Genomic DNA, 113,725 nt, shown 5'->3' on the forward strand with positions numbered 1-113,725 from the left:
CGATCTGGACGCTGATCGGACCGTAGTCCTTGTCGTCCTCGTTCGGCGGGGCGAAACCGACCTCGCCGCCGTCGTCCTTGACCGGCCGCTCACTGTCGCCGTCGTAGACGGTGTTGGCCCTGATCGCCGTGCCGTCCTGGGTGGTGGAGTCGTTCTCCAGCGCGGCGGCGAGGATGAGCGGCTTGAAGGTCGAGGCGGGCTGGTAGTCCTCGCGGGTGGCGTTGTTGGTCCAGTGCTGGGTGGCGCCCGCACCGCCGTACATCGCCACGATCGCGCCGTTCTTGGGGTTCACCGAGACCGCGCCGACCTGGGCGTGCTTGTCGACCGTGCGCGTCTTCGGCTTGAGCTTGGCGGTCAGCTGGGTGTGGACCGCCTTCTCCAGGGCCTTCTGCTTCTTCTTGTCGATGTTGAGGGTGATCGTCCAGCCGCCGGCCGCGAGCTCGTCCTCGCTCACCCCGGTCTTGAGCAGCTCCTGCTTGGCGGCCTCGACGAAGTAGCCCGTCTGGCCGTCGAGGCCGGGGGTGGGGCGGGGTTCGATGGGCTCGGGGAACGTCAGGCCCTTGCGCTCGCTCGCGTCCAGCCAGTGCTTCTCGACCATGTTGTCCAGGACGTAGTTCCAGCGCTGCTCGACCAGCCGCTTGCCGTTGGGGCCGGCCACCGAGTAGTCGTACTGGCTGGGGGCCTGCAGCACCGCGGCGAGGTAGGCGCCCTGCGCCACGGTGAGCTCGCCGACGTCCTTGTCGTAGTACGCGCGGGCGGCGGCCTGGATGCCGTACGCGTTGCGCCCGTAGTAGCTGGTGTTGATATACCCCGCCAGGATGTCGTCCTTGGACTGCTGCTGGTCGACCTTGAGGGAGATCACCAGCTCCCTCAGTTTGCGGCTGACGGTCTGTTCCTGGCTGAGGTAATAGTTCTTGACGTACTGCTGGGTGATGGTCGAGCCGCCCTGCTTGCCCCGGCCCAGAAGCGTGTTGACGATGCCGCGCGCGGTGCCGGTGAAAGAGACGCCGGGGTCGGTGTAGAAGTCCTTGTTCTCGGCGGCGACAAAGGTGTGCTGCACCTCTTTGGGGATCTTCGACAGCGGTACGGACTCACGGTTGACGTCGCCCGTCTTCGCCATGATGCTGCCGTCGCTGTACTTGTAGACGTTGGCCTCCGCCTTGGCGAGGGCGTTGGCGTCGGGCACATCGACCATGAAGTAGAGCACCAGAAAGGCACCGATGAGCAGCAGCCCCATCGAAAAGAAGTAGCCCAGCACCATCTTCCAGGTGAAGAAGCGGCGTATGCCGGTCTTCTTGCCGTTCTTTGTGGCGCCCTTTTTGGCTCTGCGAGCGCTCTTCTGTCGCGCCCGCCGCTCTTCCGCTCTGCCCATCTCTCCCGCTGCTCCTGTACGTCAGCCCCCAACCCAGCTCATGAAGCTAACACCGCAACTGACGTCAAATACTCATCGATCAAGCTTTTTCCGAAGGTGACAAAGAGCACCCACCCCATAGGAACTGACGTCCGACCGCCGCAAGGGGTTGCCTCCTCCCCAAAAAGTGCTATCACTTTGCTAGGACCACATGGCCACGCACCACCCACGTACCAGCGAAAACGGGGGACCCCTTCATGCCTGATATGCCTGACATCACACCCACGGCCGACATACCGGCCCCGCCCCGGCCCCAGGTCCGCGAGCGGCCCGCGCGCAGCATCAGCGGCGGGCTCGTACTGCTGCTCGGCCTGGCCGGACTGGTCGCGGGCCCCTTCCTCATCGCGGCCGGAACCGACACCTCCGAGTACGACTACGAGGACAACGGCAACCCCGCGCTGATCCTCCTCGGCGTCGCGGTGCTCATCGCCTCCCTCATCGCGATGCGCGGGCTGTGCGCGATCGCGCCGGGCCAGGCCCGTGTCGTCCAGCTCTTCGGCCGCTATAAGGGCACCCTCCGCACCGAGGGGCTGCGCTGGGTCAACCCGTTCGCCAGCCGCAAGAAGATCTCCACCCGGGTGCGCAACCACGAGACCCCGGTACTCAAGGTCAACGACGCCTACGGCAACCCGATCGAGCTCGCCGCCGTCGTCGTCTGGCGGGTCGAGGACACCGCCCAGGCGGTGTTCGAGGTGGACGACTACCGAGAGTTCGTCTCCACCCAGACCGAGGCCGCGGTGCGCCATATCGCCATCGAGTACCCGTACGACGCGCACGACGAGGACGCGCTGTCGCTGCGTGGCAACGCCGAGGAGATCACCGAGAAGCTCGCCGCCGAGCTGCACGCGCGGGTCGAGGCGGCCGGGGTGCGCATCGTCGAGTCGCGCTTCACCCACCTCGCCTACGCCCCCGAGATCGCCTCCGCGATGCTCCAGCGCCAGCAGGCGGGCGCGGTGGTCGCGGCGCGCCGCGAGATCGTGGACGGCGCGGTCGGCATGGTCGAGGCCGCGCTGGCCCGGATCGCCGAGGAGCAGATCGTCGAGCTGGACGACGAGCGCAAGGCGGCGATGGTCAGCAACCTGATGGTCGTGCTGTGCGGCGACCGCGCCCCGCAGCCGGTCCTCAACACGGGCACGCTCTACCAGTGACGGAGCGCAGCGAGCGGGAGGACGCCGCCGGGGCCTCGGACGCCGGCGGTCCCGGCGCGTCCGCCGAGCCGGACGCGCCGGGGTCGGGCGGGCGTCGGCCGCGGCAGCGCAAGCAGGTGCTGCTGCGGCTCGACCCCGCGGTGCACGACGCGCTCGCGCGGTGGGCCGCGGACGAGCTGCGCAGCGCCAACGCGCAGATCGAGTTCCTGCTGCGCAAGGCGCTCGCGGAGGCGGGGCGGCTGCCCCGCGCCGCGGCCCCCATCCCCCGCCGCGGCCGCCCGCCCCGCACCCCCCAGCCCCCGGAGCCCGACCCCCACGAGAAATAGCGCCGGTCCCCACAGACAGCCCTGCGGCACACCGGCCCTCTACCCTCTCACCTGCGGAAACGCTCTATTCTCTCCATCTATACACACGAGGTATACGCATCGTGTAGAGTGCTGCGCATGTCAATCGGCCACACCCTGCTCGGGCTTCTGGAGTCCGGCCCACGCCACGGCTACGACCTGAAGAGAGCCTTCGACGAGAGATTCGGGCAAGACCGCCCGCTGCACTACGGACAGGTCTACTCGACCATGTCCCGCCTCCTGAAGAACGGCCTCGTCGAGGTCGACGGCATCGAGCACGGTGGCGGCCCCGAGCGCAAGCGCTACGCCATCACCGACGCCGGCATCACCGATGTGGAGCAGTGGCTCAGGCAGCCGGAGAAGCCCGAGCCGTACCTCCAGTCCGTCCTCTACACCAAGGTCGTCCTCGCGCTGATGACCGGCCGGGACGCCGCGGACCTGCTCGACGTCCAGCGCGCCGAGCATCTGCGCCTGATGCGCGAGCTCACCCAGCGCAAGCGCTCCGGAGACCTGAGCGATCAGCTCATCTGCGACCACGCCCTCTTCCACCTCGAGGCCGACCTGCGCTGGCTGGAGCTCACCGCCGCGCGCCTCGGCCAGCTCGCCAAGGCGGTAACTCCATGACCCCCGCAGGCTCGCTCCTCATAGCCGAAGGGCTGCACAAGGCCTACGGGCCCACCCCGGCCCTGGACGGCGCGGACTTCTCCATCCACCCGGGTGAGGTCGTCGCCGTCATGGGCCCCTCGGGCTCCGGCAAGTCGACCCTGCTCCACTGCCTCGCCGGGATCGTCACCCCGGACTCGGGCACCGTCCACTACAGCGGGCGCGCGCTGTCCGCCATGCCGGACTCCCAGCGCAGCGCGCTGCGCCGCGGCGAGTTCGGCTTCGTCTTCCAGTTCGGCCAGCTGGTGCCGGAGCTCAGCTGCGTGGAGAACGTCGCGCTGCCGCTGCGGCTGAACGGCGTGGGGCGCAAGGAGGCGGAGAGCCGTGCGCTGGCCTGGCTGGAGCGGCTGGAGGTCGCCGATGTGCGCGCCAAGCGGCCCGGCGAGGTCTCCGGCGGTCAGGGGCAGCGCGTGGCCGTGGCCCGTTCCCTGGTCTCCAGCCCGCGCGTGCTGTTCGCCGACGAGCCGACCGGCGCCCTGGACTCCCTCAACGGTGAGCGGGTGATGGAGCTGCTGACCGAGGCCGCCCGCGAGACCCGCGCCGCCGTCGTCCTGGTCACCCACGAGGCGCGCGTCGCCGCGTACTCCGACCGCGAGGTCGTCGTACGGGACGGCAAGGCGCGGGACATGGCGGGCGCCCGGTGAGCGGCCATGTGACCCCGCTGCGGGAAGCGGAGCGACAAGCGGAAAAGCACCCCGGCGGGGCGGCCGGGGCGCCCCAGGCACCCCCCGCCCACCCGGAGCCCCGCCAGCGGGTCGGCCTGACCCGCTGGGCCGCCGACCTGGCCATGGGGGCGCGCTTCGCGGTCGGCGGCGGCCGGGAGAGCTGGGCCAGGACGGTCCTGACGGCGGTCGGCGTCGGGCTCGGCGTGGCGCTGCTGCTGGTCGCCGCCGCCGTCCCGCATGTCGTCTCGGCACGCGAAGACCGCACCAACGCCCGCTCCTACGCGAGCAGCTACTCGAGCGACGTCAAACCGGGCCCTGACACCCTGCGGCTCGGCTGGGGAAACACCACCTTCCGCGGCTCCGACATCGAGGGCCGCCTGCTGGTGCCCGACGGCGACCGGCCGGCCCTGCCCCCGGGCGTCGACCGGATCCCCGCGACCGGCGAGATGGTGGTCTCCCCCGCCCTGAAGAAGCTGCTCGCCGACGGCGACAACAAACTGCTCAAGGAACGCCTCGACTACAAGATCGTCGGCACCATCGGCGACGAGGGGCTGGCCGGACCGGCCGAGCTCATCTACTACGCGGGCGTCGGCCCCGACGCCGTCGAGGACGTCAGCAACCGTCTCGACCACTGGGGTGACAACTCCCCGAGGCAGGAGGACCTGGACCCGGTCCTGCTGCTGCTGATCGTCGTGGGCTGTGTGGTGCTGCTGCTGCCCGTGGCCATCTTCATCGCCACCGCCGTACGCTTCGGCGGCGAGCGCCGCGACCGACGGCTCGCCGCGCTTCGCCTGGTGGGCGCCGACAGCCGGATGACGCGGCGGATCGCGGCCGGCGAGGCGCTGGTCGGCTCCCTCCTCGGACTCGTGGTCGGCACCGGGATCTTCCTGCTGGTCAGGCACTTCATCGGCGGGGTCGCGGTGTTCGGCACCAGCGTCTTCTCCTCCGACGTCCAGCCCTCGGCCGCCATCACCGCGCTGATCATGGTCGCGGTGCCCACCTGCGCCGTCGTGGTCACCCAGATCGCGCTGCGCAGTATCGCCATCGAACCGCTCGGCGTCGTACGCAACACCGCGCCCAAACCGCGTCGCCTGTGGTGGCGGCTGCTGTTCCCCGTCCTCGGCCTCGCGCTGCTGCTGCCGCGCCTCAGCTCGGGAGCGGGGAACAGCGGTGACGCCTCCGTCTACCAGGTCGCGGCCGGTGCGGTGCTGGTGCTCGTCGGCATCACCGCGCTGCTGCCGTGGCTGGTCGAAGCCGTCGTCAACCGCTTCGGTGGCGGCCCCGTCCCCTGGCAGCTCGCCACCCGGCGGCTCCAGCTCAGCAGCGGCGCCGCCTCACGCGCGGTCAGCGGCATCACGGTCGCGGTGGCCGGCGCGATCGCGATCACCATGCTCTTCGCCGCCGCGGAGAGCGACAACACCACCTCCACCGGACAGGACCCGACCCGCGCCGATGTGGTGGCGTACATCCCGGTGGACACCGGCGCGCAGGCGCGGGACGCCATCGCGCAGTACACCGGCACCAAGGGCGTGCGCGACGCGCTCGGCGTCACCGAAGGAATGGTCAGCGACCCGAACAGCAAGGCCAAGGCCCCGGGCGACATCCCGGTCCAGAGCGTGATGGTCGGCAACTGCCGCACGCTGAAGGAGCTGGCGCGGATCGGCGACTGCCGCGACGGCGACGTCTTCGTCACCAAGCCCGCCGAGTTCGACGACAAGGACACCTACTTCACCAAACCGGGCGCGACGGTCAACCTCAGCTTCGACAAGGACTACAACCCCTCCCGCAGCAAGACGCGGCTGTGGACGATCCCCAAGTCCACGCCCATCGTGGACCTCAAGAAGGACCCGCAGGGCAGCGAGCACTCCGGCATCCTGGCCACCCCGGGCGCGCTGGACATCGCCGACCTGCACAAGCCCTCGGTGCAGATGATGCTCCGGCTCGACCCGAAGGTCCCGGACGCCATCGAGTACGCCCGCAACACGGCCGCCCGGCTCTCTTCCCAGTCGGACATCTACGAGTTGCGCGGCACCAAGCAGTCGGACGAGTTCCAGACCATCAAGCGCGGCCTGTTCATCGGCGCCTCCGCCACCCTGCTGCTGATCGGCGCGAGCATGATCGTCTCCATGCTGGAGCAGCTGCGCGAACGCAAGAAGCTCCTCTCGGTCCTGGTCGCCTTCGGCACCCGCCGCGCCACCCTCGGCTGGTCCGTCCTGTGGCAGACCGCGATCCCGGTGGTCCTGGGCCTGGCGCTGTCGGTCGCGGGCGGCATCGCCCTGGGGGCGATCCTGCTCAAGATGGTCGACATGCCGATCGCCGTGGACTGGGCGAGCGTCGCCACGATGACCGGAATCGGCGCGGGCGTGATCCTGCTGGTGACGCTGGTCAGCATGGGGCCGCTGTGGCGCATGATGCGGCCGGAAGGGCTCCGTACGGAGTAGTGCGCCGTCGGCGCGCCTGTGCCTGCCGGGCCCTTCCCACCTGCGGAAAGGGCCCGGCAGTCGGGTGTTTCGGGGTTTATGCCACCCGTTGGAGTGAATCGCGTCGTACGGGACACATGACGGGGGCGCGGCCTACGATGATTGCCTCGACACCAACCACCGGGAGACCAGCTATGTCTGCTGCCGCAGTCGAGGGGCCCTACCGCCCCGAGCCGCTGACTCTGCTCGAGCAAGCCAACAAGCTCATGGAGCAGCACCCGGGCTGCCGAGTCGAGATCATCGGGGGAGTAATCACCGTGGCCCCACCAACGGACTTTCCTCATTCGAGGGTGCTGACCAAGCTCATGAAGCCCTTCCTGGCGGCGGGCCTGGACGGCGAGGAAACCGAGGTCGGCTGGGGGGTCAGCGTGTGGCTGCCGACCGGGCCCGAGGACTACGTCATCCCGGATCTGGTGGTGGTCGACGCCGACATCGATGAGCACCTCGTCGAGAACAGCTGCTACGACCCCGCGGCCTTCCGCCTCGTCCTCGAGGTCACCTCGTCCAACTACAACAACGACCTGAGGAACAAGGTCGCCGCATACGCCGAAGCCAAGATCCCGGTGTATCTGATCGTCAACCGCAAGCACGGCCGGGTCCATGTGCTGACCGACCCCGGCGCGGGCGGATACGACACGCACCGCGTCCATGCTCCCGGCGAGCAGATCACCCTGCCCGACTCGATCGGCGCCAAGGTCACCCTCGATGTCTCCGAGCTGCTGGCGGCCGGAGAGCGGAAAGGCTGACCACTCACCCCTTCACAATCCGCACCGGCAGCAGCCCCAACGCCTCCCGCAGCGCCCCCGCGAACGCCTCGAACTCCTCCTGCCGCGCCGCCCCCGCCCGCATCGCGAGCGCGATCCGGCGCGCGGGCGCCGGGTCCGCGAAGTATCCGGTCGCCAGCTGGTCGCTGCGCCCGGTCTCCACGCGCAGCGCCGTACGAGGCAGCAGCGTCACCCCGAGGCCGCCCGCGACCAGCTGCACCAGCGTGGAGAGCCCGGCGGCGCTCGTGGTGACCGGGGCGCCCTCCGTACGGCCCGCCTCGCGGCAGATGTCCAGGGCCTGGTCGCGCAGGCAGTGGCCCTCGTCCAGCAGCAGCAGATCCAGCTCCTTCAGCGCCGCGCGGGGGATGTCGCTCCGCCCGCCGAGCCAGTGGTCCTGGGGCGTGACCAGGACGAAGTCCTCGTCGAACAGGGGCAGTTCGACCACGCCCGAGGCGGCCAGCGGGACCGCGAGCAGCAGCAGATCGAGCCGCCCGTGGGCGAGGCCGTCCAGCAGTGAGGCGGTCTGCTCCTCGTGCACCTGTAGATCGAGCAGCGGATAGCGGTCGTGTACCAGCCGCAGCACGGTCGGCAGCAGATACGGCGCCACGGTCGGGATCACCCCGAGCCGCAGCACGCCGGTGAACGGCGCCCGCGCCGCCTCCGCCTCCTCCATCAGCGCGCCGACCGCCTCCAGCACCGTGCGGGCCCGCGCCGCCAGCCGCTCCCCCGCCGGGCTGAGCAGCACCTTGCGCGTCGTACGCTCCAGGAGCTGAACCCCGAGCGCCTCCTCCAGCGCGGCGACGGCCCCCGACAGCGCGGGCTGGCTCATGCCGATGGCGGCGGCGGCATCGCGGAAGTGCAGCTGCTCGGCGACCGCGGCGAACGCCCTGAGCTGGGAGAGGCTGGGCTGACGCGGCTTGCCTCCGGGTGTGGTCGATGCGACCAACTGATAATCACCTCCGATCAACACCACCTAGTCTAGCTATTTCACTGATCAATACCTCGTGTGCCAGGGTGGTCCAGTCCAACCCCGAGGAAACCACCACATAAGGGTTTCCTCCGCTGAAAGCTGCAAGGAGAGCGCGTGCTCACTGTCGGTGACAAGTTCCCCACGTACGACCTGACCGCCTGTGTGTCGCTGGAGAGCGGCAAGGAGTTCGAGCAGATCGACCACAAGTCCTACGAGGGCAAGTGGCGCGTGGTGTTCTTCTGGCCCAAGGACTTCACGTTCGTGTGTCCGACCGAGATCGCCGCGTTCGGCAAGCTGAACGACGAGTTCGCCGACCGCGACACGCAAATTCTCGGCGTCTCCGGCGACTCCGAGTTCGTCCACCACGCCTGGCGCAAGGACCACGCCGACCTGCGTGACCTGCCCTTCCCCATGCTGGCCGACTCCAAGCACGAGCTGATGCGGGACTGCGGTGTCGAGGGCGAGGACGGCTTCGCGCAGCGCGCCGTCTTCATCGTCGACCAGAACAACGAGATCCAGTTCACCATGGTGACCGCCGGTTCCGTGGGCCGTAACCCCAAGGAGGTCCTGCGGGTCCTCGACGCCCTGCAGACCGACGAGCTGTGCCCCTGCAACTGGAGCAAGGGCGAGAACACCCTGGACCCGGTCAAGCTCCTCGCGGGCGAGTGAGCTGACCCGACATGGCACTCGACGACCTGAAGTCCGCCCTGCCGGACTACGCCAAGGACCTCAAGCTCAACCTGGGCTCGGTCATCGGCAACTCCGATCTTCCGCAGCAGCAGCTGTGGGGCACCGTGCTCGCCTGCGCGATCGCCTCGCGCTCGCCGCGTGTGCTGGCGGAGCTCGAGCCGGAGGCCAAGGCCAACCTGAGCCCGGAGGCCTACACCGCCGCCAAGTCGGCCGCCGCCATCATGGCGATGAACAACGTCTTCTACCGGACCCGGCACCTGCTGTCGGACCCGGAGTACGGCACCCTGCGCGCGGGGTTGCGGATGAACATCATCGGCAACCCGGGCGTGGAGAAGACCGACTTCGAGCTCTGGTCGCTGGCGGTGTCCGCGATCAACGGCTGCGGCCAGTGCCTGGACTCGCATGAGCAGGTGCTCCGCAAGGCGGGCGTGGACCGGGAGACGATCCAGGAAGCCTTCAAGATCGCCGCGGTGGTGCAGGCGGTCGGCACCACACTCGACGCCGAGGCGACCCTGGCCGCGAACGGCTGACGGCACAAAACCGCAGGCGCATACGGGGCGTTCCCGCCGAACCGGCGGGAACGCCCCTCGCGCATGCCGTGGGCCGCCGCCGGATGTCCGACCCCAGCGGTATGGTCACCGACCATGACTGAAGACGCGGACCGCGCCGCCGACTTGGCCGAGGTGGGTCAGCTCCTGGCCCAGGTTTCCGATGACGCGGAGTACGTCGACGAGGAGGACGAGGAGTGGGCGGAGAACACGCACACCGTCCATGAGGCGTACGCCCAGGCCCTGCGGGCGGACCCGGAGAGCCTGGAGGCGGCCGTGGGACTCGCCGTGCTGGCCGGTGCCGAGCTCCGCTTCCACGTCGTCAACCATGTGGACGGGGCCTGGTGGGAGGAGGACCTGAGCCCTCTCCCCGAGATACCGGCCGACGACGAGGCCGGGCGCCGGCTCGCCGACGAGGCGGTCCGCGCGGCCCGGCACGTCCTGTCCCTGGAGCCGGGCAACAACCTCGCCGTCTACCTCGAAGGACTGGCCCACGAGTGCGGGGGTGCGCACGACGAGGCGTTGGACCGTTATCTGCGCGCCGTGGAGCTCGACCCGTGGGACCAGGTGGCAGAGGCCCGCGCACGGGCACTCGACGACGCATACGACCCGCCGCGCCACGAGGGCCCGGATCCCAACCCGCACTCCCGGCACTTCTGGCTGCTCCGCGACGCCACGTGGACCAGCAACTCCGGTGACGAGGAGGTGGTGTACTGGCGCCTCAGCGACCCGGCCGAGGTCCGGGACGCGATCGAGACGGTGGTGTCGGACAAGGTGCGGCACAACCCTGATCTGCCGTCCGTCCGGGACGGCCGCATCGACCTGAGCACGTACGCCCCTGGCCGACCGCCGGCCATGGTCAACATCCACGACGCGCTGCGCCCCACGCCCTCCGGGCCGCCGACGGTGGACTGGACGGCCGTGGACCTCGAAGAGCCGCCGCCCGGCAGGCGTCTGCCGCCCGGACAGCCGGTGCGCATCGATGGTCGCGTGCACTTCGACGGGGAGGGCGACCGCATCGAGGAGTGAGCACATGGCCGGGGCACGTCACCGCGCCCCGGGCGGCTCACGCCCCGTCGTCGTGCCGGCTCGGCGCGATCTCCACGGCGCTGGCCCCGTGCGGCCCCTGGGTCGCGCGCAGCGCGGCCTCCTTGTTGTACGTCCGCAGATAGCCGACGACCGTGTTGGCGACCGCCACCAGCGGTACGGCCACCACCGCGCCGCCGATGCCGCCGATCAGCGAGCCGGCCGCGACCGAGAGCACCACGGCCAGCGGGTGCACCCGCACCGCCCGGCCCAGGATGAAGGGCTGCAGGATGTGGCCCTCGATCTGCTGCACCGCCAGCACCACCACGAGCACCATCGCCGCGGTCCACACGCCCTGGGTGACCAGCGCGACCACGACCGCCAGCGCGCCGGAGACCACGGCGCCGACGAGCGGGATGAAGGCGAAGAGGAAGATGAAGACGGCGAGCGGCACGGCCATCGGGACGTCGAGGAAGAAGATGCCGACGCCGATGAAGATGGCGTCGATCAACGCCACTATCACCGTGCCGCGCACATAGGCGGTGAGCGTGGTCCAGGCGCGCGGGCCCGCGCCCGCCACGCCCTCGCGGGCCGGGGCCGGGACGAGCTTGAGGAACCAGGCCCAGATCTTCGGTCCGTCGTACAGCAGGAAGAGCGTGCTGAACATCGCCAGCAGAATGCCGGTCAGCACCTCCACGATGACCGTGACGCCTTCGAGACCGGCGGAGGTGATCTCCTCGGTGTTGGCGCCGATCGCGTCGCGCAGGTTGTTGGCGATCTGGTTGATCTGCTTCTCGGTCACATGGAAGGGGCTGTTGAGCAGCCAGTCCCGCAGGTCGTCGATGCCTGCCTGGACCTTGCTGGACAGGTCGTCGACGTTCTCCATGACCTGCCACACCACGAACCAGATGACCAGGCCCATGATGATGAAACCGGAGATGAAGGTGATGGCGGTGGCCAGGCCACGGGGGACGCCCCGGTTCCGCAGGCGGGTGACGGTCGGCTCCAGCATCGCGGTGATCAGCAGAGCGACGGTGAAGGAGAGCACCACCAGTTCGACGGCGCTGATGACGGTCATCAGCACATAGACGGTCCCCGCGAGCACCAGCAGCCGCCAGCCGACCTCGGCGGCGACCCGGACGCCCCAGGGAACGGAGGCGACGGGATCGGGCTTGGCGGAGACGGCGGGGGCGTAGGCGGGCGGGGCCGGCACGCTGGCCGGCTCTCGGCGGACCGGGGCCTCGCCGCCGGCGGCCGGGCCCGCTGGGACCGGGCCTTCCTGCGCCGGACGGCCCGAGTCGGCGCCGTGGTCGGCGGGGCCGTTGGGTTCGGCGGGGCTGTCGGGGCTGTCGGGGCCATTGACGCCCTCGGCCTTGCTGTTGCCGTCGCCCTTCCCCAAGGCCTTGTCGGCGCCCTGCCCCCGGTCGGCCCGTTCGCCCTTGCCGTCGTCGGTGTGCGCGTCGTCCGGGTCGGCGGCGTCGGCCTCGGCATGGCGCTCCAGCCGCTCGGCCAGCCGCGTCAGGCCGGCTCCCATTCTGCCGACCCAGTGTGGCAATGCGGACATTTCGCTTCCCCTACCCCCAGTTCCCCCATGGTCGTGGGGAAGACGTTACAGCCTGAGGACGCGCGAAACCCCCGACCGGTTGCGGTCGGGGGTTTCGCGAAGTCGAACGCCGGAGGCGACCGAGTGAACCCGGGGGCATCAGTAGTAGTTGTTGGCCTGCCAGAACGACCACGCGCCGCAGGGGCTGTCGTAGCGGTCGTTCATGTAGTTCAGGCCCCACTTGATCTGGGTGGCCGGGTTGGTGCGCCAGTCGGCACCCACCGAGGACATCTTGGAGCCCGGCAGCGCCTGCACCAGACCGTACGCGCCCGAAGAGGGGTTTTCGGCCCGGTAGTTCCAGGTGCTCTCGTGGTTCACGATGTTGCTGAAGCACTGGAACTGGTCCGCCGGGACGATCTGGCGCGCCATGGCCTGGACCTCGGCGACGGTGTACGAGGCCTGCTGCGGGAAGCTGCTGGCGTCGCGCGTGGCGGAACGGCTCGCCTCGAGCTTCTTCTTGGCGTCCTCACGCTCCTTGGCGGCCTTGGCCTCGGCGGCTGCCTTCTCGGCTGCCACCTTCTTGGCCTTCGCGTCCTTGGCATCCTTGGCGGCCTGCTTGCGCGCGGCCTCCTCGGCGAACTTCTTCGCCTCCGCGTCCGCCGCGGTGGACTGTGTGTCCGCCTGCTGCGTCAAGGAGGTGGTTTGCGCCACGGCCTGCTGGCCGGCGGGTATGTCCGCGAGGAGCGTCGTGTCGGCGGCGGTCGCCTCGACGGGGTCGGTCGAGCTCTGCTCGCCGCCCGCGGCAACGCCAACGACAGCGCCCACAGTGGTGACCGCGGTGGCGGAGGCCACTGCGAATCCCCGGACCGAAATCCGGCTCACACGGTTTCCTTCCAGCATCGCCCGCTTAGGTGACCTCGCGGACGCAATCGTGCCCCTGGCGCTGGCTTCCCCTTGTTCCGTCCCCCTGTTGCACACGGGGATGGCTGGTCACGGGAGGCACTGGCCCGGTGGACCCTCCCTCGGGAGAGCCGCAAGGTGCTCGGGCGGCATACGGCGAACGCTGTTTAGTTCTGGTACTGCTGTTGCTCCGTACCGCTGGGGGTACTGGTGTGCCGTATGCGGGGCCTGACAGGACCCACACACTGCCGGAAGCGGACGCCCGGAGGCAATTCTCCGTTGAGTGTGAAAGCTCACACCTTGTTTACGCCCTAGGATTTCCGGAAATCCCAGCGCGCCAAGACGCCGCGCGACTAAGCTCCTTGGGCTCAGCCACGCGGCGTCCGGGTCTATATATGCCGCCTACTCCCCTCAACTACCTCAGATGTGACCGTCCTCGAGCATTTCGGTCACCAGGGCCGCGATCGGCGACCGTTCGGAGCGGGTGAGGGTGACATGGGCGAACAGCGGGTGCCCCTTGAGCTTCTCGACCACCGCGACGACACCGTCATAGCGCCCGACGCGGAGATTGTCCCGCTGTGCCACGTCATGGGTGAGTACCACCCGGGAGTTGGCGCCGATGCGGGACAAAACGGTCAGCAGGACGTTCCGTTCGAGCGACTGCGCCTCATCCACGATCACAAAGGCGTCATGGAGCGAGCGGCCCCGGATGTGGGTGAGCGGCAGCACCTCCAGCATCCCGCGCCCCACGACCTCCTCGATCACATCCGAGGTGGTCACCGCCGACAGGGTGTCGAAGACGGCCTGGGCCCACGGGCTCATCTTCTCCGCCTCGGTGCCCGGCAGATAGCCCAACTCCTGCCCGCCCACCGCGTACAGCGGCCGGAAGATCATCACCTTCCGGTGCTGCTGGCGCTCCAGCACCGCCTCCAGGCCGGCGCACAGCGCGAGCGCCGACTTGCCCGTGCCGGCCCGGCCGCCCATCGAGACGATCCCGATGTCCGGGTCGAGCAGCAGATCCAGCGCGATGCGCTGCTCCGCGCTCCGCCCGTGGATCCCGAACGCCTCGCGGTCGCCGCGCACCAGCCGCACCTGCCCGTCCGGCGTGACCCGGCCCAGGGCCTTGCCACGCTCCGACTGCAGCACCAGACCGGTGTGCACCGGCAGCTCCGCCGCCTCGGGGACATACGCGGTCTCGGCCGCGAAGAGGTCGTCCACCTGTTCGGCGGTGACGGCCAGCTCGGCCATTCCGGTCCAGCCCGAGTCGGTTATCGCCAGCTCGGCGCGGTACTCCTCGGCGAGCAGCCCCACCGAGGAGGCCTTGATGCGCAGCGGGAGGTCCTTCGAGACGACCGTGACGTCGTACCCCTCGGCCTGCAGATTCCTGGCGACAGCGAGGATCCGCGAGTCGTTGTCGGCCACCCGGCCGCCATGAGTCAGGAAGGCGGCCGGCAGGAGGCCCGGGTCGGAGTGGTTGAGCTCGACACGCAAGGTGCCGCCCAGATCGCCGATCGGGATCGGGGCGTCCAGACGGCCGTGCCGGATCCGGAACTCGTCCAGCAGGCGCAGCGCCTGCCGGGCGAAGTAACCCAGCTCCGGGTGGTGCCTCTTGGACTCCAGCTCGGTGACCACGACGACCGGCAGCACGACCTCGTGCTCGTCGAAGCGGGCCATGGCATTCGGGTCGGCGAGCAGGACGCTGGTGTCGAGAACATAGGTGCGCCGGTCTTGCTCGCGGCGTTTCTTGCTGGTCACCACGGGTGGACGAACCCCCTCAGGAGAGGTTGGGGTGCGACGGCGTCGCGGGAACGGGTCCCCCGGCCCGCAGGCGGGGGACGGACCGGGCTCAGGCCCCGACGGGAGGGCCGAGCGCCGGCCCTCCGCGTCATACGCACGATCCGCACAGTCGTCCGTGTGCAAAGGGCCTCCCGGGCGAACGAGCACATGCCGTCCGCTGGCAGTTCGACACCCCTAGGACAGTTGGGGCAGGGCGTCGACCTGGAAGGGATATTCCCTCGAACGTGCGCGACCATGCAATGGCATATGACGGCGCGCACGTGAACGTTGTGAAACCCGCTCGTTTCCGGAGGGGATGAGGGCGTAGCCGAAACCGTACGGACTGATGAGCTGTCCGGGCCCGACTGCCGTACCGCGTACGGGATTAGTAGCCGTACCGCCGGTGCCGCGCGGCGTAGTCACGCAGCGCGCGGAGGAAGTCGACCTTGCGGAAGGCGGGCCAGAAGACCTCGCAGAAGTAGTACTCCGAATGGGCGCTCTGCCACAGCATGAACCCGGACAGCCGCTGCTCGCCGCTGGTGCGGATGACGAGGTCCGGGTCGGGCTGGCCGCGTGTGTACAGGTGTTCGGAGATCAGGTCGATGTCGACGATCTCCGCGAGCTGCTCGAAGCTGGTGCCCTTGCTCGCGTGGTCGAGCAGCAACGACCGCACCGCGTCGGCGATCTCCTGCCGGCCGCCGTAGCCGATGGCGACATTGACCAGTATGCCGTCGATGTGCTCGGTGTCCCGCTCGGCCTCCTTGAGGACCGTCTGCGTCCGGGCGGGCAGCAGATCGCGGTTCCCGACGTGGTGCACCCGCCAGCGCCCGTCGGCGGCCAGGTCGCGCACGGCGTTCTCGATGATGCTCAGGAGCGGGACCAGCTCCTCCTCGGGGCGGTCCAGGTTGTCGGTGGACAGCATCCAGAGCGTGACGACCTCGACGTCCGTCTCGTTGCACCAGCCGAGCAGCTCCTGGATCTTGCTCGCGCCCGCCTTGTGCCCCTGCTCGGCCGTCCCTCCGGCCGCGCGGGCCCAGCGGCGGTTGCCGTCGAGGATGACACCGATGTGCTTGGGCACCTGGGCGTGGTCGAGGCGGCCTTCCACCCGGCGTGCGTAGAGCCCGTACACCAGGTCGCGCAACTTCACGTCTTCCAGCCCCTCAGTGCCTTGCATGGCTTGCGATGGCGGTCCGCCCAAGCCCGCACCCTACTGCGGGCAGGGGGCGCTGGCGAACCGGATGCGCCCCCTGGCCGCCTCACCCATCCCGCAAAACATCACGCTCTGTAGTGACTCGATGTGCGTTCCGTCCGGATCGATGGCCGGTACGCCCCGGAATCGCCCGAGTAAAGAAGCGGGCCGGTCCGTGGGGGGGATACGGACCGGCCCGAGGGGGGGCTTCCACCATAACGCTTTGTGAGGGATAGTCCAGGCATCGACGCGGCCGACAATGAATGTCACCAGGAATGCCGCCGTCCGCTGTCAGGCCGCGAGCCCCCCGAGCACCAGCCCCGCGCAGGCCCCGAGGATCATGAAGGGGCCGAACGCCATCCCGGTTCCGCGGGCCGCCCGGCGTGTCGCCAGCAGCCCGACGGCGTAGCACGAGCCCAGCAGCAGACCCGCGAAGGCGCCCAGGACCAGCACCGCCCAGCCGTACCAGCCGAGCGCGATCCCCAGCCCCAGGGCCAGCTTCACATCGCCGAACCCCATCCCGCTCGGTCTGATCAGAAAGAGCACGAGGTACGCGCCGCCCAGCGCCGCCCCGCCCAGCAGCGCCCGCCGCCACGACCCGGCGCTGTGCGGCAGCAGCGACGCCACGCCGAGCAGCACGGCCGCCCCGGCGGCCAGCGGCAGCGTCAGCACGTCCGGCAGCCGGTGCACCGCCCGGTCCACGCCCGCCAGCAGCACCGTCGGCGGCGCGAGCAGCAGCCACACCGCCAGCTCGGGGCGGTCGCCGACGGCCGCCGCCAGCACCGCGCACACCAGCGCGGTGAGGGCGGCGGTCAGGGGCGCGCCCGTGCCGTAGTCCCGCTCGCCCGCCCGGCAGCCCGGGCAGCGGGCGAGCCCCAGCCAGCCCCGGGCCGCCCCGGTGAGCGCGTGCCCGCGCGGGCAGGCCGCGCGCCACGGCTCCTCGGGCTCCACGGCCAGCCGGTAGCGGGCGCGGGGCAGGAGCAGTCCGGCCGCCGCGCCATACGCGGCGGCGAGGATGACCAGGGGCACAGACACGGGCCGAGCCTACGAAAGCGGGGCCGGGTGCGACACTCGCACCCGGCACCAGGAAGCCGGACATGAGCCGGCAGAGCCAGAAGCGACGGACGGAAGGGCGGGCGGGGATGGGCCGTTGGCGGGACGGCGCGGGGACGCTGCGCGTACTCGACGGCGTACGTGATGGCGTAGGGGATGGCGTACTCAGCGACGTACGCGACGTACGCGACGTACTCAACGGCGTACTCGGCGCGGACGTCCCCCTGGAGGTCGCCGCCTCCTACCGGGCCCGCGCCCGCGGGCTGCTGGGCCGGGACGGGGTGGCGGGCGCGCTGCTGCTCACCCCCGCGAGCAGCGTCCACACCGTCGGGATGCGCTTCGCCATCGACGTCGCCTATCTCGACCGCCATCTGACCGTTCTGGCCGTACGCACCATGCGCCCCGGCCGGCTCGGGCTGCCCCGGCCCCGCTCGCGCCATGTCCTGGAGGCCGAGGCGGGCGCCATGGAACGCTGGGGATTGCGGGCCGGCGCCCGCGTCGCGATCCGGTGTCCGGACGCATAGCCGCGGCAACATCCGAGCTGTACCCTGAGGCACCGGTGTCATGGTTGGACACCCTCGATCACGCACTCGTTCGCGTATCGAGGTCATTGAGGTAGAGGTACAGGGGTAGGGGTCGCACGGTGACAATCACGGGCAAAATTCTGCGGTTTGACGAGTTTCGCGGCTATGGCTTCATCGCTCCCGACGACGGCGGCGAGGACGTCTTCATGCACGCGAACGACCTGCTGGACGAGAAGCATCTGTTCCAGCCGGGCAGCAAGGTGGAGTTCGTCCCGGAGTACGGCGACAAGGGTCCCAAGGCGTCCGAAGTTCGGGTCGTCCAGCGGGCGGCCATCGTCCGGACCCACACGCCGGGACCGGCCACGGAATCGGGCGACGACACCATGTGCGATGTGCTGTCGGTCTCCGAGTTCCGGCAGGAGCTGACCGAGGCGCTGGTCGAGGTGGGCGGCACGCTGACCGCCGACCAGATCAAGCAGGTACGCAGACGCGTGATCGAGCTGGCTCAGGCGCACAACTGGATCGAGTCCTGAGGGACTTGAGGGTCCTGAGGGTCCTGAGGGTCCTCCCGGCTACCGCTGGAAGGCGCACCTGACGGCAGCAGCAACACCGAACCGCCGCGCGGGGCATCGCCCCTGCCGCGGCGGTTCCTTTTCGGGGCAGCCCGAGCCGGGTGGAAAACGGGGCTCCTACCCTTCGCGGGCGAAGCTGACCTCGACCCGGCGATTCTTCTTGCGCCCCTCCTCCGTGGAGTTGTCCGCGATCGGGTACTGCTCGCCGTAGCCGCGGATCTGGTACTGGACGGCGGAGTCCAGGTTCGCGGAGAGCGCGCGCTGGACCGCGTTGGCCCGCTCCTTGGAGAGCTTGAGGCCGTGCAGCGCGGAGCCGAGGTCGTCGGTGAAGCCGAAGACGCGGACGCTGGTCGCGTTCTGCTTCTCGATCTCCTGGGCGATGGCCCTGATCCGGGCGTTGGCCTCACCGCCGAGCCTGGAGCTGTCCTTGCCGAACAGCACCTCGGCCTGTAGGGCGAACTTGACCTTGGCGTTGGTGTCCTCGCGGCGCTCGTCGCCGTCGTCGGTCTCGACGACCATCTTGATGTCCAGCACCCGGCCGGGAGCCAGCTTCGCGCTCCCGGACAGCCGCAGATCGGGGTCCTTGGCGTCGATCTTGACGGGTGGCGTGGTGTCGGCGGGGGCGCCCGGGCCGCTGTCGGCGCGGGCCGCCGGGGCCGGGGTGACCAGGAGCGCGGTGGAGGCGAGCGCGGCGAGGAGCGAGCTCCGGCGGGCGCGGGTGCGGCGGTCGCGGGCGCGGCGGTCGTGGAGTGTGGTCATCGCCGGCTCATCCCGTGAGCTCGATGCTGACCGACGGCATGGTCGGGATCTGGAAGTCGACCTCGGTGACGCCCGACGGCGGGGCCGGGAACTGGGCGAACAGCGGGCGGCTCTCGTCCGGCTTGATCCCCGAGAGCCCCGTCGTACACAGGCACTCCCCGTCGGTGTCCCGCAGCACCAGATAGCGCTTCTTGCCGGCCTCGTCGACGAGCGAGGCGCCCGACACGGACGACCGGGACTTCATCTCGGTCTCCTTGGAGCGCCAGTCCACCGCATTGAAGAGCTGATCGCCGCGGTTGGTCACCGTCCCGTTCACGGTGACGAACCCGCCGCCGTCCCGGACCGCGGAGTGCAGGGTGACCACGATTCCGTTCGGGCCCTTGATCTCGCCGATGGTCTTGGTCGAGTCGACCGCGGGCTCGCTGTCCTTGCCGTCGTCCCCGGCCCGGCTGTCCTTGGCGGCCGTGGACTTCTGGCCCGCGCCGTCGTCCGGCTTCTTGCCGTCGTCGCTGCCGCACCCGGCCACGGCGAGGGCCAGGGCCGCCGCGAGCGCCCCCACGGCGGCCCCCCTCCGGGCCTTCGTCGTGTGCCGAATGCTCATCGCTCGCTGTCCCTTACTCTTCGTTGATTCTTCGTTCGCGCTCGTCAGTGGGCGAGATGGACGGAGAACAGGTCCTTGGCGTCGGGGAAGAGATCGAGGTGCTCGGGGTCGATGGTGATGTCCTTGCCCTCGCAGACCAGATCGATGACGGGCTTCTCGTCCTTGCCCCCCTCGTCCTTGCCCCCCTCGTCGTCGCCTTCGCCGTCGTCGCCTTCGCCGTCGTCGCCTTTGCCGTCGTCGCCTTTGCCGTCGTCGCCTTTGCCGTCGTCGCCCTTGCCGTCCCCGGTCGGGTCGGGCAGCGGAGCCGGCGCCTCGTACGTACAGCGCGGCTCGACGACCGCCTTGGCCCGCGCGGTCGCGTGCTTGGTCTCGGTACCGGGGATGACGGACTTGCCGACCGCCTTGCGGGTCTTGACCGTGACGGTGAACGAGATGGGCAGATAGCCCGGAACGCACCCTCCGTCGGTGACATCCGCGTCGTTCTCGCCGGCGAACCACTGTGCCTGGTCGCACGGGTCGCGCAGCGGATCGAAGCCCCGGCCGGTGAGCAGGTCCTCCAGGTCCTCCAGGGCCCCGCCGCTGGTGATCGCGTCCAGCAGGTCCTTCCGTAACTGGGCGCGGAAGTCCTCGGCCGCGCCGAGCGCCGCCGCGTCGGCCGCGGTCTGGCCGCCGTTGCGGGTGGCGCCCGCCTGGCCGACCGCGAAGAGGGCGAGCGCGAGGAAGAGCAGGCCCGCCACCGCGGTGATATAGATCGGGAACGCCTGCCCCGCGTCCCCGGCCAGGCGGGGGCGGCGGAAGCGGCGAGCGGTCACGGGGCCGGTCAGATGCCGACGACCTCGGAGATCTTGTCGGAGATAGCGTTTGCGATCATGCTGCCGAAGTCCGTCGTCGACAGAACGAGGACGATGGCGACCACCACGGCGATGATGCCCAGATACTCGATCGAGGTCTGCCCCCGGTCGTTCCGCATGACGCGCTTCCCCATTGTGTTCCCCTCCATGGGTGGCCGTACCGTTCCGGTCCGGCGACTCAACCCCCGTGGTGCCGCTCGCGACACGAGCAAAGTACGCCGAAACACCTGCCCGAGAACAGTGCCTACGGCACCATTGCCTGCCCATTTCGAGGCGTTCGAACCGTGTCGCCCCCTTACGGGTGACGTTCCGGATGACGTTCCGGCTGACATTCCGGCGCACATTCCGGCTAGCGCGGCCCATGCGATTCACCCCCTCCCGGCCCCGAGGAGTCCTCCGGGGACGACTTTCCCATATCCGATTGCAATCGCGAAGGGACTTCATCGAATGGAGACGGATTCGAGACAGCGGCGGCCAAGGAGAGCAGTTGCTCATGCGGGGGCGAGATGTGCTGGGAGACATGGGCGGACGCCGCGCCGTACGCGAGCCGCGCCGGCGGTGCGAGATACGGGCCGTCGGTCATCGCTGGTCTCCTCCCACCGGTTCCAGTGCGGTCAATCCCCCGTGATGGAGCCGAAATCCGTGCCCGAGCCGATAAAGAAGCCCGCGATGAGCAGGATCATCGTGCCGGGCACCATAAAGGTCGTGACCACCATGGTCGCCTTCGGCACGGCGCGGGCCGCGCGCCGCCGGGCGTTCTGCGCATCGGTGCGCCGCATGTCATTCGCGATGGCGATCAGCGTCTCGACGATCGGCGCGCCGAGTTCCTCGCCCTGCTGTAGCGCGGTGACGAACTGAGCGACCTGCTCGGAGTCGTTCCGCTTCCGCAGTTCCTCGAACGCCTGTCTGCGGCTCACCCCCATGTCCATTTGCCGAAGCGTGATGCGAAGTTCATCCGCCCAGGGGCCCTCGTACTTCTCCGCCACGCGGTCCAGCGCCTGCCGGAAGCTCAGTCCGGCGCTCACCACCACCGCCAGCACATCGAGAAAGTCGGGCAGCGTCCGCTCGATGGCCTGCCGGCGCTCCCGTACCGCCGCCCAGATACCGACCTCGATCCAGAACAGACCGAAGGCGACCAGAACCAGGGCGAGCAGCAGCTGCCCCTTCATCAGCATCACCAGCGCGCCGCCGAAGCCGAGGATGCCGTACACCGCGCGCCGCGCAGCATAGCGGTCGACCGTCAGCCCGCCCGGGTTGCCCGCCAGATCGATCCGGCGCCGGACCTTGGCGACCCGCTTCTCGCCCATCAGCCGCAGCACGAACGGGGCGTAGCGCATGCCGAGACGGTCGACGGCCGAGCCGACCGCCGTCGTACGCGTCGCCCCGACCTCCAGCGCCACCGCCAGGTCACTGGGCAGCTTGGCCTCGCTGCGGTAGAGCGCGACGCCGTACGCGACGCCCGCCACCGACAGTCCCGCCACCAGCGCCAGCAGCACACCGATCGCCATGTCCGCCGCCCCTCTCAGACGTCGATCTTCGACATACGGCGGATCAGGAAGAAGCCGATCCCGTACAGCGCGAAGGCCACCACCACCGCGGCCTGGCCCCAGAAGGACGAGGTCATCCGGTCCAGGGAGCCCGTCGCGATCCGGTTCATCAGCAGCAGCGTGCCGACGCCCATCAGCGGCACCACATATGCGGTGACCGTGACCTGGGACAGCTGAGTGCGGACCTCGCGCCGGGTCTCCTTGCGCTCCTCCAACGTCTGGGTGAGGTTGCGCAGCGAGCTGACGACGGTGCCGCCCGCGCGGTTGGACAGCACGAGCGTGGTGACCAGGACGACCAGCTCCCGGGACGGCAGCCGCTCGGCGAGCTCGCCCAGCGCTTCGTCGATCGAGTGGCCGACCGCCAGCTTGTCGGCGACCTTCGCCAGCTCCTCCCCCGCCGGGGCCTCCATCTCGTCGGCCGCCATGCCCAGCGCGGTACGCAGCGCCAGACCGGCCTGCGTGGCGTTGGCCAGGATCCGCGACAGCTCGGGCAGCTGATTGATGAACTTCTCGATCCGCTTCTGCCGCTGCCAGTTGAGGAACGCGAACGCGGACCAGACCGCGACCACGGCCGCGATCGGCCCGAAGAACGCCGCGAGCAGCGACGCCGCCACCACCCAAAGGCCGATCGCCGCCCCCGCCGTGTAGACGAAGAACTCACCCGGGGTGATCTCCAGCCCCGTCGAGGCCAGCCGCAGCTCCAGCCTCCGCCCCAGCGAGGTGCCGCGCAGCCGCCGGTCCACCCGCACGAAGCGGCGCGGCCGGCCGGACAGCGGCAGCGACCCCGTATCGGAGAGCCGGTCGAACAGCGCCTGCTGGGCCGCCTTGCCCCGGGCGTACGTATGCACGCCCGCGACGCCCAGCGCGCCGCACACCAGCGTCGCCCCGACCGTCACCACCGCCAGTTGGTCCATGCCCGGCTACCTCCGCTCACTCGGGCTGTACGCGGCCCCGCGCACGCTCAGCTGCGCCGGGAACGCGGCGACGCCGAACGCGGGCGGCACCGACTCGCTCGCCAGCCGCAGCCGATCCGCGACCCGCTCCGGCAGCGGGAAGTAGGAGAACCGCCCGTGGACGATACGGTCCCCGCCCATCGGCTCGGCGTCGAACCGGCAGACGGTCGCGATGCGGTACTCCTCGTGGCCATGGCTGTCGAGCAGCGCGACCTCGCTGATCCGCCGCGAGCCGTCGGCGTGCCGGACGAGCTGCACGATGCAGTCGACCGCGCTGTTGATCTGGTCCCGCAGCGCCTCGTACGGAATGGCCACATCCGACATCGAGGCGAGGGTCTGCAACCGCATCAGCGCGTCCTCCGCGCTGTTGGCGTGCACGGTGGCCAGCGAGCCGTCGTGGCCGGTGGACATGGCCTGCAGCATGTCCAGAGTCTCGCCGCCGCGCACCTCGCCGACGATGATGCGGTCGGGGCGCATCCGCAGCGAGTTGCGCACCAGGTCGCGGATGGTGATCAGGCCCTTGCCCTCGACGTTGGGCGGGCGGGACTCCAGGCGGATCACATGCGTCTGCTGCAGCTGGAGCTCGGCCGCGTCCTCGACGGTGATGATCCGCTCGCCCTCCGGGATCAGCCCGGACAGGGAGTTGAGCAGCGTCGTCTTCCCGGAGCCGGTGGGCCCGGACACCACGACGTTGAACTTCGCCCGCACCAGCGCGGCGAGCAGCAACAGCGTCTGCTCGTCCAGCGTGCCCATGCCGATCAGCTCGTGCAGGGTGTACGCGCGCGGGAAGCGGCGGATGGTGAGCGTGGCGCCGGTGAGCGCGAGCGGCGGGATGATGACATTGACCCGCTCCCCGGACGGCAGCCGCGCGTCGACCATCGGATTCGACTCGTCCACCCGGCGGTTGACCGTGGAGACGATCCGCTCGATGGTCTGCATCAGCTGCTCCTCGGACGCGAAGCGCACGGGGAGCAGCTCGACCCGGCCCGCGCGCTCCACGAAGATCTGGTCCGGGCCGTTGACCATGATCTCGGTGATGGAGGCGTCCTCCAGCAGCGGTTCGAGCACCCCGAGGCCCAAGGCCTCGTCCACGACCCGGCGGATCAGCTGGGACCGCTCGGCGGTGGACAGGACCGGGCCCTCACGGCTGATGATGTGCCCGAGGACGCGCTCCAGGCGCGAGCGCCGCTCGCCGGCGGCGAGCGAGGACATCTCCGCGAGGTCGATCTCTTCGAGCAGCTTGGCGCGGTAGACGGAGACGAGATGCCCGTCCTCCCGCCCCTCACCGGGCCCCTCGGGCGCGGTGATGCGTGCCCGCAGGCTCATCGGTGTCCTCCTTGTGCTGGTATGCGGCTCCGCCGCGTGATGGGCGCCGACCGCCGGGCCCCTGACGGGCCGTCGCTCAGCCGTCGTCGCACGGCATTGTCGCGCTCCTCTTCGCGCTCCCGAAGCTCACGCCGGGAAGCACCGACGGAATGTCCACCGTCGCGGTCGCCCGCGTCTGGCCGTCCCCGCACGGGGTGACGCCGACATCCGCCCCGTCCGCCAGCCATCCGCTCACCGCCGCCAGCCCCGCGGCCGCCGGGCTGGTCTGCACCTCGTCGAGCGAGGCCGTACGCGCCGCCGCGCGGGCCGCCGTACCCGCCTGCTGCACGGTGTACGCGGCGAGGCCCAACTGGACGGCGGCCAGCGCGACGAGGAGCAGGACCGGCAGAAAGCCGAGGAACTCGATCGAGGCGGACCCCCGATCGCGACCCCGACCGCGCGCGGCGCGCGCCCCGCGCCCGGCACCCGCCGCGCGAACCACCGCCCCGCGCCCGCTCACGGCCCCGCGCCCGGTCACCGGCTCAGCCCCGGCCATCGCCTCACACCCCCTCCGCCTGCTCATCCACCGCCCCCGCGGTCCCCGTCACCGGCCACGGGAAGTCCGCGGCCCCGGGGAAGAGCACCGGGACATGGACCTTCACCGTGGCCTTCCACACCCCGTCGGCGCCCTGGCCGCAGGTGATCTCCGCGCTCTCCTGCCACGCGCCCGGAAGGTCCTTCAGCGCCGCCTCCTGGCAGGCGCCCGCGTCGCCGCCCACCGCGGCGCCCGCTCGGGCGGCCTTGTCGGCGGAGTTGCCCGCCAGGGAGTACGTATAGCCGAGCAGTACGAACTGCCAGATGACGGCCAGCACCACCAGCACCAGCGGCAGCACGCCGAGGAACTCGACCGCGACCTGGCCGCGGTCGCCGCCCCGCTTGCGCTGAAAGCGTCTGGAGGGTGTGGAGGGGACCTCCCGCAGCGACTCCGGACCGGTGCCCGTGCCGTCGCCCGCCGCACCCGCGCCGCCCCCGGCGCCCGAGGCGTCGCCACCCGCTCCTATGGCACGGCGCCGCCGCATACCCGGGAGGGTGCGGTGATCCGCGAGGCCGGGGTGCGCCCCGCGAGGCGCGTGGCCGCCGCCGGGTCCGCCCCCTCTGGGGCCCGCGCCGCCGCCGGGCGCCTCCAGCAGGCCCAGCTCCCCGGCCAGGCCCCACAGCGCCTGCTTGACGGCCGACTTGGCGTCCAGGTCCTGCATCCGGCCCGAGTCGACGGCCGGCTGTAGCTCCTTGAAGCCGGCCGGGACCACCGTACGGGCCATCCGGGCGCCCGTCGCGCGCTCGATCAGCTGCGGCTGGATCTCCGCGCTGCGGGTGTGGCGGTTGACGACGGCGACCGTGTCCTCGGCCTTGCGGACCTGCAACCGGTCCCAGAGCCGGACCATGCGCTTGGCGGCCCGCACCGCGACCACGTCCGGGGTGGTCACCAGCAGCGCGAGGTCGGCGAGTTCGACGGTGGCCGCGCCCGCCGAGGTCATCTGCGTACCGCAGTCGACGATCACCACCTCGAAGCGGGAGCGCAGCGCGCTGACGACCTGCCGGGCGGCGCGGTCGGTGACCTCCTCGCCGCGCTCGCCCTCGCCCGGGGCGAGCAGCAGTCCGATGCCGGTCTGGTGGGTGAACACCGCTTCCTGGAGCACTCGCGGGGTGATGTCGTTGATCTGGGCCAGGTCGGCGATCGACCGCCGGAACTGCACATCGAGGTAGGAGGCGATGTCGCCGGACTGGAGGTCCATGTCGACGAGCGCGACCCTGCGCCCCGCCGCCTGCGCGGCCAGCGCGAGCTGTACGGCGGCGACCGTCGTGCCGACCCCGCCCTTGGCGCCCGCGACGGCGACCAGCTTTCCGCCGGGCCCGGTGGCGAGCGCCTCGCCGCCGCCCCCGAGGTGGCGCCGTACGCCGCCGGCCCACTGGGCGGCGGCCTGGACGCGGGCGGCCAGCTCGTCGTACGACAGCGGCAGCCCGGCGATGCCGCGGGCGCCGGAGTCCATGGCGGCGGAGTAGAGGGCCGGCCCGGCGTCCGCCGTCACCAGCACCACGCCCACGGCCGGGAAGCGCAGCGCTATCTCGCGGATGAGTTCGAGCGCGGGGGCCGGGCCGATGCGCTCATGGACCAGGACGACCTCGGGCAGGTCCTCCAGGGAGGCGGCGGCCAGCGCGGCGAGGGTGTCGAGCAGGCGGGTCGAGTCGCCCACCGGCGGGGACGGTTCGACGCCCGGCAGCTGGCCGAGCAGCCCGCTGAGCGCGCGGGCGGCGTCGGGGTCGCCAACGCCCGGAAGGATTCTGATCGTCACCGGGGCACCGCCTCACTCATGTTCATGCGGCACGCCGCTGGTCGGGTCGTCGTGCCGCTTGTCATTTGTCGCCGTCGTCGCTGTCAAGGGAATAGGTGCGGTCGCGGGGGGAGACGGTGTCGTCGCCGCCGGGGGCGACGAGGGCGAGGCGTACGTGCGAGGCGAAGGACTCGGCGTACGCCACGCGCTGTGCGTCCCTGGTGTCCAGTGCGAAGGTGATGGGCACCGCCTTGTCGAGGCGCCGGGTGTCGTCCTGGTTCGGCTCCAGCGCGGTGAGCTTGCCGACGTCGATGACCTCCGCGCCCGCGACGATCACCTTGGACACCGGATCATCGCGCTGGCTCCTGCCCTCGAAGGTCGCGTAGATGTTGACCTTCGAGCCGGGGTTGATCTTGCCCGCGACGCCGGTCGCCGCGTCGATCATGATGGCGATCTCCTGCTGCCCCGCCTTGAGCGCCGGGCGGTCCACGATCATGTCGTCCTGGAGCAGCGAGCCCTTGCGCAGCGGGGTGACGGCGATCTTGCCGCGTACGTCGGCGAGGTCGGTGACGGCCGTGGACGGCAGCCAGCGCTCGGGCATCGATATCTTCTCGAACTGGCCGGCGTCCAGCGCCTGGTAGGCGAGGACGTCCGACTTGAGCTTGTACGCGGTGGTCTCGGGACCGACCTTCGACTCCACGTCGCGGATGACGGACAGCACTCCGGCGAACGCGCCGCCGGCGCACAGGACCGACAGGAGCAGCAGGATGACTCCGCGGCGCTGGCGTGAATTCATGGACGCACAACCTCGTTCGGGGACTTACCAGCTCGTCAGAGCGGGTCGCTCGGTCTGGGTCAGGGCAAGGATGTCATCGCCGCGCGGCACCGGGGCGGAGCAGAACGCGCAGCGGTCTCCGATGAGTTCGAAGCCGCACCAGTGGCACTCCTCCCTCCGTACGGACGCCACCAGCTGGTAGAGGACCGAGAGGTCCGGGATGGCGGCGGCGAACTCGATCAGCTTGGGGGTGCCCCACCACTGGGCCGACTCGTGTGGCAGCGGCACCTCCTGAACGCCCTGCACCCCCCATCCGGGGGCGAGCTTGACGCCCACCCAGTCGCCGCCCGCGTGGCCGTGGCCATGGCTGTTGAGGCTGCCGCGGGCGACGGTGAGGTGGGTGGCGTACCCGGGCCCGGGCAGCGCGGCCTCGCCGCCCACCTTGACCAGCTGCGGGGTGGGGTGGGCGAGCACGGCGAACTGGGCGCCCGGCACCCAGGACTTGACGTGCGAGGTGAGGCTGACGGGCACCCGGTCCAGCTTGGCGACGGAGCCCAGCAGGGCGCCCGCGTGGACGTAGTGCGTCAGCAGGCGAGCGGCGCAGGCGAGCACGCCGGGGCTGAAGTCGCACACCGACAGCTGGCGCAGCTGACGGGCGACCACGGCGACGGCGAGCGGCGGCAGTTCGAGGGGCAGCAGCGCGATGCGGTCGCTCTCCAGGACCGACCGCACGGTGTGCAGCCGGCGGACGAAGGGCGCGGGGGTGGCCGCGGGGTAGAGCACGATGAGATAGCCCTGCTGGTCGAGCAGGGCGGCGGTCTCGGCGAGCGCGTCGTCCAGCGGTTCGACGTCGGGCGACATCAGCACGACGGCCGACGGGGTCTGGCCGTCGGGCGGCGGAAGCACCAGCTCACGGCTGGTGACTGCTATCGCGGTGGGCACGTCGGCTACCCCGTCTCACGTCGGCGCCGGGGAGAGCGGCGGCCGCAGGTCGTTGCTGCTGTCCTGGTGCATCAGCACTTTATCCACGAAAGCCGCGTGAGAGAACAGTTCCCCTGGGTTACGGGCCCATGCCCACCCTCTTGACAAGACTATTGGTCTGGACCATTTTGAAACGGTCATACGGTGGCCACCGTCCCCAGAGCTCCTCCTTTCAACTCTCCCCCATGGAGGCAGTCGTGGACCGTGCTGCGATATCCCCCGAGAGACCAGGCAGACGAGGCAGACGAGGCAGACCCGGACGCGGACTCACCCGATTCCTCTCCGCCGCCGCGGCGGCCGTGCTCGGGGCGAGCGCCCTGGTCGGCCTCGGCGGCGGCACCGCCGGCGCGGCGGACGCCAACCTCGTACAGAACTCCGGCTTCGAGTCCGGCCTGAGCGGCTGGACCTGCTCCTCCGCCTCCGGCACCACGGTCACGAGCCCGGCGCACGGCGGCTCGTCGGCGCTCAAGGCGACCCCGGCCGGGCAGGACAACGCCCAGTGCGCGCAGACCGTGAGCGTCAAGCCCGACTCCTCGTACACGCTCGGCGCCTGGGTGCAGGGCAGTTACGTCTACCTCGGCGCGAGCGGCACGGGGACGACGGACGTGTCGACCTGGACCCCGTCCGCCTCCGGCTGGCAGCAGCTGACCACCACCTTCAAGACCGGCCCGAACACCACCTCGGTCACCGTCTACACCCACGGCTGGTACGGCCAACCCGCCTACTACGCCGACGACATCAGCCTCACCGGCCCCGGCGGCTCCGACCCCGGCGACCCCGTTCCGGCCGCCCCGACCGGCCTGAAGACGGGCGCGGTCACCTCCTCGTCCGTCGCCCTGTCCTGGACCGCGGCCAGCGGCGCGACCGGCTACAACGTCTACCGCGACGGCACCAAGGTGCAGGCGGTCAGCGGCACCTCCGCGACGGTGACCGGGCTCGCCGCGTCCACCTCGTACCAGTTCCAGGTCACCGCGACCAACGCGGCCGGCGAGTCACCCAGGTCCGCGTCCGTCACCGGCACCACCTCCGCCGGCAGCGGCGGCGGGGGCGGCACCGTCCCCAAGCACGCGGTCACCGGGTACTGGCAGAACTTCAACAACGGCGCGACGGTCCAGAAGATCAGCGATGTCCAGAGTCAGTACGACATCATCGCCGTAGCCTTCGCCGACGCCACCGGCACCCCCGGCGCGGTCACCTTCAACCTTGACTCGGCCGGGCTCGGCGGCTATACGGTCGACCAGTTCAAGGCCGACATCAAGGCCAAGCAGGCGGCGGGCAAGTCCGTCATCATCTCCATCGGCGGCCAGAACGGCACGGTCTCCGTCAACGACTCCACGTCCGCGAACAACTTCGCCAACTCCGTCTACGCGCTGATGCAGCAGTACGGCTTCGACGGCGTCGACATCGACCTCGAGAACGGTCTCAACGCCACCTACATGACGCAGGCCCTGCGCTCGCTCTCCGCCAAGGCCAGCTCGAAGCTCGTGATCACCATGGCCCCGCAGACGATCGACATGCAGTCGACGTCCAACGCCTACTTCCAGACGGCGCTCAACATCAAGGACATCCTCACCGTCGTCAACATGCAGTACTACAACAGCGGCTCGATGCTGGGCTGCGACGGCAAGGTGTACTCCCAGGGCTCCGTCGACTTCCTCACCGCCCTGGCCTGCATCCAGCTGGAGGGCGGCCTCAACCCGTCCCAGGTCGGCCTCGGCCTGCCCGCCTCCACGCGCGGCGCGGGCAGCGGCTATGTCTCCCCGACGATCGTGAACAACGCCCTGGACTGCCTGGCCCGGGGCACGGGCTGCGGCTCGTTCAAGCCCGCGAAGACCTACCCGGCCCTGCGCGGCGCCATGACCTGGTCGACCAACTGGGACGCGCTGGCGGGCAACGCCTGGTCCGGCGCGGTCGGGCCGAAGGTCCACGGGCTGCCGTAGCGCGCCGAGCCATCACCACGGCAGATCGCGCATCAGCTGGACGCGCAGCACGATGAAAGCAACACGGTCGCCGTCAGCAGCACCTTGCTGACGGCGCCGCTGCTCAGAGGATTGGCGCTCTGCCGGCTCGGGCCAGCCGGGCCACCGTATGCCAGCTCATCGGCGACCGTGAGCCGTGCCCGCCGCGCAGACCCTCCTTGAAACCAGTGAGAGAGACGCGCAGCGCAGCCCGGTCACGGACGCGCCACAAGGTCAGGAGGACCCAGGTCACGAGATTGAAGGGAATCAGGACGCGAGGCAGGTTGCGGCGGGCGAGCCAGACGCGGTTACGGGCGCTGAGCCGGTAGAAGGTCGTTTGGCGCTCGCGGATCGCTTCCGCCCACCACAAGGCGTTCGAGGCGAACTGCGTGGGCCGCAGGATCGTCCATGCCATACCGCTGTCCTGGAGCAGCCGCTCGACAGCGAGATTCTCCTCGGCGGGGCCCAGGTGCGGATGGGTCTGAACGGTGATGGACGATACGAGCACCACATGCTCCACCCCGGCCTGCCGGGCGACGTCGAGGATGTCGGCGTCCGGGCCCATGCGCGACGGGAGGAACAGCGCACGCACCCCGTCCAGCGCGGGCTTCAACGTGGCGACCCGGCTGAAATCGCCCTCCACGGCTTCGGCTCCGGCCGGGAAGGCGGACCGCGCGGCGTCGCGCGTGAGACCGCGCAGCGGCCCGGCACCGCTCGTCCGCAACTCCTTCAGCAGGGCGCTTCCTATGTTTCCGGTGGCTCCCGTCACGAGGATCACGGGCACATTCTCCTGTCGCCAGATGGTGATCGTTCCGGCATGAACGCCAAAACTTCAACCTTGCTTCAGGTCAACCATGAGCTTTCTGTCAGGGACTTGACAGGTGCATTGGTCTGGACCACGGTGGATCACATGCCTCAGGGGCCCCTGAACGCGTAGGCGCACCGCTCCCCCCACATCCCCCCACGCTCGGAGGCACCTGTGGCACGCGCACATTCACGTACGCTCCCCCGGAAGCTGCTCGGCGGCATAGCCGTGGCGGCCCTCGCTGCCGGCGGACTGATAGCCGCCAACACCGCGGGCGCGGCCGAGGAGCCCGTCGGCGCCGCGGCCGTCCCCAAGCACGCGGTCACCGGGTACTGGCAGAACTTCGACAACGGCGCGACCGTCCAGAAGCTGGCCGACGTCCAGGACGACTACGACATCATCGCCGTCGCCTTCGCCGACGCCACCACCACGCCCGGCGCGGTCACCTTCAACCTCGACTCCGCCGGCCTCGGCGGCTACAGCGTCGACCAGTTCAAGGCCGACATCAAGGCCAAGCACGCGGCGGGCAAGTCCGTCATCATCTCCATCGGCGGCCAGAACGGCACGGTCTCGATCAGCGACGACGCGTCCGCCAACGCCTTCGCCTCCTCCGTCACCAAGCTCATGGACGAGTACGGCTTCGACGGCGTCGACATCGACCTGGAGAACGGGCTCAACGCCACCTACATGACCAAGGCGCTCAAGGCGATCCACGACAAGAAGAGCGACGTCGTGGTGACGATGGCGCCGCAGACCATCGACATGCAGTCGCCGCAGAACGAGTACTTCAAGACGGCGCTGGCCATCAAGGACTTTCTGACGGTGGTCAACATGCAGTACTACAACAGCGGCTCCATGCTCGGCTGCGACGGCAAGGTCTACTCGCAAGGCTCCGTCGACTTCCTCACCGCCCTGGCCTGCATCCAGCTGGAGAACGGCCTCGACCCGTCCCAGGTCGGCATCGGCGTCCCGGCCTCCACGCGCGGTGCGGGCTCCGGGTATGTGGAGCCGGGGGTGGTCAACGCCGCCCTGGACTGCCTGGCGAAGGGCTCCGGCTGCGGCTCGTTCAAGCCCTCGAAGACGTATCCGGGGCTGCGCGGCGCGATGACCTGGTCGACCAACTGGGACGCGGCGAACGGCAGCGCCTGGTCGAAGGCGGTCGGGCCGCACGTCCACGGTCTGTCGTAGGCCTCCGCCCGTTCGAGGGGGACCGAAAGTTCCCCCTCGGACGGGGAGTTGGGGTGAACCGTGTCGTCAGTGGGTGGCCTTACGGTCATGGCCATGGATCTACGGGGAAAATCTATTGTCATGATGGGGCGGTTCCACAAGCTGCCGCAGGCTACGGCGAAGGCCGGACTGGAGGCGCTGGGCGCGCGGGTGTCGAGTTCGGTGTCCGACAGAACGGACCTGGTCTTCGCCGCGCATGATGTCGCAGGCCGCAAGATCGGAGCGGCGAGCACACGCGGCATTCCGGTCTATGACGCGAAGGCGTTGCGGGCCGTACTCAAGGGGGCGGCCAAGCCCTCGGCGGACCAGGAGGCCGCCACCGATGGGGCAGGGACCTTCGCGGATCACGCGTCGCTGACGTCGGCCGCCGACCCGGCCGCACTGCTCACGGTCCTTCAGGAAGCGGACTGGTCCGCCTTCGCAGCCGAGCGGGACCTGCCGCCGCTCCGGGCCCGGCTGCTGGAGTTCGAGCGCACGCATGGGGTCACCGAGGCGCACCGCTTCGCGACCGACAGGATTCGCGGGCTCGGCGACACGCGGCTCCAGCATCCGTACGGCCATAGCACAGAGATCGAATCGTCCGCCCTCAGCCCGTGCGGACGCTATCTGGCCACCGGAAGCTGGGTCGGCGACGACTACCACCGCGGTGGTGCGCTGCAGATCTGGGAGGTCGCCAGTGGCCGCTGCGTCAACAGGCTCCAGCGCATCGAAGGCGGCGTCGGCTGGCCCGATTACGACGATGCCATCCAGTGGTCGGCCGACAGCACCCGCGTCGGGCTCGCCTACAACACCAACCAGGTTGGGGTGTTCGACCCGTTCGAGACCCACACCACCAATACCTATCCGCTGGCCAGCGCGTCGGTGACAAACGGGGCCAGCCGGCCGCCGACGTGGGCGCTGGCGCCCGACGGGCGGCGCGCGTTCATCTCGTCCGGCTCCCCCTGTTCGATCAAGGGCTGTGTCGTTCCACTGGAGGCGGGCCATCTGTACTGGTTGCCCGGCTACGCACCCCCCTCGCACCCTTATCTGCTGCCCGAGACGCTTCCCGAGGAATTCGGGCACGAGGAAGACGGGCTGTGGCTGGACGACGGGGTCGGTTGGTCGCGGGACGGCGCCCGGCTGTACGCGTACGACGCCCGGCACAAGCGGGATCTGGTCATCGACCTGGCCACCAAGCAGGTCGGCTGGGCGGCTGAGGAGGACGAACCAGAGGCGGCCGTGGGGAAGGGCGGCGCGGGCGGGGTGCGGGTCTCCGTGGACTCGACCCGTGTGACCTTCCGCCGGCCCGACACCGGAGGGGAGTTGGGCGACTTCACCTTCCTCCGTGAACCACCGGGCCCCCGGCTCCTGGAGGACGACTACGTACTCGAACAGCGCAACGTGAACTTCGCCCTGGACGACCACACCTGGTGTGCGGCGTTCGAGGAGGGTGTGGTCATCGCGCCTCCGGACCGCAGGGAAGACCTGGAGGCGGTGCTGACCTGGTCGGTCGACCGGCGTTTCGCCTGGCCGGTGCGGTGGGGCGGGCTCGATGTCGTACCGGACGTACGGACCGCCGCCGAACGGCTCGGGAAGGACGGTCTCGGCTACTTCGTCCGGGAGTACGTGGAGAGGATGGAACCCGCCAGGGCCCAGGAAGACGGGGCGTGGCCGCCGCCCAACACCGCGACGATGGATGACCTGTTCACAGCGGTGAAGGATTCCGTCTCCGAGCTCGGGAGCAACTGGAACTTCGCGGTGAACGAGTACCTGACTGACGCGGCCCGGCTCCGGGCGCGGCGGGGGGATCCCGAAGGCGCCGCGGAACTGCTCGAGGCGATACCCGGTACGGACGAGCGCGTCGCGGCCTCGGCTCAGGTGGCCATGATCCTGGCCCGCGCGGGACGGACCGAGCAGGCGCGGGCCGTCTTCGCCTTCGCCGAGCCGAGGGCGGAGGCTGCCCTCGGAAAGCACAACGTCGCGAACGTCGCCTCCTCGGTGGCCGGCGCCTACCAGGCCCTGGGCGACGAGGCCGCCGCCGACGCGTGGTTCGCCCGCGCACGCGATGCCATCGAGCCGGAGACCAACCCATGGGAGAACCGTCTCGCGGTCATCTGGGCGCTCACCGAGTGCGGGCGCGTGGACGAGGCCCGGTCGATATGGACGTCCTCCGAGGACCGGCTCAACAGCTTCCGCTCCGAGCCGTGGCTGCTCTGTCTGCTGAGCACCGACCGGCTCGACATCGCGGAAGAGTTCCTGGAAGCGTGCGTCCCGCCCGGGGACCGGCCGTCGAGCATGATCAAGGCACTGGTCGAGCTCGGCCGGCCCGATCTGCTCCGCTCGTGGCTCTCCGACTCGTGGTACATACCGGACGAGGACTACGAGCGGGCCCAGGCGATCGCCGACGGCGCCCCGCGGCGGTCCCTGCCGCCGACGCCGACCGAGGAGGACATCGTGGCCCTCGCCGAAGCGCACGCCAAGCTGCTCAAGACGCCGCGTGCCAAACGCCAGAGGCCGACCGTGGAGCTCATCGAGCAGGCCGCGGACTGTGGGCACCTCAGCGCCGTGCTGGACCTGCTCGGCGACCTTCCGGCGCATGATTTCAACGACCGGCCGAAAGCCGCGTTCTCCGCGCTGTGGCGCGCCGCCACAGGCCACTACCAGGCCCAGTGTTGACGCCCGCCTGACCCTCGGCCCGCCGTCTCTCCGTCGGGCTACCGCAGTTCGTCGAGCCAGCGCACGATGGCCGCGGTGGCCCGGACGTTGGAGCCCAGGTGGCGGGAGCCGTTGTAGTCGACGGCGCCCAGGTCGACGACCGGCGCGGCCACGCCGTGGCGGGCGAACGCGGTCCGGCAGTGCGCGGTGTTGGTGACGGTCGCCTGCTCGTCGCCGCTCGCCATGTAGAGGCGGGTCGGCACGCGGGGCACCCAGTCGCAGACGTCGTCGGTGGTGCGCAGGGCGGCGGCCATGGGGCCGGTCGGGTGGGCGAGCAGGTCGCGGCCATGGGCGGTGAGCAGCTTGTCGAGGGTGTCCGGGGTGCCCTCCATGAGCTGCCGGCCGGTGTGGGCGCCGTCGAACAGGGCCTCGATGGTGTCGGCGTACGGCGCCTGGAACACCTCGGCCGGGCTGTCGTAGAGGTGGTGCAGCCGGTTGAAGGCGACCAGGGTGTAGGCCGCGTACAGCACGCTCGACTTGGGTTCGAGCTCACCGGCGAGCAGCGCGGGCAACTCCGCGCCGCCGAAGTCGTACGCCCCGCTGACCGGGGCCAGCGCGCCCAGCCGGAACCAGGGGTCCTCACTCGACTGCAGGGCCCTGGCCAGCCCCATCGCCGCCGAGGCGCCCTGGGAGAAACCGGTGACCGCCACCTCGCGGTCCAGGGTGCGGCCGGTGCGGGGCGCGAAGGCGCGGGCGGCGCGCAGCAGGTCCAGGGACGCGGTGGTCTCGGAGGGGACGTCCATCCAGGGGTGCGGTCCCGGGCCAACACCCATGCCGAGGTAGTCGGGGGCGATGCCCGCGTACCCGGCGGACGCGTAGGTGATCGGCGGCGCGGGCAGGAAGCCGCCGGTCTGCATCGACGGCGAGTCCATCTTGTGGCTGCCGGTGCCGTGTGCGAAGGACACGGGCCGCAGCCGGCCCTCGCGGCCGCGCGGCAGGACCAGCAGCCCGCTCGCGGTGGTGGGCCGACCGTACGGGTCGACGGTGCGGTACACGAGCCGGTAGGCGTCGACGCCGTACCGGACAGTGCCGGCGTCGAACTTGGCGGCGGTCAGCAGGGCGGCGACGTCCTCGGGTTTCTCCAGCGTGTAGAGGAAGTCGGCGGAGACCAGGGTGCCCCGGCCGGACGAGCGCGCCTCGTCGGACGCCACCGCGGTCGCCGCCCCTCCGGGAGCGGCGGCCACGGCCGGGGCGGCGGATCCGGCCAGCAGCAGCGCGGCGCACAGGGCCGCCGCCCGGGTGCCGGTCCCGGCACCCGTTCCGGTACGCCTCGATCGGGTGCGGCCTGGCGTGTTGCGCATGAGGTCCTCGTTTCTCCCATCGGTGATCAGGACCTCAGCCTCGCGCGGGGCGCTCCCGGGACGCACTGGTGCCAGCCCCCCGGCCCGGCCTCGGGGAATCCCGACGAGGCGGACCGGGGTGCCGAACGCGTGCGCGGGTCAGGGCTTGGGCAGCTCACACCCCGCCAGGTTCAGGTTGATCTTGTTGCCCGCGGCGACGCACTTGGTGATGCCGTAGGTCTCCTGGGCGTAGTTGATTCCCTTGCGCACCGTCACGGTCCCGTTGGCGTCGACCTCGCACGGGTTGTTGAGGGTGCACCGGCCGCCGTCCTCGTTGCCCGTGTTGTTGATGGCGACGACCTTGCCGGTGGCGGAGTCGACGACAGGCGAGCCCGAGGTTCCCCCGATCGTGTTACAGGCGGAGGTGTAACGGACCGAATCCTTCCAGGTCCATTCATCCTCTTTAAGACGGTAGACAAACCCGTCGATATTGCAGGAGTAGATCTTCTTCCAGTAGCCGGAGACCACATTGATGCCAGTGCCCTGGACCGGGTGGCTGTCCGACAGTTGCAGTGCCTTGATGCCGTACGACTGCTGGATCTGGGCGTACGTCGAGCTCAGCTGGTACAGCGACACATCCGTGTCGGTCATCGTCGCGTACGCGATCTTGGTGGCCCGGAGCGTGGCGACGCCGCTGCCGGAGCTGTTGAGCAGGGTGAAGCTCCGGGTGGACGCCTTGTCGACGATCACCTGTCCGGCGGCCGGCATACCGCTCTCCAGGCAGTGGCCGTTCGACATCACGAACGCCCGGTCGCTGTCGGCCGAGTTCGGCATCCGTACCACCGAGCCGGAGCAGTTGCTCAGCGCCACGGTCCCGGCGAAGTCGACCGCCTTGACCCGGTCCGTGTCGGGGGCGGCCGCGGCCGGGGCGGCGCCCGCGGTCGCGAGGCCCGCGCCGCCCAGCAGCAGCGCGGACAGCGCGCCGATCAGAGGTCTGCGCATGTGGTTCCCCTCCCATGACGAGGCTTCGGACCGCGCCGCGATGGTCACGTCGCGGCGGCCCGGCCTGAAGCCGCACGAATGTTCCCTCGGCTTCGACCATTTCCCACCCTTGACCATGTCATGCGCATGGCCGAACACTGGCGCAGCAGTCGCTTCGCCTCACACCCCCCAGGAGAATTCATGCGACTTCGCATCCGCGGCAGACGGGCCACCGCCCTCACCGCCCTGCTGACCCTCGCCCTCGCGGCGCCCGTAGCGGCCCAGGCCGACGGCCCGGGCTCCGCGCCCAGGGCCGCCGCCACAGCCGATACCTCGGCCGACACCTCGGCCGACACCTCGGCCGACGAGAGCGTGCGGCAGTACGAGATCTCGGGCCCCGCCACCCCGGCCGAGCGCGGCGCCGTCGCCGCCACCGGAGTGTCCATCGACGAGGTGGACGCCCGTTCCGTGGTGGTCACCGCCGACGCGGCCCAGGCCCGTAAGCTGCGCTCGCTCGGCTATGAGCTCAGCCCCCTGGCCACCCCGCCGGCCCGCACCGAGGGCCGGGCCCTCCAGCCCTTCGACTTCCCCTCCGCGGACGCGAAGTACCACAACTACGCGGAGGCCAACACCGAGATCAACGCCGCGGTCGCCAAGTACCCGAGCATCCTGAGCAAGCGGGTCATCGGCAAGTCGTACGAGGGCCGCGACATCGTCGCGCTCAAGATCAGCGACAACGTGGCCACGGACGAGTCCGAGCCCGAGGTGCTGTTCACCGCCCACCAGCACGCCCGCGAGCACCTCACCGTCGAGATGGCCCTCTACCTGGTGCGCGATTTCACCCAGGGCTACGGCAGCGACTCCCGGGTCACCAACCTGGTCAACAGCCGTGAGATCTGGATCGTCCCGGATGTGAACCCGGACGGCGGCGAGTACGACATCGCGACCGGCTCCTACCGCAGCTGGCGCAAGAACCGCCAGCCCAACTCCGGCTCCTCCAACGCGGGCACCGACCTGAACCGCAACTGGGACTTCAAGTGGGGCTGCTGCGGCGGCTCCTCCGGCTCCACCGGCTCCGAGACCTACCGCGGCGCCAAGGCCGAGTCCGCCCCCGAGGTGAAGGTCGTCGCGGACTTCGCGCGCAGCCGCGTCGTCGGCGGCAAGCAGCAGATCAAGGCCGCCATCGACTTCCACACCTACAGCGAGCTGGTGCTGTGGCCGTTCGGCTGGACGTACAACGACACCGCGACCGGCATGACGCAGGACGACCACGACGCCTTCGCCGCGGTCGGCAAGAAGATGGCCGCGAGCAACGGCTACACCCCCGAGCAGTCGAGCGAGCTGTACATCACGGACGGGACGATCGACGACTGGCTGTGGGGCACCCAGAAGGTCTTCGCGTACACCTTCGAGATGTACCCGAGCTCCAGCGGCGCGGGCGGCTTCTACCCGCCCGACGAGGTGATCGAGCGGGAGACCTCCCGTAACCGCGACGCGGTGCTCCAGCTCCTGGAGAACGCGGACTGCATGTACCGCTCCATCGGCAAGGAAGCGCAGTACTGCGCCTGAGCCGAGCCGTACGGCACGACGCGGGCGCCGTCCCGGCGGGGGAATCCGCCGGGACGGCACCCTTGAGCCGTTCTGTCAGCGCGCGTTGCGCATCCCGACGATGTATGCCGCGGTAAGCGCGACGGCACGGTCTTCGTCATGTGACAGGTCTTCGAGGGCACGTGACGCCGTGCTCCCCGGGATATCCGCGAGCGCCTGTGTCAGCCGTCGACGTGCGGATGATTCAACGGTGCCGTGGGCGAGGCAGGCAACGAGCCCGGCGGCGATCTGATCCGCCAACGCGGGATCACGCGCCAGCGCGCTCAGCGCATCGGCCGCATCGACGTCATTCGTCTCCCCGACGACCATGACGACCATATCGATGAGCGTCGGAACCGCGTCGGCTACCCCACGTGCCCCGAGCGCCAGAGCCGCATACCTGCGGACCACGATGTCGGGGTTCGCGAGGGCGTCCTCCAGCAGGGCGGTCGCCTCACTGTTCGGAATCTCAGCGATGGACTGGACGGCACGTTTGCGCACCTCGGCCACTGGTGAGCCGAGGCCCTCCGCCAGCAGCGCCAATCCGTCATGGCCCGATTGCGCCAAAGCCCATCGAAGGGCTCCGGCGACGTTCGCGTCCGTCTCGCTCAGCGCCGCCTCGACCAGTGCCTCCACCGGCACCGGAACCTCTTCAACCGAGGACAAGGCCGCGCGCTGGCGTTTACCGGCGCTCTCCGACCCCAACGCCTGGAGGAGCGCCACGATCTGGAGGACGTCCTCCCAACCGGCGGGTTCCGCGGCACCGATCCGACGGAGTCGCGTGAGCAGCTCCGTCTCACCCGCAATGCGTTCTCGCGTCTGGCGGATGAGGTCGTCGACGAGCTCTGCGGGCGTAAAGCCGGGATCATCGAGCGCGCGCCCGACTTCTCGCAGCGACAGCCCCAATGAGCGCAGGCTCTCGATATGGAAGATCCGCCGGATGTCCTCACCGGAGTACTCCCGATAGCCGGCGTCGGTACGTTCCGTTGGCCGCACCAGGCCGAGCGCGTCGTAATGTCTGAGCATGCGGGCGCTTACCCCGGACCGTCGTGCCACATCACCGATCAACACTGCCCCTCACCCTTCCTGGCCGGTCGTGCCGAGGGCTACGACGCGCTTCGCCTCCTCGATCGCGAACTCGAATCCGGCATCCGGGTCGCGCAACAGCCGTTCCGTGGCGATCGCGTGTGCGCGCACGCGAGGGGCGGGATGCGTCATCGCAGCGCGCAGAGTCGGCAGAACCACCTCACCGAGCGCGATCAGCGCCCGGCTGAGGCTCAGCTGCGTCTCACGTTCGCCGCGCCCGAGCTGTGTCGACAATACTGCGGCCAACTCGGGCTCTTCACCTTCGGGCACGAGCACGACGGCTGCCCGCCAGGCGCTCCGCGCCACCTCGTCGTCGGCGTCGGACAGCAGCGCCCGGGTGATCGCCGGCCACGCTTGCCGATCCCCGATCTTGGACAGCGTGTGCAACGCCTGACTTCGTGCCTGCGCACGCTCCGCGCGGAGTTCATTGAGCAGTTCTGGGACCGTCGTTGACGCTGAGTGGCGGGTGAGTGCCCACGTGAGCATTTCGCGCACAGAGAACTCGGGTTCGATCGCGCATCGTTCGATGAGCTTGTCGATGAACCGCGGGTCAGGGGTCGTGCCGACCGCCAGCGCCGCCCGCAGCCGCACTGACGAGCGGCTGTCCTCCAGCCCCTGGAGCGCTCGAATCGTGTCCGTGCCCTGTTTCGGCCTGGTCATCGGGACCACCTCCTGGCCGCAGTGAAGGCCTTGTCACCGTGTCAAGGTCAAGCCGGGCCTCGCCGCACGCCGCCCTCGGCCGGGCCGTCGACAGGTAGGGCTCGGCAGTCAGTCCATGATTTCCTGAATTCAGGAACGGCTGTACTATCGTTCGGGTGCTGACTGTTGCCTCCGACATCGAGGTGCTGGCCCGGTTCGGCCGCGCGCTCGCCGACCCGATCCGCTGCCGCATCCTGCTCGCCCTGCGCGACGCCCCCGCCTACCCCGCCGAGCTCGCCGACGCCCTCGGCATCTCCCGCACCCGCCTGTCGAACCACCTGGCGTGCCTGCGTGACTGCGGCCTGGTCGCCACCGTGCCCGACGGCCGCCGCACCCGCTACGAGCTCGCCGATGAACGCCTCGGCCACGCGCTGGACGACCTGCGCACCGCTGTGGTGGCCGTCGCCACCGACCGCACCTGCGTCGATGCCGAGACCAAAGGGTGCTGCTGATAACCGCGATATCTCTCGGCCCGCCCCCCGCCCGCCGCGATGCGCTCGCCCGCCGGATACGGCTGCTCGTGGCCGCGACCATCACCTACAACGTCATCGAGGCGATCGTCGCCATCACCGCCGGCACCCTCGCCTCCTCCACCGCGCTGATCGGCTTCGGTCTGGACTCGGTCATCGAGGTGTCCTCGGCCGCCGCGGTCGCCTGGCAGTTCTCCGCGGCCGAGCACCACGTACGCGAGGCCCGCGAGAAGACCACCCTGCGGATCATCGCCGTCTCGTTCTTCGCGCTCGCCGCCTACGTCACCGTCGATGCCGTCCGCGCGCTGGCCGGAACCGGTGCGGCCGAACACTCCATCCCCGGCATGGTGCTCGCCGCGCTCTCCCTCGCGGTCATGCCGTTTCTGTCCGCCGCCCAGCGCCGCGCCGGCCGCGAACTCGGCTCCGCCAGCGTGGTCGCCGACTCCAAGCAGACGCTCCTGTGCACGTACCTGTCCGCCGTGCTCCTGGTCGGCCTGGCGCTCAACGCCACCCTCGGCTGGTCCTGGGCCGACCCGGTCGCCGCCCTGGTCATCGCCGCCGTCGCGGTCAAGGAAGGCCGCGACGCCTGGCAGGGCAAGGGCTGCTGTGCGACCCAGGCCGCCGCGACGGTCCCGTCCGTCGGCGCCGAGCGGGACGCCTGTGCCTGCCGCCCCGGCTGCGACTGCTGCGACTGACCGCTCACCGGGCGGACAGCACCTGGCCCAGCGCCAGCACGCTCAGGCCGAACATCAGGACGCCCAGGGGGACATGGAGCGACGGCATGTGCGCGATGCCCAGCACCACCTGCACCGAAGCGAGCACGAGGAAGCCCGACGCGTACAGGATGGGGCGGGGCGCCCCGCCGCCCGGCCGCCACGCCAGGATCGCGGCGAGCACGTACAACATCGATGCGCCGTACATCACACGCGCTCCGGCGCTGTGCAGTACCTCGCCGTGGTGCGAGGACAGCAGCAGTCCGGCGGTGACCGCCTGGAAGAAGACGGCCAAGGTCTGCAGGGCGATCGCGACCCGCAGGAACGTGAGACCGCGATGTCCTGCCGCCCTCTGTGTGACCATGGCGCGGTCCTCTCTTCCGCCTCGCGGCGGTGGCTCGGAAGTGTCCCGGTAGACCGACGACGTGGGCCCGCGAAATGTGAGGCGAAGCGCCGGCCTCACAGTCCGGTGCGGTGTTTCGTCGAAGTGGCGAGAGCGGACATCCACGAGAAGAGCCAGGGAGCGGTCGCCACCATGAGCACCCCATCCGAGCCAGGGCATGACCGGTCCGAGCCGGGCCTGAGCGCGATCGTCGGCGAGCGGCGCCAGCTGATCAACCTCGCCTACCGGCTGCTCGGTTCGCTGGCCGAGGCCGAGGACGCCGTGCAGGAGACCTACGCCCGCTGGTACGCGATGTCGCGGCAGCGGCAGGAGGCCATCGAGTCGCCCGGCGCCTGGCTGACGACGGTGGCCACCCGCATCTGCCTGGACCTGCTCGGCTCGGCGCGGGTCCGGCGCGAGCGCTACGTCGGCGAATGGATACCCGAGCCGCTGCCCGACCGTACGGAGTGGATCAGCGGGACGTCGGGCGGCGGCAGGGCCGAGCCGGCCGACCCCGCCGACCGGGTCACCCTGGACGAGTCGGTGAACATGGCCTTCCTCGTCGTACTGGAGTCGATGACGCCGGCCGAACGCGTGGCGTTCATCCTGCACGACGTCTTCCGGTACCCCTTCGCCGAGGTCGCCGAGATCGTCGGCCGGACGCCGGCGGCCTGCCGGCAGCTGGCGTCCTCGGCCCGTCGACGTATTCGCGCCGCGCGGGATCCGGCGGTTCCGACGGCCGGGCAGGCCGGTCTGGTGCGGCATTTCAAAGAGGCGTGGGAGGCCGGGGACATCGAGGCCCTCGTCGACCTCCTCGACCCCGACGCCACGATGACCGCCGACGGCGGCGGACTGGTCGGCGCCGTCCTCCGCCCGGTCGAGGGCAGCGAGCGCATCGCCCAGTACCTGATCCACATCGCCGGCAAAGCCCCTGGGCTGACGCTCCTGGAGCGGACGGTCAACGGCCAGCCCGGCCTGGTCGCCCAGCACGCCGGCGTCACCGTGACCGTGGCGGCGTTCAGCGTCACCGGCGGCCGCATCACTCGCATCTGGGCGATCCGCAACCCGGAGAAACTCCGTCCGTGGACCGAGAACGGACAGAGCTGACCCGGCGTCACGCGCGCGGAGTTCCCCACCATCTGGCCACCACCTGGCCACCACCTGACCCACCCAAACACCCGACCAGCCAAGCGAGCGGCCCCCTGACCGGGGGCCTTCGTCACGTTGGGGGCTGCTCGACGCACCATCCAACGGTGCGTAGTTCGTGACTGTGGGCACGGCGGTCATGTCCCCGGAGTCTGGGAGTATTCACGTCGAGTCAGGCTGGTCGTACGGCAGTTGGCTGGCCGTGCGTAGTCACTCGAATGCCTAGCGTGTTGAGGTGGAGGAGATCGCGTGGTGGGAATTCGGCCGCTGAATCCGGGAGATCCGCGTGACATTGCGGGTTACGCGCTCCAAGGGCGGCTGGGGGCAGGAGGAATGGGGACGGTGTTCCTCTCCGCCACACGGGGCGGGCAGCCGATCGCCCTGAAGATGGTGCATCCCGAGTTCGCCGCGGACCCGAAGTTCCGGCGGCGGTTCGAGCAGGAGGTGCGCGCCAGCCGACAGGTGCGGGGCCGGTACATCGTGCCCGTTGTGGACAGCAACACCGGAGGGCCCCTGCCCTGGCTGGCCACCGAGTATGTCCCGGGCCTCCCGCTCGCGCCGGCGGTGGATACGCACGGGCCGCTGCCGACAATCGCGGCCCTGCGGCTGATCGCGGGCGTCGCCCACGCCCTGGAGGCCATCCACGCCCTGCACATCACCCACCGGGATCTCAAGCCGGGGAATGTCATCCTGGCGCCGGACGGCCCGGCGGTCATCGACTTCGGGATCGCACGGGCCACCGAGGCCACTCCGCTGACCGGCACGGACATGCGCATCGGCACCCCTGCGTACATGGCCCCGGAACAGATCAGGGGTGCCGCTCCGGTGACCCCGGCCATCGATGTCTTCGCGCTCGGCCTGACCGCCCACGTCGCCGCCACCGGCGCCCACCCCTTCGGGGAGGGGCCGACCACGGCCATGCTCTACCGCATCGATCGCGAGGAGCCGGATCTCACCGCCTGCCCGGACGAGTTACGGCCCGTCATCAGCCGCTGCCTGGCGAAGGACCCCGCGGCGCGGCCCACGCCCGCCGAGGTGGTGACCCTCTGCCGGAACGCCGGAGCCGAGCTCGGCATCGCCGAGGTGCTTCCGACCGCCGGATGGCTGCCCCCGGCCTACCTTCCCGAGCCCTCGCCACCCACGTCACTCACGCCACCTCAGCCGTCGGCCCAGACGCCCTCCTCGCCGCCCATACCCCCGAGAACCGTCTACGACCCGCAATCCGGGGCGCGGCCAGGGAATCCCAGGAGGCGCCGACTGGTAACAGGCCTTGCAGCGCTCGCCGTCGCCGCGGTCGCCGTCGCCGCCGCCCTCATCTGGCTCCCGAACCGAGGCGACGACAAGAACGACGGCGCCTCCCCGCACACCTCGCAGAAATCCTCATCGCAGAAAACCCCGTCGCAGGAGACCTCACAGGAAAAGACCTCCCCCGCGAACCCCCCGTCGAAGACCGCGTCACCCCCAAAAGCATTGGACTCGACCGTAAAAATATTCACCAACGCGGCGACCGGACATTGTCTGGACAGTAACGGCGACGAAGAAGCTTACGCATTCGATTGCAATGGTGGCGGTTACCAGAAATGGACTGCGTCCGGGAAGGCGTTCAGCCTGCGTGATGCGGTAAGCGATACGTGCATGGGCAGTGACGATGCCGGTGAGCTGAGCATGTCCACATGCGATCGCACCGATCAGCAGAAGTGGAACATATCCAACAAGTCTGTACTGCGCAATGCGGCGACTGATCGCTGCCTGGACGGCGACAACGACGGCAAGCTGCGCACGATCGAATGCGATAGCACCGACCGCCAGAAGTGGAACATCTCCGGCGACAGTTCCGTGCTGCGCAATGTGGCGGCTGATCTCTGCTTGAGCGGCAGCGGCTCCGGTGGTCCACGCTTGGGCGACTGCTCCGACAATGGGAGCGAGGACGGGAAGTGGAATATCTCCGGGGAAGAGTTCGAACTGCGTGATGTGGCGACTGATCTCTGCTTGGACAGCAACGAATCCGGCGAGGTGTACACGTATGGATGCAATGACGGCGATTATCAGCGATGGGATATCTCCGGCGACAATGCCACTCTGCACAACATGAAGACTCGTCTCTGCCTGGAAGACGCCAACTCCCCTTTGGAGAACGGCTATCAACTGCAGACGAGCGAATGCGATGAAGGCGACGATCAGAGCTGGACTGCCGCCGCACCATAGGCAGCTGATGTCCCGGCCCTGGAGCGCCCCTCTCGGCTGTGGCAGAGAGGGGCGCTGAGGCAAGGGAGCAGTCTACGCCTCCAGCCGCCCGAGGGCATCCCCCCGAAACGGCGTTGCCCTAGATGACCAGGCTCAGCAGCCCCGCGACCACGAACCCTGCCACCGACAGCACCGACTCCAGCACGGTCCAGGACTTGAGCGTGTCCCGCTCGGAGATGCCGAAGTACTTCGCGACCATCCAGAACCCGCCGTCGTTGACGTGCGAGGCGAAGATCGAGCCCGCCGAGATGGCCATGATGACCAGCGCCAGGTGGGCCTGCGAGTAGTGGCCCTCGGTCAGCATCGGGGAGACGATCCCCGCGGTGGTGACGATCGCGACCGTCGCCGAGCCCTGCGCGACGCGCAGCACCACCGAGATCAGCCAGGCCAGCAGGATGACCGGCAGGCCCGCGCTGTCGAAGGCGTCGGCGAGCGCCTGGGCCACGCCGCTGCCCTTGAGCACCGCGCCGAAGACGCCGCCCGCGCCCACGACGAGCAGGATGTTGCCGATCGGCTTGAGGGAGGCGGTCGACACGGTCTCCAGGGACTTGCGGGACCAGCCGCGCCGGATGCCCAGCAGGTAGTAGGCCAGCAGCAGGGCGATGGTCAGCGCCACGAAGGGGTGGCCGAAGAACTCGATCACCGAGCGGCCGGTGCTGGGGTCCAGCGCGATGGAGGAGAAGGTCGCGCAGAGGATGAGGACCAGCGGGGTGCCGATGATCGCGAGAACGGTGGAGACCGGAACCGGCCGCTCCGCAGGCGTGGTGCCCGCGGCGCGCTGCTCGGCGGCGACGGCCTCCTTGGCCTCCTCGGCCGCCTCGACCATGTCCTGCGGCACGGGGACGAAGAGCCGGTTGCCGATCCACGCGGCGTACGCCCAGGCGGCGAGCACGGAGGGGACACCGACGAGGATGCCCATCAGGATGACCCAGCCCAGGTCCACGTGGAGCAGCCCGGCCGCGGCCACCGGGCCGGGGTGCGGGGGCAGGAAGGCGTGGGTCATGGACAGGCCGGCCAGCAGCGGCATCGCGTACAGCACGATCGACTTGCCGCTGCGCTTGGCGGCCGCGTAGACGATCGGCGCGAGCACGAAGATGCCGACGTCGAAGAAGACGGGTATGCCGAAGATCAGTCCGGTCAGGCCCATCGCGAGCGGCGCGCGCTTCTCGCCGAAGAGGCCGAGCAGCCGGGAGCTCAGCGCCTCGGCGCCGCCGGAGACTTCGAGGATCGCGCCGAGCATGGTGCCCAGGCCGATGATGATGGCTATGTGGCCGAGGATGCCGCCCATGCCGGACTCGATGAGCGAGACGGCGTCGGACCTCTGGACCGTGCCGAAGAGTTCGGTGACCGAAAGGCCGGCGGCCAGGCCCACCGCGATGGACACGCCCAGCAGCGCCACGAAGGGCTGTAGCCGGGCCTTGATGATGAGGAAGAGGAGCAGAGCGATGCCGAGGGCGGCGACGGTCAGCAGACCGGCGGTGCCGTCGATGATCGCGAGGAGACCACCGGTGTGGGGTGGGGTCTCGGGAGCGGGGGCGGCCGTGAGCGGCATAGGGGGCTCCGGTTTTCGGGTAGGGAGGATCGCCGCGCGGCGGGGGGCCGCGTGCGCGGGGGGAATGGGGGCGGGTGCGGGTGCGGAGGTTCAGAAGGCTGTTTCCGACGACGGTGGCGGGGAGCGCGAGGGGACCGTGGTGGGCGGGGCGCAGGGGCCGCCCCGCCCACCACAGGGCCGTCAGCCGAGGACGGCGAGCGCGTCGATCTCGACGAGCAGCCCGGCGGGAAGGCCGACGTAGACGGTCGTACGGGCCGCCGGGGCCTCCTTCAGGTCCGCGAAGAACTCGTTGTAGATCTCGTTGAATTCGGCGAAGTGGGCGGTGTCGGTGAGGTAGACGCGCACCATCACCGCGTCCTCCCAGCTCGCCCCGCCCGCCTCCAGGACGGCCTGCACATTGCGCAGGGTCTGGAGGGTCTGCTCGCGCAGCGTCGGCCCGACGGGGGTGGGCGCCTGGCCCGGGACCGCCGGGCCGAAGCCGACCTGCCCGGCGACCTGGAGGACGCTGCCCTTCTTGACGCCGTGCGAGAACTTGGCGGGGGGCGCGGTGTGGGTCTCCGGGGTGATCGCGATCTTCTGAAGCTTCTCGCTCATGGGATTCCTTGGCTTGTCCGTCGGTTACTTGTGGTTGGGGTCCGGCTCGTCGGGCGGGGCGCTTCCGGAGTACTCGCGGCTGATCGCGTCCGCGGTACGGCGCACCAGCGGCAGCAGCGCGAGCAGTTCGTCGGCGGAGACCACGACATTCGGCGCGGAGACAGAACACGCGGCGACCACCCGCCCGTCCGCCCCCCGGATGGGTGCCCCGACACAGTTGATCGACTCCTCGTGGCCACCGAGGTCGGTGGCCCAGCCCTGCTCCCGTACGGTCGCCAGCTCCTTGAGGAAGGCGGCGGCGTTCGGGGTGGAGCGCGGGGTGTACGCGGGGTACTGAAGCCGCTCGGCCACCGCGCGCCGCTCCGCCTCGGGCAGGTCGGCCAGCAGCAGCTTGGCGACCGCGGCGACGGTGATCGCGACGGGCTTGCCGATCCGCGAGTACATCCGGACCGGGTAGCGGCTCTCCACCTTGTCGATGTAGAGGACCTCGTTCTCCTCGTACACGGCGAGGTGGACGGTGTGCCCGCACCGCTCGTTGAGCTCGACGAGATACGGGTGGGCGATCTCGCGCACGTCCAGGTTCTCCACGGCCTGCTGCGCGAGCGCGAAGAGGCGGGCGCCGAGCCGGTAGCGCTGGTCCTGCTGGCGGTAGACCATGCCGTGCTCGTGCAGGGTGCGCAGCAGCCGCAGCGCGGTCGTCTTGTGCACGCCGAGCCGCGTGGCCACCTGCTCCAGGTTGGCCGGGCCCTCCGCCAGCAGCGGCAGGATGCTCAGCGCTCGGTCGACGGTCTGGCTCATGGGTGGGGCACCTCCGCGCGTACGGTCCCGGCGTCCGTCCAGCCGGGGCCGAGTCGCAGTGTGCCCCACGCGCCGGCGTCGAGGGCGACCAGGCGGTCGGCGCGCTCGCGGGACGGCGGGGTGCCCAGGTCGCCGGGGACGGTGAGGGCGGCGGCCGCCATGAGGTGGCCGTGCCGCAGCCGCTCCGCGACGGGCAGGCCGCGCAGGGTGCCCGACAGAAACCCGGCGGCGAAGGCGTCCCCCGCCCCGACGGACGCGACCACCTCCACGTCCAGGGCCGGTTCGAAGGTGACCGTGTCGCCGCCGTCCGGCCGCCGGGCGTACGCCGTGGCGCCCGCGCTCCCCTGCTTCACCACCAGCACCTCCGGCTCGGGCAGGGCCGCCCGGACCGCCTCCGCGCCGCGCAGCCCCCAGGCGGCCGCGGCCTCGTCCTCGCCGACGAAGACGAGGTCGCAGCCGCGGGCGAGCTCCAGAAGACGCCCGCTGTCCCGGCGGCGCCACAGCGCCGTGCGGTAGTTGACGTCGAACGAGACGAGGGGGCGGCCCGGCGCGCGGGTCGTCAGCTCCCGCATCAGGGCGCGGCAGTCGTCGGAGAGCGCCGCGGTGATCCCGGTGAGGTGGAGGACGCGGCCCGACCAGGTCTGTTCCCTGGGCACCAGGCGCGGGGACATGGCCGCGGCGGCGGACCCGGCCCGGTAGTAGACGACCTCGGAGCGTGGCTCCTCGCCTTCGCCCTCCTCGCCTTCGGCCTCCTCGCCGAGGGCCCGCTCCCCCGCCGTACGGAAGTAGATGCCGGTGGGCCGGTCCGGGTCGCGCCGGACGTACGAGACGTCCACGCCCGCGGCGGCGATCTCCGCGACCAGGTGGTCTCCAAAGCCGTCCGCGCCGACGCGGCTGATCCACCGGGCGGTGTGCCCGACGCGCGCGAGCGAGCAGGCGACGTTGGACTCCGCACCGCCGATCCCCCGCGAGAACGCCGGCACATCGGCGAGCCGGCCCGGGCGGGACGGCACGAAGGTGACCATCGACTCGCCGAGGCAGACGACGTCGGCGTGGAGGTCTACAGACACGAGGCGGTGGCTCCTTGCTGGCTGAGGTCTGGCGCGGACCGTTGACCCGGTGCTCGGCGGGATGTTAGACACCCATAAGCGCCATACGCAATGAGCGTTGCACATATTGCAACCAAGGATCTTCACGGGAGGCTCCATGGCCGCCGACCACGCCGACCACGCCGCCGACACGCCCGCCTCACCCGTCGGGCGCCTCGCCCGCGAGCGCGTCGACCACCGCTTCAAGGGGCTGCCCCCGAGCGCCGAAGGCCGCACGGTCGGCGAGCTGGCCGCCGAGCGCCGCTCCCTGTTCACCGGCGGCTTCACCACCCCCGTCCTGGTGCTGTCCGCCGAGGCCCTGGAGCACAACCTCGCCGTCATGGAGCGCTACTCCGCCACCCACGGACTGGCCTTCGCCCCGCACGGCAAGACCTCCCTCGCCCCCCAGCTCTTCGAGCGCCAACTCGCCCACGGCGCCTGGGGCATCACCGCCGCCGTCCCCACCCACGTGCGCCTCTACCGCGCCTTCGGCATCCAGCGGATCTTCCTCGCCAACGAGATCGTGGACGCCGCCGCACTCGGCTGGCTCGCCCGCGAGCTGGACGCCGACCCCGGCTTCCGCTTCATCGCGTACGTCGACTCCCCGCGCGGCGTCGAGCTGATGGACGCGGCCCTGCGGGCGGCGGGCGCCCGCCGCCCCCTCGACGTCGTCGTCGAACTCGGCGCGGGCCCCGGCGCCCGCACCGGCGCCCGTACGGAGGCCGACTGCACGGCCGTCGCCGACGCGGTGGCCGACACCGACACCCTCCGCCTCGTCGGGGTCGCCGGCTACGAGGGCGAGGTGCCGAAGCCGGACGGCGAGCGGGTACGGGCGTGGCTGCGCCGGCTCACCGCGCTGGCCGTCGCCTTCGACGGGGAGGGCCGGTTCGCGGACGCGGACGAGATCGTGGTCAGCGCGGGCGGCAGCGCGTGGTTCGACGCGGTCGCGGACGTCTTCGGGGAGTTGCCGAAGCTGTCCGGCCCGGTGCTGAAGCTGCTGCGCTCCGGCGCGTACGTCTCCCACGACGACGGCCACTACCGCCACATCACCCCCTTCAACCGCATCCCCGACGAGGGCGCCCTGCACCCCGCCTTCCGCCTCTGGGCCCAGGTCGTCTCCCGCCCCGAACCGGGCCAGGCCTTCCTCAACGCGGGCAAGCGGGACGCGGCCTACGACCTCGACCTGCCCGAGCCGCAGCTCATCCGCTCCCTGGACGGCACCGAGCGCCCCGCCACCGGCCTCACCGTCACCGGCCTGTCCGACCAGCACGCCTGGCTCGCGGTCGAGGAGGGCACGCGCCTGGAGGTCGGCGACTGGGTGGGCCTCGGCCTCTCCCACCCGTGCACGAGCTTCGACAAGTGGCAGCTGATCCCGGTGGCCGAGGCGGACGGCACGGTCACGGACTACATCCGCACGTTCTTCTGACCCACCCACCCGCCCGCCCGCACTGTGGAGCTCCGCCCCACACCCCCACCGGGGCCCCGCCCCGGGCCCCGGTGGGGCGAGGTCGGCGCCGGAGCCGCACGGCCAAGGCCCTGCCCGAGGCCGCCAGGCCAGGGCCCGCCGAGCCGCCGCCCGGCCGCCAGGCCCCGCAGTGCGGGACCGTGGGTGCGGGGCTCCGCCCCGGCGCAAGGCCGGACCCTGGGCCGGGCTCCGGCCCGCCCCAGGATGGCGAAGCCCGCCCCACACCCCCGGGCCCGGCGGGGCGAAGCCCTCGCCGGGGGGCCGGCGGCCCGCGGCGCGGGGGCTTGGGGGCTTCCCCCAACCAACGGGCGGGCGGGTGGGGGACACAGCGCGCGCAACGCGCGGACCGACACGCAGAGGGAGACGCACCGACATGGACCTGGTCATCCGTGACGCGCAAGTCGCCGACGGCAGCGGCGGCGCCCGTTTCCGGGCGGACGTCGCCGTCGACGGCGGACGGATCACCCAGATCGTGCCGGAGGGCGCCGGGCCGCGCCCTGCGGGGCGGCGGGTCTTGGAGGCGGGCGGGCTCGTGCTGGCGCCCGGGTTCATCGACATGCACGCGCACAGCGACCTCGCGCTGCTGCGCGACCCGGACCACTCCGCCAAGGCCGCGCAGGGCGTGACCTTGGAGGTGATCGGCCAGGACGGCCTGTCGTACGCGCCCGTCGACGACCGCACCCTCGCCGAGGTCCGCACGGCCATCACCGGCTGGAACGGCGACGGCTCCGACATCGACTTCAGCTGGCGCACCGTCGGCGGGTTCCTGGACCGCCTCGACCACGGCTTCGACGGCCAGGGCATCGCGGTCAACGCCGCGTACCTGATCCCCCAGGGCACCGTCCGCATGCTCGCGGTCGGCTGGGCGGACCGGGACGCCGCCCCGGACGAGGTCGAGCGGATGAAGCGGCTGGTCGCGGAGGGGCTGGAGCAGGGGGCGGTCGGGCTGTCGTCCGGGCTCACGTACACGCCCGGGATGTACGCGTCCGACGCCGAGCTCACCGAGCTGTGCCGCGTCGTCGCGGCGTACGGCGGCTACTACTGCCCGCACCACCGCTCGTACGGCGCGGGCGCCCTGCGGGCGTACGAGGAGATGGTGGCCCTCACCCGCGAGGCGGGCTGCGCGCTGCACCTCGCGCACGCGACCATGAACTTCGGCGTGAACAAGGGCCGCGCCCCCGAACTGCTCGCGCTGCTGGACCGGGCCCTCGCCGAGGGCGCCGACATCACCCTGGACACCTACCCCTACCTCCCTGGCTGCACCACGCTCGCCGCGATGCTGCCGAGCTGGGCCGCCGAGGGCGGCCCGCGAGCCACCCTCGACCGGCTCCGGGACGAGGCGAGCGCGGAGCGCATCCGGCAGGTCCTGGAGGAGGAGGGGGCCGACGGGTGTCATGGCGTGCCCATCGAGTGGGACACCATCGAGATCTCGGGGGTCAGCGACCCGGCCCTGGCGGCGTACGTCGGCAAGACGGTCGCCCAGTCGGCGCGCGACCGCGGCGAGGCGCCGTGGGACACCGCGCGCCGGCTGCTACTGGCGGACCGGCTCGGCTCGACGATCCTTCAGCACGTCGGGCACGAGGAGAACGTCCAGGCGATCATGAAGCACCCGGTCCACACGGGCGGCAGCGACGGCATCTTGCAGGGCGCCAAGCCGCACCCCCGCGCGTACGGAACCTTCCCCCAGTACCTGGGCCGCTACGTACGCGAGTTGGGCGTGCTGTCCCTGGAGGAGTGCGTGGCCCACCTCACCGCGCGCCCCGCGGCCCGCCTCCGCCTCCCCGACCGGGGCCTGGTCCGCGAGGGCTACCGCGCCGACCTCGTCCTCTTCGACCCGGACACGGTCGCCGCGGGCTCCACCTTCGAGTCCCCGCGCACCCTCCCCACCGGGATCCCGCATGTGCTCGTCGACGGCCGCTTCGTCATCGAGGACGGGCGGCGTACGGATGTCCTGGCGGGGCGCTCGGTGCGGCGTACGCGGACGGGCTGAGTTCGCGGTCAGCCCTTCGCCCCTTTCGCCCCCTTCTCCAGTTCTACCTCCACCAGCCGGTAGAGGTGACGCCGCGCCGCCTGGGTGGTCAGCGGCGGGGCCTGGCGCAGCCGTTGCAGGGCGAGGCCGTCCGCGAGGGCGGCGAAGCGGACGGCGAAGTCGGCGGGGTACGCGCAGCTGAAGTCGCCGTCGGCAGCGCCCCGTTCGACCAGGGCGCGGATCTCGCCGTGCCAGCTCTCGTAGCGCTCGGCCTGGCCGCGGGCGAAGGTCTGGTCGCGGTCGCCCGCGTGCCAGTAGTCGAACCACATCCGCCAGTGGCGGTCGGTGTCGTCGGTGAACAGCGCGTCGATGAGCAGCCGCAGCCCCTCGGCACCGCTGGTGGCCCGGGCGGCGGCCTCGGTGAGCGCCGCGTAATAGCGCTCGATGTGCAGCACCATCGCCTCGGAGAGGACTTCCTGGACGCTCTCGAAGTGGTAGGTGACCGTGCCGACCGAGACCCCCGCCGCGGCCGCCACATCGCGCACGCCCACCGCCGCCGAACCGCGCTCCATGATGAGCGGTACGGCGGCCTCCACGATCAGGCGGCGGCGCACCTCGGTGGGCTGCCGGGTGCGCTCGGAGGCGGCGACGGCCCGGCGGGCGGCCTTGGGACGGCCGGTGCGGTCGGCCGCGGACGACGTCATGCCGAGGTCCTGGGGGTGGTGTGGTGCCAGGTGCGCTTGGCCACAGTTTCTCCGTTCGCCCGTGCTTCGAGGCTGCTGTCCATGATGAATTCCGTGGCCGTCGCTCGGAGTTCGGTGCTGGTCACAATCATCGCGTCCCAGTCGCCGCGCCGCAGCCGGATGGTCCACTGGGAGCTTGCCACGGCCGACAGCGGGTCACCGCCGCGGATCCGGTATGTCTCCAGGGCGCTCTCCTCGTAGCGCAGACCGTCCGGGTAGGTGCGGGAGCCCCCGTAGTTGGGGTCCACCTCCAGGGTCCACTCCCCGGTCGCGACGTCGTGCCGGACCACCCGCTCGGGCCGGGGCCCGGCGGGCGGCTCGGTGGTCACCGGGAGCGGCGGGGCCTGCTCCGGCTCCTCGAAGGTGACCGGCGGGCGGCCGGCGTCGGCGCCCGGGTCGCGTACGGGCAGGAGTACGGCGCTGTCCGCAGGGCGCACGCTCAGCGCGCCGCGCTCGCCGTGCGGCCAGACCCACGGCCAGTACTGGTCGGAGACGGCGACGCGGATGCGGTGGCCGGGCGGGAAGGCGTAGCCGATGGCGTTGAGTTCGAACTCCACGTCCTCGTACGTCCCCGGCGCCCACTCCACCGCCCGGTCCCGGCCGTGCCGGGACAGCAGGTTGAGCACGCCGCGGGTGACCAGGGTGGAGGAGCCGTCGGGGGCGACATCGCAGATACGCGCGATGACATGCGCGCGCGGGGTGGCGCTGTCCAGGCGCAGCCGGACGCGCGGGCGGCCCAGGATCTCCACGCGCGCCGTCAGCGGCGCGGAGTCGAAGCAGACCGAGCGGCCGTCCTCCTCGCGCTGGTCGGGCGGCAGGTCGGTGGCGTTGCCGAAGGGGAAGAAGCGGCCCGCGTCGAGGCCGGTGTGCAGCGGGGAGCGCACGGTCACCGGCTCCGCCCCGTCGCCGCCCAGCGGCCGCTCGTCCCAGGTGACGGCCGGGGTGGGCCAGGCGTCGTCGGCGACCCAGCGGCCGGGCATGGTCTCGTAGTGAGTCGCGGGCGGGACAGGGTCGTTGATCCAGGAGCGCAGGGCGGGGTCCTTCATGACCCCGGTGTCCACGCCCTTGAGCCAGTGGTCCCACCAGCGCAGCGTCTCCTGGAGGAAGCCGATCGCGGGGCCCGGCGGCAGGCCCCGGTCGGGGTACTGGTGCGACCAGGGCCCGATCAGCCCCCGTACGGGCGCGTCGAGGTGCTCGACCAGCCGCGGCACGGTGTCCCGGTACGGGTCGGCCCAGCCGCCGACCGCGAGGACCGCCGCGTCGATGGCGCCGTAGTCCTCGCAGACGCTGCCGTGCCGCCAGTAGCCGTCCCGCTCCTGGTGCCCCAGCCAGGTGTGCAGATACGGCTCCAGCGCCGCCAGCCGCTCCCGCCACATGGGCAGCCACCGGTCCGCGCCCACGGTGGCCGGGTCCGGCGGGCGGGCCGTGAACGCGAGCATGGTCCCGGCCCAGGCGAGCATGTCGATGCCGAGGACGGCGCCGCCGGTGTAGTGGACGTCGTTGTCGTAGCGGTCGTCGGTCGAGCAGACGGTGACGATCGCCTTCAGCGGCTCCGGGCGCAGGGCGGCGATCTGGAGGGAGTTGAACCCGCCCCACGAGATGCCGAACATGCCGACCTTGCCGGTGCACCACGGCTGGGCGGCCAGCCACTCCACGACGTCGACCCCGTCGGCTAGCTCGGTCTCGGTGTACTCGTCGAGCATCACGCCTTCGGAGTCCCCACTGCCGCGGAGGTCGACCCGGACGGAGGCGTAGCCGTGCCCGGCGTACCAGGGGTGGCGCTGCGCGTCGCGCGGGGCGGTCCAGTCGCTCTTGCGGTACGGCAGGTACTCCAGCAGCGCGGGGACGGGGTCCGCGGCGGCGGCGGTGTCGACAGGTCGCCAGATCCGCGCGTGCAGCCGGGTGCCGTCCCGGGTGGGGATCCAGACGTCCTCCGCCTGGACCTCGCGGTCGAACCGCTCGCGGTACCTCACGTCTCTCCTTTGCGCCTAAACCGGCGCCGCTCTCGCGGACCTGGTTGCTCGCCATGGGGGTTGCTCAATTGATGGTTGCGCCCGTCGGGGCGGAAGAGTGCGACCCGTCAGGGAAAGGGCCATCGCGGGGGGTCATGGCGCCGCCGGGCGCCAGCGGCGGATGCGGTGGCCGGTGCCCAGGTCGGTCCAGACGTTGTCCGGTTCCGCGGCGTCCTGCCAGTCGTCGGTCGCCTCAACCACGGGCGCCGCATCCGGATCGGGCTCCAGGGCGGCGGCCATGAGACGGCGGGTGTACGGGTGGCCCGGGGCCGCGAAGACCGCCTCCGTGGGGCCTTCTTCGACCACGACCCCGTGCCGCAGCACCACCACCCGGTCTGCGATCCCCCGCACCACCGCCAGGTCGTGGCTGATGAACAGGCACGCGAGCTCGCGTTCGCGCCGCAGGTCGTCCAGCAGGCGCAGCACCTCGGCCTGGACGGAGACGTCGAGGGCGGTGGTGATCTCGTCGGCGATCAGTACGTCCGGCTCGCCGGCCAGCGCCCGCGCGATCCCGATCCGCTGCCGCTGGCCGCCCGAGAGCTGCGCGGGCAGTCGGTCGGCGAGGGCCGGGTCCAGGCGTACGTCGGCGATGAGCTGCCGGGCGCGGGCGGCGGCCTCCGTACGGGAGGGCGCCGTGCCGAAGAAGCGCAGCGGCCGCCGTACCGCGTCGCCCACCGAACGCCGGGGGTTCAGGGAGGTGTCGGCGTTCTGGAAGACGAGCTGGACCTTCCGCCGCAGGGACAGCGGCCGCTGCCGCGCCGGGCGGGCCAGGTCGCCGTCCGGGTGCGATCCGCCGGCGGCGTCGCCCGCCGCGGTCATCGCTCCCCCCGAGGGCGCCCGCAGCCCCGCAAGCGACCACGCCAGCGTGGACTTGCCGCTGCCCGACTCGCCGACCAGCGCCAGCACTTCGCCACGCCGCACGCGGAACGACACGCCGTGGACCGCGCGGCTCGCGCCGTAGTCGATGGTGACGTCGCGGACGGCGACCGCTTCGGGGGCGTCGGCGGGCACCTGGGCCTGGGGCCGGATCTCGCGGGTGCCGTCCTCGGCGACGAGGGCGAGACCGGCGTCGTCCAGGCGCGGGACGCTGGCCAGCAGCCGTCGGGTGTACGGGTCGGCGGGCGCGGCGAAGAGGCGGCGGGTGGGCGCGGTCTCCACGACGCGGCCCGCGCGCAACACCGCGACCTCGTCGGCCATGTGGGCGACGACGCCCAGGTCGTGGCTGACCAGGACGGCGGCGAGGCCGAGTTCGTCGCGCAGCGCGGCGAGCAGGTCCAGGACGCCGCGCTGGGTGATGACGTCGAGGCCGGTGGTGGGTTCGTCGAGGACGAGGACCTTGGGGCGGGCGGCGATGGCCATGGCGATCGCGACGCGCTGCTGCTGCCCGCCGGAGAGCTCGTGCGGGTAGCGGCGGGCGAGTTCGGCGGGGCGCGGGAGGCGGACCTGTTCGAGGAGGTCGGTGACGGCGGCGGGGTCGGCGGCCGCGTCGCCGCGCAGGGCCTCCGCGATCTGCCGGCCGACCCGCATCGAGGGGGTCAGGGCGTGCCCGGCGTTCTGCGCGACCATGGCGACCGTGCCGCCGCGCAGCCGCCGCAGCTCCCTGGCCGGGAGGGCGAAGACGTCCTTCCCGTCGACCCGCACCGTGCCCGCGGTGATCCGCGAGCCGTGCCGCAGATGCCCGAGCAGGGTCGCGGCGACGGTCGACTTGCCGCTGCCGGACTCGCCGACGAGGGCGAGGGTCCGGCCGGGGCACAGCTCGAAGCCGACTTCATGGACGACGGGGACGACGGGGACGTCCCGGCCCGCGGAACGGTAGGCGACGGACAGCCCGTCAACGGAGACGATGGAGTCGATTGCGGCGGCGGTCATCAGGAGCCCTCCCGGATCCGGTCCACGCCCCACGCCTTGGACAGGCCGTCGGCCGCGAGGTTGAGCCCGATCACGAGCGTGGCCAGGGCGATGATCGGCGCCAGGCTCGCCATCGGTACGACGGTGATGGCGGTGCGGTTCTCGGCGACCATCAGCCCCCAGTCGGGGGTGGGCGGGTTGGCGCCGAAGCCGAGGAAGGACAGGGAGCTGATCAGCAGCACCACCCACGAGGCGCGCATCGCGAACTCGACACACACCACGTCGGTGATGTTGGGCAGCACCTCGCGCCACAGGATCGGCCAGGTCCGCTCGCCGCGGGCGCGGGCGGCGGTGACGTAGTCGGCGGGGACGACGGCCAGCGCGGCGCCGCGGACGACCCGTACGACCTGCGGTACGTAGACGACGGCGATGGCGAGCACGATGACCGCGGGCCCGGTGCCGAGCGCGGTGACGACGACCAGCAGGGCGAGGATCGAGGGGATGGACAGCACCGCGTCCAGCACCCGCATCAGCGCGTCGTCCAGCCAGCCGCCGCGCAGTGCGGCCGCGCAGCCGAGGACGGTGCCGAGGGCGAGGGTCAGCACGGTCGCGGCGACCGAGACGCCGAGCGCGTACCGACCGCCGTACAGCACCCGGGCCAGCACATCGCGCCCGTACTGGTCGGTGCCCGCCCAGTGGTCGGCGCCGGGGCCGAGGAGGGCCTGCGAGGCGTCGCCCACCGTCGGCTCGTACGAGGTCAGCACGGGTGCGAGCAGCGCGATCAGGACATGGACGGCGACGATCGCGAGGCCGATGGTGGCGGCGCGGGAGGAGCGTATGGTGCGCCAGGTGCGGGCGGCGAAGCCGGGCCGTACGGGCGGTCCGGCGACCGGACCCCCCGGTTCGACCACGCCGGGGGTCTTCAGGGTGCTCATCGGGTCCGCCCTCCTCGGGTCCTGAGCTTGGGGTTGAGGGCCATGGCGCCGAGGTCGGCGGCCAGGTTGCAGCAGACGTAGACGACCGCGCTGATCAGGGCGATGGCCTGGATGACCGGCAGGTCGCGGTTCTGCACGGAGGAGAGCATCAGCTTGCCGATGCCGGGGTAGTTGAAGACGTTCTCGACGACGGCCACGCCGCCGACGAGCCAGGCCACGTTGAGGGCGATGACGTGCAGGGTGGGCAGCAGCGCGCCGGGCAGGGCGTGGCGGGTGACCACGCGCCAGGTGGACAGGCCCTTGAGCCGGGCGGTGGTGACGTACTCGCCGGCCATGACGTCGATGACCGAGGTGCGGGCCATGCGCACGATGTACGCGGCCATCACGATCGCGAGCGAGGCGGCGGGCAGCCATACGGCCGGGAGCAGCTGTCCGACGCTCGCGTCGGGCCCGTAGAGCACCACGGCGGGCAGGACGGGGACGGCGATGGAGAAGAGCAGCACCAGCACGGTGGCCACCACGAACTCGGGGACGCTCATCCCGATCAGGCTGACCGTGGAGATGAGGTGGTCGGGCCAGCGGTCGCGGTAGAGGCCGGCGACGATGCCCAGCACGAGCGAGCCGGTGACCGCGAAGAGGATGGTGACGACGGCGATCAGCGCGGAGTTGCTGAGGTACTGGCCGACCTCGCCGCCCACCGGCTTGGCGTTGACGAGCGAGGTGCCGAAGTCGCCGTGGAGCGCGCCCTTCACCCACTCGGCGTAGCGCTCCCACGCGGGCTGGTCGAGGTGGAGCTTCTCGCGCAGCGCGGCAACGGCGGAGGGGGTGGCGTCCTTGCCGAGCACCTGGGTGGCGACGTCGCCGGGCAGGGACTGGACGGCGAGGAAGACCAGGACGGAGGAGAGCAGGAGCGTGCCGAGCGCGGCCACGACACGTCGTACGACGAAGGAGAGCACGGTCCTCACGCCCCCTTCAGCCCGATGCCGAGGTAGTCGAACTCGAAGCCGTGCTCCGCGTAGCCGCGCACCTTGCGGGAGATGCCGACGAGCCGGTCGGCGAACATCGGGGTGATCGCCCCGCCCCGCTCGACCACCGCGGTCTGCGCCTGCTGGTAGAGCTCGCGGCGCCGCCCGTCGTCGGTCTCGCTGCGGGCCCGGTCCAGCAGCGCGTCGAAGTCCTTGTCGGCCCAGGCGGTCTCGTTGTACGAGGAGCCGCCCCGGAAGACCTGGTTGAGGAGCTGGTCGATGGGGCGGCCGGTGTACCAGTAGGTGGCCATGAGCGGCTTCTTCATCCAGATCTGGGTGTAGTACGAGTCGGCGGCGGCCGTTCTGACCCGGATCCGGATGCCGGCCCGCGCGGCGGACTCCTGGTAGGCGAGGGCCATGGGCGTGAAGATCGGGTCGTAGGAGGAGGTGTAGAGGTCGACCGCGAGCCGCTCGTGCCCCGCCCGCTTCAGCAGATGGCGGGCCTTTTCGGGGTCGTGGGCCGGGTGGGTGGCGAGGTGCCCCGGGTCGCTGGGCGGCACGGGGTTGTCCCAGCCGGCGGTGCCCGCGCCCTGGAGGGCGACCTTCAGGATGTGCTCGGGGTCGTAGGCGAGCTTCATCGCCTGGCGCACCCGTACGTCGGCGAAGAGCTTCTCGGTGGTGAGCATCGGCAGCACGTACCACTGGGCGTTCTTCGCCCGGGCGACGGTGGCGCGGGCCGAGCTGGCGACGACGCGGGCGGTGGCGAAGTCCAGGTTGGTCTGGGAGAGCAGATCGACCTGGCCGGCGAGCAGGGCGTTGGAGCGGGCCTGCATATCGGCGACGGAGTAGAAGTCGATCGCGTCCAGGACGGGGCGGCCGGCCCAGTGGTCCGCGTACGCGGAGATCCGGCCGGGCCCGGCGGCGGTGAAGGAGACCAGTTTGAAGGGGCCGGTGCCGATGCCGGTGCGGCCGATGGAGGCGGCGCTGCCGTCGGGGATGACGTAGCAGTTGTAGTGGGTGAGCAGGCTGGGGAACTCGGCGTTCGGGGTCTTCAGGGGGACGACGAGGGTGTGCGCGTCCGGGGTGCGGAGCTTCTTGGGGTCGACCAGCGGGGCCAGCACGCCGGCCTGTGGGGAGGCGGTCCTGGCGTCGAGGATGTGGCGCAGGGTGTAGGCGGCGTCGGCGGAGGTGAAGGCGCGGCCGTCGTGGAAGGTGACGCCGCGGCGCAGCCGGAACGTCCAGGTGCGGGCTTTGTCGTCGGGTTCCCAGGACTCGGCGAGGTCGGGGGCGAGGGCGCCGCCCGGGCCGATGCGCACCAGCCGGTTGTAGAGGGCGCCCAGGTATTCGTACGCGGACAGGGAGCTCGCCGGGTCCAGGGTCTCGGCGTCGGAGGCGGGCGGCCGGGCGATGCGCAGGGTGCCGCCGCGGTCGGGGCGGCCGGCCGGCCCGGCGCTGGGGAGGGCGTCGGCCGGGGACGCGGAGGCCGCGCCCGAACAGCCGCTGAGCAGCCAGGACGCGCCGAGCGCGGCGCCGCTCGCCGCCGCGCCGGCGAGCAGCGACCGGCGCGGTATCCCGGCCGCCCCCGGGGCGTGCCGGGGTGAGGTGTCGGACATGGGCCGGCCACCCTTCTCCGCTATTCGTTCAGCGGAACGATTCTGTGAAGTGCGTGAACGATAGCCACACGTCCCGTCCTGGCCAACCCTCCGAGCGCGGAAATTAACCCGGGAAACCGACTCGTTACCCGGCGCGCGCCGCCGTCCCATCCGCCCCGAGACGCCCCCTTACACCGTCGACGTGGCGAAGAACACCGAGCGGTCCTGGTTACACCGCCGTATGGTGGCCGACATGCAGGTGATCCAGTCCACGAAGCTCGCCAACGTCTGCTACGAGATCCGGGGTCCGGTGCTCGAGGAGGCGATGCGGCTGGAGGCCGCCGGTCACCGCATCCTCAAGCTCAACACCGGCAACCCCGCGACCTTCGGCTTCGAGTGCCCGCCGGAGATCCTGGAGGACATGCTCCGCAACCTCGGCGGGGCGCATGGGTACGGCGACGCCAAGGGGCTGCTGTCCGCCCGGCGCGCGGTGATGCAGCACTACCAGACCAAGGGCATCGACCTGGACGTCGAGGACGTGTTCCTCGGCAACGGCGTCTCCGAGCTGATCCAGATGGCGATGCAGGGCCTGCTGGACGACGGCGACGAGGTCCTGGTCCCCTCCCCCGACTACCCGCTGTGGACCGCCGCGGTCTCGCTCTCCGGCGGCACCGCCGTGCACTACCGCTGCGACGAGCAGTCGGACTGGATGCCCGACCTCGCCGACATCGAGCGCAAGGTCACCGACCGCACCAAGGCCCTGGTCATCATCAACCCCAACAACCCGACGGGCGCGGTCTACGACGAGGAGATGCTGCGGGGCCTCACCGAGCTCGCCCGCCGCCACAACCTGGTCGTCTGCTCCGACGAGATCTACGACAAGATCCTCTACGACGGCGCGACCCACACCCCCACCGCGGCCGTCGCCCCCGACCTGCTCACCCTGACCTTCAACGGGCTCTCCAAGGCCTACCGCGTCGCGGGCTACCGCAGCGGCTGGCTCGCGGTCTGCGGCCCCAAGGCCCACGCCACCAGCTATCTCGAGGGCCTGACCATCCTCGCCAACATGCGGCTGTGCGCCAACATGCCCGCCCAGCACGCGGTGGCCGCGGCCCTCGGCGGCCGCCAGTCCATCAAGGACCTGGTGCTGCCCGGCGGCCGGCTGCTGGAGCAGCGCGACACGGCGTACGACCTGCTGACCCAGATCCCGGGCGTGACCTGCGTCAAACCGAAGGGCGCGCTGTACGCGTTCCCCCGACTCGACCCCACGGTCTACAAGATCAAGGACGACCGGCAGATGGTCCTGGACCTGCTGCGCTCCGAGAAGATCATGATCGTGCACGGCACGGGCTTCAACTGGCCGGAGCCGGATCACTTCCGGATCGTGACGCTCCCGGCGAAGAAGGACCTGGCGGACGCGGTGACGCGGATCGGAAAGTTCCTGGACGGCTACAGCCAGCCCTGACGGCCGAGCGCCTTCTCCATCACCAGCTCCCCCTCCGCCGTCCCGGCCTCCACCAATCCACCGCGCCGGTAGAAGGCGACGGCGCGCGCGTTGCCCGGCACGACGTGGAGCCGCAGCACCCCGGCCCCCGCCCGCAGGCCCCACCCCTCCACGGCCCGCACCAGCCGGTCGGCGACGCCGCGCCCGCGCGCGGCCGCGCTCACCCACATCGAGATGAGCTCGACGACGCAGTCGCACGGGCCGGGCACCCCGCTCGCCATCCCGGCCCCCTTCCCGTCGACGACAGCCACGATGTTGTACGAGCCGGGGATCCCCAGGCGGGCGCGCCACCGCTCCTCGCAGTCGCCGTCGCCCTGCCAGTCCGCGAGCCGGGACCCGAACGCGTACGGCGCGTCCGCGAGCGCGGCAAGCCGCAGCTGACGCCAGACGGCCCAGTCCTCCGGCGTCAGCACCTTCAACTCGATCGACTCGATCACGCGACGAATCCCATCCATCCCACCCTTAGCAAGAGCTCAACTTTAGACAGAGTCTAAGTTAGGATGGCCTCCTGAGATCTCTTGGAGGCCACCCATGTACGAGCCGATCCGCACCAAGTCGGTCCACACCATGGCCGAGCCCAGGCTCGACTTCCCCCACCGCTCCCGCGAGGAGGAGCTGGACATCCAGCTGGCGGGCCACCTGACCGCGCTGCTGACCGTGACCGACGAGCTGCGCGCCCTCACCCCAGCCCCCGCGCTGGACACCGCCGCCCAGCGCCTCGCCGACCAGATCACCCGCCTCCGCGACGGCCGCTCCCCCTTCCGCGCCGCCCCCACCACGCCCACCACCACCCCGGCCCACATCACCGCCCTCCACCAGCGCGCCCACACCCTGGCCGGCCGCGCCCTGGTCGTCGCCACCTCCCGCGACGACGCGGCCGCCACCGCCCTGGCGGCCGAGCGCCTGGAGACCCACGCGGCGGCGCTCGGCATCAGCGGCTGAACCAGTCCTGCCCCGGGCGGGTGATCAGCGCCCCGCCGATCGCAAGGGGGAGAACAAGGCTGATGAGCATGGCGGTCTCGGTCACGCCCGCGAGCCCCAGCCATACGCACAACATCCCGAACAACGCGCCCACCACGGCCAGCGTCTCGACGATGACGATCACGGTCCACACCCACCCGAGCCGCTTCTGCGCGAAGAGGCTGGAGACGGCCGGCAGGACCGCCACGGCGATGGAGAAGTACGCGAGGCCCCGCGCCAGACCGGGCTCCGTGACCTCCTGGCCGTGGGCGAGCCGGCTGTCCACTTCGGACAGCAGCGAACTCCCGGCGAAGAAGTTGGCCACGGCCTGGGCCCAGACGCCCACCACGACGAACTTGACCCTGCCCGGCATGCGCTCCAGGACCTGATCCGCCATCAAGCTCACCTTCCCCACCATGCGCCACACGCGCCCCACGGCCGAGGCAGACCCCCGACACCTCCCCGACCGTCCCGCACCACAGCCGGGACCGGTCCCGGCGATGTCCTCAGTCCACTGGCCGTCGGCGGGGGGTCTCGGTGCGGTAGGAGTGGCCCAGTTCCGGGCCCAGTCCGAAGTAATGACGGAAGTTGTAGATGAGCGGGCTCCAGGCGGCGGGATCGACGTAGTCCGTGCCGGGGACGACGACGCGCGGATCGGCGTGGACCTTCCGCACGACGGCCTCGACGATGACGAACCCTCCGGAGACGTCCGGCCGCACCCGCTCGGCGTGGGCCTCCAGCTGGATGGGGCACTCGGCGACGCGCGGCGGCCGGACCACATGCGAAGGCTCTTCGCGCAGCCCGGCCGCGCCGAACTTGTCCGGCTCGAATCGGCACCCCTTCGCCTTGGTCGAGGGCACCGGGCTCCGGCCGGTCAGCGGCGCCAGGCGCTCCACCGCCTGCCACTGGGCCGGGGCGGGCAGATTGATCACGAGATCGGGTCGGCTGCGGAGGTTCTGCGCCGTCTGGCCTTCACCGCCCAGACCTAGCACCACCGTATGGCCGAGGGCCCACGCGGAGGAGATCGGGGCTAGGTTGAACGAGCCGTCCTGGTTTTCCGTCGACAGCAGCACGACGGGCGTCCCGAAGTACAGAATGCTCGGCTCGATCGCTTTGTGGCGGGCGGCTTCTCTTGCGGTGCTGAGGGGTGCGGTGGTCATGACCCGGAGCCTAGGATCCGGACATTTCGGCGGGCGCCGAAGCGTCCGGCGATCCAGGTGACGTCGTCAGGCGGGGACGCCGCACCGCGCCCGCGGTCACGGGCGGTGTCAGTGGGGGCTGACACGATCGCGCCATGACGGATCCTGCTGCCATCACCGCCTACTGGGACGCCGCCGCGGCCGACTTCGACAACGAACCCGATCACGGCCTGCGCGCCCAGCACACCCGCCAGGCGTGGGCCCGCCTCCTGGGCCGCTGGATGCCGCCCGCCCCGGCCCGCGTGCTGGATGTGGGCTGCGGCACCGGCTCGCTCGCGCACCTGCTGGCGGCGGCCGGACACCACGTCACCGGCGTGGACCTCTCGCCCCGCATGGTCGCCCAGGCCGAGGCCAAGCTCACCGCCGCCGGCTTCACCGGCACCTTCCTCGTCGGGGACGCCGCCCAACCACCCGCCGGCGACGACCACTTCGACGCGCTGCTCTGCCGACACCTGCTGTGGACCCTGCCCGACCCACACGCGGCCCTGCGCCAGTGGACCACCCGGCTGCGCCCCGGCGGCACCCTCGTCCTGGTCGAAGGCCGGTGGCGCGAGGCCGGGCAGAGCGGCACCCCGTACGTGGCCGGCGCCGAAACCCTGCCCTGGCACCAAGGGATCACCGCCGAAGACCTGACATCCGCCGTCCGCCCCCTCGTGACCGAGCTGCGCATCGACGACCTCAGCGGCAACGGCGAGCTGTGGGGCGGGCCGGTGAGCGATGAGCGGTACGCCCTGATCGCCCGCACCTGAACCAGGCCGATCCGAGGGTCGGAAAGGGAGCCGTGTGATGTTCAGCCCTGAAGAACGGAGTCGCGTCCGAGACCTGTTACTCGCGAAGGCCGAACCGCGACGCTGGACCGATGGACGCGGTGGCTCTACGACGAGCTCGGCGCGCGGCACCACTGGGATCTGCCGGCCGGCTCGAGGGCCATCCGCGTGAGACGACACTCGTCCGCTCACTCACAGAACCGGAGCTGGGCCGCGCTCTGACCGCGGCTCTCACCGTCGCGACGGACGAACTGGAACGATCCGATCCGGCACTCGCCATACGCCTGCGCCCCATGCTCGCGGAACTGTCGGGATCAACGGCTCCGGAACCGGGAAACCGCGGGTAGAGGATTTTCATCAGTGGTCGACCGCGCACGGCGGTCACGGGAAGGTCAAAGGGCGGGAATGGACAAGGTACTTGCGGGCCTGGACGAGGCCGTCGGCTCGGGGGATCCCTGGGAGGGCGTGGACGCGGAGGCCGTGGCGCGGGCCGCGCGGCAGCAGGCCGAGCGCCCGGTGCCCGGCGTCGAGGACATGGCGTCGTATCTCGCCGCCCAGGTGTCCGACGACTCCCACCGGGAGGTCATCGGCCCGCTGCTGGACGGCCAGGGCGCGAGCGGGGTCGTCGTCCGGCGCGGCGGGGTCATCGCGTCCTGGGGGGATCCGACGCGCGTCGAGATGGCGTACAGCGCGACGAAAAGCGTGCTGGCGCTGGTGGCCGGCATCGCCCACGACAACGGATTGCTGGTCCTCGACGAGCCGGTCGCGGTCCGCGTCGGGCTGCCGCAGTTCGCCGACGACCATGGGCGGGGGATCACCTGGCGCCATCTGCTGGACCAGACGAGCCAGTGGGAGGGCGAGCTGTGGTCCAAGCCGACATCAGTCGACGCGCAGAGCACGCGGGAGGGCACCGAGTCGCCCGGCGGGCCGCCCGGTGAGGGCTGGGCGTACAACGACGTCCGCGTGAACCTCGCCGCCCTGGCGCTCACCGCCCTGTTCCGCCGGGCACTGCCGGACGTCCTGCGGGACCGCGTCATGACCCCGATCGGCGCCTCGTCGTCCTGGTCCTGGCACGGCTACGCCAACTCCTTCACGGACCTCGACGGCGCCCGCGTGCCCGTGGTCTCCGGCGGCGCCCACTGGGGCGGAGGCCTGTGGATCAACGCCCTCGACCTGGCCCGCCTCGGGCACCTGTGCCTGCGCGGCGGCCAATGGGGCCGAACGCAGGTGCTCTCCGCCCGCTGGATCGAGCAGATGTGGACACCATGCCGGCGCAAGCCCAACTACGGCCTGTCCTGGTGGCTCAACGACCACCACACCGTATGGCCGGCCGCCCCGGCAACCGGCCGCTGCGCCCGCGGCAACGGCGGCGGCCACCTGCTGTGGGTCGACCCTGCCCGCGACCTGGTCATCAGCTCCCGCTGGGGCACCGAGGTCGAGACCCTCCTCGCCGCGGTGTCGCAGGCGGTCGAGCCGCGCCCCTCCGAAAACCCGTCGTGACGCGGTCCGTACCGCTGCTAAGAAGTGGAGATGCCCACCGAAGCCGACCCCGGCCCCGCAGCCGAGCCCAACGCCCTCGACCCGCTGACCCACCTGCTCGCCGAGCGCGCCTGCGAGCGGCTGATCGTCGAGTTCCTCCGCCGTCTCGACCTCGGAGACCCCGGCACCGTGGCGGAGCTGTTCACGCCCGACGGAGTGTGGGAATGGCCGCAGGGCGCCCGCCGGATCGAGGGGCGTGAGGCGCTGCGGGACTACTTCGGGTCGCGGCCGGCGGACCGGCTGTCGCGGCGGATGTGTACGAACATCCTGGTCACCGTGGACTCCCCGACGACGGCCGCCGCCACGTCGTACTTCGCGACGTACCGCGTCGACGGCTACAGCGGCGGCATGCTGCCGCCCCGCCTGCCCGCGAACGTGGGGCACTACGAGGACACGTTCCGCAAGGAGAACGGCGTCTGGCTGCTCGCCACCCGGTCCACGTTCCTGCCCTTCGGCGGCCCCACGGAGCGCGTCAGCTCGCCCGGCCGGCGGTCGTAGCGTCAAGGCGTTCCCAGAGACCGGCCAGGTGCGTGTGCAGGACCTCATCGGCCTCTTCGGAAGTGAGGTGGCCGATGAGTACGTGGCTGGTGAGGCCGTCCGCGAGGGCGAGCAGGGCCCGGGCCTCGCGCCGTGGCTCGGGCGGCGCGGTGTCTTCGTCGGCGGGGCCACTCTCGGTGGCCACCGTGGCCTCCGTCGCCTCCGTGATGAGGCGGGCGAAGAGGTCCTGGAGAGCCGCGTAACTGGTCCTCAGGGTGTCGGCGAGCGGCTCGCTGACGGCGGCCTGGGCGACGAAGGCGAGCCAGACCCGTGCCTCTGCGCGGTGTTCCTCGCGGAGCAGGGCGACCTCGGTGGCCGCATGGCCCAGGGCGGTGGCGGGCGACTGGGCCGGGCCGCTGCTCAGCCGGGCCCGCACGCGTTCGGTGATCCGCTCGCCGACGTAGCCGACGGCGAACAGGAGCATCTCCTCCTTGCTGCGGAAGCAGCGCTGCACAGCCCCCATGGAGACCTGCGCGACGGCGGCGACGTCGCGCAGCGTCACGCCCTCCAGCCCGCGTTCGTCGGCGATGAGGCAGACGGCCTCGGCGATCCGGCGGCGTCGGCCTTCGTGGTCCACCTGCCTTGGCATGCCCGGTCGTCTCCTTCGCCTTCTTTTCCGATGCGCTTGCATCGATCCTAGGCTACGGTTCCGATGCAAGCGCATCGCAACGTGAACGGGAAGGGCAGGGGTCGTGCAGAACGCCCTGTGGAAGATGTCGGCCGCCGCCCAGGCAGCGGCAGTTCGCGACGGAGACGTCTCGGCCGTGGAACTGGTCGACAGCCATCTGGACCGCATCGCCGAGGTCAACCCGCAGGTGAACGCGGTCACGCAGCTGTTGGCCCAGCGCGCCCGGGAGACCGCGGCGCAGACGGACCGAAAGCGGGCCGCGGGCGAGCAGTTGGGGCCTCTGGCCGGCGTGCCGTTCACCGTGAAGGAGACCACCGCCGTCGAAGGTGTACCGACCACGCTCGGGTCCGCGCGCTTCCGCGACCTGGTGGCGCCGGCCGACGCGCCCCCGGTGGCACGGTTGCGTGCGGCGGGAGCGATACCGATCGGGCACAGCAACATACCCACTCTGATCCTGGCCGGGATGCACACCCGCAGCGAGTTGTTCGGCGACACCGTCAACCCGTGGGACCGGAGCCGGACCCCGGGGGGCACCAGTGGCGGCGACGGAGTGGCCGTCGCCACCGGCATGGCCGCGCTCGGCCTCGGCAACGATTCCGGCGGATCAGTACGGATCCCGGCCTCGTTCTGCGGTGTGGCAGGGCTGAAGCCGACCACCGGGCGGTTCCCCGCCGACCACCGCGTCCTCGGCCCGGACGACCCCGGACCGGCGTCACAGATGCTGGTCACCGACGGCCCCCTGGCCCGCACCGTCGCCGACCTGCGACTGGCATACGAGGCGCTGGCCGGGACCGATCCGCGGGACCCGCGGGCCGTGCCCGTACCCGTATACGGTGAGCGGCTGCCGGGGCCGATGAAGGTCGCGGTCGTCGCCGACCCCGGTGGCCACGGCGTCCACCCCACGGTGCGCGGGGCCGTCGCGACCGCGGCCGACGCGCTGCGGGACGCCGGGTACGACGTGCGGGAGGTGGCGGACGTTCCGCGGTTGGACGAGGCGCTGGAGGCGTACAACCGGATCACCGTGACCGAGTTCGCACCGGCCTGGCCCACCGTGCGAAAACTGCTCGGCGAAGGTGGAGATCGCTACATCGAGATGACCATGGAGCAGACCCCGCCCGCGACCGCCGAGGAGTTCATGAAGCTGATGGGCGCCTGGCTCAACATCCGCCGGTCCTGGGCGGAGTTCCTCGACGAGTACCCGCTGCTGCTGGGGCCGGTGTTCACCGAGCCGCCCGTCGAGCCGGGGCTGGAGTCACGCGACAGGGCAGGACGGCAACGGGTCGGGGCGGGGATGCGCCTGTGCTCGGTGACCAGTTTCGTGGGCGTGCCCGGGGTGGCCGTACCGACCGGGTTGACCGATGGGCTGCCGTCCGGTGTGCAGATCGTCGGGCGCCCGTTCCGGGAGGACCTGTGCCTGGCCGCTGCCCAGGAAATCGAGGACCGCCTCGGAGTGCTCACACCGATCGACCCACGCCGACACTCCACAATGGGCCCATGAGCACCACGATCACCCTCGTCCGCGGCGACATCACCGACCAGCACGCCGACGCCATCGTCAACGCCGCGAACTCCTCCCTCCTCGGCGGCGGAGGCGTCGACGGCGCCATCCACCGCCGGGGCGGGCCCGAGGTCCTGGAGGCGTGCCGGGCGCTGCGGGCGTCCCACTACGGCAAAGGGCTGCCGACCGGGCGGGCCGTGGCCACGACGGCGGGGCGGCTGCACGCCGAGTGGGTGATCCACACCGTGGGGCCCGTGTGGTCCGCCACCGAGGACCGCTCGGAACTCCTCGCCTCCTGCTACCACGAGTCGCTGGGGGTCGCGGACGAACTCGGCGCCCGCACTGTCGCGTTCCCGGCCATCTCCACCGGCGTCTACCGGTGGCCGATGGAGGACGCAGCTCGCATCGCCGTCGAGACGGTGCGGGCCACGGACACAGCCGTCGAGGAGGTCAGGTTCGTCCTCTTCGACGAGCCCGCGTACGCGGCGTTCGCCGCGCACGCAGGTTAAGGACGCGGTCGGGGCGATCAGCAGACCGCGGTCAGCAGGCAGCCGTTGCCCGCAAGGTCTCGCGGTGCGCGCGGTTCGTGGCCATCAGCCCTTCGAGTGCGTCCCGGGTGTGGATGAGCTCGTCGATGTGGCGGGAGAGCCGGTCGTGCTCCTGTGCCATCCGCTCCAGCGCGGCGTCGGAATTCTCCTCGCTGGGCGCGTCGACACACGGCAGCACTTCGGCGATGGTGCGGCTGGACAGACCCGCGGCGTACATCCGCTGGATGAACGTGACCCGCTCGACCTCGTCATCCGTGTAATGCCGCTGCCCGCTGGCGCTGCGGGTACTGGTGAGCAGCCCCTGCTCCTCGTAATAGCGCAGGGATCTGACGCTGACCCCGGCTCGTGCGGCGAGCTCCCCGATGCGCATGCCGTCCTCCCGACTGTGACCCGCGACACAGAGCCTTGCCTCTGACATCCATGTGAGGTTTTAGCGTAACCGCCGAGCGCCCGAGAAGCGGGCGCCGCGGATCGCGGAGGAATGCCGACGTGACGACGACCCTTTTCGACAGCTACCGGCTCGGCGACCTGACGCTGCCCAACCGGGTGGTGATGGCCCCGATGTCGCGGATCCGGGCCGCCGACGGCGGTCTGGCGACGCCGTCGATGGCGACGTACTACGCGCAGCGGGCCACCGCCGGGCTGATCGTGACCGAAGGCGTGCAGCCGAGTCTGATCGGGCAGTCCAATCCGGGTACACCGGGACTGCACACCGATGAGCAGGTCGCCGCGTGGCGCCCGGTGACCGCCGCCGTGCACTCCAGCGGCGGCCGGATCTTCGCCCAGCTCATGCACGGCGGGCGGGTCTCGCACCCGGACACCACCGGTATGCGCCCGGTCGGGCCCTCGGCCGTCGCCGCCGTCGGCGAGGTGTTCACCCCGACCGGGCCCCAGCCCACGCCGACGCCGCGCGCCCTGGAGACCGCTGAGGTGCCCGAGCACGCCCAGTCGTACGCCCGGGCCGCCCGCCGCGCCATCGACGCCGGCTTCGACGGTGTCGAGCTGCACGGCGCCAATGGCTATCTGATCTCGCAGTTCCTCTCCTCTAACGCCAACCTGCGCACGGACCGCTACGGAGGCTCGGTCGCAGGCCGGATCCGGTTCGCCGTCGAGGCGGTGTCGGCGACCGTGGAGGCCGTCGGCGGGGCCAGGACCGGTATACGTCTCTCCCCGGGCGGGACGTTCTGGGGCGTGGCGGAAGCCGATGTTCCAGAGCTCTACACCGCGCTGCTGACCGAGCTGGCCCGGCTTGAGGTGGCGTACGTGCATCTCGAAGCCACCGCCGACGAGGAGATGTTGGTGGGGCTGCGCCGTGCGTGGCCCGGCACCCTCATCATGAACCCGGTGCTTCCGATGGGCCCGAAGCAGACCGGGCGGACCGAGGCCGACCACTGGCTCGGGCTGGGGGCCGACCTCATCAGCTTCGGCCGCGCCTTCATCGCCAACCCCGACCTGGTCGAGCGGCTGCGCACCGGGCTCCCGATCGCCCCCGCCGACGAGGCCACGTACTACCAGGGCGGCGACGCGGGTTATCTGACCTACTCGGCGTATCAGCACACGGCCTGACGCCGAGCGCGCCAGGAGACGCGTCACCCGGCCCCGGGAACGGTCCGGGGGAAGGCCCGCCGGTACTCGCTCGGCGACACTCCGATGTGCCGGAGGAAGTGGTGGCGGAGGTTGTTGGCCGTGCCCAGGCCGCTGAGTTCGCCGATCCTCTCGATGGGGAGGTCGGTCGACTCCAGTAGGGACTGGGCCCGCCCGAGGCGCTGGGTGAGCAGCCACTGCAAGGGCGTCGTCCCCGTGGCCTCCTGGAGCCGACGGTAGAAGGTACGGGGGCTCATCGCGGCCCGCAGCGCCAAGTCCCGCACCGTCAGAGGCCGGTCGAGGTGGGAGCGGGCCCAGTCCAGTACGGGGGCCAGTGCGTCGTCGTCGGTCGCGGGCACGGACAGGTCGATGAACTGGGCCTGGCCGCCGGGCCGGTGGGCGGGCACCACCATGCGGCGGGCCAGCTGGTTCGCGACATGGGCGCCGAGGTCGCGGCGCACCAGATGGAGGCAGAGGTCGAGCCCGGCGGTCAGGCCCGCGCTGGTGAGCACGTCGCCGTCGTCCACGTACAGCACCGAGTCGTCGACCCGCACCTTCGGATAGCGCTGGGCGAGTTGGGCGGTGTGCTGCCAATGGGCCGTGGCGCGCCGCCCGTCGAGCAGCCCGGCCTCGGCGAGCGCGAAGGCGCCGGTGCACAGGGAGACCATGCGGGCGCCCGCGTCGTAGGCCCGGCGCAGGGCCAGGATCAGCGCCTCCGGCAGGGGTTTGCCCTCTTCGACACAGGCGTCGGGCACCGACGGCACGATGACCGTGTCGGCTCCGACCAGGTCGTCGAGGCCGTAGCCGGTCCGCAGCACGAACCCGGTGCCGGCGGCGGCGTCGGCGTCCTTGGGTCGCTCACCCTCTCCCGTGCCGCACAGCATCAGCTCGTACCAGGGGTCGGCCAGGTCGGACTGCGCCTTCCCGAAGACGGTGCAGGGGATGCTCAGCTCGTAGAGGTCCCAGGAGGGGAGCCCGATCTCCTCGGTCACGACCACGGCCACGGAACCAGCGTTCATGCCTCGCAGCGTATGGCAGGAATTTGGTGATGGCCGTCATCGGTGTCACTGTCCGCGGCCGCCGGGCGCTGCGAGCGTGGGAGGTGAGTGATCAACCGCTGTGTGCGGACGTACAAGGAGTTGTGAGTTGAACGCTGACCACCAGGCCGTCACGGTCATCGGACTGGGCTCGATGGGCTCGGCGCTGGCCGCCGCGCTGCTGGACCGCGGCCACCCGACCACCGTGTGGAACCGCTCGGCGGACCGGGCCCGGGCGCTGGCCGACCGGGGAGCCCGCCCGGCCGCGACGCCCCGGGAGGCGATCGCGGCGAGCCCGCTCATCTTCGCGTGCGTACTGGACTACGAGGCGCTGCACACCGTCCTCGACCCCGTCGCCGACTCCCTCGCGGGGAGGGTCCTGGTCAACCTCACCTCCGGCTCGCCGGAGCAGGCCCACGAGATGGCCGCGTGGGCCCGGTCGCACGGCGCCGACTACCTCGACGGCGCGATCATGACCACCCCGCCCGGCGTGGGCAGCCCCGAGATGATGTTCCTCTACAGCGGTCCGCACGCCGTCTTCGAAGCCCACCGGCCGACCCTGGCGGCCCTGGGCGACCCCCTGCACCTGTCCGACGACCCCGGCCTGGCCTCCCTCTACGACGCGGCCCTGCTCGGCCTGATGTGGTCCACCATGGCCGGCTGGCTGCACGGCACCGCGCTGGTCGGCGCCGAGAAGACGCCGGCCACGGCCTTCACCCCGGTCGCGATCCGCTGGCTGACCGCCGTGACCGGCTTCCTCACCACCTACGCACCGCAGGTGGACGCCGGCCGCTATCCGGGCGACGACGCGACCATCGACGTACAGATCGCGGCCATCGAGCACCTGCTCCACGCGGCGGCATCCCGGGGCATCGACAACGCCCTGCCCCAACTGCTGAAGTCCACCATGGAGCGGGCCAGGGCCGCGGGCCACGGCTCGGACAGCTTCGCGGGTGTGATCGAGGTCCTGAGGAAGCCGGCGGCGGACCAGTGACCACGACGTCCGCGGCCATCCCCGACCCCGCCCCGGGACCGATGCCCCTCGCCACCACCGCGCCCTGGGCGGAGCTGCTGTCGGCCGCCGCCGACGACTGCCTGGCTGCTCTCCTCACCACCGCCGACCAGGACTGGTCACGCCCGGCCCACGGCCTCGACTGGACCTGCCGGGAGACCCTCGACCACCTCGCCCTGGGCCTGACCGGCTACGCCGGCCTGCTCATCGCCCGGCCCCAGGACCGCTACGTCACGCTCTTCGCCTCGCTCGATCCCGAGGCCCCGGTCCCCGCCTGTCTGGAGGGGATCCGGATCGCCACGTCCCTTCTCACCTCCACCGTCCGGGACACGGCCACCCATGTGCGCGCCTGGCACCCCTGGGGGCACTCCGACGCCGCCGGGTTCGCCGCCATGGGCATCACCGAACTACTTGTCCACACCTACGACATCACCCGCGCCTTCGGGCTTCCCTGGGCCCCGCCCGACGGCCCGGTCGGTGCCGCGCTCACCCGTCTCTTCCCCGGTGCCCCGGCGGGCAACAGCCCGTTTGACACCCTGTTGTGGTGCACCGGACGTATCCCGCTTCCCGGCCGTCCGCGGCGCGCCGAGTGGCAGTGGGACGGAACTACCGAAGGAGACAGGAATGCCAGATCTGCGCCAGGCCCGCACATCCGACCACCCCGCGATCGTGAGGTGCGTGCAGACATGGTGGGGTGACTCCCGCACGCCCGAGCAGGCCCGGGAGTTGTCGCTGCTGCTGCCGAAGCTGTTTCTGCAGTTCTTCTCCGGCACCAGCCTGGTGCGGGAGGACGAGGCGGGGGCCGTCGAGGCGTTCCTGGTCGGCTTCTACTCCGGCGACAACGACCGTGAGGCCTATATCCACTTCGTGGGGGTGGACCCCCGGCTGCGTGGGCAGGGCGTGGCCCGCGGGCTCTACGAGGCCTTCTTCCGGCGGGCCGCCGCGGCGGGCCGGACGGAGGTACGCGCGATCACCTCGCCGGGGAACACCGGGTCCATCGCGTTTCACCGGGCCATGGGGTTCGAGCTCGAAGCGGGCGACCGCGAGGTCGACGGGGTGCCCGTGCACAGCGACTACGACGGGTTGGGGCAGGCCCGTGTGTGCTTCCGCAAGCGGCTCGACGGCACTCTCACAACGCGATGACGTCGCGGTCGACTGAAGGCAGCTCCCAGGGTTCGAGCGTCCCGTCGCACAGCTCGGCGAGGAACTGGACGGCGCCGCCCGCGTAGTGCCACCAGCCGCCGTTGTGTGAGGCGACGGTGACCAGCCACTCCCTGGGGTCGTCCCCGGTGGTGGTCCACAGGAACATGTCGCCCTGGTTCGACTCCGCCCACGGGAGCAGCCCGCCCGGGACCGGGTAGGGGCGCAGACCGGCTGTCATGTCGTGTTCCCACCAGTCCACAAGGTCCTCGGTCAGCGTCTCGCGGATGCCGGCGAGGAGGTACTGCTCCCGTCCCTGCTCGGGGGAGGGGACGAGGAGGAAGTCGCCGAGGAGGAGGGTGGGGTACCACTCGGCGAGGCGCTTGTAGTCGGCGGGCAGTGCGGTGCCCAGGCCGTCCTCCAGCACCGCCCAGTCGGGCACAACAGGCTCCGGCCGACGGTGAGCCGCCAGCCCGGGCACGGCGCGCTCCAGTGCGGCGATCGCCTCGTCCGGATCGGTGAGGCGGCGCGCCGGGGTCTGCGTGCCGATCAGGTCGTCGGTCGGGTCGTCCGTCGGGGTGTCGGTCGGGTGGCCGGTCATGGTGCACAGGGTGACACACCGGTCCGACAGCGGCCCTGGCCACGGCCGCTGCGCAAGGGCGCCGGGTGGCACCAACTCCCGTTCCAGAATGGCCGATTCCTGTTTCGGACTGCGATCAGCAGTTCACCTTCCCGTCATCTGACCAAGCCCGGAATGTGGGCTTCCGGGAGCACGCTGCCGCCGTGAGACGCATATTCGGAATCGTCCTGGCGGTTCTGCTGATCGGCGGTGTGGCTGTCGCCGTCGTCGCGGGACGCGATAAGGACAAGGGCACGGCAACGACGACCGTGCGCGGGGTGATCGGGTCGGAGAAGGCCGAGTTCTTCGCCGACCCCGACGTGGTGAAGGCCCTCGCAGCCAAGGGATTCACCGTCAAGACGGAGACGTCCGGCTCCTGGGCGATGGAGAACCTGTCGCTCAAGGGGTACGACTTCGCCTTCCCGAGCAGCGAGTCCCCGGCCGCCGAGCTGGCCCGGAAGGCCGGGGTCAACGGCACACCGCTGCGGCCGTTCTACTCGCCGCTGGTGGTCGTCGCGCATCGCAACGCCGCCGGGGTACTCGCCGGGAACGGGCTCGCGACGCTGACCGGCAAGAACACCGGCAGGCTGAAGATGGACGCCTACCTCAAGGCCGCCAAGGAGGACCGCACCTGGCAGCAGCTCAAGGGCTCGGAGAAGTACAGCGAGCTGAACGGCGTGGTGTCCATCACCAGCACCGACCCCGCCCAGTCCAACTCGGGCGCGCTGTATCTGGCCGCCGCCTCGTACGTGGCGAACGGCGGCCGTATCGTCGCCGATGACGACGGCCTCGCCCGCACCGCCCCGCTGATGAAGAAGCTCATCAGCGTCCAGGGCGCCCAGCAGTCCAGCTCCGACGCCCCGTTCCGGGACTTCATCAGCGGGGCGGCCAACCCGCTGGTCCTGGTCTACGAATCGCAGGTCGCCTCGCTGCTGATGCAGAAGCAGGACGTCGGCGACATGGTCGTCCTCTACCCGGACGTCACGGTCAACAGCGACCACACCCTGGTGCCGCTGACCCCCGAGGGCCGCAAGCTCGGGGAGCTGCTGAGCGGCGACAAGAAGCTGCGCGAGCTGGCGGTGCGGCACGGCTTCCGGCCGCAGGGCGCGGCGTCCGAGTTCATCGCCGCCACCGCGTCCCACACCGCGTATCTCAACCAGCGGCTGACCGGGGTCCGGCAGGCGCCCGTGCCCAAGGCCGAGGTGCTGCGGGACCTCGCGCGACGAGCCAGGAACTAGGGACAGGAGACCACCATGGCCACTGACAACACCGACGACCTGGTTCTCACCCCGCCCGAGCCCGTCGCCCCGGTGCCCAAGGAGAAGGCCGCCGGCCTGGTGCCGGTCGAGGACTCCGTACGGGACGACATGGAGCGCCGCGCCGCCGAGTACGTGAACACGCTGGCCGGACTGGACGCCCGCTCCCCCGAGTTCGCCACCCGGATCGGCGAGATCACCGCGCTCGGCACGGGTGAGATGCGCGGCGCCGCCCAGCAGTCCAACCGGATGCTGGACCGCACCGTGCGCTCCCTCGCGCAGGGCGAGGGCGGCGGCGACGCGCAGACCCGGGTGTCCTCCTCGCTGGTCGAACTGCGCCGCACCGTCGAGGACCTGGACCCGCGCGACACCCAGCTGAAGGGCGCGCGCAAGCTGCTGTCCAAGCTGCCGGGCGGCAACAAGCTGCGCGACCACGTCGCCAAGTACGCCTCCGCCCAGGGCACCCTCAACAAGATCGTCGGCTCGCTGCGCGGCGGCCAGGACGAGCTGCGCCGCGACAACGCCGCCCTGCACACCGAGCGCGTCCGCCTGTGGGAGTCCATGGGCAAGCTCCAGGAGTACGCGGTGCTGGCCGACGCCCTGGACACGGCGGTCGAGCGGCAGATCACGGCCGTCGAGGCCACCGACCCGGTGCAGGCGGACGCGCTGCGGGCCGACGTCCTCTTCCCCGTACGGCAGAAGCACCAGGACCTGCTGACGCAGCTCGCGGTGTGCGCGCAGGGGTATCTGGCGATGGATGTCGTACGCCGGAACAACGAGGAGCTGATCAAGGGCGTCGACCGGGCCGCGACCACCACCGTCTCGGCGCTGCGCATCGCGGTGATGCTGTCCTCCGCGCTGGAGAGCCAGCGCAAGGTGACCGAGCAGGTCAACGCCCTGCGCGGGACCACCGAGGACCTGATCCGGGGCAACGCGGAGATGCTGGCCACCCAGAGCGGCGAGATCCAGCGGATCGCGGCCGACCCGGCGGTGGGCGTGGAGACGCTGCGCGGCGCGTTCCAGCAGATCTACCGGACGCTGGACGCGATCGACACGTACAAGGCGCGGGCGACCGAGTCGATGGCGGCGACGGTGGAGGCCCTGACGGACGAGCTACAGCAGGCGAGCACGTATCTGGAGCGCACCCGCTCGGCGAGCGCGGCCGAGGGGAGCCTTCAGTGAGCCCATTCCCTCAAGGCGTGCCCCGGCGCGCCTTCATGGCCCTCGGCCTCGCCGCCGTACTGCCGGTGAGCGCCTGCACCTCGGAAGACGGAGGGGATAAGGAGGGCGAGGGGGGCAAGCGCGCCCCCGGCACGCTGCGGATCCTGGCGAGCAGCGAGCTGACGGACATGAAGCCGGTGCTGGACGCGGCGCGCGAGGCGACCGGCGTCACCGTCGAGGCCACCTGGTCCGGCACCCTGGACGCGGTCGAGCAGGTGGCCTCCGGGAAGGCGGACGGGGCGTACGACGCGATCTGGCTGTCGTCCAACGACTATCTGCGGCTGCGCCCGGAGACCGCCAAGAAGGTCACCTCGGAGACGCCGGTGATGACCTCGCCGGTCGCCCTCGGCGTCAAGGCGGACGTCGTGCGGCGGCTGGGCTGGCACCCGGACCAGGTCACCTGGGCCCGGATCCACCAGGCGGTGGCCGACGGGAAGCTGACGTACGGGATGACCGACCCGGTGCGCTCCAACTCCGGCTTCTCGGCGCTCATCTCGATCGCCTCGGGGCTGTCCGGCGCCCAGTCGGCGCTGCGCGACGCCGACGTGCGGAAGGTCACGCCGAAGCTCAAGGAGTTCTTCGCGGGGCAGAAGCTGACGTCCGGCTCCTCCGGGTGGCTGGCCCAGGCGTACACCCGGCGCGGGGACGTGGACGCCCTGATCAACTACGAGTCCGTGCTGCTGTCCCTGAACCGCGACCACCACACCGGCCTGACGGTGATCCGCCCGCAGGACGGCGTCGTGACCGCCGACTACCCGCTCACCGCGCTCGCCTCCGCGCCCCAGGACGCGCGGGACTCGGTCCGCGCGCTCACCGAGTATCTGCGGTCCACGAAGGCGCAGCGCACGCTGACCGAGCGGACCTTCCGGCGGCCCGTCGTCACCTCCGTCCGGCCCGCGGCCCCGCTGTCCGCCGCCAAGCGGCGCGAACTGCCCTTCCCCGGCACCCGGTCGGTGGCCGACGGGCTGCTCGCCGCCTACGAGAACGAGCTGCGGCGCCCCTCGCGGACGGTGTACGTGCTGGACACCTCCGGCTCGATGGAGGGCGACCGGCTCGGCCGGCTGAAGGCGGCGCTCACCCAGCTGGCCGGCGCGGACGGCGCACCCACCGGGGAGCGGTTCCGGGACCGGGAGGAGGTGACGCTGATGCCCTTCGGCTCCGCGGTGAAGGCGGTCCGTACGCACACGGTCCCCAAGGACGACCCGGGCAAGGCGCTCGCCGCGATCCGCGCGGACGCGAAGGCGCTGACCGCCGACGGGGAGACCGCGATCTTCAGCAGCCTGCGGGAGGCATACCGCCACCTCGCCCAGCGTGCCTCGGCCGTCGGGGACGACCGCTTCACCTCGATCGTGCTGATGACGGACGGGGAGAACACGGCCGGAGCGTCCGCCGACGACTTCGAGGCCTTCTACCGGCGCCTCCCCGGGGCACAGCGGACGACCCCCGTCTTCCCGATCGTCTTCGGCGACTCCGACCGGGCCGAGCTGGAGGGCATCGCCTCCCTCACCGGCGGACGGCTCTTCGACGCAACCAAGAGCTCGCTGGACCAGGCCTTCGAGGAGATCCGTGGCTACCAATAAGGTCACCAATAAGGTCCTGCGCTATCTGGAGTCCCGCAAGAACATCGCCGGCGGCGCGGCGGGGATCGTGGGCCTGGCCCTCACCTTCACCGGCCTCGCGGGCGCCTACTGGCCGGTGGTGGTGGCGGGGCTGTACGGCGCGGGCGCGCTGATCGCCCCGCCCGAGCGGCCCGCGGCGCCGGACTTCCCCGACCCCGCCCGGGAACTGGACGCCCTGCGGGAGGACTTCGCGCGGCTCCGGGACTACCTCGGCCAGGTCGAGCTGCCGCCCGCGGCCTCCGGCCGCCTCACCGAGCTGGACGGGCTGCTGGCGGCGCTGCTCGACCCGGAGCTGGCGGGCGAGGCGCTGATGCTCGACCCGGAGGGGACGTACACGCTGTCGCGGATCATCCGCCACGACGTCCCCGAGGCCGTCGACACCTACGCCCGCACCCGCTGGTGGGCCCGGCTCACCCCGGGCACGGACCCTCCCGAGCGCCATCTGGAGCGGCAGCTGACGCTGCTGTTCGACGAGGCGGACGCGATGGCCGCGGCCCTGCGGGAGGCGGAGGCGCGCCGCCAGCAGACGCATACGCGGTATCTGGAGGAGCGGGGGCGCAACAATTAGGCGGGGCCCGCACTGTCGTGTGCGGGCCCCGGCCTGAACGGCGCGGTGCGGGCCGTGGCTGAGCCTCAGCCTCAGCTCAGGTTCAGCCTCGGGCTCAGCCCAGGCGCTCGACGAGCGCGCGGTGCTCGTCCCACATCTCCTGCGGCGTGTGGTCGCCGAAGGTGCGCAGGTGGTCGGGGACCAGCGCCGCTTCCTCGCGCCATACGCCCTTGTCGACGGTCAGCAGCAGGTCGAGGTCGGCGTCGGCGATGTCCAGGCCTTCGGTGTCCAGCGCCTCGCGGGTCGGCAGCACGCCGATCGGGGTCTCGACGCCCTCGGCCTTGCCGTCGAGGCGGTCCACGATCCACTTGAGCACGCGGCTGTTCTCACCGAAGCCCGGCCACACGAACCGGCCGCCGGCGTCCTTGCGGAACCAGTTCACGTAGTAGATCTTCGGCAGCTTGGCCGGGTCGGCGTCCTTGCCGACCTTGACCCAGTGGGCCATGTAGTCGCCCATGTTGTAGCCGCAGAACGGCAGCATGGCGAACGGGTCGCGGCGCAGCTCGCCGACCTTGCCCTCGGCCGCGGCGGTCTTCTCGCTGGCCACGTTGGCGCCGAGGAAGACGCCGTGCTGCCAGTCGAAGGACTCGGTGACCAGCGGCACCGCGCTGGCCCGGCGGCCGCCGAAGAGGATCGCCGAGATCGGCACGCCCTTGGGGTCCTCCCACTCGGGCGCGATGATCGGGCACTGCCCGGCGGGCACGGTGAAGCGGGCGTTGGGGTGGGCGGCGGGGGTGCCGGACTCGGGCGTCCAGTCGTTGCCCTTCCAGTCGGTGAGGTGCGCGGGCGCATCCTCGGTCATGCCCTCCCACCACACGTCGCCGTCGTCGGTGAGCGCGACGTTGGTGAAGACCGAGTTGCCCCACAGGGTCTTCATGGCGTTGGCGTTGGTGTGCTCGCCGGTGCCGGGCGCGACGCCGAAGAAGCCCGCCTCGGGGTTGATCGCGTAGAGCCGGCCGTCCTCGCCGAAGCGCATCCAGGCGATGTCGTCGCCGATGGTCTCGACCGTCCAGCCGTGGATGGTCGGCTCCAGCATGGCGAGGTTGGTCTTGCCGCAGGCGCTGGGGAAGGCCGCGGCGACGTACTTGGCCTCGCCGCGCGGCGGGGTGAGCTTGAGGATCAGCATGTGCTCGGCGAGCCAGCCCTCGTCGCGGGCCATGACAGAGGCGATGCGCAGGGCGTAGCACTTCTTGCCGAGCAGCGCGTTTCCGCCGTAGCCGGAGCCGTACGACCAGATCTCCCGGGCCTCGGGGAAGTGGGAGATGTACTTGGTGGAGTTGCACGGCCACGGAACGTCGGCCTGGCCGGGCTCCAGCGGGGCGCCGAGGGTGTGCACGGCCTTGACGAAGAAGCCCTGGTCACCGAGGACGTCGAGGACGTCCTGGCCCATGCGGGTCATGGTGCGCATGGAGACGGCGACGTACGCGGAGTCGGTGATCTCGACGCCGATCGCGGACAGCGGCGAGCCGAGCGGGCCCATGCAGAAGGGCACCACGTACATGGTCCGGCCGCGCATCGAACCCCGGAAGACGCCCTGCTCCCCGGCGAAGATCTGGCGCATCTCGTCCGGGTGTTTCCAGTGGTTGGTCGGGCCCGCGTCCTGCTCGCGCTCGGAGCATATGAAGGTGCGGTCCTCGACGCGCGCCACGTCCGTGGGGTCGGAGGCCGCGTAGTACGAGTTCGGCCGCTTGATCGGGTCGAGACGCTGGAAGGTGCCCTTTTCCACGAGCTCCGCGCACAGGCGCTCGTACTCCGCCTCCGAGCCGTCGCACCACACCACCCGGTCGGGCTGGGTGAGTTCGGCGATCTCGCCGACCCAGGAGATCAGCTCCTGGTGGCTGGTGGGGGCTGCGGTGGTTGAGGAAGCCACATTGCTGGGCGCCACGATCGCTCCATCCCGCCGGGACCGCGCCGGTCCGGCGTCACTGATTGAGGGTTTGGGCGGATATGTGCACTCATACCCGCATATTAGGTTCTGGAGGTTATGGAGACAGCTACCCCTTGGGGGCTGCGACCCGGACGCTCAGCTCATCCGGTGCCGACCGCGCTCATTTGATCATCCGACGGCTCGGGCATTCTGTCCAGTGGGCGCAGGGTGACCATCACCACTCGAAACAGGGGGGTAACCTACGGTTGCGTAGATAGCATGTGCGCCATGAATGCCGCCGCGCCCGACCCCGCCGCTGCCGCTCCGGTCGACACCGCGCCAGGGCCCCCAGCAGCTCCGCCGGTTCCGGTCAAGCCACGGCTGCGAGGGTGGCTGCACGCCGGCATGTTCCCCGCCGCGCTCGTCGGCGGCGTGATCCTCACCGCCCTGGCGGACAGCCCGCGCGGACGCATGGCCTGCGGTATCTACACCCTCACCGCCTGCGCGCTGTTCGGCGTGAGCGCCCTCTACCACCGGGGCGACTGGGGCCCGCGCGCCGCGGCCGTGCTGCGCCGGCTGGACCACGCCAACATCTTCCTGATCATCGCGGGCACCTATACGCCCTTCACGCTGCTGCTTCTGCCCCAGAGCAAGCAGCAGCTGATGCTGTGGCTGGTGTGGGCGGGGGCGCTCGCCGGGATCGCCTTCCGGGTCTTCTGGGTCGGCGCCCCGCGCTGGCTCTACACCCCCTGCTATATCGCCCTGGGCTGGGCGGCGGTCTTCTTCCTGCCCGACTTCCTGCGCACCGGCGGCATCGCCGTGATGACGCTCATCGTCGTCGGCGGGCTGCTCTACAGCGTGGGCGCGGTGGTCTACGGCACCAAGCGCCCCAACCCGTCACCGCGCTGGTTCGGCTTCCACGAGGTGTTCCACTCCCTCACGCTGGCCGCCTTCGTCGTCCACTACGTGGGCATTTCACTGGTCGCCTATCAGCACGCCTGACCCTTCCCGCATCGACTCCCACATCAACCCTGATTGACAGTCCACACCGTCGTCTTCGCCGCCGGAATGCTCCCGGCCGGTCTGCTCGGCGACCGGTTCGGCCGCCGCGCGATGCTGGTGGCGGGCCTGGGGATCTTCCTGGTCGGCTCGGTCGTCGGCACCCTCGTGGACTCCGCGGCGCTCGTCGTCACCGCCCGCGTGATCATGGGCCTGGGCGCCGCGCTGGTCTCGCCGCTGGCCCTGGCCGTCGTGCCCACCTTCTTCGGCCCCGAGGAGCGCGCCAAGGCCGTCGGGGCCCTGAGCGCGGCCGCGGCGCTCGGCATGCCGCTGGGGCCGCTGGTCGGCGGCTGGCTCCTGGACCACTTCTGGTGGGGCTCGGTCTTTCTGATCAACATTCCCATGGCCGCCATCGCCATGGTCGTCTGCCTGTTCCTGCTCCCCGAGACCCGCGACCCGGCCGCCCCCAAGGTCGACGTCGTCAGCACCGCGCTGAGCGCCGGCGGGCTCTCCGCCCTCGTCTACGGCATCATCGAGGCCCCGCACCGGGGCTGGTCCGACCCGCTCATCTGCACCGCCCTCGCCGCCTCGGTGGCGCTGCTGACCGGCCTCGTGCTGCGCGAACGGCGGGCCGTACGCCCCATGCTCGACCTGCCGCTGCTGCGCCGGCCGGCCTTCCTGTGGAGCGCCCTCGCCGCCACGCTGACGAGCTTCTGCCTGCTGGGGCTGCTGTTCGTGCTGCCGCAGTACCTCCAGGCCGTGCTCGGCCACGACTCCTTCGGCACCGGGCTGCGGCTGCTGCCCATCATGGGCGGGCTGCTGGTCGCCGCCCGCACCGCCGGCCCGCTCGCCGCGCGCTTCGGGGCCCGGCCCGTGATCGCCGGCGGACTGTTGGTGATCTCCGGGGCCGCGTTCCTGGGCTCGCGTACCCAGGTGGGCGACGGCTACGGCATGACCGCGCTCTGGCTGACGATCACCGGCCTCGGCTTCGGCTTCGGCATCGTCCCGGCCATGGACGCGGCCCTCGGCTCGCTGCCCAAGGACCGCGAGGGCACCGGCTCGGGGCTCCTCATGACGCTGCGGCAGGTCGGCGGCGCCATCGGCATCGCCCTGCTCGGCAGCCTGCTCGCGGACGCGTACGACGACCGGCTGGACACCACCGGGCTGCCGCCGGGCGCGGCGGAGGCGGCCGGCGACTCGGTGGTCGCCGCCCGGCTGCTGGCCGAGCGCCTGCACAGCCCCGAGCTCGCCGCCTCCGCCGACCGCGCCTTCGTCCACGGCATGGACCTCACCCTGCTGGTCACCGCCGCCTCACTCGCCGCGGCCGCCCTCACCGCGCGCTTCATGCCGGGCCGGGGCGCGCAAGGCGATCAGGGCGCACGGGACGCACGGGGCGCAGCGGACACCGAGGCACCGGCAGCCATGGCCCAGGAGCGCACCGATGCCCGACAATGAGATCCATGGCACGCACCACCCCCACGGCCCCGCCCAAGCTCGGACTCCGTGAGCGCAAGAAGATCCAGACCCGGCAGGCGATCCGGCGCGCCGCGTACCGGCTCTTCGAGGAACAGGGGTACGACGCCACCCCGGTCGACCAGATCGCGGAGGCCGCCGACGTCTCCCCCAGCACGGTCTTCCGCTACTTCCCCACCAAGGAGGACATCGTCCTCACGGACGAGTACGACCCGATCATGGTGGAGGCGCTGCGCGGCCGGCCCCTCGACGAACCGCCGGTGACCTCCCTGCGCCACGCACTCGTCGGCCTGATGCGCCAGTACGCCGAGGACTTCCCCGAGGAGATGCTGGTCCGGCTGACGCTGATCCGACAGGTCCCGGCGCTGCGCGGGCGGATGAGTGAGGGCCTGGCCGAGACCGGCGACATGCTGGGCGAGGTGCTGGCCGAGCGCAGCGGGCGGGCGTCGGACGACCTCGACGTGCGGGTGGTCGTGGCGGCGGTCCTCGGGGCGGTACAGGAAGCGATCTTCCACTGCTTCGACCAGGGGCGGATCGAGGACGTGGAGAAGGACATCGACCACGCGCTGAAGTTCCTGGCCCGCGGCCTGCCCCTGTGACTGAGCAGGTCAGAGCGGCTGGGTGAGCGAACAGGGTAGGTCAGAGATCCACCAGCACCGCGCCCACATGCCGCCCCTCCAGCAGCTCGCGCAGCGCGCGCGGCGCCCGCGCGATGCCCGACAGGCGGACGTGCGGGAAGGTGAGCGTCCCCGACCGCAGCCCGCGGCCGAACTCGGCCGTCCACTCCGGGATCACGTCCATGTGGTCGTACAGCGCGATGCCCCGCAGCGTGATCCCGCGCGCGGTCAGCGCGACCGTGTCGATCTCCACCGGGGCCGTCGCGCCGCCCGTGGCCTGCCCCGACAGCGCCCCGACGATCGCGAACCGGGCGCCCCGGCGGGCCAGGGCCAGCGCGGCGCGCAACTGCTCGCCGCCGACGTTGTCGAAGACCGCGTCCAGGCCGTCGGGGGCCGCCTCGCGCAGCTGCTCCTCGATCGGCCCGGCGCCCCGGATCACCACCGCGTCGTAGCCCAGCTCCCGGGTCAGATACGCGGCCTTGCGCGGCGAGCCGGTGCTCCCGATGACCCGCTTCGCGCCCTTCAGCCGGGCGATCTGGCCCGCGAGCGACCCCACCCCGCCCGCGGCCCCCGTCACGAACACCGTGTCCCCGGACCGCACCTCGGCGCCCCGCACGATGCCCATCCAGGCGCTGGGTCCCTGGGACAGATGGGCGGCCGGGTCGGGCAGCGCGGCCGGGTCGAGCGGGTGCGCCTCGGCGGCGTCGACCACCGCGTACTCGCGCCAGCCGAACCGGTGCTCGACCAGCGTCCCGGCCCTGGGCCCGCCGCCGGGCGCGGCGACCACCTCGCCGACCGTCAGGCCCCACAGCGTCTCGCCCACCCCATAGGGCGGCATGAACAGGTCGGCCTCGCTGTTCATCAGGGTGCGCATCACGGCGGTCACGGCCATGACCCGGTTGCGCACCAGCAGCTGCCCGGGCCCCGGCCGGGGCACCGGGACCTCGACGACGTCGAAGTGTTCGGCGCTCAGCCGCTGCGCGGGACGCGGGCAGACGGCGAGGCGCACCTCGCGGTGCACGGCGGGGACGGCGGGCATCGGCGCTCCTCCATACGGTGCGCCGCGGCGGCCGGGCCGCCGCGGCGCGAGCCGGGCGATACAGCGACCGTAGGGCGCACCGCTCATGACCCGGTCAAGCCGCGGGTCGCCGAGCGCTTCCGGCCCTCACCCCAGCTTCCCCGCCAGCGCCCCCACGTCCGCCGTAGGCGCGTCACACGTGAACCGGCGGCACACGTACGCGGCGGGCCGCCCCTCCAGCAGCGGGCGGTCCAGCAGCAGCGGCACCTCCCGGGAGCCGGGCTCGCCGACCGCGATCACCGCCCCGGGCGCGGTGCCCAGGAGGGCGGCCCGGTGCAGGGCGCGGGTCGCCGGGTCGTCGCCGGGTCCGACGATGGCCACCTCGCGCGGCCCGTCCAGCAGCGCCTCGGCCACCGCGAGGCCCCACCCGATGAACCGCGGCACCCGCGCCCCGAGCGCCTGCACCACGCCGAGCGCACGCTCGGCCGCCTCCCGGTGGCGGTCCTCGCCGGTGACGGCCGCGTACGACAGCAGCGCTCCGGCCGCGGCCGTCCAGCCCGAGGGCGCGGCGTTGTCCGTCGGGTCCTGGGGGCGGCGGATCAGCGCCTCGGCGTCGTCGGCGGTGTCGTACAGCGTGCCGTCCTCGGCCGTGAAGTGGCGCAGCACGGTGTCCAGCAACAGGCCCGCGAACTCGACCCAGGCGCCCTCGCCGGTGACGGAGGCCAGCGCGAGGAAGCCCTCGGCGACGTCCGCGTAGTCCTCCAGGACGCCCGCGTGGGATCCGGCCGCGCCGTCCAGGGAGGTGCGGGCGAGCCGCCCCCGGTCGTCCAGGTGGACGCGCACCAGCAGGTCGGCGGCCGCGGCCGCGGCCTCGACGAGGTCGGGGCGGTCGAAGTACGCGCCGGTCTCGGCGAGCGCCGCGATCACCAGCCCGTTCCACCCGGCGACGACCTTGTCGTCGCGGCCCGGGCGCGGCCGCTGCTCGCGCGCCGCCAGCAGCCGCTCCCGTACGGAGGCGACGCGCCCGGCGTCGGCCGGCGCCTCGCGGTCGGGCAGCCGCAGCACGGAGGCTCCCTGCTCGAAGGTGCCCTCCTCGGTCACGCCGAAGTACTCGGCGGCGAGCTCGGCGTCCTTCTCCCCCAGCGCCTCGCTCAGCTGCTCCGGGGTCCACACGTAGTACGCGCCCTCGGCGTGGCCGCCCTTGCCGTCGTCGCTGTCGGCGTCGAGGGCCGAGGCGAACCCGCCCTGTTCGGTGCGCAGTTCGCGGACCAGGAACTCGGCGGTCTCCACAGCGACGCGGCGTGCGAGATCGCTGAGTCCATTAGCGGCTCCGCCGCGGGCGGTGGCCCGCCACAGGTGGGCGTAGACGCGGCACAGCAGGGCGTTGTCGTACAGCATCTTCTCGAAGTGCGGTACCAAAGGCCCATCGGGGCGAGCCCGCAGCACATACCGGTGGAACCCGCCTCCCAGCTGGTCGTACAGGCTCGAACGCGCCATCGCGCCGCACAGCCCCTCGGCCATCTCCCACGCCGCCACGGAACCGGTCCGCGCGTGGTGACGCAACAGGAACTCGACCACCATCGACGGCGGGAACTTGGTGTCGCCTTTGAACCAGCCGCTCGCGGGGTCGATGTCCCGGGTCAGCTGGAGGAGCGCAAGGGCCTGAGTCTCCTCGGTGGGCGTTCCGGCATCCCCGTTGCCCAGCTTCCGCCCGGCAAGGTCCCGAGTGATCTTCCCAGCGACTTCTCCCACCTCGTCCCGTCGGCTCGTCCAGGCGCTGTGCACACCTTCGAGCACCTGACGGAAGGACGGCATGCCATGACGGCTCTCGGGCGGGAAGTAGGTGCCGAAGTAGAAGGGCTCCCCGTCCGGCGTCATGAACACGGACATGGGCCAGCCGCCCTGCCCAGTGGCGGCTTGCACGGCCTCCATGTAGACGGCGTCCACGTCGGGCCGCTCCTCACGGTCCACCTTGACGGACAGGAAGCGCTCGTTCATGTACGCGGCGGTGTCGTCGTCCTCGAAGGACTCGTGCGCCATGACGTGGCACCAGTGGCAGGCGCTGTAGCCGACGCTCAAGAACACGGGGACGTTGCGCCGCCGGGCTTCTTCGAACGCGCCGGCCGTCCATGGCCACCAGTCAACGGGGTTGTCCGCGTGCTGGAGGAGATACGGGGACGTGGCCTGCGCAAGTCGGTTGGGCATACCTCCATCCTCGCGCACGCGCCGCCGCCGCGCCCATGCGCCACGGGGCGGTGCGCGAACGGGGCCGGTGCCGACGCACTGAGCCTTGATCCGCCGTCCTCAGCGGGTCGGGGTCGCCCGTCCCGGGTCACACGGCCATGGTCTGTCAGGCGCAGGTCACAGAACTCCGAGTTCCCTCATCCGCGTCACGAAGGCGGGCGCATCCGCGCGGAACCAGCTCGCGTCGTAGTACGGGAACTTCTCTTGATCGTAAACGAAGTCCTGGCCGAGGAACTGAGCGATGTACTTCTGAGCCGCGATTTTCTCGTCCCGTCCCTCCGGAACGGCGACGAACGAGGTGGTCCAGCTGAACCGCGCGCGCCCGTGAATACTGCCGTGCCAGATGTGAGGATCGAAGAGCACCACATCGGTCGGCCGGAGCGGGGGGCCGAAACCGGGCCAGCGGCGCTCCTCACCCAGTTCGTCAAATTCCGCTTCAACAGTCATCTCGTCCCGGTAGGCGGACAGTCGCCGTGCAAGGGCTCCCCGGTGGGATCCCGGCAGAAACTGGAGGGAACCGTCGGCCACTGACAGCTCATCCTGGTACACAACACATTTGACGGCCCTCAGGTCCGTGTCTCTGGTGTCCTGGTGCCAGGGCGACGCGTTGCTGAGATACGAGCCCTTCGGGGGCTTGACGAGCACGTCCTTGCCGAGCAGTTGCTCGGCGATGGCACGCAGCGGGGACTCGTTGACCAGTTCGCAACTAACGGGTGTTGTCGCCGAGTTCATCAGCGGCAGGAAATAGCTCGTGACACCGTCCACCGGTATGCCGGTCTTCGCCGCGGGCTCCCTCAGTTCGCGGAGCTGCGGATACTGATCCGTAAGGCTCTGAATGACTTCACAAAAAAGCTGCCCCGATTGATCGGGCGTGAAAAAGTCACGCACGACGACGAAGCCGAATAAATCAAAAAAGGCGAGTTGTTCAGAATCAAGGAGGCCCATGGCACTACTCCACTCTCATCTGGGCGTCAGCGACAACTGCGTTTCCAGGCTTGCTTGAGGACGAGGGAGACATCTTCTCGACAATTAGCTGGTAGCCGCGATGGATCTCGCGATACTGCCCAGGAATGGTCCGCAGGAAGGAGTCGATACCCAGCCTCGGGCGTTCACTCTCCGTGTTCATGAGGTTCCAGTCGTAGTCGTCAAAAATCACGACGCCGCCTGCCGTCATCAGCGACCACGTCAATGCAGCGTCGCAATAGACGTCGGCGGAATAGTGACTGCCATCAATGTATGCGATATCAAACCGGCGCGCGGCGATACCCAGTAGCGACAGCACACCCCCTGACGCGCCCTTGATTTTCTCTACCCGCTCATCGAATTGCGCGGTATTGACATCGAATCGCTGTTCAACGTCGGCCAGCGACGGCACAAGGGATTCATCCTCGTGATGCTCAATGCTACCCTCGAAGGTGTCTATGCACGTCAGCGAACATTCTTTCAAGAAATTGAGGAAGAAGAGTGCGGAACGGCCCTCCCAAGCGCCGATTTCGAGCACGCGCGTGAACCGGCGCCGGCGATCCGAGAGAATGTCTGCCCAGATTGGAATGTGACTTGTCGTCCAGTCGGACGAAAATTCTTTTCCGTCATACCAGCAATTGATTTCCGCTTCGGTCACGAGCCCGAGCTTCTGATCCATTACCCTTCCCTCGCGGTATGCGGTGGTTACGGTCGCCGCACTGGCGTCGATACCTTTAGGCAGCTCACTCCGCAGCTACGCAGGAATTTCAGGTCTCGGAATCAATCGAGACCTGGCGAAACCAGGCGATGGTTCGACGTAGACCGTCCGTGACGTTGACCTTGGGCTCCCACTCGAGCTCCCGTCTCGCCTTGGAAATATCGGGGCGACGACACTTCGGATCGTCGACGGGAAGATCAATGAATTTGATAGGTGATCGCGATCCGGTGAGCGACTTGATCAAAGTCGCGAGCATATCTATGCGAAGCTCCTCCGGGTTACCGAGATTCACCGGACCGACGAGGTCTGATCGCAACATTCTGACGATTCCGTCGACAAGATCGTCAATGAAGCAGAATGATCTGGTCTGACTGCCGTCGCCTGAGACGGTGATGGATGATCCGGACAACGCCTGAGTGACAAACGCAGGAACTGCCCGGCCATCACCGTGCCGCATTCTCGGGCCGAAAGTGTTGAAAATGCGTATGATGGCGATATCGACGCCATGCTGCTTCCGGTAAGCCATAGCCAGTGCCTCAGAGAACCGCTTTGACTCATCGTAAACGCTCCGCGGCCCGATGGGGTTGACATGTCCCCAGTAGCTTTCTGGCTGCGGGTGCAGCTGTGGGTCGCCATAAACTTCGCTGGTGGATGCGAGGAGCAGTCTCGCGCCTTTGCGTCGGGCCAGCTCCAGAGCATTCAGCGTGCCCAGGGAGCCGACACGCATCGTGGCCAGAGGCCTGCTCAAATAGTCAACAGGCGAAGCCGGAGAAGCAAAGTGGAGTACGGCGTCGACCGGCCCTTCGACATCGCATTCTTCGGAGATGTCGACGGTCCTCAGGTCCAGCTTGCTCTTGTCCGCGAACTCCAGATTTTCCTTGGATCCCGAGGTGAAGTCGTCGAGGCAGACCACATGAGTGCCCGAGCGGAGAAAATACTCGGCCAGATGGGAGCCGATGAAGCCGGCCCCGCCCGTGATCACGATGCGCCTCAGCACCGTACTCGAAGGGCTGTGCTCACCCCTGCTCACCACGTTCCCTCCCCAATGAGTTCTTGCGTCAGAACGCAGCAGGCCTGGCGTGTACGAGGAAGCTGTCCATTCCATCGGGGAACGGTGTGTCGTCAACTCGGACGATCACGAATCCGGCAAGTTCCAGGGCCGCCGTGACTTCCCGGATACGCCGCGGGTAGAGCTTGAGTTCGCGGAACCAGGTGGTCACCAGACGTCCGGATTCGTCCAGCTCCTCGTACCGGAAGGTGCAGGAGAGAACGCCCGTTTCGGGCGCATAGCGCGATTGTTCGCTGATATTCAGGCAGTGATCTCCCACGTAGTCGTACATACCGTGGGCCCTGGTCAGCGAGCCTGTTGGACCGGCGAGCGATCCGAGGTACGCCACATCGAAACGTGCGACGTCGAGGAGAAGATCCGTATCCGGCTTGCTGATGCTTCGGCAGTTCATGAACAGCTCGGTCAGCTGCGAATCGTCCAGGAGATGCGAGATCAGGTCGTAGGGCATCAAAATCGCATCCGCAGCCGCTGGCTCCGGTAGGTCCGGCAACACGCACTGATGCAGTTCGGCCTGCTGACCCAAACCTTCTTCGGTCAGGCGCTCTTGAAACCGTCGCAGCATCTCGGGAGAGCTGTCGATGCCGCAGACGCGATGGCCGAGTCTGGCGAAGGGAAGCAGTACGTCACCTATGCCACAACCCAACTCCATCACGGTGGAACCGGCTGCCAAGTGCTGCAGCGCGGAGAGGTAGACGGGTCCCACACGGGGAGAGATCCCCACTTTCAGTTCGTACAGCTCGGGGTTGTAGAACTCTTGCAGGCTCATCGCCGGCTCTCCATTCCACTCGGTGTTTCCGAACAAGCCGATAGAACTCATTGCGTGGTGGGAGATTGGTAGCGCGCCGGTGTCGCAGGACAGTGGCCTGGAACAGTGGACAGGCTTGTTGTCGCTGCGTCCTAGTCCGCGGACGGCGCCAGGTCGGGTAGGGCGCCGCTGTACTCGATGTTGGACATGCCGCCCAACCGGTACCTCAGCGTCGCCAGCTGTGTGCACCTGACGGGCACATCCAGCGCCACGAGCTGCTCAAGCAGGATGTCGTCCTCACCGACGCGTTCCGCCACCTCCAGCTGGGTGCGGGTACGTCGGAAGCTCAGAAGGCTGAGAAGCCTTCGTTCGAAGAGCCACTCGCCCATATCGATCATTCCTTGGGCGCCGTCGGGCAGGTCGAACTTGACGCTGCCGCGGACCACCGGTCCGTCGCCCATGACACCAAGGACACGTAGTTCCTGGAAGCGCCGGTCCGACAAAGATCCGGGGGGCAGCCAGGGAAAACGAGTAACGCTCGTCGGCCTGCCCTCCGAGTCGATCAGCGTGCGCCAGGAATGCACCGCAGGACTGCCGGTCGTGGCGGCAAGGCCCAGCAGACTCGACAGATGGTCGCGCTCCCATTCGTTGTCATCGTCGAGGAACGCCACGAAGTCACCCGTTGTTCTCCGCATGGCCAGGTCGCGCAGTGCCGCGATTCGTTCGAAGGGATCCTCCGTCGACGCGTCGGCTTGGTTGATGTGAATCACTTGCGCGTTGAGTGTCGCAGGGATGGCCGGGGCCTGAGCGGTAGTGCCGTCGATCCAGATGGTGGTGCGGATCTCTGCCGCTACATCCTGCTTGGCGATGCTGTTCAGCGCGCTGTCAAGAGTGGGACGTATGCCCTTGGTGATGACGACGACGTCGATCACGGGCAGGGATGCAGAGCCCGCAGCGGGACCCCTGGCGCCGAGGGTCGGCCTTTCACCACCCGGCCGGCCGAGGACGGTGCTGGTGGCCGGGATCGATCTACAAAGCGTGGCGGCCAGATGCTCGACCTGGTCCGGTTCGGCGAGGAACACATGGTGGGGCACAACGACACCGGTCTCGTGCCACGACCGAGAAAGCGGAACCGAGAACGAACCGTCGCCCTCGAGGTCAGCGTATTGTTTGATGGTGGCGGGTCGGTACAGCGGCCCGTCAGGAACTGGCGGATAGACGCGATCGAGCGCCACGCCTGTCCGGGCGTGCACATTTGTGATGATCTCATCCGGGTGTCGCCCGTCCGGAATGCGCATCGCGAGCCCGTAGAACGTACCAGCCGCCAGAACAGCCGCGTCCGCCGCCACGTCCCAGCCCTCGGCCTCCATGAGCTCACGGAACAGGCCGGCCTTCTCGGCACGCGACGCCGCCTGGTGCGGAAACCTGGCCAACTGGTCGAGAAGTAGAGCGGCAGATGTTTCGGGCAGTGCGTGGTTGGCACCATGGCACAGATATGCCGGCTCAAGTTCATTTGGTGCGGCCGGCTCCGGGGCACTGGCCCGGCGGCGCGAATCCATGACCAGCGAGTCCAGACGTGCGGCTAAGTCTGGATCGTCGGTGAGTACCGCACCCCCTTCTCCACATGTGATGATCTTCGTTGCCTGAAGGCTCATGACTGAAATATCGCCGAGCCCACCGAGACGTTGGCCTTGCGAGGACAGACCGAACTGGCAGTGAGAGACATCCTCGATGATGGGCACGTCCGGCCACAGGGCCCTGGCGCGGGCTACATCGAAGGGCTGTGCATAGAGGTGAATGGCCAGGATGGCACTTGGGGCGGTGGGAAGTGCAGCCGTATCGCCACAAGGTGACTGCTGGCTCGCGTCGAAGTAGACCGGGCGAGCGCCTACCCGGAACACAGCGGTGGCGCAGCTCACCCAGGTGGTGGCAGGCATGGCCACGGTGTCTCCGGGACCGATACCGAGGGCGTGGAGAGCCACCACGATGGCGCTGGAGCCGTTTGTGGTCAATGCCGCATGCTGACGCCCCGACATGGTCGCAAGCTCACGTGCGGCACGCTGATTGTCGGATGACCAGACACTTCGGGCACCACTCACCGCCAGTCGGCCACTGAGTAGTGGTCGGGCCAGAGCTCGCACTGATTTCTCGTCCGTCTGCGGCCATTCGGGCCAACCCGGTCCGCCGGGCCAGGAAGACATTCCTTCAACTGTCACGTGCGACTGCCTCCTACGTCAGGATGAGCGGGGTTCATGCGTGACGTCGGTGATGGGAAGGAAGTGCTGTGTCCGGCCAGTGGAGGCCGGCCGATGCACGCTCCTTCCGTTGACCGCAGGGCAGGTCGCGGGGGTGAGCCGCACGATGTGTTCCGCATAGTGGGGGTTCGTCTCCATGTCGAAGTCCACGTATCTGTTGCGGTAGCACCAGTTGCATTCTTCAAATCGGGACGATATGCCTTTCTCCCAGGCAGCGTGTTCCGCTCTCAGCTGCTGGTAGGAGGGGCTGTTCCAGATCTCTTCGAACGATGTGGTCGTGAGGTCGCCGAGTAGGTAACTCTCCCCCGGCTGTCCGATCAGGTGGTCGCAGAAGCCCACTCGACCCGCATAATTGAAGTAGCAGTACATCCACGGATGTGTGCAGGTCTTGGCCGCGTGCTCGGTTAATGCCCAATCTTCGTCCAAAGCCGCGTCAAACCGGACTTCGGCCCCTGTCTCCTCAGCCACGATTGCAGCTTCCGCGAGCGCCTCGGCAAGCCGGTCTCGATGAAAGCGGAGATTCTCTGGATCATCGTGGTCCAGCGTCACAGGGTTCAGATGGACGCGGAAACCGAGACGACCAGCCAGAGTGACGATCTGACTGAGCTCGTCCAACGCCTTGGACTGTACGACCACGTTGAGATTAATATGCTCTGTGCCGACCCCGCTTATGCGAGCCTCGTCCGCCAGGATCTCGAGGTTCCGGAGTATGGTCCGGAACTTGGCGCCGTGCCGGAGGCTTTCGAAGGTAGCCTCTTCAGCCGCGTCGAATGAGACGGCGATGAGCGCCCTGTTACGAACAAGGTGCCGCCATAGTTGTTCGTTCGGAACGGACAGATTTGTGACCAGCCGGACTCGGCAGCCGTAGCTGAGCGTCTTGTCTACGAATTCCGGAAAGTGCCGTAAGATCGTGCTCTCGCCCCAGCCGCGCAGATCCACGATCTCCGCAGTCGGAAACAGTTCGTCCGCGATCCGTTCGAATAACTCGAGGCTCATGTTCTTGGACCGGTCGAAAGGCCCGCCAGAACGGCACATGGCACATGAAAAATTGCAGTTCTCGGTGAGTTCCACGAAGAGCACTCGCGGGCGACTGCGGAGCTTGGTACACCCCTCTTCGAACTCTTTGAGATTCTGGGCACGATTGGCTTCACGGGTGAGCATGGTCAGTCCCCGATCCGTCGTCATTGGCGCGGATTGTCGAGCCGGCTAGCGAGTGAGATCCGACAGGTGTGTGAGCGGCCAGTCGGCCAACTCCACCATGAATGCCCTGCTTTGACACGTCGCGTCCGGCGCGATCATTGTGTTGTCCAGCTCGCTGAACCGGAACTGATGAAACTCACGACGGACTGCTACGGTGTGCTCCCAAAAAGGATGCCCGGCCAGGTCGAGGGCTGCTGCCAGTTCTGGATCCGGCATGGCATTAGGCATGGTGGAAACGTCGCTCAGGATGATGACCTGGCGCGCGCACCGTAGAGCTTCGCCGATCACCCGGCAGGCCGTTGCCTCCGGCAGAACTCGCCAGTAATCGGTGATGACAGCCACATCTGCATGCTGGTCAGCGAACGGAAGTCGCGTGCCCAGCAGTTGATAGGAAAGGCCTTCAACCGCGTCAGCCGTAGGATCAACGGTGAGTGCCGGCTGAGGCAAGGTGCTCGGCCACGCGTCCGCCGAACCAATCAGCAGCGTTCGCTCTGAGGCTGCAAGCACCGCCATAGCCTGTGGCAGCATGGAAAGTTTTGATGTGTCGATGGCTCTCGCGTCGAGCCTGTTACAGAAGTCGATCAATTCGGGGAGCACCTTGCGTGCTTCAACGATGTCGAAGCTGCACACGGCCTCCACTTCGATCACCGGATGTCGGCGGAGAAGGACGAAGTCGTTGCGACGGTCTCGGAGCAACTCGAGATGCCTGTCGCGGGTATGAGGCTGGTGAAATGCACGGGATTCGGGCACGAACACGGTCGGCAGTCCGGCAAGCCGAAGACGTAATCCAAGCTCCATGTCTTCGACACCCTTGACATCGAAACTCTCACAGAAGCCGCCGACTGCCTCAAAGACGTCGCGTGGGACACTCACGTTACATGTCCAGAAGAAAGCCCAGTCGCTGTCCACGGGCGTCGCAAGGAGTTCCGTCAGAGGGTCATGCAACAGGTCAATCGAACTAGCCTGCGCAAACACCTCATCGGCGGCGTCCCAATTCCAGTTGCCACCGATCTGAAGGGCCCAGGTTTCTGGAGTGAGCTCACGTCCGTGAGTATACCCGCAGGCTGCTACTGGTCGCTTGGCCTGAATGTCGCGGTGGACTGCCAGCATCTCTGGATGGGCAAGGCAGTCGACATCGAGGAATACGAGGAGATCTCCGGTGGCTAATCGAGCACCTCGATTCCGGGCCCCGGCCGCGCCTAGACTCTCGGAATTTCTGATCACCCGCAGATTAAGGGATGACAGCGCATCACGTGACTCGTGACAGAGAGAACGCGCGTCTTCCCGAGACCCGTCGTCCACGACGATGACCTCGAAGTCCGAGGTTGCGAGCGTCTGTTGCGTCAGACTCCGAAGAGTTCTCAGTAATTCACTCGGCCGATTGTGCGCAGGTACCACAACAGAAATGTCGGTCACGAAGACAAGGCTTCCTGTGTGAAGGATGCAAGCATGTGCAGCCTGAAGACGAAAATAATCGTAGGCAGGCCATCGTCCAAGGGTCAAGAGATGCCCAAGAGGTAGTAGGGATTTCCCTACTTTCACCGGGCTGAGTCCGCGTCAGTCCGGCCAGCTCATACCTCACGACCACCTCGGTCTGTCGCCGACCCTACAGCCTCGTCGTGTCGATGCTGCCGGAGCAAGGGCTGGGTAGCACCCGGCGAGTCGGCATCGTGCGCCAACAGCCTTCCTTCAATTCCACGGCCGGCTCACCGAAAAGCCGGTCAACACCGTACTTCTCGAGCATGTTCTATGGTGATGCTGATGATGGATTCACAGATGAATCTAGAGGTTCCCGACCACCGCAGCGCAGGCCGCTATCTCTTGTGGATGATTTCCCGTCAGCGGCGAGAAATCGCCGTCGACACGATCTTGGTGACCGGCCACATGGTCGGCCTTGCGTTAGTGCCGTACCTTTTGTCGCGCACTATCGACGACGGGCTGGGGTCAGGGAATTCCGCCACTTCCGCTGCGCTGGTCGGCTGGATCGCGGCTCTGCTGGGCGTCGGGCTGCTGAACGCGTGGCTCGCCATCATGCGTCATCGCGCGATGATCAGGATCCGCATGGGCGCCATCTTCCGCACGGTTGAGGTCGTGGTTGCGCATGCGATGAGGCTGGGGGCGGCACTACCGCGAAAGGTCACAGTCGGAGAGGCCGTCACCATCGGGTCCGGTGACGCCGGGACGATCGCCACCATGCTGGCCGTCGTAGGTCCCGGAATCGGCGCCGTCATCGCCTACGTCGTCGTCGCGGCGCTGATGCTGACCGTCTCGCCGCTGCTTGCTGCCGTGGTCCTCCTTTGCGTACCGCTGCTCGCAGCGCTGATCGGCCCGTTGCTGCGGCGGCTCCACGCTGTGGAGGCGGCGTACCGGGAGCAGCAGGGCGCGCTTGCCGCGCGGATCGGCGATCTTGTCGGAGGGCTGCGCATCCTCAACGGTCTCGGCGGTAAAGCGGTGTTCGCGCAGCGGTACCGAAGCGGGTCGCGGGCGCTGCGAGAGGAGGGGTACCGGGTTGGAGCGGTGACCAGCTGGATCGGGGCGCTCGGCGTTGGGCTTCCCACGCTGTTCCTCGCCGTCGTGATGTGGCTCGCGGCCCGCCTGGCGGCCCAAGGGGACATCACTGTCGGAGAGTTGGTGGCCATCTACGGCTACGCCGCGGTGCTGGTAGTGCCCGTGTCGCTCCTGATCGATGTCGGCTCCGACTTCTCTCGCGGCCTGGTCGCGGTCCGCCGGGTCGTCAGTTTCCTCGGTGTGGATCCCGATACCTCGAACCAGGAGACGACCTCCGACGCGCCTGCGGCATCATCCGTGCTCCATGACCCGGACTCGGGTGTGAAGTTGCTGCCCGGCGAGCTGACCGCGCTGATCAGCGCCCGTCCAGCGGAGTCTGCGGCTGTGGTCGAGCGCCTGAGCCGGTTCGCCGGATCCGCCGCGACCTGGGGTGGGATGCGCCTCGACGAGATCGCCCTGGAACAGGTCCGCGAGCGGATTCTGATCGCGGACAACGAGGCCGACCTGTTCGCCGGGGCGCTGCGCGATGTCGTCGCCGGCCACCGGGACCGGAGCGATGAGGCCGTCGCCCGCGCCGTCGATGCGGCCATGGCGCGTGACATCGTCGACGCTCTGCCGCGCGGCCTCGACTCGCCGATCGACGCGCAGGGCCGCAACCTCTCCGGCGGCCAGCGGCAGCGCATCCGACTGGCACGGGCGCTGCTGGCCGACCCCGAGGTGCTGCTGGCGGTCGAGCCCACCTCAGCGGTCGACGCGCACACCGAGGCGGCGATCGCGGATCGGCTGCGCGCCGCCCGCGCGGGCCGCACCACCGTCGTCACCACCTCCTCCCCGCTGCTGCTGGACCGGGCGGACACCGTGCACTTCCTGGTGGATGGCCGGGTCGCCGCCACCGGCAGCCACCACGAACTCCTCGCCGAGCAGCCCGGATACCGCCGGCTCGTTTCGCGCGGCGCGGACGACGAGAACGATCGCGCGCCGACCCGCCTTCCTCAGGAGACCATCCGAACTCAGGAGACCATCCGATGACCGCCCGCTCTGGAGCGACGGCCGGGCAGCTCCCCGTCGCCGCGCCGCCCCAGGTGCGCCGGGCGGCACTGCGTCTCATCCAGCAGGATGTGTACACCTTTGCCGCCATGATCGTCCTCAACGCACTGGCCGCCGGCGCCGGGCTCGCCGGCCCATGGCTGCTCGGCCGCATCATCGACGAGGTCAAGGCCGGGACCGGGGTGGCCGGCGTGGAGCGGCTGGCCCTCGCCATGCCCGTCTTCGCGCTGGCACAGATCGCCCTGGCCCGCTATGCCCGGTACATCGGACACCGATTCGGCGAGCGGACCTCGGCGCGCATCCGCGAGCAGTTCGTCGAGCGGGCGCTCGCGCTTCCCGCCTCAGTGGTGGAGCGCGCCGGCGTGGGCGACCTGACGACGCGCGGCACGGCCGATGTCGCCGCGGTCGGCCACACGCTGCGCGACAGCGGGCCGGAGATGTTCATCGCCGCGACGCAAGCGCTGCTCATTCTGCTCGCGGTCTTCACCATCCATCCGCTGCTCGGCATGATCGGGGTGGCAGGGCTTTCCGGGATCTGGTTCGCCGTCCGGTGGTACCTGCGCCGGGCACCGGGCGCATACCTCGCCGAGGGCGCGGCTACCTCGGCGCTGGCAGAACAGCTTTCAGCCACTGTCGCGGGAGCGCGCACGATCGAGGCACTCTCGCTGCAGCGGCAGCGCATCGCAGCGTTCCGGAAGGCGGTCGCGGAGAGCCGGCGCACCCGGGAGCGGACGCTGTTCCTTCGCAGCGTGCTCTTTCCCTCCGTGGATGTCTCCTACATCCTCCCGGTGGCCGGAGTGCTGCTGCTCGGCGGGGCGCTGCACGAACGCGGCATGGTGAGCCTGGGCTCGGTGGTGGCCGTGACCTTGTATCTGCGGCAGCTGTCCCAGCCGCTCGACGTGATCCTGCAGCGGGTCGAGCTGTTGCAGAGCAGCGGTGCCTCGTTCGCCCGAATCGAAGGGGTGGGCGCATTCCCGCAGGAGGCGCCAACCACCTCCCCCACCCCCGCCGACGACCGAATCGAGGTGGTCGACGCACGGTTCGCGTACGACGGCCACGGTGACGTACTGCACGGAGTCGACCTGGCGGTGCGGCCCGGTGAGCGGCTGGCGATCGTCGGCCGTTCCGGTGCCGGAAAGTCCACGCTGGGCCGACTGCTGGCGGGCATCGACGCACCGCGCACCGGTGTCGTGACGGTGGGCGGGGTCCCGATCGCCGATCTGGACCCCGTCCGGCTACGGCGCCAGGTCGTGCTCGTCACCCAGGAACACCACGTGTTCCTGGGTACGGTCCGGGACAACCTGCGGATTGCCGCGGAGCTCGCCGACGACGCCGAGCTGCGCGCGGCCCTTACCGCCGTCGGCGCTGACTGGGTCGACGGCCTGCCGCACGGCCTCGACACCGAGCTGGGCGCCGGTGGGCACCGCACCGACACCGCCCAAGCCCAGCAACTGGCTTTGGCGCGCGTGGTTTTGGCCGATCCGCATACCGTGATCCTCGACGAGGCCACGGCGCTGCTGGACCCGCGCACCGCTCGCCATACCGAGCGGGCGCTCGCCGCCGTCCTCGACGGGCGCACCGTCATCGCTATCGCGCACCGCCTGCACACCGCCCATGACGCGGACCGAGTGGTCTTCATGGAGGGCGGGCGGGTGGCCGAACTCGGCACTCATGCCGAGCGGGTGGCGGCCGGCGGCGCCTACGCGGAGCTGTGGCGATCCTGGCACCTGACATCGCGACCGAAAAGGTGAGTACGATGAAACACGTGAGCATGGCAGAATCTGCTGACTATCTTGCGGCCACCTATGCACTCGGTTCCGGTCCGTGGACGCTGCGGCCTGTCACACGCGGTGCCACGGGACGGATATGGCAATTATCCGGTGCCGAGTCCCGCTGGGCAGCGAAGGAAGTGCTTTCCGACTTCGATGAGCGACATGTTCGATGCGAGGCGACCCTTCGAGATGCGGCCGCGAGATTGGGAGTAGCCTCGCCCAGGCTCATGACCAATCGCAACAACGAATACGCTTCTCAGCTGCCCCCTGAGTTCGGTGACTGCCACGTGAAGCTCTACGACTGGGTAGAGGGATCCCCGGCTGACGCGTCCGATCAGGATGTCCTGGCCTGGGTAGGTCGCGCCCTGGCGCTGTTGCACCAGGCTGGAGTGGACGCGACGGAGACTCCGGACTCCTGGTACGAACAGTGTCCGACCGACAGCGACTGGGCAGGACTGCTGCAGGAGGCTCGCCGCACCGATGCCTCCTGGTCCGGTGAACTTGAGCGGTTTGTCGAGACATCGGCCTCGGTGCTTTCTCCGCATGTCACACCCGCCGCTCCCGGTGATTTGCTGACCTCGCACCGTGATGTGCAGCCACAGAATGTTTCGACAGGTGCGAGGGGACCGGTGTTGCTCGACTGGGACGACACCGGACCAACGACCGCGGAACGCGAATTGGCGGGCGTCCTCTACGTATGGGCAGGAAGAGACCAGCTGCGCATTGATTCCGCTCAGCGTCTGTTGGGTTCCTACCGGGACTCGGGCGGCCCTGGCAGGGTGCGCGGGTTGGATTCCTTCTCGTCATTTTTTGCAGGAAGCCTGAATTTTTTGTATGTGCAGGGACGCGACGCCCTGGACCCCAACCTTACCCACGAGCAGCGGCAGTTCGCGGACGCTCAGGTGCGTAACGCCCTGCGCAACATGCCGTGCGGTGACAGGGTCTCGAGGCTTGTCGAAGCCGCCGAAGGCACACCCTGACACTGCCGACGAGCGGCGCCCCGCCGATTCCGGCGGGGCGCGTTCGTTGAACGATTCAGGGAATGAGGGGGATGGTGAGGGCGGCCTGGCCGGTGGTGGCGGTCACCGGGTCGCCGTATCCGTCCGGGCCGGCGAGGCGGACGCGCCAGGGGCCGGGGGCGTTGTCGGCGCGGACGGTGATCGCATCACCTTCACGGGTCGTACGGAAGACCGTGCCGGCCGTACCGTCCCGGTGGTCGGGGACCCGGGTGACGACAGGTTCGCTGCCGACGGGTGTGTGGATGTGGAGGGTGACGCCGTCGGCCCAGTCGTAGGTGGCGGCGTCATCGTGGTCGCCGAGGGGGATGACGGAGCCGGGGCGGGCGAAGAGGGGGAGGCTGTCGTAGCCGTAGTGTTCGCGGCGCCATCCGGGGCCGTGGGCCTGGTGGCCGGTCAGCAGGTGGGTCCAGGTGCCGGCGGGCAGGTAGTACTCGACGGTGCCGTCCTCGGAGAAGACGGGGGCGACGAGGAGGTTGTCGCCGAGCATGTACTGGCGGTCGAGGGTATGGCAGGCGGGGTCGTCGGGGAAGTCCAGCAGCATGGCGCGCATGACCGGGGTGCCGTGCTCGGCGGCCTGCTGGGCGGCCCGGTAGAGGTAGGGCATCAGACGGTGCTTGAGGCGGGTGAAGTCGCGGGTGACGGCCACCGCTTCATCGCCGTAGTCCCAGGGGACGCGGTAGGTTTCGCTGCCGTGCAGGCGGCTGTGGGAGGACAGCAGCCCGAACTGTACCCAGCGTTTGAAGACCGCGGGGGTGGGGGTGCCGTGGAAGCCGCCGATGTCGTGGCTCCAGAATCCGAAGCCGGACAGGCCCAGGGACAGCCCGCCGCGGAGGGATTCGGCCATGGCGGAGAAGGTGGATTCGCAGTCGCCGCCCCAGTGGACGGGGTATTGCTGCCCGCCGGCGGTGGCCGAGCGGGCGAACAGCACCGCTTCCCCGGCCCCGCGTGCCTGGGTGAGGACCTCGAAGACCGTCTGGTTGTACAGCTGGGTGTAGTAGTTGTGCATCCGCTCGGGGTCGGAGCCGTCGTGCCAGGCCACGTCGGTGGGAATCCGCTCGCCGAAGTCGGTCTTGAAGCAGTCCGCACCCTGTGCGACCAGGGCCCTCAGCTTGCCGGCGAACCACTCCTTGGCGTCGGGGTTGGTGAAGTCCACCAGTCCCATCCCCGGCTGCCACATGTCCCACTGCCACACGTCGCCGCCTGCCCTGCGGACCAGGAAGCCCTGGCGCATGGCCTCGGCGAACAGCGGGGACTTCTGGGCTATGTAGGGGTTGATCCACACCGAGATCTTCAGGCCCTGGTCCTTCAGCCGCCTCAGCATGCCCTCCGGATCGGGAAAGACGTCCGGGTCCCAGGTGAAGTCGCACCACTGATACGCCTTCATCCAGAAGCAGTCGAAGTGGAACACCCCCAGTGGGATGTCGCGATCGGCCATGTCGCGTACGAAGCCGGTGACGGTGGCTTCGTCGTACTCGGTGAGGAACGAGGTGGACAGCCACAGCCCGAACGACCATGCCGGCGGCAGCGCCGGACGCCCGGTAAGCGCGGTGTAGCGCCGCAGGATCTCCTTCGGTGTCGGGCCGTGGATGACCAGGTACTCCAGCGTCTGGTCCTCCACGCTGAACCGCACCTGTCCCACGGCCTGGGACCCCACCTCGTAGGACACCTTCCCCGGATGGTTGACGAACACCCCGTAACCCCGGTTGGTCAGGTAGAACGGCACGTTCTTGTACGCCTGCTCACTGGCCGTCCCGCCGTCCGCCTGCCACACCTCCACTGCCTGCCCGTTCTTCGTGAACGGCGTGAACCGCTCCCCCAGCCCGTACACCAGCTCCCCCACCCCCAGAGACAGCTGGGCCACCGAGAAGTGACGCTCCCCGTCGACGACGGTGAAGCCGGTGCCCTGAGACTCCGCCGCGGTCAGGGTCCGGCCCTGCTCGGTGAACTCCAGCCGCCACGGCCCCGCCGTATCCACCCGCAGCCCCAACGACCCGCTCGACAGCTCCACCACCGCACCGTCACGGCCGGTCTTCCCCACGTGGCCGGGCTGCCCCGCAAGCGGAAACGCCGGCCCGCGCTCGGCGCGCCCCGCATGATGCGTCATCCGCACCCCGATCACTCCCTCGGCGGGCGAGAAGCACTCCACTGTGAGTAAGGAGGTGTCGATGGTGTGGTCCCGGTGGCCCACATGGCAGACGGCGGCGTACAATGTCAGCCTGTCGTCTTCGACCACGACGTCGGCGACCTCGGTCGCGTATACGCCGTCGGGACGCTCGCGAATCAGCCAGTGGCCATCCGAGTTCTTCACGGATTCTCCTTCTCATCGGAGCAGGGGAAGCAGGGAAGGGCGGCGAAGCCGTGCCCTGAGAAGCCGATAGATTTTCGGGACGACGATTTTCGGCCAGAACAAGGCACTGAAATCTGTAGGGATCACGCCTTTCCCCGGCGCGCGGCTGTGACCATATCGCTTGTCCGGGCCGCTGAGAAGCGGTGCTCCGGAACGCCGACGAGCTCGTGCGACCGCGCCGCCGGGTCCGGGAGAACGGCAACGACCAGCGGTAATCCGGCAAGGCCCGCCGCTTCGCCGGGAACATCCAGTTCCGCCCCGAACTCTCCTGCCCGGACATTCGCATCCACGACCGACTCGCTGTTGTGGTGCCGTGGACCGGTCAGGATGGCGGTCCTGGGCGAGCTCGACAGTATGAGACCCTTAATGAGTGCCGAGAGTCATCGCAGGTAGCCGGGGAAGCCGGCGCATCTCCGCCCCGAAGGGATCCGAGACCCGCCCCACGGGGGATCGGGTGCGTGCAGCGGTTTTCGCCACGCTCCACTCCTTGACCGAGTTGGAGGGAGCCTTCGTCATGGACCTGTATGCAGGGTCGGGTGCCGTCGGCCTCGAAGCGCTTTCCCGGGGTGCCGAGCAAGCCATTTTCGTAGAGAAATCCCAAAATGCACTCACGACACTGCGGACCAATATATCAGAATTGGATTTCGCGAAGAGCTGCAAAGTAGTTCCGGGCAATGTGGAGACCTGGCTCTCGACGGCGGCAAGTGCAAATGACTTCATCTATCTGGACCCTCCCTACGCCAGGTCGGTTCACAGAGATCTGGCCCTGCTCGTCGAAAACGGCTGGCTTTCAAGAAATGCGATCGTCGCTGTTGAGCGCGCCAGCCGGGATGCTCCTGTCGAATGGCCAGAGGGCCTTCAGCCGATCAAAGTTCGACGATACGGGATTACGTCCATTTCTTACGCTCGATTCGGAGGCTAGGTGATGCTCAGGGAAATCGATACCGACTCTCACGTACGGGACCGCATGCACCTCCAAAGCCTCCCTGGCGTGGTGGACCGGCTTCTTCAGCACTGTCATGACATCGGCGCCCCGACACTGACGAACATTCGACGCGACAGCGACTCGGTGCTCTTCGACTTCGACGGAAGACTTGAACAGCTGCTGCCGCTGCGAATGTTCTCGACGCTTTCGGTCGTGCTGGACGAATCGGAACACGCCCGGATCGACGGCTTCGCCGACGCTTTGGCGGAGCTCGAACAGTCGACGAAAGGCGGAGCCATCAGCGTGCTGTCGGGGCCCCCCGCCTACCGAGTGGATCGCATCGAAGGCCGTGGGCTGTTCATAGAGAGCGTCAGCAGAAAATTCGACTGGAAGAACGACCCGAAGGCTTGGGACGTCAATATCGCCGAGCACGGCCGTTTCCTGCTGGCCGAGGTCGGGGCCATGCATCGCTCGCGTCGCTACGCGAAACTGCATCGCATCCCGGCGTCGGTCAACCCAGTAGTCGGCAGCCTGCTCGTCCAGCTTGCCAAGCCCGAGGCAGACGACACGGTGTACGACCCGTTCTGCGGTTCCGGGACGCTGCTGACCGAGGTGGCCGCTATCGGCAGGGGCGCCCGGCTCCTGGGCACTGACGTCTCACTCAAGGCACTGGAAGTAGCCCGCCTGAACCTGAAAACGGTGGACACACCGCACCTGCTGGCCCAGGCCCGGGCGGAAGCGCTGCCGCTGCCGGCGCGCTCCACCGACCGGATCATCTCGAACATGCCGTTCGGCAAACGAGTCGGCTCCCACCAGGTGAACAGCCACCTGTACCCCCAGTTTCTTGCCGAACTGGCCCGAGTACTACGCCCCAAGGGCCGTGCCGTTCTCCTGACCGAGGACAAGAGGCTGTTCCAGCAGGCAGTACAGGAGACGAGCGGCGTCCGGGTGATCAAAGAGGTCCAGGTAACCAGTGGTGGGCTGCATCCAACCGCTTACATCATCGAACATACCCAGAAGTCCCGCCGTATGGACCGGCGTCGGAAGCGCCTAGACCGAGGCTCGAACTCCTAGGCCAGTTCCTCCCGGTGCGGTCGGACCGGGTCTGCGGGGACGTGCTCCCGCGTACCGACGATCAAGGTGCCGAGATTCATCGGACCGACGACGTGGTTCACCACCCGAGTACACATGTCTCGTGCGCCAGGCGGTTCGGCATGCCCCCATCCTCCCTCAACTCAGGGCGAGCGCGAGTTATCCACAGGCCTGCCGGATATGAGCCAGAAACGGAACACTTGATGCTGGCAGGAGGGGGACGAAGATGCCGGGATCACCGACCGCGCTGCGGGACAGTCATCGGGGAGAGGTCGAGCGGCTGCTCGCGCGCGCCGTGGAGGAGGAGGTGCGGCGCTCCGGCGGGCGGACGAACGGCGGGGTGCTGCTGGGCCGCGCGCGGGCCGCGCTGGAGAGCATGGCGGCGACGGCCGCCGAGGAGTACGGCGCGTATCTGCGCGCGCTGGAGGAGTCGGAGGCGGAGAGCCGGCCGCTGTCGTCCCGGCTGACGCGCCGGCAGCTGGGCCCGCCGATGCTGGCCACCGCGGTCGCGGCCGCCGGGGCCTTCGGCGCGGACCTCTCCTGGGGCACCTCGGTGACCACGGCGCTGGGCGCGGGCGTGACCGCGGCGGTGGCCGGTTCGGCGGCCGCGGTCGTGGGGCTCACGGCCGGACACTGGCCCGCCGCCCACCGCCGGGCCGCGCTGCGCAACCAGCCGGGCGGGGCGGAGCAGCTGAGGCTCCAGTGGCTCACGGCCGTGGAGGTGCGCGGCATCCGGCCCTTCATCGACCGGCATCGGATGACCACGGCCGCCACCCGCGGAAGCGGCGGCGCCGAGCGGATCTCCCGCTCCGCCGCGGGCGCCGGGTCCGGCTCGGGCAGCGGCTCAGGCGCGGGCTCGGGCTCGGGCAGGGGCGACGGGGCCCGCGCGGGCTCCGGGGGCCGCGCCGGCCAGGCGCCCCGGCTGCGCGGCGGGGACCGCAGCCAGGCGGCCCGCAGGCGCAGCGTGCTGGAGCAGTCCTTCGGCCATCTGCCCGAGGAGGACGGCCCGTTCGCCGGGCGCCGGGCACAGCTCACCCAGATCGCCCAGTGGGTCCAGCAGGCGCGGGCGAGCACGGAGACCAGACCGACGGTGGTGCTGCTGGAGGGCCTGCCCGGGTCGGGCCGGACGATGCTGGCGGTGCGGGCGGCGCACCATCTGCGCGACCAGTTCCGCGGCGCCTGCCTGGTGGATCTGCGCGGCGACAGCCCCGGCCAGGCCCCGCTGGCCACCCGGGACGCGCTGCTGCACCTGCTCAACCGGCTCGGCGCGCCCCGCGACCAGCTGCTCTTCCGGGAGCGGTCGGCCCAGGGGCAGCATGTCAAGCGGCTCACCGAGCTCTACCACCAGCATCTGACCGGACTGCCGGTGACGATCGTGCTGGACGACGCCAGCGACGCCGAGCAGGTGCGCACGCTGGTCCCGGAGCGGTCCGACAGCCTGGTTCTGGTCACCTCGCGCGCCCCGCTCGCGCTGCCGCCCGACCTGGCCGCGTGGGTCCACCGGCTGGAGGTCGGCCCGCTGGACGAGCCGGGCGCCGAGGAGCTGCTGCGCGCCTCCGCCGAGGAGCCGACGGGCGCGGGCCCCTACGACGGGCAGTCCGTGGAGCGGATCGCCGAGCTGTGCGGCCGGCTGCCGCTGGCGCTGCGCATCGCGGGCTCCTCGCTCTCCACCCGCACCCCCGGCCTTCTGGTCTCCGCCCTGGAGGCCTACGGCCCGGTGGGCCCTGTCGAGCGGGCCCTGTGGCTGCGCTACACCGACCAGACCGAGGGCGCCCGGCGGCTGCTGCGCCGTCTCGCGCTGGCCGGGCGGGCCAGCCTGGGCGCCGCCGCGGCGGCCGCGCTGCTGGAGACGGACGACCAGGAGGCGGTCCGCCACCTGGACGCGCTGGCCCGCGCCGGGCTGATCCAGCACGTCCGCGGCAGCCGCTACCGCCTGCACGACCTGGTGCGCGCCTTCGCCCACGGCCGGCTGATGGACGAGGAGGAGCCGACCCGGCGCACCGCTGCCCAGGAGCGGCTGATCCGCAGCTATGCCGAGCTGGCGGACTCGGTGATCCGGATGGTCGACGGCAAGACCTCCACCCGCGCCGACATGTTCACCAGGGGCGCGGCGGGCGGCCACGGCTTCACCTCTCTGGACGCGGCGCTGCGCTGGCTGGACGACGAGTCGAGCTTCATCACGGCGGCCCTGCGCCACGCCGAGGGCGTGGACCAGTCCGCGGTGCTGCATCTGCTGGGCGCGCTGTGCGACTACTGCCTGCTGCGCGGCGACCTGTACCGGCTCGGCGAGATCAGCGAGCTGACCCAGGCCGTCGACCAGGGGCTGCTGATGCGCTCGGTGCAGTGGCGCACCGGCATCGCGGCCCGGCAGCTCGGCGAGCTCGACCAGGCCCGTACCACCCTGTCCTCGGTGGTCGACCTGTACTTCGAGGCGCAGCACGAGGCGGGCGCGGCCCGCGCGCTGTGCAGCCTGGGCATCACCCTGCACCACCAGGGCAATCTCACCGAGGCCGCGGCGAAGCTGACCGAGGCCATGGAGTTGCAGGCGGCCGACGAGCTGCGCGCGGACCGGGCGTGGACGATGCACGCGCTGGCCGCGGTGGAGCGCGACCGGGGCCGGCTCGCCGAGGCGCTGGCGCTGCTGGATACGGCCCTGGAGCTGCACCGGGAGAGCGAGAGCGTGCACGGCCAGGCGTGGGCCCACTTCCAGCTCGGCCAGGCCTGCCTGCGCATGGGCGAGGTGCCGCGCGCGGAGCGGGAACTGCGCGAGGCGCTGGAGGCCTACGGCCGCACCCACGACCAGCGCGGCGAGGCGTGGGCGCTGACCCAGCTGGCCCGCGCCCGGCTGGTGGCCGGGGAAGCGTCGGCCGCCGTCGACCAGCTGCGCCAGGCCCTGTCCCGCCACCGGGAGAACGAGGACGCGCGCGGCGAGGCATGGACGCTGTACTACCTGGGCCAGGCGCTGGAGGAGCGCGGCAACCACGACTCGGCGGTGCGCGACCTGGAGCGGGCCCGCACGATGTTCAGCCGGATGCGCGATGTGTACGGGCTGGCGTGCGCCCGGCACCACTCGGCGCGGGTCACCCGGGATCTGCGGGCGGCGCAGACGGGCTCCCTGCGCAACAGCGGGTTCCCGCGGCAGCTGCTACAGGACGCGCGGCAGGACTTCCGCCGGGTCGGGGTGGCCCATGGCGAGGCGTGGTCGTGCGTGGAGCTCGCGGTGATCGACGCGGGAAACGGGCGGGCGGAGCAGGCGCTGGACCTGGTGGAGGAGGCGGCGCGGCTGTTCGCGGGGTACGGCGACCGGCGCGGCGAGGGCTGGGCCCGGTTCCTGCGCTGCACGCTGCTGCCGTTCGCCTCGGCGGGCGGCTCGGTCGTCGGCACGGCGGTGGCCCAGGAGGAGCTTGCGGAGCTGCTCGGTGAGCTGCGATCGGCCGACTGGGCGGGGGACGCGCGGCTGGAGGGATGCGCGGAGGCGTTCACGCTGGTGCTCGAGCGCGGCGTCGAGCCGGAGACGGGGTGGCAGGCATGGCAGCTCGGCATGGTGCCGAGCCGCCACGCCCGGGAGGTCATGGCGGTCCTGCCGACCGCGGCCGGTGAACACGACGCCAAGGACGACAAGGGCGCCGGGGCCCCCAGTGGCGCCAGAGCCGACGAGGCCGCCCAGGACGACCGGGCCGACCACGGCGGCCGGACCGGCCAGGACGACCGGGGTGATCTATGACACAACTGCGGCCTGACACGCCCCGACAGTCCGCGGCCGGGCCCGGGAAGTCCCGGCCCGGAACGTCAGACGGTCGTCAGGCGGTCAGGCGGTCTGGCAGTCAGGGGGCAGACCGTCAGGCGGCGAGGTGGTCAGGCAGTGCGCTCGCCCTTGGTGTTCCGGGCAGCCTTCGGGGATGCGGCGGCCGGGGTCTGCCCGGCCTCCGGCTCCTCCTCGAAGTCCACCTTCTTCATGTGCTTGTTCATGGACTTCATCAGCAGCCACACCGCCCCGCCGATCAGCGCGAAGACGATGAAGCCGAGGACACCCGGCGTCACCTTGTTCTCGTCGAGCTCCTTGGCGAGCGGCACGAGATGCGTCATGGCGAGGGTGCTGGTCGCGCTCATCATGAGCTCAATTGTTGCGGATGCCCGCGAAGAGGTCGTCCTCGGGGAGGGAAGTGTCCACGAGCGACTTGGCGAGCTCGTACTCCTCCGTCGGCCAGACCTCCTTCTGGATGTCCATCGGCACCCGGAACCAGCCGCCGTCGGGGTCGATCTGGGTGCGGTGCGCGATCAGCGCCTTGTCGCGGATCTCGAAGAAGTCGGCGCAGGGAACGTAGGTGGTCAGGGTGCGCTCGGCCCGCTCGAACTCCTTCCAGCGCTCCAGCCACTCCCCGTACGGCGACTCCAGGCCGCGCGCGAGCAGCGCCTCGTGCAGCGCGACGGTGCGCGGCCGGTTGAAGCCCTGGTTGTAGTAGAGCTTCAGCGGCTGCCACACCTCGCCCGCCTCGGGGTACTTCTCCGGGTCCCCCGCGGCATCGAAGGCCACCATCGAGATCTTGTGCGTCATGATGTGGTCGGGGTGCGGATAGCCGCCGTTCTCGTCATACGTGGTGATGACATGCGGCTTGAACTCGCGGATCAGCTTGACCAGCGTCCCCGCCGCCTCGTCCACGTCCTGAAGCGCGAAGCAGCCCTCGGGCAGCGGCGGCAGCGGGTCACCCTCGGGCAGGCCGGAGTCCACATAGCCCAGCCACTCCTGCTTGACCCCGAGGATCTCGCGCGCCTCGTCCATCTCCTTGGCGCGCACCTCGTGAATGTGCTCCTCGATGTAGGGGTCCCCCTGGAGCTTGGGGTTGAGGATGGACCCGCGCTCACCGCCTGTGCAGGTCGCGACCAGCACGTCCACCCCCTCGGACACGTACTTGGCCATGGTGGCCGCGCCCTTGCTCGACTCGTCGTCGGGGTGGGCATGGACGGCCATCAAACGCAGCTGATCAGTCAAGTCTCGATCCTCGGTGATTCGTCGTGGAAGACGGCTTCTATAGTGACCCAAACCGGGGGCGAATAATTCCGGGTCCGCCAACCAGGAGGAACGATCATGGCCACGGTGCGCGAGGGGCTGCCTGACGGGCGTTACGGCCGGTCGGCGGACCAGCGTGCCGACCGCAAGCTGAAGATCCTGGGTGCCGTGCTCGGCGCCGGGTTCCTTGCCATGATCGCCTGGTTTGGTTACTCGTACATCACCGGCCAGCAGGACATCAGCGGCCGGATGACCGGTTTCAAGGTGGTCTCCGACGGCGCCGTCGAGGTGCGGCTGGAGATCACCAAGGACACCGGCACCACCGGGGTGTGCACCGTGCGTACCCTGGATGAGCAGCACGGCGAGGTGGGGCGCAAGGACTTCACCTTCGGCAAGGGCCAGGGCGATGCGGTCAAGGTCGTGACGGTGCGCACCACGGCTCGGGCGACCAGCGCCGAGCTGGTCGGCTGCGACCCTGTGTCGGGTCACTGAGCCCTGTCTGACCTGCGCTGACGCGTTTCGTACGCATTGCGCCCACAATCCTCCTCCCCGTTTCGAGCCGGAATTGTTAGGCTCGTGGTTTCGCCCGGCTTTGAAGGCGCACCCTTCTGAGTAGGGCGTTCATTTGTATTCCCAGCACCGACAAGGAGCACCTGTGACCCAGACCAGCGAGAACGTCACCTGGCTGACCCAGGAGGCGTACGACCAGCTCAAGGCCGAGCTGGAGTACCTGTCGGGTCCCGCACGTGTCGAGATCGCGAAGAAGATCGAGGCTGCCCGCGAGGAAGGTGACCTGCGGGAGAACGGCGGGTACCACGCCGCCAAGGAGGAGCAGGGCAAGCAAGAGCTCCGCGTGCGCCAGCTGACGCAGTTGCTACAGCACGCGAAGGTCGGCGAGGCCCCGGCGGACACCGGTGTGGTCGCCCCGGGCATGGTCGTCACGATCGCCTTCGACGGCGACCCGGACGACACCCTGACCTTCCTGCTCGCCTCCCGCGAGTACGCGAGCTCGGACATCGAGACCTACTCGCCGCAGTCCCCGCTGGGCTCGGGTGTGAATGGCAAGAAGGTCGGCGAGGACGCCTCGTACGAGCTGCCGAACGGCCGCACCGCGTCGGTGAAGATCCTGGAGGCCAAGCCCTACCAGGGCTGAGCCCAGGTCCTGCCGGGGCCAATGATCGCCCCACTTTCGGCGACCGCCTCGCTCAGGCGGTCGCCGAGCGGTACTTACGGACCGCCAGCGTCCGGAAGGCCAGGATGATCAGGGCCGACCAGAGGACCGAGGCGAGCACCGGGTGCTGCATCGGCCAGGCGTCGGAGACCAGCCCCTCGGGGTTCCCGAACAGCTCGCGGCTCGCCTGCACCGTGGCGCTGAACGGGTTCCAGTCGGCGATATGCCCCAGGAAGGCGGGCATCTTGCTGGAGGGCACGAAGGCGTTCGAGATGAACGTCAGCGGGAACAGCCAGATCAGCCCGCCGGAGGTGGCCGCCTCCGGGGTCCGTACGGACAGCCCGATCAGCGCGCCGATCCACGAGAAGGCATACCCCAGCAGAAGCAGCAGCCCGAAGGCCGCGAGCGCCTTCAGCACCCCGTCGTGGATCCGCCACCCCACGATGACCGCGACGATCGCCAGCACCACCAGCGTCAGCGCCGTCTGCACGAGATCCGCGAGCGTACGGCCGGTGAGCACCGCGCCGCGCGCCATCGGCAGCGAGCGGAAGCGGTCGATCAGGCCCTTGTGCATATCGTCGGCGATCCCGGCACCCGCGCCCGCCGTCGCGAAGGTCACGGTCTGCGCGAAGATCCCCGCCATCAGGAATTCCCGGTACACATTCGCGTCGGCGCTGCTCTGCCCCGGGACCATGATCGCGCCGCCGAAGACATAGCTGAACAGCACCACGAACATGATGGGCTGGACCAGGCCGAACACCACCACCTCGGGAATCCGCACCATGCGGATCAGATTCCGACGGGCCACGACAAGCGAGTCGCGGACCGACTGGACGGGCCCGCTCCACGCCCGGGGGGCCACGGCGGCGCGGGTCCCGCGCGCCGGAGCCGTCCCAGCAGCCGTCCCAGCAGGCGCCCCAGCAGGCGCGTCAGTCGCCCCAGGAGTCGACTCGGGTGTTGTCTCATCTACCGTGGCCATCACTTGGCCTCCTCCTCGGCACCGTCGCCCTCGGCGCCGTGGCCGGTGAGCGAGATGAACACATCGTCGAGGGTCGGACGGCGCAGCCCGATGTCGTCGATCTCCACCTCGCGCGCATCCAGCTCCCGGATCACCTCGGCGAGCAGCTTGGCCCCGCCGACGACCGGGACGGTGACCTTGCGGGTGTGCCGCTGCACGGCGATCTCGCCCTTG

At 70.2% G+C, this 113,725-nt stretch carries 103 protein-coding genes (2 of these 103 only partly in view); 47 read left to right on the top strand and 56 right to left on the bottom strand.

The window, feature by feature from the left end:
• A protein-coding gene (locus ACWY4P_RS19875; protein ID WP_456211881.1) for a transglycosylase domain-containing protein crosses the window boundary here: on the bottom strand, window positions 1-1,372 show its 5' portion. It extends 884 nt beyond the left edge of the window; 1,372 of the gene's 2,256 nt are visible here — the first part of the coding sequence; its start codon is at window positions 1,370-1,372; the stop codon falls past the left edge of the window.
• Between the two features lie 245 nt (window positions 1,373-1,617).
• Between ACWY4P_RS19875 and ACWY4P_RS19880 the strand changes: the two genes are divergently transcribed.
• The 6 genes from ACWY4P_RS19880 (at window position 1,618) to ACWY4P_RS19905 (ending at window position 7,457) form a co-directional block, all read left to right on the top strand.
• Window positions 1,618-2,559, top strand: coding sequence for an SPFH domain-containing protein (locus ACWY4P_RS19880; RefSeq protein WP_456212988.1), 942 nt, complete (start codon window positions 1,618-1,620; stop codon window positions 2,557-2,559).
• Complete coding sequence (locus ACWY4P_RS19885) at window positions 2,556-2,885, top strand: hypothetical protein (protein ID WP_456211882.1); 330 nt, start codon at window positions 2,556-2,558, stop codon at window positions 2,883-2,885. The genes ACWY4P_RS19880 and ACWY4P_RS19885 overlap by 4 nt, the downstream gene beginning before the upstream one ends.
• Window positions 2,886-3,002: 117 nt before the next feature.
• The gene (locus ACWY4P_RS19890; RefSeq protein WP_456211883.1) at window positions 3,003-3,527 is read left to right on the top strand and encodes a PadR family transcriptional regulator; all 525 of its coding nucleotides are present in this window, start codon (window positions 3,003-3,005) and stop codon (window positions 3,525-3,527) included.
• The gene (locus ACWY4P_RS19895; protein WP_456211884.1) at window positions 3,524-4,210 is read left to right on the top strand and encodes an ABC transporter ATP-binding protein; all 687 of its coding nucleotides are present in this window, start codon (window positions 3,524-3,526) and stop codon (window positions 4,208-4,210) included. The genes ACWY4P_RS19890 and ACWY4P_RS19895 overlap by 4 nt, the downstream gene beginning before the upstream one ends.
• Complete coding sequence (locus tag ACWY4P_RS19900; protein ID WP_456211885.1) at window positions 4,207-6,672, top strand: FtsX-like permease family protein; 2,466 nt, start codon at window positions 4,207-4,209, stop codon at window positions 6,670-6,672. Before ACWY4P_RS19895 ends, ACWY4P_RS19900 begins: the two co-directional genes overlap by 4 nt.
• A gap of 173 nt (window positions 6,673-6,845) precedes the next feature.
• Entirely contained in the window at window positions 6,846-7,457 is a 612-nt protein-coding gene (locus tag ACWY4P_RS19905; RefSeq protein ID WP_456211886.1) for a Uma2 family endonuclease, read from the top strand.
• 4 nt (window positions 7,458-7,461) lie between these two features.
• Here ACWY4P_RS19905 and ACWY4P_RS19910 read toward each other — a convergent pair whose 3' ends face one another.
• The gene (locus ACWY4P_RS19910; RefSeq protein ID WP_456211887.1) at window positions 7,462-8,421 is read right to left on the bottom strand and encodes a hydrogen peroxide-inducible genes activator; all 960 of its coding nucleotides are present in this window, start codon (window positions 8,419-8,421) and stop codon (window positions 7,462-7,464) included.
• Between the two features lie 138 nt (window positions 8,422-8,559).
• Here ACWY4P_RS19910 and ACWY4P_RS19915 point away from each other — a divergent pair, with 138 nt between their 5' ends.
• The 3 genes from ACWY4P_RS19915 to ACWY4P_RS19925 all read left to right on the top strand — a co-directional run bounded on the left by ACWY4P_RS19915 (window position 8,560) and on the right by ACWY4P_RS19925 (window position 10,712).
• Window positions 8,560-9,114 (top strand): peroxiredoxin, encoded by a 555-nt coding sequence (locus ACWY4P_RS19915; RefSeq protein ID WP_456211888.1) that lies wholly within the window; start codon window positions 8,560-8,562, stop codon window positions 9,112-9,114.
• Window positions 9,115-9,125: 11 nt separating this feature from the next.
• Entirely contained in the window at window positions 9,126-9,665 is a 540-nt protein-coding gene (locus tag ACWY4P_RS19920) for an alkyl hydroperoxide reductase (protein ID WP_456211889.1), read from the top strand.
• A gap of 114 nt (window positions 9,666-9,779) precedes the next feature.
• Window positions 9,780-10,712 carry a hypothetical protein gene (locus ACWY4P_RS19925; protein ID WP_456211890.1) on the top strand — a complete coding sequence of 311 codons (933 nt, stop codon included), beginning with the start codon at window positions 9,780-9,782 and terminating at the stop codon, window positions 10,710-10,712.
• A gap of 37 nt (window positions 10,713-10,749) precedes the next feature.
• Here the strand turns inward: ACWY4P_RS19925 and ACWY4P_RS19930 are convergent, their stop codons facing one another.
• From ACWY4P_RS19930 to ACWY4P_RS19950, 5 genes are all read right to left on the bottom strand, one after another.
• Window positions 10,750-12,273, bottom strand: a complete 1,524-nt coding sequence (locus ACWY4P_RS19930; RefSeq protein ID WP_456211891.1) for an AI-2E family transporter — start codon at window positions 12,271-12,273, stop codon at window positions 10,750-10,752.
• A 138-nt stretch (window positions 12,274-12,411) separates the two neighbouring features.
• The gene (locus ACWY4P_RS19935; RefSeq protein WP_456211892.1) at window positions 12,412-13,134 is read right to left on the bottom strand and encodes an aggregation-promoting factor C-terminal-like domain-containing protein; all 723 of its coding nucleotides are present in this window, start codon (window positions 13,132-13,134) and stop codon (window positions 12,412-12,414) included.
• Between the two features lie 438 nt (window positions 13,135-13,572).
• On the bottom strand, window positions 13,573-14,910 hold the full coding sequence (locus ACWY4P_RS19940; protein ID WP_456211893.1) for a PhoH family protein: 1,338 nt from the start codon (window positions 14,908-14,910) through the stop codon (window positions 13,573-13,575).
• Between the two features lie 403 nt (window positions 14,911-15,313).
• Window positions 15,314-16,075: an isoprenyl transferase gene (locus ACWY4P_RS19945; RefSeq protein ID WP_456212989.1), complete on the bottom strand. Its 762-nt coding sequence runs from the start codon at window positions 16,073-16,075 to the stop codon at window positions 15,314-15,316.
• A 333-nt stretch (window positions 16,076-16,408) separates the two neighbouring features.
• Complete coding sequence (locus ACWY4P_RS19950; RefSeq protein ID WP_456211894.1) at window positions 16,409-17,152, bottom strand: prepilin peptidase; 744 nt, start codon at window positions 17,150-17,152, stop codon at window positions 16,409-16,411.
• Between the two features lie 107 nt (window positions 17,153-17,259).
• Here ACWY4P_RS19950 and ACWY4P_RS19955 point away from each other — a divergent pair, with 107 nt between their 5' ends.
• Window positions 17,260-17,694 carry a DUF192 domain-containing protein gene (locus ACWY4P_RS19955; protein ID WP_456212990.1) on the top strand — a complete coding sequence of 145 codons (435 nt, stop codon included), beginning with the start codon at window positions 17,260-17,262 and terminating at the stop codon, window positions 17,692-17,694.
• Window positions 17,695-17,813: 119 nt separating this feature from the next.
• Complete coding sequence (locus tag ACWY4P_RS19960) at window positions 17,814-18,227, top strand: cold-shock protein (RefSeq protein WP_456211895.1); 414 nt, start codon at window positions 17,814-17,816, stop codon at window positions 18,225-18,227.
• Between the two features lie 156 nt (window positions 18,228-18,383).
• Here the strand turns inward: ACWY4P_RS19960 and ACWY4P_RS19965 are convergent, their stop codons facing one another.
• The 11 genes from ACWY4P_RS19965 to ACWY4P_RS20015 form a co-directional block, all read right to left on the bottom strand.
• Complete coding sequence (locus ACWY4P_RS19965; protein ID WP_456211896.1) at window positions 18,384-19,025, bottom strand: OmpA family protein; 642 nt, start codon at window positions 19,023-19,025, stop codon at window positions 18,384-18,386.
• Window positions 19,026-19,032: 7 nt separating this feature from the next.
• Window positions 19,033-19,626 carry a hypothetical protein gene (locus tag ACWY4P_RS19970; protein ID WP_456211897.1) on the bottom strand — a complete coding sequence of 198 codons (594 nt, stop codon included), beginning with the start codon at window positions 19,624-19,626 and terminating at the stop codon, window positions 19,033-19,035.
• A 44-nt stretch (window positions 19,627-19,670) separates the two neighbouring features.
• Entirely contained in the window at window positions 19,671-20,438 is a 768-nt protein-coding gene (locus ACWY4P_RS19975; RefSeq protein ID WP_456211898.1) for a hypothetical protein, read from the bottom strand.
• Between the two features lie 8 nt (window positions 20,439-20,446).
• On the bottom strand, window positions 20,447-20,596 hold the full coding sequence (locus tag ACWY4P_RS19980) for a hypothetical protein (RefSeq protein WP_162097954.1): 150 nt from the start codon (window positions 20,594-20,596) through the stop codon (window positions 20,447-20,449).
• 495 nt (window positions 20,597-21,091) lie between these two features.
• Window positions 21,092-21,985, bottom strand: a complete 894-nt coding sequence (locus tag ACWY4P_RS19985) for a DUF5936 domain-containing protein (RefSeq protein ID WP_456211899.1) — start codon at window positions 21,983-21,985, stop codon at window positions 21,092-21,094.
• Between the two features lie 14 nt (window positions 21,986-21,999).
• Entirely contained in the window at window positions 22,000-22,938 is a 939-nt protein-coding gene (locus ACWY4P_RS19990) for a type II secretion system F family protein (protein ID WP_456211900.1), read from the bottom strand.
• Between the two features lie 6 nt (window positions 22,939-22,944).
• Window positions 22,945-24,303, bottom strand: coding sequence for a CpaF family protein (locus ACWY4P_RS19995; protein ID WP_456211901.1), 1,359 nt, complete (start codon window positions 24,301-24,303; stop codon window positions 22,945-22,947).
• A gap of 76 nt (window positions 24,304-24,379) precedes the next feature.
• Window positions 24,380-24,838, bottom strand: a complete 459-nt coding sequence (locus tag ACWY4P_RS20000) for a TadE/TadG family type IV pilus assembly protein (RefSeq protein WP_456211902.1) — start codon at window positions 24,836-24,838, stop codon at window positions 24,380-24,382.
• 4 nt (window positions 24,839-24,842) lie between these two features.
• Complete coding sequence (locus ACWY4P_RS20005; protein WP_456211903.1) at window positions 24,843-26,633, bottom strand: AAA family ATPase; 1,791 nt, start codon at window positions 26,631-26,633, stop codon at window positions 24,843-24,845.
• A gap of 61 nt (window positions 26,634-26,694) precedes the next feature.
• Window positions 26,695-27,408 carry a Flp pilus assembly protein CpaB gene (gene cpaB, locus ACWY4P_RS20010; protein WP_456211904.1) on the bottom strand — a complete coding sequence of 238 codons (714 nt, stop codon included), beginning with the start codon at window positions 27,406-27,408 and terminating at the stop codon, window positions 26,695-26,697.
• Between the two features lie 24 nt (window positions 27,409-27,432).
• Window positions 27,433-28,329, bottom strand: a complete 897-nt coding sequence (locus ACWY4P_RS20015; protein WP_456211905.1) for a hypothetical protein — start codon at window positions 28,327-28,329, stop codon at window positions 27,433-27,435.
• Window positions 28,330-28,565: 236 nt separating this feature from the next.
• Between ACWY4P_RS20015 and ACWY4P_RS20020 the strand changes: the two genes are divergently transcribed.
• The gene (locus ACWY4P_RS20020; protein WP_456211906.1) at window positions 28,566-30,308 is read left to right on the top strand and encodes a chitinase; all 1,743 of its coding nucleotides are present in this window, start codon (window positions 28,566-28,568) and stop codon (window positions 30,306-30,308) included.
• 103 nt (window positions 30,309-30,411) lie between these two features.
• On the opposite strand, the gene ACWY4P_RS20025 is transcribed toward ACWY4P_RS20020, so the two are convergent.
• On the bottom strand, window positions 30,412-31,104 hold the full coding sequence (locus tag ACWY4P_RS20025; protein WP_456211907.1) for an SDR family oxidoreductase: 693 nt from the start codon (window positions 31,102-31,104) through the stop codon (window positions 30,412-30,414).
• Window positions 31,105-31,305: 201 nt separating this feature from the next.
• Between ACWY4P_RS20025 and ACWY4P_RS20030 the strand changes: the two genes are divergently transcribed.
• Window positions 31,306-32,319 carry a chitinase gene (locus ACWY4P_RS20030; RefSeq protein ID WP_456211908.1) on the top strand — a complete coding sequence of 338 codons (1,014 nt, stop codon included), beginning with the start codon at window positions 31,306-31,308 and terminating at the stop codon, window positions 32,317-32,319.
• Window positions 32,320-32,412: 93 nt separating this feature from the next.
• Complete coding sequence (locus ACWY4P_RS20035) at window positions 32,413-35,013, top strand: hypothetical protein (RefSeq protein ID WP_456211909.1); 2,601 nt, start codon at window positions 32,413-32,415, stop codon at window positions 35,011-35,013.
• A 38-nt stretch (window positions 35,014-35,051) separates the two neighbouring features.
• Here ACWY4P_RS20035 and ACWY4P_RS20040 read toward each other — a convergent pair whose 3' ends face one another.
• Together ACWY4P_RS20040 and ACWY4P_RS20045 are read right to left on the bottom strand one after the other, a co-directional pair.
• Entirely contained in the window at window positions 35,052-36,353 is a 1,302-nt protein-coding gene (locus tag ACWY4P_RS20040; RefSeq protein ID WP_456211910.1) for an alpha/beta hydrolase family protein, read from the bottom strand.
• Between the two features lie 138 nt (window positions 36,354-36,491).
• Window positions 36,492-37,334, bottom strand: coding sequence for a S1 family peptidase (locus ACWY4P_RS20045; protein ID WP_456211911.1), 843 nt, complete (start codon window positions 37,332-37,334; stop codon window positions 36,492-36,494).
• Window positions 37,335-37,514: 180 nt separating this feature from the next.
• Here ACWY4P_RS20045 and ACWY4P_RS20050 point away from each other — a divergent pair, with 180 nt between their 5' ends.
• Window positions 37,515-38,882, top strand: coding sequence for a M14 family metallopeptidase (locus ACWY4P_RS20050; protein ID WP_456211912.1), 1,368 nt, complete (start codon window positions 37,515-37,517; stop codon window positions 38,880-38,882).
• Window positions 38,883-38,957: 75 nt separating this feature from the next.
• On the opposite strand, the gene ACWY4P_RS20055 is transcribed toward ACWY4P_RS20050, so the two are convergent.
• Both ACWY4P_RS20055 and ACWY4P_RS20060 read right to left on the bottom strand, forming a co-directional pair.
• On the bottom strand, window positions 38,958-39,971 hold the full coding sequence (locus ACWY4P_RS20055) for a MerR family transcriptional regulator (protein ID WP_456211913.1): 1,014 nt from the start codon (window positions 39,969-39,971) through the stop codon (window positions 38,958-38,960).
• Window positions 39,972-39,977: 6 nt separating this feature from the next.
• Window positions 39,978-40,646 (bottom strand): HEAT repeat domain-containing protein, encoded by a 669-nt coding sequence (locus ACWY4P_RS20060; RefSeq protein WP_456211914.1) that lies wholly within the window; start codon window positions 40,644-40,646, stop codon window positions 39,978-39,980.
• Between the two features lie 155 nt (window positions 40,647-40,801).
• Here ACWY4P_RS20060 and ACWY4P_RS20065 point away from each other — a divergent pair, with 155 nt between their 5' ends.
• Complete coding sequence (locus tag ACWY4P_RS20065) at window positions 40,802-41,137, top strand: ArsR/SmtB family transcription factor (RefSeq protein WP_456211915.1); 336 nt, start codon at window positions 40,802-40,804, stop codon at window positions 41,135-41,137.
• Window positions 41,137-41,850, top strand: a complete 714-nt coding sequence (locus ACWY4P_RS20070; RefSeq protein ID WP_456212991.1) for a cation transporter — start codon at window positions 41,137-41,139, stop codon at window positions 41,848-41,850. Before ACWY4P_RS20065 ends, ACWY4P_RS20070 begins: the two co-directional genes overlap by 1 nt.
• Window positions 41,851-41,854: 4 nt before the next feature.
• Here ACWY4P_RS20070 and ACWY4P_RS20075 read toward each other — a convergent pair whose 3' ends face one another.
• On the bottom strand, window positions 41,855-42,232 hold the full coding sequence (locus ACWY4P_RS20075; RefSeq protein WP_456211916.1) for a hypothetical protein: 378 nt from the start codon (window positions 42,230-42,232) through the stop codon (window positions 41,855-41,857).
• 171 nt (window positions 42,233-42,403) lie between these two features.
• Here ACWY4P_RS20075 and sigJ point away from each other — a divergent pair, with 171 nt between their 5' ends.
• Both sigJ and ACWY4P_RS20085 read left to right on the top strand, forming a co-directional pair.
• On the top strand, window positions 42,404-43,357 hold the full coding sequence (gene sigJ / locus ACWY4P_RS20080) for an RNA polymerase sigma factor SigJ (RefSeq protein ID WP_456211917.1): 954 nt from the start codon (window positions 42,404-42,406) through the stop codon (window positions 43,355-43,357).
• Between the two features lie 381 nt (window positions 43,358-43,738).
• Window positions 43,739-45,601, top strand: a complete 1,863-nt coding sequence (locus ACWY4P_RS20085; RefSeq protein ID WP_456211918.1) for a protein kinase domain-containing protein — start codon at window positions 43,739-43,741, stop codon at window positions 45,599-45,601.
• 118 nt (window positions 45,602-45,719) lie between these two features.
• On the opposite strand, the gene ACWY4P_RS20090 is transcribed toward ACWY4P_RS20085, so the two are convergent.
• The 4 genes from ACWY4P_RS20090 to ACWY4P_RS20105 all read right to left on the bottom strand — a co-directional run bounded on the left by ACWY4P_RS20090 (window position 45,720) and on the right by ACWY4P_RS20105 (window position 49,609).
• A complete protein-coding gene (locus ACWY4P_RS20090; protein ID WP_456211919.1) occupies window positions 45,720-47,192 on the bottom strand; it encodes a GntP family permease in 1,473 nt (490 codons plus the stop codon).
• Between the two features lie 180 nt (window positions 47,193-47,372).
• The gene (locus ACWY4P_RS20095) at window positions 47,373-47,786 is read right to left on the bottom strand and encodes a RidA family protein (protein ID WP_456211920.1); all 414 of its coding nucleotides are present in this window, start codon (window positions 47,784-47,786) and stop codon (window positions 47,373-47,375) included.
• Window positions 47,787-47,810: 24 nt separating this feature from the next.
• A complete protein-coding gene (locus tag ACWY4P_RS20100; RefSeq protein ID WP_456211921.1) occupies window positions 47,811-48,584 on the bottom strand; it encodes an IclR family transcriptional regulator in 774 nt (257 codons plus the stop codon).
• Window positions 48,581-49,609, bottom strand: a complete 1,029-nt coding sequence (locus ACWY4P_RS20105) for a sugar kinase (protein WP_456212992.1) — start codon at window positions 49,607-49,609, stop codon at window positions 48,581-48,583. Before ACWY4P_RS20105 ends, ACWY4P_RS20100 begins: the two co-directional genes overlap by 4 nt.
• A 181-nt stretch (window positions 49,610-49,790) precedes the next feature.
• Between ACWY4P_RS20105 and ACWY4P_RS20110 the strand changes: the two genes are divergently transcribed.
• Together ACWY4P_RS20110 and ACWY4P_RS20115 are read left to right on the top strand one after the other, a co-directional pair.
• The gene (locus ACWY4P_RS20110; protein WP_456211922.1) at window positions 49,791-51,098 is read left to right on the top strand and encodes an amino acid deaminase; all 1,308 of its coding nucleotides are present in this window, start codon (window positions 49,791-49,793) and stop codon (window positions 51,096-51,098) included.
• Window positions 51,099-51,510: 412 nt separating this feature from the next.
• Window positions 51,511-53,127 (top strand): N-acyl-D-amino-acid deacylase family protein, encoded by a 1,617-nt coding sequence (locus ACWY4P_RS20115; RefSeq protein WP_456211923.1) that lies wholly within the window; start codon window positions 51,511-51,513, stop codon window positions 53,125-53,127.
• Window positions 53,128-53,135: 8 nt separating this feature from the next.
• On the opposite strand, the gene ACWY4P_RS20120 is transcribed toward ACWY4P_RS20115, so the two are convergent.
• The 6 genes from ACWY4P_RS20120 to ACWY4P_RS20145 form a co-directional block, all read right to left on the bottom strand.
• Entirely contained in the window at window positions 53,136-53,810 is a 675-nt protein-coding gene (locus ACWY4P_RS20120) for a TetR/AcrR family transcriptional regulator (RefSeq protein WP_456211924.1), read from the bottom strand.
• The gene (locus ACWY4P_RS20125; RefSeq protein ID WP_456211925.1) at window positions 53,807-55,822 is read right to left on the bottom strand and encodes a CocE/NonD family hydrolase; all 2,016 of its coding nucleotides are present in this window, start codon (window positions 55,820-55,822) and stop codon (window positions 53,807-53,809) included. The genes ACWY4P_RS20120 and ACWY4P_RS20125 overlap by 4 nt, the downstream gene beginning before the upstream one ends.
• Window positions 55,823-55,954: 132 nt before the next feature.
• The gene (locus ACWY4P_RS20130) at window positions 55,955-57,730 is read right to left on the bottom strand and encodes a dipeptide ABC transporter ATP-binding protein (protein ID WP_456211926.1); all 1,776 of its coding nucleotides are present in this window, start codon (window positions 57,728-57,730) and stop codon (window positions 55,955-55,957) included.
• A complete protein-coding gene (locus ACWY4P_RS20135; protein WP_456211927.1) occupies window positions 57,730-58,644 on the bottom strand; it encodes an ABC transporter permease in 915 nt (304 codons plus the stop codon). The genes ACWY4P_RS20130 and ACWY4P_RS20135 overlap by 1 nt, the downstream gene beginning before the upstream one ends.
• Window positions 58,641-59,600, bottom strand: a complete 960-nt coding sequence (locus ACWY4P_RS20140) for an ABC transporter permease (RefSeq protein WP_456212993.1) — start codon at window positions 59,598-59,600, stop codon at window positions 58,641-58,643. The genes ACWY4P_RS20135 and ACWY4P_RS20140 overlap by 4 nt, the downstream gene beginning before the upstream one ends.
• 5 nt (window positions 59,601-59,605) lie before the next feature.
• A complete protein-coding gene (locus ACWY4P_RS20145) occupies window positions 59,606-61,222 on the bottom strand; it encodes an ABC transporter substrate-binding protein (RefSeq protein ID WP_456211928.1) in 1,617 nt (538 codons plus the stop codon).
• A gap of 232 nt (window positions 61,223-61,454) precedes the next feature.
• Here ACWY4P_RS20145 and ACWY4P_RS20150 point away from each other — a divergent pair, with 232 nt between their 5' ends.
• Window positions 61,455-62,666: a pyridoxal phosphate-dependent aminotransferase gene (locus ACWY4P_RS20150; RefSeq protein ID WP_456212994.1), complete on the top strand. Its 1,212-nt coding sequence runs from the start codon at window positions 61,455-61,457 to the stop codon at window positions 62,664-62,666.
• Here the strand turns inward: ACWY4P_RS20150 and ACWY4P_RS20155 are convergent.
• Entirely contained in the window at window positions 62,651-63,142 is a 492-nt protein-coding gene (locus ACWY4P_RS20155; RefSeq protein ID WP_456211929.1) for an N-acetyltransferase family protein, read from the bottom strand. The genes ACWY4P_RS20150 and ACWY4P_RS20155 overlap by 16 nt on opposite strands.
• 94 nt (window positions 63,143-63,236) lie before the next feature.
• On the opposite strand from ACWY4P_RS20155, the gene ACWY4P_RS20160 reads away from it, so the two are divergent.
• Complete coding sequence (locus ACWY4P_RS20160) at window positions 63,237-63,647, top strand: SCO4983 family protein (RefSeq protein ID WP_456211930.1); 411 nt, start codon at window positions 63,237-63,239, stop codon at window positions 63,645-63,647.
• Here the strand turns inward: ACWY4P_RS20160 and ACWY4P_RS20165 are convergent.
• Window positions 63,637-64,062, bottom strand: coding sequence for a hypothetical protein (locus tag ACWY4P_RS20165; RefSeq protein WP_456211931.1), 426 nt, complete (start codon window positions 64,060-64,062; stop codon window positions 63,637-63,639). The genes ACWY4P_RS20160 and ACWY4P_RS20165 overlap by 11 nt on opposite strands.
• Before the next feature lie 109 nt (window positions 64,063-64,171).
• Window positions 64,172-64,825 carry a flavin reductase family protein gene (locus ACWY4P_RS20170; protein WP_456211932.1) on the bottom strand — a complete coding sequence of 218 codons (654 nt, stop codon included), beginning with the start codon at window positions 64,823-64,825 and terminating at the stop codon, window positions 64,172-64,174.
• 134 nt (window positions 64,826-64,959) lie between these two features.
• Here ACWY4P_RS20170 and ACWY4P_RS20175 point away from each other — a divergent pair, with 134 nt between their 5' ends.
• The 3 genes from ACWY4P_RS20175 (at window position 64,960) to ACWY4P_RS20185 (ending at window position 67,668) form a co-directional block, all read left to right on the top strand.
• Complete coding sequence (locus ACWY4P_RS20175; protein ID WP_456211933.1) at window positions 64,960-65,613, top strand: class I SAM-dependent methyltransferase; 654 nt, start codon at window positions 64,960-64,962, stop codon at window positions 65,611-65,613.
• Window positions 65,614-66,036: 423 nt separating this feature from the next.
• Entirely contained in the window at window positions 66,037-67,131 is a 1,095-nt protein-coding gene (locus tag ACWY4P_RS20180; RefSeq protein ID WP_456211934.1) for a serine hydrolase domain-containing protein, read from the top strand.
• 30 nt (window positions 67,132-67,161) lie between these two features.
• Window positions 67,162-67,668, top strand: a complete 507-nt coding sequence (locus tag ACWY4P_RS20185; RefSeq protein WP_456211935.1) for a nuclear transport factor 2 family protein — start codon at window positions 67,162-67,164, stop codon at window positions 67,666-67,668.
• On the opposite strand, the gene ACWY4P_RS20190 is transcribed toward ACWY4P_RS20185, so the two are convergent.
• On the bottom strand, window positions 67,643-68,296 hold the full coding sequence (locus tag ACWY4P_RS20190; protein ID WP_456211936.1) for a TetR/AcrR family transcriptional regulator: 654 nt from the start codon (window positions 68,294-68,296) through the stop codon (window positions 67,643-67,645). The genes ACWY4P_RS20185 and ACWY4P_RS20190 overlap by 26 nt on opposite strands.
• A 124-nt stretch (window positions 68,297-68,420) precedes the next feature.
• On the opposite strand from ACWY4P_RS20190, the gene ACWY4P_RS20195 reads away from it, so the two are divergent.
• Both ACWY4P_RS20195 and ACWY4P_RS20200 read left to right on the top strand, forming a co-directional pair.
• Complete coding sequence (locus ACWY4P_RS20195) at window positions 68,421-69,833, top strand: amidase (RefSeq protein WP_456212995.1); 1,413 nt, start codon at window positions 68,421-68,423, stop codon at window positions 69,831-69,833.
• On the top strand, window positions 69,830-70,342 hold the full coding sequence (locus ACWY4P_RS20200) for an O-acetyl-ADP-ribose deacetylase (RefSeq protein WP_456211937.1): 513 nt from the start codon (window positions 69,830-69,832) through the stop codon (window positions 70,340-70,342). The genes ACWY4P_RS20195 and ACWY4P_RS20200 overlap by 4 nt, the downstream gene beginning before the upstream one ends.
• Before the next feature lie 31 nt (window positions 70,343-70,373).
• Here ACWY4P_RS20200 and ACWY4P_RS20205 read toward each other — a convergent pair whose 3' ends face one another.
• A complete protein-coding gene (locus tag ACWY4P_RS20205) occupies window positions 70,374-70,751 on the bottom strand; it encodes a MerR family transcriptional regulator (RefSeq protein ID WP_456211938.1) in 378 nt (125 codons plus the stop codon).
• Window positions 70,752-70,933: 182 nt separating this feature from the next.
• Here ACWY4P_RS20205 and ACWY4P_RS20210 point away from each other — a divergent pair, with 182 nt between their 5' ends.
• On the top strand, window positions 70,934-71,947 hold the full coding sequence (locus ACWY4P_RS20210) for an alkene reductase (RefSeq protein ID WP_456212996.1): 1,014 nt from the start codon (window positions 70,934-70,936) through the stop codon (window positions 71,945-71,947).
• A gap of 23 nt (window positions 71,948-71,970) precedes the next feature.
• On the opposite strand, the gene ACWY4P_RS20215 is transcribed toward ACWY4P_RS20210, so the two are convergent.
• On the bottom strand, window positions 71,971-72,963 hold the full coding sequence (locus ACWY4P_RS20215) for a GlxA family transcriptional regulator (protein WP_456212997.1): 993 nt from the start codon (window positions 72,961-72,963) through the stop codon (window positions 71,971-71,973).
• Window positions 72,964-73,111: 148 nt separating this feature from the next.
• Between ACWY4P_RS20215 and ACWY4P_RS20220 the strand changes: the two genes are divergently transcribed.
• Genes ACWY4P_RS20220 through ACWY4P_RS20230 form a run of 3 tightly spaced genes read left to right on the top strand, consistent with a single transcriptional unit; the run spans window position 73,112 to window position 75,157 of the window.
• On the top strand, window positions 73,112-73,996 hold the full coding sequence (locus ACWY4P_RS20220; RefSeq protein ID WP_456211939.1) for an NAD(P)-dependent oxidoreductase: 885 nt from the start codon (window positions 73,112-73,114) through the stop codon (window positions 73,994-73,996).
• The gene (locus ACWY4P_RS20225; protein ID WP_456211940.1) at window positions 73,993-74,712 is read left to right on the top strand and encodes a maleylpyruvate isomerase N-terminal domain-containing protein; all 720 of its coding nucleotides are present in this window, start codon (window positions 73,993-73,995) and stop codon (window positions 74,710-74,712) included. Before ACWY4P_RS20220 ends, ACWY4P_RS20225 begins: the two co-directional genes overlap by 4 nt.
• A complete protein-coding gene (locus ACWY4P_RS20230) occupies window positions 74,693-75,157 on the top strand; it encodes an N-acetyltransferase family protein (protein ID WP_456211941.1) in 465 nt (154 codons plus the stop codon). The genes ACWY4P_RS20225 and ACWY4P_RS20230 overlap by 20 nt, the downstream gene beginning before the upstream one ends.
• Here ACWY4P_RS20230 and ACWY4P_RS20235 read toward each other — a convergent pair.
• Window positions 75,144-75,755, bottom strand: coding sequence for an SMI1/KNR4 family protein (locus tag ACWY4P_RS20235; protein WP_456211942.1), 612 nt, complete (start codon window positions 75,753-75,755; stop codon window positions 75,144-75,146). The genes ACWY4P_RS20230 and ACWY4P_RS20235 overlap by 14 nt on opposite strands.
• Before the next feature lie 155 nt (window positions 75,756-75,910).
• On the opposite strand from ACWY4P_RS20235, the gene ACWY4P_RS20240 reads away from it, so the two are divergent.
• Genes ACWY4P_RS20240 through ACWY4P_RS20255 form a run of 4 tightly spaced genes read left to right on the top strand, consistent with a single transcriptional unit; the run spans window position 75,911 to window position 80,437 of the window.
• Window positions 75,911-77,011, top strand: a complete 1,101-nt coding sequence (locus ACWY4P_RS20240) for a hypothetical protein (protein WP_456211943.1) — start codon at window positions 75,911-75,913, stop codon at window positions 77,009-77,011.
• A 15-nt stretch (window positions 77,012-77,026) separates the two neighbouring features.
• A complete protein-coding gene (locus tag ACWY4P_RS20245) occupies window positions 77,027-78,211 on the top strand; it encodes a toxic anion resistance protein (RefSeq protein WP_456211944.1) in 1,185 nt (394 codons plus the stop codon).
• A gap of 35 nt (window positions 78,212-78,246) precedes the next feature.
• The gene (locus ACWY4P_RS20250) at window positions 78,247-79,830 is read left to right on the top strand and encodes a substrate-binding and vWA domain-containing protein (RefSeq protein WP_456212998.1); all 1,584 of its coding nucleotides are present in this window, start codon (window positions 78,247-78,249) and stop codon (window positions 79,828-79,830) included.
• Window positions 79,817-80,437: a hypothetical protein gene (locus ACWY4P_RS20255; RefSeq protein ID WP_456211945.1), complete on the top strand. Its 621-nt coding sequence runs from the start codon at window positions 79,817-79,819 to the stop codon at window positions 80,435-80,437. The genes ACWY4P_RS20250 and ACWY4P_RS20255 overlap by 14 nt, the downstream gene beginning before the upstream one ends.
• A gap of 94 nt (window positions 80,438-80,531) precedes the next feature.
• On the opposite strand, the gene ACWY4P_RS20260 is transcribed toward ACWY4P_RS20255, so the two are convergent.
• Entirely contained in the window at window positions 80,532-82,361 is a 1,830-nt protein-coding gene (locus ACWY4P_RS20260; RefSeq protein WP_456211946.1) for a phosphoenolpyruvate carboxykinase (GTP), read from the bottom strand.
• A gap of 270 nt (window positions 82,362-82,631) precedes the next feature.
• Between ACWY4P_RS20260 and trhA the strand changes: the two genes are divergently transcribed.
• The 3 genes from trhA to ACWY4P_RS20275 all read left to right on the top strand — a co-directional run bounded on the left by trhA (window position 82,632) and on the right by ACWY4P_RS20275 (window position 85,414).
• Window positions 82,632-83,345: a PAQR family membrane homeostasis protein TrhA gene (gene trhA, locus ACWY4P_RS20265; protein WP_456211947.1), complete on the top strand. Its 714-nt coding sequence runs from the start codon at window positions 82,632-82,634 to the stop codon at window positions 83,343-83,345.
• A 66-nt stretch (window positions 83,346-83,411) separates the two neighbouring features.
• Entirely contained in the window at window positions 83,412-84,797 is a 1,386-nt protein-coding gene (locus ACWY4P_RS20270) for an MFS transporter (protein ID WP_456212999.1), read from the top strand.
• 5 nt (window positions 84,798-84,802) lie between these two features.
• Window positions 84,803-85,414 carry a TetR/AcrR family transcriptional regulator gene (locus ACWY4P_RS20275; protein ID WP_456211948.1) on the top strand — a complete coding sequence of 204 codons (612 nt, stop codon included), beginning with the start codon at window positions 84,803-84,805 and terminating at the stop codon, window positions 85,412-85,414.
• 40 nt (window positions 85,415-85,454) lie between these two features.
• On the opposite strand, the gene ACWY4P_RS20280 is transcribed toward ACWY4P_RS20275, so the two are convergent.
• The 9 genes from ACWY4P_RS20280 to ACWY4P_RS20320 all read right to left on the bottom strand — a co-directional run bounded on the left by ACWY4P_RS20280 (window position 85,455) and on the right by ACWY4P_RS20320 (window position 97,060).
• On the bottom strand, window positions 85,455-86,471 hold the full coding sequence (locus tag ACWY4P_RS20280) for an MDR family NADP-dependent oxidoreductase (RefSeq protein ID WP_456211949.1): 1,017 nt from the start codon (window positions 86,469-86,471) through the stop codon (window positions 85,455-85,457).
• Window positions 86,472-86,597: 126 nt separating this feature from the next.
• The gene (locus ACWY4P_RS20285) at window positions 86,598-88,655 is read right to left on the bottom strand and encodes a thioredoxin domain-containing protein (RefSeq protein ID WP_456211950.1); all 2,058 of its coding nucleotides are present in this window, start codon (window positions 88,653-88,655) and stop codon (window positions 86,598-86,600) included.
• A 156-nt stretch (window positions 88,656-88,811) separates the two neighbouring features.
• Window positions 88,812-89,639 (bottom strand): phytanoyl-CoA dioxygenase family protein, encoded by an 828-nt coding sequence (locus tag ACWY4P_RS20290; protein WP_456211951.1) that lies wholly within the window; start codon window positions 89,637-89,639, stop codon window positions 88,812-88,814.
• Between the two features lie 4 nt (window positions 89,640-89,643).
• A complete protein-coding gene (locus ACWY4P_RS20295) occupies window positions 89,644-90,336 on the bottom strand; it encodes a class I SAM-dependent methyltransferase (RefSeq protein ID WP_456211952.1) in 693 nt (230 codons plus the stop codon).
• Window positions 90,337-90,424: 88 nt separating this feature from the next.
• Entirely contained in the window at window positions 90,425-91,405 is a 981-nt protein-coding gene (locus tag ACWY4P_RS20300; RefSeq protein ID WP_456211953.1) for a UDP-glucuronic acid decarboxylase family protein, read from the bottom strand.
• Window positions 91,406-91,433: 28 nt separating this feature from the next.
• Entirely contained in the window at window positions 91,434-92,210 is a 777-nt protein-coding gene (locus ACWY4P_RS20305; RefSeq protein WP_456211954.1) for a class I SAM-dependent methyltransferase, read from the bottom strand.
• 131 nt (window positions 92,211-92,341) lie between these two features.
• The gene (locus tag ACWY4P_RS20310) at window positions 92,342-94,201 is read right to left on the bottom strand and encodes a DegT/DnrJ/EryC1/StrS family aminotransferase (RefSeq protein ID WP_456211955.1); all 1,860 of its coding nucleotides are present in this window, start codon (window positions 94,199-94,201) and stop codon (window positions 92,342-92,344) included.
• Window positions 94,202-94,423: 222 nt separating this feature from the next.
• The gene (locus tag ACWY4P_RS20315; protein WP_456211956.1) at window positions 94,424-95,629 is read right to left on the bottom strand and encodes a radical SAM/SPASM domain-containing protein; all 1,206 of its coding nucleotides are present in this window, start codon (window positions 95,627-95,629) and stop codon (window positions 94,424-94,426) included.
• A 21-nt stretch (window positions 95,630-95,650) separates the two neighbouring features.
• Complete coding sequence (locus tag ACWY4P_RS20320) at window positions 95,651-97,060, bottom strand: glycosyltransferase family 2 protein (RefSeq protein WP_456211957.1); 1,410 nt, start codon at window positions 97,058-97,060, stop codon at window positions 95,651-95,653.
• 345 nt (window positions 97,061-97,405) lie between these two features.
• On the opposite strand from ACWY4P_RS20320, the gene ACWY4P_RS20325 reads away from it, so the two are divergent.
• The 3 genes from ACWY4P_RS20325 to ACWY4P_RS20335 are packed head-to-tail and all read left to right on the top strand — an operon-like array spanning window position 97,406 to window position 101,951.
• Window positions 97,406-99,181 (top strand): ABC transporter ATP-binding protein, encoded by a 1,776-nt coding sequence (locus ACWY4P_RS20325; protein ID WP_456213000.1) that lies wholly within the window; start codon window positions 97,406-97,408, stop codon window positions 99,179-99,181.
• Window positions 99,178-100,950 carry an ABC transporter ATP-binding protein gene (locus ACWY4P_RS20330; RefSeq protein WP_456211958.1) on the top strand — a complete coding sequence of 591 codons (1,773 nt, stop codon included), beginning with the start codon at window positions 99,178-99,180 and terminating at the stop codon, window positions 100,948-100,950. The genes ACWY4P_RS20325 and ACWY4P_RS20330 overlap by 4 nt, the downstream gene beginning before the upstream one ends.
• 5 nt (window positions 100,951-100,955) lie before the next feature.
• Entirely contained in the window at window positions 100,956-101,951 is a 996-nt protein-coding gene (locus ACWY4P_RS20335; protein ID WP_456211959.1) for a phosphotransferase, read from the top strand.
• A 55-nt stretch (window positions 101,952-102,006) separates the two neighbouring features.
• On the opposite strand, the gene yicI is transcribed toward ACWY4P_RS20335, so the two are convergent.
• Window positions 102,007-104,298 carry an alpha-xylosidase gene (yicI, locus tag ACWY4P_RS20340; protein WP_456211960.1) on the bottom strand — a complete coding sequence of 764 codons (2,292 nt, stop codon included), beginning with the start codon at window positions 104,296-104,298 and terminating at the stop codon, window positions 102,007-102,009.
• A 409-nt stretch (window positions 104,299-104,707) separates the two neighbouring features.
• On the opposite strand from yicI, the gene rsmD reads away from it, so the two are divergent.
• The 3 genes from rsmD (at window position 104,708) to ACWY4P_RS20355 (ending at window position 110,078) form a co-directional block, all read left to right on the top strand.
• A complete protein-coding gene (rsmD, locus tag ACWY4P_RS20345; RefSeq protein ID WP_456211961.1) occupies window positions 104,708-105,259 on the top strand; it encodes a 16S rRNA (guanine(966)-N(2))-methyltransferase RsmD in 552 nt (183 codons plus the stop codon).
• A gap of 69 nt (window positions 105,260-105,328) precedes the next feature.
• Complete coding sequence (locus ACWY4P_RS20350; protein WP_456211962.1) at window positions 105,329-106,336, top strand: methyltransferase domain-containing protein; 1,008 nt, start codon at window positions 105,329-105,331, stop codon at window positions 106,334-106,336.
• Window positions 106,337-106,580: 244 nt separating this feature from the next.
• Complete coding sequence (locus ACWY4P_RS20355) at window positions 106,581-110,078, top strand: tetratricopeptide repeat protein (RefSeq protein WP_456211963.1); 3,498 nt, start codon at window positions 106,581-106,583, stop codon at window positions 110,076-110,078.
• 131 nt (window positions 110,079-110,209) lie between these two features.
• Here ACWY4P_RS20355 and ACWY4P_RS20360 read toward each other — a convergent pair whose 3' ends face one another.
• Together ACWY4P_RS20360 and mca are read right to left on the bottom strand one after the other, a co-directional pair.
• On the bottom strand, window positions 110,210-110,467 hold the full coding sequence (locus tag ACWY4P_RS20360) for a hypothetical protein (RefSeq protein WP_456211964.1): 258 nt from the start codon (window positions 110,465-110,467) through the stop codon (window positions 110,210-110,212).
• A gap of 4 nt (window positions 110,468-110,471) precedes the next feature.
• Window positions 110,472-111,344 (bottom strand): mycothiol conjugate amidase Mca, encoded by an 873-nt coding sequence (gene mca / locus ACWY4P_RS20365; protein ID WP_456211965.1) that lies wholly within the window; start codon window positions 111,342-111,344, stop codon window positions 110,472-110,474.
• A gap of 96 nt (window positions 111,345-111,440) precedes the next feature.
• On the opposite strand from mca, the gene ACWY4P_RS20370 reads away from it, so the two are divergent.
• Together ACWY4P_RS20370 and greA are read left to right on the top strand one after the other, a co-directional pair.
• Window positions 111,441-111,854, top strand: coding sequence for a DUF4307 domain-containing protein (locus ACWY4P_RS20370; protein ID WP_456211966.1), 414 nt, complete (start codon window positions 111,441-111,443; stop codon window positions 111,852-111,854).
• A 163-nt stretch (window positions 111,855-112,017) separates the two neighbouring features.
• Entirely contained in the window at window positions 112,018-112,515 is a 498-nt protein-coding gene (gene greA, locus ACWY4P_RS20375; protein WP_319687446.1) for a transcription elongation factor GreA, read from the top strand.
• Window positions 112,516-112,567: 52 nt separating this feature from the next.
• Here the strand turns inward: greA and ACWY4P_RS20380 are convergent, their stop codons facing one another.
• Complete coding sequence (locus ACWY4P_RS20380; protein WP_456211967.1) at window positions 112,568-113,512, bottom strand: ABC transporter permease; 945 nt, start codon at window positions 113,510-113,512, stop codon at window positions 112,568-112,570.
• A protein-coding gene (locus ACWY4P_RS20385; RefSeq protein WP_456211968.1) for an ATP-binding cassette domain-containing protein crosses the window boundary here: on the bottom strand, window positions 113,512-113,725 show its final stretch. The gene runs 755 nt beyond the window's last position; only the last 214 of its 969 coding nucleotides appear in the window; the start codon falls outside the window, past its right edge — the gene reads right to left on this strand; its stop codon occupies window positions 113,512-113,514. Before ACWY4P_RS20385 ends, ACWY4P_RS20380 begins: the two co-directional genes overlap by 1 nt.

It is taken from the genome of Streptomyces sp. LZ34 (assembly GCF_053890475.1).

Excerpts from the sequence above, each read along its gene's own strand:
- ACWY4P_RS20175 (WP_456211933.1), top strand. The coding sequence starts at position 64,960 with ATGACGGATCCTGCTGCCATCACCGCCTACTGGGACGCCGCCGCGGCC.
- ACWY4P_RS19955 (WP_456212990.1), top strand. The coding sequence starts at position 17,260 with ATGGGCCGTTGGCGGGACGGCGCGGGGACGCTGCGCGTACTCGACGGC.
- ACWY4P_RS20045 (WP_456211911.1), bottom strand. The coding sequence starts at position 37,334 with ATGCGCAGACCTCTGATCGGCGCGCTGTCCGCGCTGCTGCTGGGCGGC.
- ACWY4P_RS19905 (WP_456211886.1), top strand. The coding sequence starts at position 6,846 with ATGTCTGCTGCCGCAGTCGAGGGGCCCTACCGCCCCGAGCCGCTGACT.
- ACWY4P_RS20355 (WP_456211963.1), top strand. The coding sequence starts at position 106,581 with ATGCCGGGATCACCGACCGCGCTGCGGGACAGTCATCGGGGAGAGGTC.
- ACWY4P_RS20380 (WP_456211967.1), bottom strand. The coding sequence starts at position 113,512 with ATGGCCACGGTAGATGAGACAACACCCGAGTCGACTCCTGGGGCGACT.
- ACWY4P_RS20090 (WP_456211919.1), bottom strand. The coding sequence starts at position 47,192 with ATGCCGCTCACGGCCGCCCCCGCTCCCGAGACCCCACCCCACACCGGT.
- ACWY4P_RS20130 (WP_456211926.1), bottom strand. The coding sequence starts at position 57,730 with ATGACCGCCGCCGCAATCGACTCCATCGTCTCCGTTGACGGGCTGTCC.
- ACWY4P_RS20325 (WP_456213000.1), top strand. The coding sequence starts at position 97,406 with ATGATGGATTCACAGATGAATCTAGAGGTTCCCGACCACCGCAGCGCA.
- ACWY4P_RS19965 (WP_456211896.1), bottom strand. The coding sequence starts at position 19,025 with ATGACCACACTCCACGACCGCCGCGCCCGCGACCGCCGCACCCGCGCC.
- ACWY4P_RS20210 (WP_456212996.1), top strand. The coding sequence starts at position 70,934 with ATGGCCCCGATGTCGCGGATCCGGGCCGCCGACGGCGGTCTGGCGACG.
- ACWY4P_RS20285 (WP_456211950.1), bottom strand. The coding sequence starts at position 88,655 with ATGCCCAACCGACTTGCGCAGGCCACGTCCCCGTATCTCCTCCAGCAC.
- ACWY4P_RS20135 (WP_456211927.1), bottom strand. The coding sequence starts at position 58,644 with ATGAGCACCCTGAAGACCCCCGGCGTGGTCGAACCGGGGGGTCCGGTC.
- ACWY4P_RS19985 (WP_456211899.1), bottom strand. The coding sequence starts at position 21,985 with ATGGCGATCGGTGTGCTGCTGGCGCTGGTGGCGGGACTGTCGGTGGCG.
- ACWY4P_RS19970 (WP_456211897.1), bottom strand. The coding sequence starts at position 19,626 with ATGAGCATTCGGCACACGACGAAGGCCCGGAGGGGGGCCGCCGTGGGG.
- cpaB (WP_456211904.1), bottom strand. The coding sequence starts at position 27,408 with ATGAATTCACGCCAGCGCCGCGGAGTCATCCTGCTGCTCCTGTCGGTC.
- ACWY4P_RS19890 (WP_456211883.1), top strand. The coding sequence starts at position 3,003 with ATGTCAATCGGCCACACCCTGCTCGGGCTTCTGGAGTCCGGCCCACGC.
- ACWY4P_RS19980 (WP_162097954.1), bottom strand. The coding sequence starts at position 20,596 with ATGCGGAACGACCGGGGGCAGACCTCGATCGAGTATCTGGGCATCATC.
- ACWY4P_RS19925 (WP_456211890.1), top strand. The coding sequence starts at position 9,780 with ATGACTGAAGACGCGGACCGCGCCGCCGACTTGGCCGAGGTGGGTCAG.
- ACWY4P_RS20160 (WP_456211930.1), top strand. The coding sequence starts at position 63,237 with ATGTACGAGCCGATCCGCACCAAGTCGGTCCACACCATGGCCGAGCCC.
- ACWY4P_RS20295 (WP_456211952.1), bottom strand. The coding sequence starts at position 90,336 with ATGGATCAGAAGCTCGGGCTCGTGACCGAAGCGGAAATCAATTGCTGG.
- ACWY4P_RS20330 (WP_456211958.1), top strand. The coding sequence starts at position 99,178 with ATGACCGCCCGCTCTGGAGCGACGGCCGGGCAGCTCCCCGTCGCCGCG.
- ACWY4P_RS20095 (WP_456211920.1), bottom strand. The coding sequence starts at position 47,786 with ATGAGCGAGAAGCTTCAGAAGATCGCGATCACCCCGGAGACCCACACC.
- ACWY4P_RS20275 (WP_456211948.1), top strand. The coding sequence starts at position 84,803 with ATGGCACGCACCACCCCCACGGCCCCGCCCAAGCTCGGACTCCGTGAG.
- ACWY4P_RS20370 (WP_456211966.1), top strand. The coding sequence starts at position 111,441 with ATGGCCACGGTGCGCGAGGGGCTGCCTGACGGGCGTTACGGCCGGTCG.
- ACWY4P_RS20165 (WP_456211931.1), bottom strand. The coding sequence starts at position 64,062 with ATGGCGGATCAGGTCCTGGAGCGCATGCCGGGCAGGGTCAAGTTCGTC.
- ACWY4P_RS20100 (WP_456211921.1), bottom strand. The coding sequence starts at position 48,584 with ATGAGCCAGACCGTCGACCGAGCGCTGAGCATCCTGCCGCTGCTGGCG.
- ACWY4P_RS20195 (WP_456212995.1), top strand. The coding sequence starts at position 68,421 with ATGTCGGCCGCCGCCCAGGCAGCGGCAGTTCGCGACGGAGACGTCTCG.
- ACWY4P_RS20035 (WP_456211909.1), top strand. The coding sequence starts at position 32,413 with ATGGATCTACGGGGAAAATCTATTGTCATGATGGGGCGGTTCCACAAG.
- ACWY4P_RS20110 (WP_456211922.1), top strand. The coding sequence starts at position 49,791 with ATGGCCGCCGACCACGCCGACCACGCCGCCGACACGCCCGCCTCACCC.
- ACWY4P_RS20280 (WP_456211949.1), bottom strand. The coding sequence starts at position 86,471 with ATGCCCGCCGTCCCCGCCGTGCACCGCGAGGTGCGCCTCGCCGTCTGC.
- ACWY4P_RS20235 (WP_456211942.1), bottom strand. The coding sequence starts at position 75,755 with ATGACCGGCCACCCGACCGACACCCCGACGGACGACCCGACCGACGAC.
- ACWY4P_RS20000 (WP_456211902.1), bottom strand. The coding sequence starts at position 24,838 with ATGGCCGGGGCTGAGCCGGTGACCGGGCGCGGGGCCGTGAGCGGGCGC.
- ACWY4P_RS20040 (WP_456211910.1), bottom strand. The coding sequence starts at position 36,353 with ATGCGCAACACGCCAGGCCGCACCCGATCGAGGCGTACCGGAACGGGT.
- ACWY4P_RS20050 (WP_456211912.1), top strand. The coding sequence starts at position 37,515 with ATGCGACTTCGCATCCGCGGCAGACGGGCCACCGCCCTCACCGCCCTG.
- ACWY4P_RS20120 (WP_456211924.1), bottom strand. The coding sequence starts at position 53,810 with ATGACGTCGTCCGCGGCCGACCGCACCGGCCGTCCCAAGGCCGCCCGC.
- ACWY4P_RS20335 (WP_456211959.1), top strand. The coding sequence starts at position 100,956 with ATGAAACACGTGAGCATGGCAGAATCTGCTGACTATCTTGCGGCCACC.
- ACWY4P_RS20185 (WP_456211935.1), top strand. The coding sequence starts at position 67,162 with ATGCCCACCGAAGCCGACCCCGGCCCCGCAGCCGAGCCCAACGCCCTC.
- ACWY4P_RS20190 (WP_456211936.1), bottom strand. The coding sequence starts at position 68,296 with ATGCCAAGGCAGGTGGACCACGAAGGCCGACGCCGCCGGATCGCCGAG.
- ACWY4P_RS20145 (WP_456211928.1), bottom strand. The coding sequence starts at position 61,222 with ATGTCCGACACCTCACCCCGGCACGCCCCGGGGGCGGCCGGGATACCG.
- ACWY4P_RS20290 (WP_456211951.1), bottom strand. The coding sequence starts at position 89,639 with ATGGGCCTCCTTGATTCTGAACAACTCGCCTTTTTTGATTTATTCGGC.
- ACWY4P_RS20060 (WP_456211914.1), bottom strand. The coding sequence starts at position 40,646 with ATGACCAGGCCGAAACAGGGCACGGACACGATTCGAGCGCTCCAGGGG.
- ACWY4P_RS20250 (WP_456212998.1), top strand. The coding sequence starts at position 78,247 with ATGGCCCTCGGCCTCGCCGCCGTACTGCCGGTGAGCGCCTGCACCTCG.
- ACWY4P_RS20115 (WP_456211923.1), top strand. The coding sequence starts at position 51,511 with ATGGACCTGGTCATCCGTGACGCGCAAGTCGCCGACGGCAGCGGCGGC.
- sigJ (WP_456211917.1), top strand. The coding sequence starts at position 42,404 with ATGAGCACCCCATCCGAGCCAGGGCATGACCGGTCCGAGCCGGGCCTG.
- ACWY4P_RS20315 (WP_456211956.1), bottom strand. The coding sequence starts at position 95,629 with ATGACGACGGATCGGGGACTGACCATGCTCACCCGTGAAGCCAATCGT.
- ACWY4P_RS20360 (WP_456211964.1), bottom strand. The coding sequence starts at position 110,467 with ATGATGAGCGCGACCAGCACCCTCGCCATGACGCATCTCGTGCCGCTC.
- ACWY4P_RS20200 (WP_456211937.1), top strand. The coding sequence starts at position 69,830 with ATGAGCACCACGATCACCCTCGTCCGCGGCGACATCACCGACCAGCAC.
- ACWY4P_RS20075 (WP_456211916.1), bottom strand. The coding sequence starts at position 42,232 with ATGGTCACACAGAGGGCGGCAGGACATCGCGGTCTCACGTTCCTGCGG.
- ACWY4P_RS20105 (WP_456212992.1), bottom strand. The coding sequence starts at position 49,609 with ATGGTCACCTTCGTGCCGTCCCGCCCGGGCCGGCTCGCCGATGTGCCG.
- ACWY4P_RS20245 (WP_456211944.1), top strand. The coding sequence starts at position 77,027 with ATGGCCACTGACAACACCGACGACCTGGTTCTCACCCCGCCCGAGCCC.
- ACWY4P_RS20305 (WP_456211954.1), bottom strand. The coding sequence starts at position 92,210 with ATGAGCCTGCAAGAGTTCTACAACCCCGAGCTGTACGAACTGAAAGTG.
- ACWY4P_RS20205 (WP_456211938.1), bottom strand. The coding sequence starts at position 70,751 with ATGCGCATCGGGGAGCTCGCCGCACGAGCCGGGGTCAGCGTCAGATCC.
- ACWY4P_RS19880 (WP_456212988.1), top strand. The coding sequence starts at position 1,618 with ATGCCTGACATCACACCCACGGCCGACATACCGGCCCCGCCCCGGCCC.
- ACWY4P_RS19995 (WP_456211901.1), bottom strand. The coding sequence starts at position 24,303 with ATGAGCCTGCGGGCACGCATCACCGCGCCCGAGGGGCCCGGTGAGGGG.
- ACWY4P_RS20150 (WP_456212994.1), top strand. The coding sequence starts at position 61,455 with ATGCAGGTGATCCAGTCCACGAAGCTCGCCAACGTCTGCTACGAGATC.
- ACWY4P_RS19990 (WP_456211900.1), bottom strand. The coding sequence starts at position 22,938 with ATGGACCAACTGGCGGTGGTGACGGTCGGGGCGACGCTGGTGTGCGGC.
- ACWY4P_RS20180 (WP_456211934.1), top strand. The coding sequence starts at position 66,037 with ATGGACAAGGTACTTGCGGGCCTGGACGAGGCCGTCGGCTCGGGGGAT.
- ACWY4P_RS19930 (WP_456211891.1), bottom strand. The coding sequence starts at position 12,273 with ATGTCCGCATTGCCACACTGGGTCGGCAGAATGGGAGCCGGCCTGACG.
- ACWY4P_RS19895 (WP_456211884.1), top strand. The coding sequence starts at position 3,524 with ATGACCCCCGCAGGCTCGCTCCTCATAGCCGAAGGGCTGCACAAGGCC.
- trhA (WP_456211947.1), top strand. The coding sequence starts at position 82,632 with ATGAATGCCGCCGCGCCCGACCCCGCCGCTGCCGCTCCGGTCGACACC.
- ACWY4P_RS20270 (WP_456212999.1), top strand. The coding sequence starts at position 83,412 with ATGCTCCCGGCCGGTCTGCTCGGCGACCGGTTCGGCCGCCGCGCGATG.
- ACWY4P_RS20170 (WP_456211932.1), bottom strand. The coding sequence starts at position 64,825 with ATGACCACCGCACCCCTCAGCACCGCAAGAGAAGCCGCCCGCCACAAA.
- ACWY4P_RS19920 (WP_456211889.1), top strand. The coding sequence starts at position 9,126 with ATGGCACTCGACGACCTGAAGTCCGCCCTGCCGGACTACGCCAAGGAC.